The sequence below is a fragment of the Enterobacter sp. CPE_E890 genome (genome assembly GCF_046521475.1).
Lineage (GTDB): Bacteria > Pseudomonadota > Gammaproteobacteria > Enterobacterales > Enterobacteriaceae > Enterobacter > Enterobacter adelaidei.
Map to the genome: position 1 here is coordinate 1,437,067 of NZ_JBKFZW010000001.1, position 113,820 is coordinate 1,550,886.

General features: G+C 53.9%; 106 protein-coding genes, 5 tRNA genes, 3 pseudogenes and 1 riboswitch (2 of these 115 cut by a window edge). Of the genes and pseudogenes, 65 read left to right on the plus strand and 49 right to left on the minus strand.

What is annotated here, in order from left to right; translation table 11 throughout:
- The 10 genes from tolB to pnuC all read left to right on the plus strand — a co-directional run.
- A protein-coding gene (gene tolB, locus ACLHV9_RS07095; RefSeq protein ID WP_028019423.1) for a Tol-Pal system beta propeller repeat protein TolB crosses the window boundary here: on the plus strand, window positions 1-317 show its final stretch. Its footprint begins 976 nt before the window's first position; only the last 317 of its 1,293 coding nucleotides appear in the window; its start codon lies off the left edge, out of view; it ends in the stop codon at window positions 315-317.
- A gap of 35 nt (window positions 318-352) precedes the next feature.
- A complete protein-coding gene (pal, locus tag ACLHV9_RS07100) occupies window positions 353-874 on the plus strand; it encodes a peptidoglycan-associated lipoprotein Pal (protein WP_003858578.1) in 522 nt (173 codons plus the stop codon).
- Window positions 875-883: 9 nt separating this feature from the next.
- Window positions 884-1,684 carry a cell division protein CpoB gene (cpoB, locus tag ACLHV9_RS07105; protein ID WP_108090576.1) on the plus strand — a complete coding sequence of 267 codons (801 nt, stop codon included), beginning with the start codon at window positions 884-886 and terminating at the stop codon, window positions 1,682-1,684.
- 161 nt (window positions 1,685-1,845) lie between these two features.
- Window positions 1,846-1,921: transfer RNA gene (locus tag ACLHV9_RS07110), tRNA-Lys, on the plus strand.
- 27 nt (window positions 1,922-1,948) lie between these two features.
- Window positions 1,949-2,024, plus strand: a tRNA-Val gene (locus ACLHV9_RS07115).
- A gap of 3 nt (window positions 2,025-2,027) precedes the next feature.
- Window positions 2,028-2,103 (plus strand) — tRNA-Lys (locus tag ACLHV9_RS07120).
- Window positions 2,104-2,149: 46 nt separating this feature from the next.
- Window positions 2,150-2,225 (plus strand) — tRNA-Lys (locus tag ACLHV9_RS07125).
- Between the two features lie 24 nt (window positions 2,226-2,249).
- Window positions 2,250-2,325: transfer RNA gene (locus tag ACLHV9_RS07130), tRNA-Lys, on the plus strand.
- A 163-nt stretch (window positions 2,326-2,488) separates the two neighbouring features.
- Window positions 2,489-3,532: a quinolinate synthase NadA gene (gene nadA / locus ACLHV9_RS07135; RefSeq protein ID WP_407220325.1), complete on the plus strand. Its 1,044-nt coding sequence runs from the start codon at window positions 2,489-2,491 to the stop codon at window positions 3,530-3,532.
- 22 nt (window positions 3,533-3,554) lie between these two features.
- Complete coding sequence (gene pnuC / locus ACLHV9_RS07140; protein WP_407220326.1) at window positions 3,555-4,274, plus strand: nicotinamide riboside transporter PnuC; 720 nt, start codon at window positions 3,555-3,557, stop codon at window positions 4,272-4,274.
- Here the strand turns inward: pnuC and zitB are convergent.
- A complete protein-coding gene (zitB, locus tag ACLHV9_RS07145) occupies window positions 4,271-5,200 on the minus strand; it encodes a CDF family zinc transporter ZitB (RefSeq protein WP_028019419.1) in 930 nt (309 codons plus the stop codon). The genes pnuC and zitB overlap by 4 nt on opposite strands.
- Before the next feature lie 183 nt (window positions 5,201-5,383).
- Between zitB and aroG the strand changes: the two genes are divergently transcribed.
- Window positions 5,384-6,436 carry a 3-deoxy-7-phosphoheptulonate synthase AroG gene (gene aroG, locus ACLHV9_RS07150; protein ID WP_134707325.1) on the plus strand — a complete coding sequence of 351 codons (1,053 nt, stop codon included), beginning with the start codon at window positions 5,384-5,386 and terminating at the stop codon, window positions 6,434-6,436.
- Between the two features lie 61 nt (window positions 6,437-6,497).
- Here the strand turns inward: aroG and gpmA are convergent, their stop codons facing one another.
- The 7 genes from gpmA to modE form a co-directional block, all read right to left on the minus strand.
- A complete protein-coding gene (gene gpmA / locus ACLHV9_RS07155) occupies window positions 6,498-7,250 on the minus strand; it encodes a 2,3-diphosphoglycerate-dependent phosphoglycerate mutase (RefSeq protein WP_028019417.1) in 753 nt (250 codons plus the stop codon).
- 206 nt (window positions 7,251-7,456) lie between these two features.
- On the minus strand, window positions 7,457-8,497 hold the full coding sequence (gene galM, locus ACLHV9_RS07160) for a galactose-1-epimerase (protein ID WP_407220327.1): 1,041 nt from the start codon (window positions 8,495-8,497) through the stop codon (window positions 7,457-7,459).
- Complete coding sequence (gene galK / locus ACLHV9_RS07165) at window positions 8,491-9,639, minus strand: galactokinase (RefSeq protein WP_108090572.1); 1,149 nt, start codon at window positions 9,637-9,639, stop codon at window positions 8,491-8,493. The genes galM and galK overlap by 7 nt, the downstream gene beginning before the upstream one ends.
- 4 nt (window positions 9,640-9,643) lie before the next feature.
- Window positions 9,644-10,690 (minus strand): galactose-1-phosphate uridylyltransferase, encoded by a 1,047-nt coding sequence (galT, locus tag ACLHV9_RS07170; protein WP_407220328.1) that lies wholly within the window; start codon window positions 10,688-10,690, stop codon window positions 9,644-9,646.
- Window positions 10,691-10,699: 9 nt separating this feature from the next.
- Window positions 10,700-11,716, minus strand: coding sequence for a UDP-glucose 4-epimerase GalE (gene galE, locus ACLHV9_RS07175; protein ID WP_128347831.1), 1,017 nt, complete (start codon window positions 11,714-11,716; stop codon window positions 10,700-10,702).
- Window positions 11,717-11,917: 201 nt separating this feature from the next.
- Entirely contained in the window at window positions 11,918-13,390 is a 1,473-nt protein-coding gene (gene modF, locus ACLHV9_RS07180) for a molybdate ABC transporter ATP-binding protein ModF (RefSeq protein ID WP_407220330.1), read from the minus strand.
- A gap of 67 nt (window positions 13,391-13,457) precedes the next feature.
- Entirely contained in the window at window positions 13,458-14,246 is a 789-nt protein-coding gene (modE, locus tag ACLHV9_RS07185) for a molybdenum-dependent transcriptional regulator (RefSeq protein WP_128347832.1), read from the minus strand.
- A 127-nt stretch (window positions 14,247-14,373) separates the two neighbouring features.
- On the opposite strand from modE, the gene ACLHV9_RS07190 reads away from it, so the two are divergent.
- From ACLHV9_RS07190 to modC, 4 genes are all read left to right on the plus strand, one after another.
- Complete coding sequence (locus tag ACLHV9_RS07190; protein ID WP_008501118.1) at window positions 14,374-14,523, plus strand: AcrZ family multidrug efflux pump-associated protein; 150 nt, start codon at window positions 14,374-14,376, stop codon at window positions 14,521-14,523.
- Window positions 14,524-14,703: 180 nt separating this feature from the next.
- The gene (modA, locus tag ACLHV9_RS07195; RefSeq protein WP_407220331.1) at window positions 14,704-15,477 is read left to right on the plus strand and encodes a molybdate ABC transporter substrate-binding protein; all 774 of its coding nucleotides are present in this window, start codon (window positions 14,704-14,706) and stop codon (window positions 15,475-15,477) included.
- Entirely contained in the window at window positions 15,477-16,166 is a 690-nt protein-coding gene (gene modB, locus ACLHV9_RS07200) for a molybdate ABC transporter permease subunit (RefSeq protein ID WP_407220332.1), read from the plus strand. Before modA ends, modB begins: the two co-directional genes overlap by 1 nt.
- 2 nt (window positions 16,167-16,168) lie before the next feature.
- Window positions 16,169-17,227: a molybdenum ABC transporter ATP-binding protein ModC gene (modC, locus tag ACLHV9_RS07205; protein WP_208593810.1), complete on the plus strand. Its 1,059-nt coding sequence runs from the start codon at window positions 16,169-16,171 to the stop codon at window positions 17,225-17,227.
- Here the strand turns inward: modC and ACLHV9_RS07210 are convergent, their stop codons facing one another.
- Window positions 17,228-18,046 carry a pyridoxal phosphatase gene (locus ACLHV9_RS07210; RefSeq protein WP_407220333.1) on the minus strand — a complete coding sequence of 273 codons (819 nt, stop codon included), beginning with the start codon at window positions 18,044-18,046 and terminating at the stop codon, window positions 17,228-17,230. It abuts the gene before it with no gap.
- A 140-nt stretch (window positions 18,047-18,186) separates the two neighbouring features.
- Here ACLHV9_RS07210 and pgl point away from each other — a divergent pair, with 140 nt between their 5' ends.
- Window positions 18,187-19,182, plus strand: coding sequence for a 6-phosphogluconolactonase (gene pgl / locus ACLHV9_RS07215; protein WP_028019406.1), 996 nt, complete (start codon window positions 18,187-18,189; stop codon window positions 19,180-19,182).
- A gap of 87 nt (window positions 19,183-19,269) precedes the next feature.
- Here the strand turns inward: pgl and ACLHV9_RS07220 are convergent, their stop codons facing one another.
- Entirely contained in the window at window positions 19,270-20,553 is a 1,284-nt protein-coding gene (locus tag ACLHV9_RS07220; RefSeq protein ID WP_049005775.1) for a putative acyl-CoA thioester hydrolase, read from the minus strand.
- Between the two features lie 224 nt (window positions 20,554-20,777).
- Here ACLHV9_RS07220 and hutI point away from each other — a divergent pair, with 224 nt between their 5' ends.
- The 5 genes from hutI to hutH all read left to right on the plus strand — a co-directional run bounded on the left by hutI (window position 20,778) and on the right by hutH (window position 27,023).
- Window positions 20,778-22,001, plus strand: a complete 1,224-nt coding sequence (hutI, locus tag ACLHV9_RS07225; RefSeq protein ID WP_407220334.1) for an imidazolonepropionase — start codon at window positions 20,778-20,780, stop codon at window positions 21,999-22,001.
- A complete protein-coding gene (gene hutG / locus ACLHV9_RS07230; RefSeq protein ID WP_407220335.1) occupies window positions 21,998-22,936 on the plus strand; it encodes a formimidoylglutamase in 939 nt (312 codons plus the stop codon). The genes hutI and hutG overlap by 4 nt, the downstream gene beginning before the upstream one ends.
- A gap of 19 nt (window positions 22,937-22,955) precedes the next feature.
- Entirely contained in the window at window positions 22,956-23,690 is a 735-nt protein-coding gene (locus ACLHV9_RS07235; RefSeq protein WP_336212808.1) for a histidine utilization repressor, read from the plus strand.
- A gap of 127 nt (window positions 23,691-23,817) precedes the next feature.
- Window positions 23,818-25,506 (plus strand): urocanate hydratase, encoded by a 1,689-nt coding sequence (gene hutU, locus ACLHV9_RS07240; protein WP_049005771.1) that lies wholly within the window; start codon window positions 23,818-23,820, stop codon window positions 25,504-25,506.
- Window positions 25,503-27,023 carry a histidine ammonia-lyase gene (gene hutH / locus ACLHV9_RS07245; protein WP_407220336.1) on the plus strand — a complete coding sequence of 507 codons (1,521 nt, stop codon included), beginning with the start codon at window positions 25,503-25,505 and terminating at the stop codon, window positions 27,021-27,023. The genes hutU and hutH overlap by 4 nt, the downstream gene beginning before the upstream one ends.
- An 84-nt stretch (window positions 27,024-27,107) precedes the next feature.
- On the opposite strand, the gene ACLHV9_RS07250 is transcribed toward hutH, so the two are convergent.
- Window positions 27,108-27,584: a kinase inhibitor gene (locus tag ACLHV9_RS07250; protein ID WP_108090560.1), complete on the minus strand. Its 477-nt coding sequence runs from the start codon at window positions 27,582-27,584 to the stop codon at window positions 27,108-27,110.
- A 48-nt stretch (window positions 27,585-27,632) separates the two neighbouring features.
- Window positions 27,633-28,922 carry an adenosylmethionine--8-amino-7-oxononanoate transaminase gene (bioA, locus tag ACLHV9_RS07255; protein WP_407220337.1) on the minus strand — a complete coding sequence of 430 codons (1,290 nt, stop codon included), beginning with the start codon at window positions 28,920-28,922 and terminating at the stop codon, window positions 27,633-27,635.
- 86 nt (window positions 28,923-29,008) lie between these two features.
- Between bioA and bioB the strand changes: the two genes are divergently transcribed.
- From bioB to bioD, 4 genes are read left to right on the plus strand one after another with little or no spacing between them, the layout of a single operon-like run.
- Complete coding sequence (gene bioB, locus ACLHV9_RS07260; protein WP_407220338.1) at window positions 29,009-30,049, plus strand: biotin synthase BioB; 1,041 nt, start codon at window positions 29,009-29,011, stop codon at window positions 30,047-30,049.
- On the plus strand, window positions 30,046-31,203 hold the full coding sequence (gene bioF, locus ACLHV9_RS07265; protein ID WP_407220339.1) for an 8-amino-7-oxononanoate synthase: 1,158 nt from the start codon (window positions 30,046-30,048) through the stop codon (window positions 31,201-31,203). Before bioB ends, bioF begins: the two co-directional genes overlap by 4 nt.
- Window positions 31,187-31,942 (plus strand): malonyl-ACP O-methyltransferase BioC, encoded by a 756-nt coding sequence (bioC, locus tag ACLHV9_RS07270; protein WP_049006461.1) that lies wholly within the window; start codon window positions 31,187-31,189, stop codon window positions 31,940-31,942. The genes bioF and bioC overlap by 17 nt, the downstream gene beginning before the upstream one ends.
- The gene (bioD, locus tag ACLHV9_RS07275; RefSeq protein WP_407220340.1) at window positions 31,935-32,636 is read left to right on the plus strand and encodes a dethiobiotin synthase; all 702 of its coding nucleotides are present in this window, start codon (window positions 31,935-31,937) and stop codon (window positions 32,634-32,636) included. Before bioC ends, bioD begins: the two co-directional genes overlap by 8 nt.
- Here the strand turns inward: bioD and ACLHV9_RS07280 are convergent.
- A complete protein-coding gene (locus tag ACLHV9_RS07280) occupies window positions 32,599-33,321 on the minus strand; it encodes an ABC transporter ATP-binding protein (RefSeq protein ID WP_028019393.1) in 723 nt (240 codons plus the stop codon). The genes bioD and ACLHV9_RS07280 overlap by 38 nt on opposite strands.
- Window positions 33,322-34,074: 753 nt before the next feature.
- Here ACLHV9_RS07280 and uvrB point away from each other — a divergent pair.
- Window positions 34,075-36,090 carry an excinuclease ABC subunit UvrB gene (gene uvrB / locus ACLHV9_RS07285; RefSeq protein WP_049006456.1) on the plus strand — a complete coding sequence of 672 codons (2,016 nt, stop codon included), beginning with the start codon at window positions 34,075-34,077 and terminating at the stop codon, window positions 36,088-36,090.
- A gap of 72 nt (window positions 36,091-36,162) precedes the next feature.
- Here uvrB and yvcK read toward each other — a convergent pair whose 3' ends face one another.
- A complete protein-coding gene (gene yvcK, locus ACLHV9_RS07290; protein ID WP_028019391.1) occupies window positions 36,163-37,071 on the minus strand; it encodes a uridine diphosphate-N-acetylglucosamine-binding protein YvcK in 909 nt (302 codons plus the stop codon).
- A 225-nt stretch (window positions 37,072-37,296) separates the two neighbouring features.
- Window positions 37,297-37,431: riboswitch (molybdenum cofactor riboswitch) on the plus strand.
- Here yvcK and moaA point away from each other — a divergent pair.
- The 6 genes from moaA (at window position 37,419) to ACLHV9_RS07320 (ending at window position 40,898) form a co-directional block, all read left to right on the plus strand.
- Window positions 37,419-38,408 (plus strand): GTP 3',8-cyclase MoaA, encoded by a 990-nt coding sequence (gene moaA, locus ACLHV9_RS07295; RefSeq protein ID WP_407220341.1) that lies wholly within the window; start codon window positions 37,419-37,421, stop codon window positions 38,406-38,408. Its footprint overlaps the riboswitch before it by 13 nt.
- A 24-nt stretch (window positions 38,409-38,432) precedes the next feature.
- Entirely contained in the window at window positions 38,433-38,945 is a 513-nt protein-coding gene (moaB, locus tag ACLHV9_RS07300; protein ID WP_049008692.1) for a molybdenum cofactor biosynthesis protein B, read from the plus strand.
- 3 nt (window positions 38,946-38,948) lie between these two features.
- On the plus strand, window positions 38,949-39,434 hold the full coding sequence (gene moaC / locus ACLHV9_RS07305; protein WP_407220342.1) for a cyclic pyranopterin monophosphate synthase MoaC: 486 nt from the start codon (window positions 38,949-38,951) through the stop codon (window positions 39,432-39,434).
- Window positions 39,427-39,672, plus strand: a complete 246-nt coding sequence (gene moaD / locus ACLHV9_RS07310) for a molybdopterin synthase sulfur carrier subunit (RefSeq protein WP_023310854.1) — start codon at window positions 39,427-39,429, stop codon at window positions 39,670-39,672. The genes moaC and moaD overlap by 8 nt, the downstream gene beginning before the upstream one ends.
- 1 nt (window position 39,673) lies before the next feature.
- The gene (gene moaE, locus ACLHV9_RS07315; protein ID WP_028019387.1) at window positions 39,674-40,126 is read left to right on the plus strand and encodes a molybdopterin synthase catalytic subunit MoaE; all 453 of its coding nucleotides are present in this window, start codon (window positions 39,674-39,676) and stop codon (window positions 40,124-40,126) included.
- Between the two features lie 64 nt (window positions 40,127-40,190).
- A complete protein-coding gene (locus tag ACLHV9_RS07320) occupies window positions 40,191-40,898 on the plus strand; it encodes a Bax inhibitor-1 family protein (RefSeq protein WP_028019386.1) in 708 nt (235 codons plus the stop codon).
- A gap of 77 nt (window positions 40,899-40,975) precedes the next feature.
- Here ACLHV9_RS07320 and ACLHV9_RS07325 read toward each other — a convergent pair whose 3' ends face one another.
- The 3 genes from ACLHV9_RS07325 to ACLHV9_RS07335 are packed head-to-tail and all read right to left on the minus strand — an operon-like array spanning window position 40,976 to window position 43,934.
- Window positions 40,976-41,938 (minus strand): YbhN family protein, encoded by a 963-nt coding sequence (locus ACLHV9_RS07325; protein ID WP_407220343.1) that lies wholly within the window; start codon window positions 41,936-41,938, stop codon window positions 40,976-40,978.
- Window positions 41,938-43,176 (minus strand): cardiolipin synthase ClsB, encoded by a 1,239-nt coding sequence (gene clsB, locus ACLHV9_RS07330; protein ID WP_049008684.1) that lies wholly within the window; start codon window positions 43,174-43,176, stop codon window positions 41,938-41,940. The genes ACLHV9_RS07325 and clsB overlap by 1 nt, the downstream gene beginning before the upstream one ends.
- A complete protein-coding gene (locus tag ACLHV9_RS07335; protein WP_407220344.1) occupies window positions 43,173-43,934 on the minus strand; it encodes an endonuclease/exonuclease/phosphatase family protein in 762 nt (253 codons plus the stop codon). Before ACLHV9_RS07335 ends, clsB begins: the two co-directional genes overlap by 4 nt.
- Window positions 43,935-44,067: 133 nt before the next feature.
- Between ACLHV9_RS07335 and ACLHV9_RS07340 the strand changes: the two genes are divergently transcribed.
- Complete coding sequence (locus tag ACLHV9_RS07340) at window positions 44,068-44,478, plus strand: YbhQ family protein (RefSeq protein ID WP_014883088.1); 411 nt, start codon at window positions 44,068-44,070, stop codon at window positions 44,476-44,478.
- On the opposite strand, the gene ACLHV9_RS07345 is transcribed toward ACLHV9_RS07340, so the two are convergent.
- The 5 genes from ACLHV9_RS07345 to cecR are packed head-to-tail and all read right to left on the minus strand — an operon-like array spanning window position 44,440 to window position 50,080.
- Window positions 44,440-45,546, minus strand: a complete 1,107-nt coding sequence (locus ACLHV9_RS07345; RefSeq protein ID WP_028019382.1) for an ABC transporter permease — start codon at window positions 45,544-45,546, stop codon at window positions 44,440-44,442. The genes ACLHV9_RS07340 and ACLHV9_RS07345 overlap by 39 nt on opposite strands.
- A 9-nt stretch (window positions 45,547-45,555) precedes the next feature.
- On the minus strand, window positions 45,556-46,689 hold the full coding sequence (locus tag ACLHV9_RS07350) for an ABC transporter permease (protein WP_049008681.1): 1,134 nt from the start codon (window positions 46,687-46,689) through the stop codon (window positions 45,556-45,558).
- Window positions 46,679-48,418: an ATP-binding cassette domain-containing protein gene (locus ACLHV9_RS07355; protein WP_407220345.1), complete on the minus strand. Its 1,740-nt coding sequence runs from the start codon at window positions 48,416-48,418 to the stop codon at window positions 46,679-46,681. Before ACLHV9_RS07355 ends, ACLHV9_RS07350 begins: the two co-directional genes overlap by 11 nt.
- Window positions 48,411-49,406 (minus strand): secretion protein HlyD, encoded by a 996-nt coding sequence (gene hlyD, locus ACLHV9_RS07360; protein WP_049008678.1) that lies wholly within the window; start codon window positions 49,404-49,406, stop codon window positions 48,411-48,413. Before hlyD ends, ACLHV9_RS07355 begins: the two co-directional genes overlap by 8 nt.
- The gene (gene cecR, locus ACLHV9_RS07365) at window positions 49,403-50,080 is read right to left on the minus strand and encodes a transcriptional regulator CecR (protein WP_049008677.1); all 678 of its coding nucleotides are present in this window, start codon (window positions 50,078-50,080) and stop codon (window positions 49,403-49,405) included. Before cecR ends, hlyD begins: the two co-directional genes overlap by 4 nt.
- A 236-nt stretch (window positions 50,081-50,316) precedes the next feature.
- Between cecR and rhlE the strand changes: the two genes are divergently transcribed.
- Both rhlE and dinG read left to right on the plus strand, forming a co-directional pair.
- The gene (gene rhlE / locus ACLHV9_RS07370) at window positions 50,317-51,693 is read left to right on the plus strand and encodes an ATP-dependent RNA helicase RhlE (RefSeq protein ID WP_407220347.1); all 1,377 of its coding nucleotides are present in this window, start codon (window positions 50,317-50,319) and stop codon (window positions 51,691-51,693) included.
- Between the two features lie 100 nt (window positions 51,694-51,793).
- Window positions 51,794-53,971, plus strand: coding sequence for an ATP-dependent DNA helicase DinG (gene dinG, locus ACLHV9_RS07375; RefSeq protein WP_407220348.1), 2,178 nt, complete (start codon window positions 51,794-51,796; stop codon window positions 53,969-53,971).
- On the opposite strand, the gene ACLHV9_RS07380 is transcribed toward dinG, so the two are convergent.
- From ACLHV9_RS07380 to ACLHV9_RS07400, 5 genes and pseudogenes are all read right to left on the minus strand, one after another.
- Entirely contained in the window at window positions 53,958-54,461 is a 504-nt protein-coding gene (locus tag ACLHV9_RS07380; RefSeq protein ID WP_028019375.1) for a fimbrial protein, read from the minus strand. The two genes, dinG and ACLHV9_RS07380, sit on opposite strands and share 14 nt — an antisense overlap.
- Complete coding sequence (locus tag ACLHV9_RS07385) at window positions 54,458-55,444, minus strand: fimbrial protein (protein ID WP_028019374.1); 987 nt, start codon at window positions 55,442-55,444, stop codon at window positions 54,458-54,460. Before ACLHV9_RS07385 ends, ACLHV9_RS07380 begins: the two co-directional genes overlap by 4 nt.
- A 22-nt stretch (window positions 55,445-55,466) precedes the next feature.
- A complete protein-coding gene (locus tag ACLHV9_RS07390; RefSeq protein WP_407220349.1) occupies window positions 55,467-58,010 on the minus strand; it encodes a fimbria/pilus outer membrane usher protein in 2,544 nt (847 codons plus the stop codon).
- Between the two features lie 27 nt (window positions 58,011-58,037).
- Entirely contained in the window at window positions 58,038-58,712 is a 675-nt protein-coding gene (locus ACLHV9_RS07395; protein ID WP_407220350.1) for a molecular chaperone, read from the minus strand.
- A 68-nt stretch (window positions 58,713-58,780) separates the two neighbouring features.
- Window positions 58,781-59,002 (minus strand): annotated as a pseudogene (locus ACLHV9_RS07400) (fimbrial protein); the annotation flags it as partial.
- 45 nt (window positions 59,003-59,047) lie between these two features.
- On the opposite strand from ACLHV9_RS07400, the gene ACLHV9_RS07405 reads away from it, so the two are divergent.
- The 3 genes and pseudogenes from ACLHV9_RS07405 to ACLHV9_RS07415 form a co-directional block, all read left to right on the plus strand.
- Window positions 59,048-59,744, plus strand: a protein-coding gene (locus ACLHV9_RS07405) for an IS1 family transposase (RefSeq protein ID WP_407197283.1) whose coding sequence is annotated in 2 segments (ribosomal slippage) — window positions 59,048-59,301 and window positions 59,300-59,744 — 699 coding nt in all. Because the reading frame shifts where the segments join, the coding sequence is not laid out codon by codon here.
- A 245-nt stretch (window positions 59,745-59,989) separates the two neighbouring features.
- Window positions 59,990-60,721: a hypothetical protein gene (locus tag ACLHV9_RS07410; RefSeq protein WP_023310882.1), complete on the plus strand. Its 732-nt coding sequence runs from the start codon at window positions 59,990-59,992 to the stop codon at window positions 60,719-60,721.
- A 197-nt stretch (window positions 60,722-60,918) separates the two neighbouring features.
- Window positions 60,919-61,127 (plus strand): annotated as a pseudogene (locus ACLHV9_RS07415) (IS4 family transposase); the annotation flags it as partial.
- 45 nt (window positions 61,128-61,172) lie between these two features.
- Here ACLHV9_RS07415 and dps read toward each other — a convergent pair.
- The gene (dps, locus tag ACLHV9_RS07420) at window positions 61,173-61,676 is read right to left on the minus strand and encodes a DNA starvation/stationary phase protection protein Dps (protein WP_010428924.1); all 504 of its coding nucleotides are present in this window, start codon (window positions 61,674-61,676) and stop codon (window positions 61,173-61,175) included.
- Window positions 61,677-61,976: 300 nt separating this feature from the next.
- Complete coding sequence (rhtA, locus tag ACLHV9_RS07425; RefSeq protein WP_128347857.1) at window positions 61,977-62,864, minus strand: threonine/homoserine exporter RhtA; 888 nt, start codon at window positions 62,862-62,864, stop codon at window positions 61,977-61,979.
- A 354-nt stretch (window positions 62,865-63,218) separates the two neighbouring features.
- On the opposite strand from rhtA, the gene ompX reads away from it, so the two are divergent.
- Window positions 63,219-63,737, plus strand: coding sequence for an outer membrane protein OmpX (gene ompX / locus ACLHV9_RS07430; RefSeq protein ID WP_028019363.1), 519 nt, complete (start codon window positions 63,219-63,221; stop codon window positions 63,735-63,737).
- Between the two features lie 106 nt (window positions 63,738-63,843).
- Here the strand turns inward: ompX and ACLHV9_RS07435 are convergent, their stop codons facing one another.
- Both ACLHV9_RS07435 and mntS read right to left on the minus strand, forming a co-directional pair.
- Entirely contained in the window at window positions 63,844-65,427 is a 1,584-nt protein-coding gene (locus tag ACLHV9_RS07435) for a phosphoethanolamine transferase (protein ID WP_028019362.1), read from the minus strand.
- 283 nt (window positions 65,428-65,710) lie between these two features.
- Window positions 65,711-65,839 (minus strand): manganase accumulation protein MntS, encoded by a 129-nt coding sequence (gene mntS, locus ACLHV9_RS07440; protein ID WP_032667017.1) that lies wholly within the window; start codon window positions 65,837-65,839, stop codon window positions 65,711-65,713.
- 183 nt (window positions 65,840-66,022) lie between these two features.
- On the opposite strand from mntS, the gene mntR reads away from it, so the two are divergent.
- The 6 genes from mntR to ACLHV9_RS07470 all read left to right on the plus strand — a co-directional run bounded on the left by mntR (window position 66,023) and on the right by ACLHV9_RS07470 (window position 72,364).
- Entirely contained in the window at window positions 66,023-66,496 is a 474-nt protein-coding gene (mntR, locus tag ACLHV9_RS07445) for a manganese-binding transcriptional regulator MntR (RefSeq protein WP_028019361.1), read from the plus strand.
- The gene (locus tag ACLHV9_RS07450; protein WP_407220354.1) at window positions 66,493-67,593 is read left to right on the plus strand and encodes an anion transporter; all 1,101 of its coding nucleotides are present in this window, start codon (window positions 66,493-66,495) and stop codon (window positions 67,591-67,593) included. The genes mntR and ACLHV9_RS07450 overlap by 4 nt, the downstream gene beginning before the upstream one ends.
- 101 nt (window positions 67,594-67,694) lie before the next feature.
- Window positions 67,695-68,735 carry an aldo/keto reductase gene (locus ACLHV9_RS07455; protein WP_028019359.1) on the plus strand — a complete coding sequence of 347 codons (1,041 nt, stop codon included), beginning with the start codon at window positions 67,695-67,697 and terminating at the stop codon, window positions 68,733-68,735.
- Between the two features lie 146 nt (window positions 68,736-68,881).
- Window positions 68,882-70,258, plus strand: a complete 1,377-nt coding sequence (locus tag ACLHV9_RS07460; RefSeq protein ID WP_407220355.1) for a glycoside hydrolase family 1 protein — start codon at window positions 68,882-68,884, stop codon at window positions 70,256-70,258.
- A 51-nt stretch (window positions 70,259-70,309) separates the two neighbouring features.
- Window positions 70,310-71,632, plus strand: coding sequence for a PTS sugar transporter subunit IIC (locus tag ACLHV9_RS07465; RefSeq protein ID WP_108090539.1), 1,323 nt, complete (start codon window positions 70,310-70,312; stop codon window positions 71,630-71,632).
- Between the two features lie 15 nt (window positions 71,633-71,647).
- The gene (locus tag ACLHV9_RS07470; RefSeq protein WP_028019356.1) at window positions 71,648-72,364 is read left to right on the plus strand and encodes a GntR family transcriptional regulator; all 717 of its coding nucleotides are present in this window, start codon (window positions 71,648-71,650) and stop codon (window positions 72,362-72,364) included.
- An 8-nt stretch (window positions 72,365-72,372) separates the two neighbouring features.
- Here the strand turns inward: ACLHV9_RS07470 and ACLHV9_RS07475 are convergent, their stop codons facing one another.
- On the minus strand, window positions 72,373-73,182 hold the full coding sequence (locus ACLHV9_RS07475) for a glycosyltransferase (RefSeq protein ID WP_028019355.1): 810 nt from the start codon (window positions 73,180-73,182) through the stop codon (window positions 72,373-72,375).
- Between the two features lie 242 nt (window positions 73,183-73,424).
- A complete protein-coding gene (gene ldtB / locus ACLHV9_RS07480) occupies window positions 73,425-74,345 on the minus strand; it encodes a L,D-transpeptidase (RefSeq protein ID WP_028019354.1) in 921 nt (306 codons plus the stop codon).
- Between the two features lie 222 nt (window positions 74,346-74,567).
- Here ldtB and ACLHV9_RS07485 point away from each other — a divergent pair, with 222 nt between their 5' ends.
- Window positions 74,568-76,163 carry an ABC-F family ATPase gene (locus ACLHV9_RS07485; protein WP_028021392.1) on the plus strand — a complete coding sequence of 532 codons (1,596 nt, stop codon included), beginning with the start codon at window positions 74,568-74,570 and terminating at the stop codon, window positions 76,161-76,163.
- A gap of 82 nt (window positions 76,164-76,245) precedes the next feature.
- Here the strand turns inward: ACLHV9_RS07485 and ACLHV9_RS07490 are convergent, their stop codons facing one another.
- Together ACLHV9_RS07490 and ACLHV9_RS07495 are read right to left on the minus strand one after the other, a co-directional pair.
- Window positions 76,246-78,609, minus strand: coding sequence for a glycoside hydrolase family 31 protein (locus tag ACLHV9_RS07490; protein ID WP_133175283.1), 2,364 nt, complete (start codon window positions 78,607-78,609; stop codon window positions 76,246-76,248).
- 17 nt (window positions 78,610-78,626) lie between these two features.
- Window positions 78,627-79,928 carry an MFS transporter gene (locus tag ACLHV9_RS07495; protein WP_028019351.1) on the minus strand — a complete coding sequence of 434 codons (1,302 nt, stop codon included), beginning with the start codon at window positions 79,926-79,928 and terminating at the stop codon, window positions 78,627-78,629.
- A gap of 288 nt (window positions 79,929-80,216) precedes the next feature.
- On the opposite strand from ACLHV9_RS07495, the gene ACLHV9_RS07500 reads away from it, so the two are divergent.
- Window positions 80,217-81,290, plus strand: a complete 1,074-nt coding sequence (locus tag ACLHV9_RS07500; RefSeq protein ID WP_032667016.1) for a LacI family DNA-binding transcriptional regulator — start codon at window positions 80,217-80,219, stop codon at window positions 81,288-81,290.
- Here the strand turns inward: ACLHV9_RS07500 and ACLHV9_RS07505 are convergent.
- From ACLHV9_RS07505 to ACLHV9_RS07520, 4 genes are all read right to left on the minus strand, one after another.
- Window positions 81,287-82,543: a DUF1479 domain-containing protein gene (locus ACLHV9_RS07505; RefSeq protein WP_049005400.1), complete on the minus strand. Its 1,257-nt coding sequence runs from the start codon at window positions 82,541-82,543 to the stop codon at window positions 81,287-81,289. The two genes, ACLHV9_RS07500 and ACLHV9_RS07505, sit on opposite strands and share 4 nt — an antisense overlap.
- 149 nt (window positions 82,544-82,692) lie before the next feature.
- Entirely contained in the window at window positions 82,693-83,508 is an 816-nt protein-coding gene (locus ACLHV9_RS07510; RefSeq protein ID WP_049005401.1) for a Cof-type HAD-IIB family hydrolase, read from the minus strand.
- A gap of 194 nt (window positions 83,509-83,702) precedes the next feature.
- Complete coding sequence (locus ACLHV9_RS07515; RefSeq protein ID WP_407220356.1) at window positions 83,703-86,135, minus strand: formate C-acetyltransferase/glycerol dehydratase family glycyl radical enzyme; 2,433 nt, start codon at window positions 86,133-86,135, stop codon at window positions 83,703-83,705.
- Window positions 86,136-86,139: 4 nt separating this feature from the next.
- The gene (locus tag ACLHV9_RS07520) at window positions 86,140-87,039 is read right to left on the minus strand and encodes a glycyl-radical enzyme activating protein (protein WP_134707350.1); all 900 of its coding nucleotides are present in this window, start codon (window positions 87,037-87,039) and stop codon (window positions 86,140-86,142) included.
- A gap of 128 nt (window positions 87,040-87,167) precedes the next feature.
- Between ACLHV9_RS07520 and fsa the strand changes: the two genes are divergently transcribed.
- Entirely contained in the window at window positions 87,168-87,830 is a 663-nt protein-coding gene (gene fsa / locus ACLHV9_RS07525) for a fructose-6-phosphate aldolase (RefSeq protein WP_023326972.1), read from the plus strand.
- An 89-nt stretch (window positions 87,831-87,919) separates the two neighbouring features.
- Here the strand turns inward: fsa and moeB are convergent, their stop codons facing one another.
- Together moeB and moeA are read right to left on the minus strand one after the other, a co-directional pair.
- The gene (moeB, locus tag ACLHV9_RS07530; protein ID WP_108090534.1) at window positions 87,920-88,672 is read right to left on the minus strand and encodes a molybdopterin-synthase adenylyltransferase MoeB; all 753 of its coding nucleotides are present in this window, start codon (window positions 88,670-88,672) and stop codon (window positions 87,920-87,922) included.
- A 1-nt stretch (window position 88,673) separates the two neighbouring features.
- Window positions 88,674-89,906 (minus strand): molybdopterin molybdotransferase MoeA, encoded by a 1,233-nt coding sequence (moeA, locus tag ACLHV9_RS07535; protein WP_108090533.1) that lies wholly within the window; start codon window positions 89,904-89,906, stop codon window positions 88,674-88,676.
- Between the two features lie 188 nt (window positions 89,907-90,094).
- Here moeA and iaaA point away from each other — a divergent pair.
- The 5 genes and pseudogenes from iaaA to gsiD all read left to right on the plus strand — a co-directional run bounded on the left by iaaA (window position 90,095) and on the right by gsiD (window position 96,317).
- Window positions 90,095-91,058, plus strand: a pseudogene (gene iaaA / locus ACLHV9_RS07540) (beta-aspartyl-peptidase).
- Entirely contained in the window at window positions 91,045-92,916 is a 1,872-nt protein-coding gene (gsiA, locus tag ACLHV9_RS07545; RefSeq protein WP_108090531.1) for a glutathione ABC transporter ATP-binding protein GsiA, read from the plus strand. The pseudogene iaaA and the gene gsiA overlap by 14 nt, the downstream one beginning before the upstream one ends.
- Window positions 92,917-92,939: 23 nt before the next feature.
- On the plus strand, window positions 92,940-94,478 hold the full coding sequence (gene gsiB / locus ACLHV9_RS07550; protein ID WP_108090530.1) for a glutathione ABC transporter substrate-binding protein GsiB: 1,539 nt from the start codon (window positions 92,940-92,942) through the stop codon (window positions 94,476-94,478).
- Between the two features lie 5 nt (window positions 94,479-94,483).
- Complete coding sequence (gsiC, locus tag ACLHV9_RS07555) at window positions 94,484-95,404, plus strand: glutathione ABC transporter permease GsiC (protein ID WP_049005410.1); 921 nt, start codon at window positions 94,484-94,486, stop codon at window positions 95,402-95,404.
- 1 nt (window position 95,405) lies between these two features.
- Window positions 95,406-96,317, plus strand: coding sequence for a glutathione ABC transporter permease GsiD (gene gsiD / locus ACLHV9_RS07560; protein ID WP_028019339.1), 912 nt, complete (start codon window positions 95,406-95,408; stop codon window positions 96,315-96,317).
- Window positions 96,318-96,380: 63 nt separating this feature from the next.
- On the opposite strand, the gene rimO is transcribed toward gsiD, so the two are convergent.
- Window positions 96,381-97,688, minus strand: coding sequence for a 30S ribosomal protein S12 methylthiotransferase RimO (gene rimO, locus ACLHV9_RS07565; RefSeq protein WP_407220357.1), 1,308 nt, complete (start codon window positions 97,686-97,688; stop codon window positions 96,381-96,383).
- 43 nt (window positions 97,689-97,731) lie between these two features.
- Between rimO and ACLHV9_RS07570 the strand changes: the two genes are divergently transcribed.
- A complete protein-coding gene (locus ACLHV9_RS07570) occupies window positions 97,732-98,943 on the plus strand; it encodes a recombinase family protein (protein ID WP_407220358.1) in 1,212 nt (403 codons plus the stop codon).
- Between the two features lie 9 nt (window positions 98,944-98,952).
- Here ACLHV9_RS07570 and ACLHV9_RS07575 read toward each other — a convergent pair.
- Window positions 98,953-100,073, minus strand: a protein-coding gene (locus ACLHV9_RS07575) for an IS3-like element ISSen4 family transposase (RefSeq protein WP_087451024.1) whose coding sequence is annotated in 2 segments (ribosomal slippage) — window positions 98,953-99,815 and window positions 99,815-100,073 — 1,122 coding nt in all. Because the reading frame shifts where the segments join, the coding sequence is not laid out codon by codon here.
- A gap of 580 nt (window positions 100,074-100,653) precedes the next feature.
- Between ACLHV9_RS07575 and ACLHV9_RS07580 the strand changes: the two genes are divergently transcribed.
- From ACLHV9_RS07580 to ACLHV9_RS07605, 6 genes are all read left to right on the plus strand, one after another.
- A complete protein-coding gene (locus tag ACLHV9_RS07580) occupies window positions 100,654-101,028 on the plus strand; it encodes a hypothetical protein (RefSeq protein ID WP_111969662.1) in 375 nt (124 codons plus the stop codon).
- A gap of 73 nt (window positions 101,029-101,101) precedes the next feature.
- Window positions 101,102-102,535, plus strand: a complete 1,434-nt coding sequence (locus ACLHV9_RS07585) for a type III restriction endonuclease subunit R (RefSeq protein WP_407221171.1) — start codon at window positions 101,102-101,104, stop codon at window positions 102,533-102,535.
- A gap of 742 nt (window positions 102,536-103,277) precedes the next feature.
- On the plus strand, window positions 103,278-103,838 hold the full coding sequence (locus ACLHV9_RS07590; RefSeq protein WP_111969949.1) for a hypothetical protein: 561 nt from the start codon (window positions 103,278-103,280) through the stop codon (window positions 103,836-103,838).
- A 22-nt stretch (window positions 103,839-103,860) separates the two neighbouring features.
- Window positions 103,861-104,217 (plus strand): hypothetical protein, encoded by a 357-nt coding sequence (locus ACLHV9_RS07595; RefSeq protein ID WP_123923880.1) that lies wholly within the window; start codon window positions 103,861-103,863, stop codon window positions 104,215-104,217.
- Window positions 104,218-104,405: 188 nt separating this feature from the next.
- The gene (locus ACLHV9_RS07600; protein WP_410375963.1) at window positions 104,406-105,251 is read left to right on the plus strand and encodes a lysozyme inhibitor LprI family protein; all 846 of its coding nucleotides are present in this window, start codon (window positions 104,406-104,408) and stop codon (window positions 105,249-105,251) included.
- Between the two features lie 444 nt (window positions 105,252-105,695).
- The gene (locus tag ACLHV9_RS07605) at window positions 105,696-106,316 is read left to right on the plus strand and encodes a recombinase family protein (RefSeq protein ID WP_111969870.1); all 621 of its coding nucleotides are present in this window, start codon (window positions 105,696-105,698) and stop codon (window positions 106,314-106,316) included.
- Between the two features lie 133 nt (window positions 106,317-106,449).
- Here the strand turns inward: ACLHV9_RS07605 and ACLHV9_RS07610 are convergent, their stop codons facing one another.
- Window positions 106,450-106,578 carry a hypothetical protein gene (locus ACLHV9_RS07610; protein ID WP_259345741.1) on the minus strand — a complete coding sequence of 43 codons (129 nt, stop codon included), beginning with the start codon at window positions 106,576-106,578 and terminating at the stop codon, window positions 106,450-106,452.
- Window positions 106,579-106,597: 19 nt separating this feature from the next.
- The gene (locus ACLHV9_RS07615; RefSeq protein ID WP_123922683.1) at window positions 106,598-106,813 is read right to left on the minus strand and encodes a hypothetical protein; all 216 of its coding nucleotides are present in this window, start codon (window positions 106,811-106,813) and stop codon (window positions 106,598-106,600) included.
- 271 nt (window positions 106,814-107,084) lie between these two features.
- On the opposite strand from ACLHV9_RS07615, the gene ACLHV9_RS07620 reads away from it, so the two are divergent.
- From ACLHV9_RS07620 to ACLHV9_RS07630, 3 genes are all read left to right on the plus strand, one after another.
- Window positions 107,085-107,306: a DUF2188 domain-containing protein gene (locus tag ACLHV9_RS07620; RefSeq protein ID WP_111969869.1), complete on the plus strand. Its 222-nt coding sequence runs from the start codon at window positions 107,085-107,087 to the stop codon at window positions 107,304-107,306.
- 372 nt (window positions 107,307-107,678) lie between these two features.
- On the plus strand, window positions 107,679-108,062 hold the full coding sequence (bssR, locus tag ACLHV9_RS07625; RefSeq protein ID WP_108090529.1) for a biofilm formation regulator BssR: 384 nt from the start codon (window positions 107,679-107,681) through the stop codon (window positions 108,060-108,062).
- Window positions 108,063-108,168: 106 nt separating this feature from the next.
- On the plus strand, window positions 108,169-109,287 hold the full coding sequence (locus ACLHV9_RS07630; protein WP_407220360.1) for a PQQ-dependent sugar dehydrogenase: 1,119 nt from the start codon (window positions 108,169-108,171) through the stop codon (window positions 109,285-109,287).
- Here the strand turns inward: ACLHV9_RS07630 and ACLHV9_RS07635 are convergent, their stop codons facing one another.
- The gene (locus tag ACLHV9_RS07635) at window positions 109,288-109,914 is read right to left on the minus strand and encodes a glutathione S-transferase family protein (RefSeq protein WP_108090527.1); all 627 of its coding nucleotides are present in this window, start codon (window positions 109,912-109,914) and stop codon (window positions 109,288-109,290) included.
- A 241-nt stretch (window positions 109,915-110,155) separates the two neighbouring features.
- Between ACLHV9_RS07635 and dacC the strand changes: the two genes are divergently transcribed.
- Entirely contained in the window at window positions 110,156-111,361 is a 1,206-nt protein-coding gene (gene dacC / locus ACLHV9_RS07640) for a serine-type D-Ala-D-Ala carboxypeptidase (RefSeq protein ID WP_108090754.1), read from the plus strand.
- Window positions 111,362-111,400: 39 nt separating this feature from the next.
- On the opposite strand, the gene deoR is transcribed toward dacC, so the two are convergent.
- The 3 genes from deoR to ACLHV9_RS07655 form a co-directional block, all read right to left on the minus strand.
- Window positions 111,401-112,159: a DNA-binding transcriptional repressor DeoR gene (gene deoR, locus ACLHV9_RS07645; protein ID WP_407220361.1), complete on the minus strand. Its 759-nt coding sequence runs from the start codon at window positions 112,157-112,159 to the stop codon at window positions 111,401-111,403.
- A 68-nt stretch (window positions 112,160-112,227) separates the two neighbouring features.
- Window positions 112,228-112,836 (minus strand): undecaprenyl-diphosphate phosphatase, encoded by a 609-nt coding sequence (gene ybjG, locus ACLHV9_RS07650; protein WP_028019332.1) that lies wholly within the window; start codon window positions 112,834-112,836, stop codon window positions 112,228-112,230.
- A 7-nt stretch (window positions 112,837-112,843) separates the two neighbouring features.
- Window positions 112,844-113,572: a phosphatase PAP2 family protein gene (locus ACLHV9_RS07655; protein ID WP_108090526.1), complete on the minus strand. Its 729-nt coding sequence runs from the start codon at window positions 113,570-113,572 to the stop codon at window positions 112,844-112,846.
- A gap of 168 nt (window positions 113,573-113,740) precedes the next feature.
- On the opposite strand from ACLHV9_RS07655, the gene ACLHV9_RS07660 reads away from it, so the two are divergent.
- Window positions 113,741-113,820, plus strand: the beginning of a protein-coding gene (locus tag ACLHV9_RS07660; RefSeq protein ID WP_108090525.1) for an MFS transporter. 1,153 nt of this gene lie beyond the right edge of the window; only the first 80 of its 1,233 coding nucleotides appear in the window; the start codon lies at window positions 113,741-113,743; its stop codon lies off the right edge, out of view.

Consider the following 113,820-nt stretch of genomic DNA (forward strand, 5'->3'; position numbering starts at 1 on the left):
GTATTTCCTGGGAAGGTACACAGAACCAGAACGCAGACGTGAGCAGCGACGGTAAGTTTATGGTAATGGTGAGCTCCAACGGTGGGCAGCAGCACATTGCCAAACAAGATCTGGTAGCGGGTGGCGTGCAAGTTCTGTCGTCAACGTTCCTGGATGAAACGCCAAGTCTGGCACCTAACGGCACGATGGTAATCTACAGCTCTTCTCAGGGGATGGGATCTGTGCTGAATCTGGTTTCTACAGATGGGCGTTTCAAAGCGCGTATTCCGGCAACTGATGGACAGGTAAAATCACCTGCCTGGTCGCCGTATCTGTAAATAATAATTAATTGATTACTAAAGGAATCATAGAAATGCAACTGAACAAAGTGCTGAAGGGGCTGATGATCGCTCTGCCTGTAATGGCAATCGCAGCGTGTTCTTCCAACAAGAACGCAAGCAATGACCAGAGCGGCGAAGGCATGATGGGTGCCGGCACCGGTATGGACGCGAACGGCAATGGCAACATGTCTTCTGAAGAGCAAGCGCGTCTTCAGATGCAGCAGCTGCAGCAGAACAACATCGTTTACTTCGATCTGGATAAATACGACATCCGTTCTGACTTCGCTGCGATGCTGGATGCGCACGCTAACTTCCTGCGTAGCAACCCATCTTACAAAGTCACCGTAGAAGGTCACGCGGACGAACGTGGTACTCCTGAGTACAACATCTCCCTGGGTGAACGTCGTGCTAACGCTGTTAAAATGTACCTGCAGGGTAAAGGCGTTTCTGCTGACCAGATCTCCATCGTTTCTTACGGTAAAGAAAAACCTGCAGTACTGGGTCACGACGAAGCGGCTTACTCCAAAAACCGTCGTGCCGTACTGGTTTACTAAGAGAATTGCATGAGCAGTAACTTCAGACATCATCTGTTGAGTCTGTCGTTACTGGTTGGAATAGCGGCCCCCTGGGCCGCTTTTGCTCAGGCACCAATCAGTAGTGTCGGCTCAGGCTCGGTAGAAGACCGGGTCACTCAACTCGAGCGTATTTCTAACGCTCACAGCCAGCTTTTAACCCAACTCCAGCAACAACTTTCCGATAACCAAAACGATATTGACTCTCTCCGTGGCCAAATTCAGGAAAGCCAGTATCAGCTTAATCAGGTTGTGGAACGCCAGAAGCAAATCTTGTTGCAGATTGATAGCCTGAGCAGTGGTGGTGGTGCAGCACAAGCACAGCCGGCAGCAGGCGATCAGAGCGGAGCGGCGACTTCTGCGCCAGCCCCAGCGGCTGATGCTTCTGCTTCAACAGGAGCGCCTGTACAAAGCGGTGACGCGAATACAGACTATAACGCGGCCATTGCCCTGGTACAGGATCAATCTCGTCAGGATGACGCGATTGCGGCGTTTCAGAACTTTGTTAAGAAATACCCTGATTCCACTTATCAGCCAAATGCGAACTACTGGCTTGGTCAGCTGAATTACAACAAGGGTAAAAAGGACGATGCGGCGTTTTATTTTGCCTCTGTGGTGAAAAATTACCCGAAATCGCCAAAAGCGCCAGATGCGATGTATAAGGTCGGCGTGATCATGCAGGACAAAGGCGACACTGCGAAAGCCAAAGCGGTTTATCAGCAGGTGGTCTCAAAATTCCCGGGTACCGAAGGTGCTAAGCAGGCGCAAAAACGTCTGAATTCGATGGGATGATTATCGCATGACCAGAAATCGCGTTATTTCTGGTCGTGCAGCATGATTACTAAGCAGTTAAGTGATCTTCATCGAAATTTTTGTTGCGCTGAATTCTTAAATCAGTAATATATGCCGCCGTTGCCACGGGATATCAAACAACGTGAAAACAGCGTAAAAGTGGGTCGTTAGCTCAGTTGGTAGAGCAGTTGACTTTTAATCAATTGGTCGCAGGTTCGAATCCTGCACGACCCACCACTTAACGCATTACCGGCAGTACAGAGTGGGTGATTAGCTCAGTTGGTAGAGCATCTCCTTTACACGGAGGGGGTCGGCGGTTCGAGCCCGTCATCACCCACCACTCGGGTCGTTAGCTCAGTTGGTAGAGCAGTTGACTTTTAATCAATTGGTCGCAGGTTCGAATCCTGCACGACCCACCACTTTAAAGTGGCACCGAGTAAAAATCTTCGAAGTCAGCACCCGAATGGGTCGTTAGCTCAGTTGGTAGAGCAGTTGACTTTTAATCAATTGGTCGCAGGTTCGAATCCTGCACGACCCACCACTTCGAAGAAAAAAATCCCGCAAGGGGTCGTTAGCTCAGTTGGTAGAGCAGTTGACTTTTAATCAATTGGTCGCAGGTTCGAATCCTGCACGACCCACCAGTGTAAAAAGGCGCCCTAAAGGCGCCTTTTTGCTATCCATTCCGATGACATTTCCTCTCAAATTCGCTATCTTGTTTAGTATACAAAACACAATTGCCGTCCGTTTTGCTATGTCATGCAAAAGAAAGGCAATATTGTTAAGCCAGTAAAACGAGAAGCCATAATGAGTGTGATGTTTGATCCTGAAGCCGCAATCTATCCGTTTCCGCCAAAGCCTGCCCCGCTGAGCCTGGATGAAAAGCAATTCTACCGTGAGAAGATCAAGCGACTTCTCAAAGAGCGAGACGCGGTAATGGTGGCGCATTACTACACCGACCCGGAAATTCAGCAGCTGGCGGAAGAGACCGGGGGGTGTATTTCTGACTCACTGGAAATGGCACGCTTCGGTGCAAAACATCCCGCTTCGACGTTACTGGTTGCTGGCGTACGTTTTATGGGCGAAACGGCGAAGATCCTGAGCCCTGAAAAAACCATTCTGATGCCGACGCTTAATGCGGAGTGCTCACTCGATCTTGGCTGCCCGATTGACGAATTCGCGGCCTTCTGTGACGCCCATCCTGACCGGACCGTGGTGGTCTACGCTAATACCTCTGCGGCGGTAAAAGCGCGGGCTGACTGGGTGGTCACGTCAAGTATCGCCGTTGAGCTGATTGAACATCTGGACAGTCTGGGCGAAAAAATTATCTGGGCGCCCGATCGCCATCTCGGAAATTATGTCCAGAAGCAGACGGGGGCAGACGTTCTCTGCTGGCAGGGCGCCTGCATTGTGCACGATGAATTCAAAACCCAGGCACTGGTGCGCATGAAGGCGCTTTATCCTGACGCCGCCATTCTTGTTCATCCTGAATCACCGCAGTCTATTGTCGACATGGCAGATGCCGTGGGCTCAACCAGCCAGCTTATCAACGCGGCCAGGACGCTACCCAATAAACAGCTCATCGTGGCGACCGATCGCGGTATCTTCTATAAGATGCAGCAGGCCGTGCCGGAGAAAGAGCTTCTGGAAGCGCCTACAGCTGGTGAGGGAGCAACGTGTCGTAGCTGCGCGCATTGCCCGTGGATGGCGATGAATGGCCTGAAGGCGATTGCTGAAGGGCTCGAGAAAGGCGGTGCTGCACATGAAATCCATGTGGACGCTGCTCTGCGTGAAGGTGCGTTAATTCCGCTTAACCGCATGCTGGATTTTGCGGCTACACTACGTACTTAATTCAAAACGCCCTGGGGAAAAGATGGATTTTTTTAGCACGCAGAACATTCTGGTTCATATACCGATTGGTGCAGGTGGCTATGACCTGTCATGGATTGAGGCCGTAGGCACGCTGGCTGGTTTACTCTGTATCTGGCTGGCGAGCCTTGAGAAGATCAGCAACTATGCGTTCGGGCTGATTAACGTCACGCTGTTTGCGATTATCTTCTTCCAGATCCAGCTATACGCCAGCCTGCTTTTGCAGCTGTTCTTCTTCGCTGCCAATATTTACGGCTGGTACGCGTGGTCGCGTCAAAACAGCCAGCAGGAGGCCGAGCTGCAAATCCGCTGGCAGCCTCTACCGAAAGCTATCGCCTGGTTTGTCGCCTGCGTGGTCGCCATTGGTTTAATGACTGTCTATATCAACCCGGTATTTGCTTTCCTGACCCGCATAGCGGTGTCGGTGATGTCTGGTATGGGGTTGAATGTGGCTATGCCTTCGCTTCAGCCAGATGCTTTCCCGTTCTGGGATTCCTGCATGATGGTGTTGTCGATTGCCGCGATGATCCTGATGACCCGTAAATACGTTGAGAACTGGCTGCTGTGGGTCATCATCAATGTCATCAGCGTGGTGATCTTCGCCCTGCAGGGCGTCTATGCGATGTCACTGGAATATCTGCTGCTGACCTTCATTGCGTTGAACGGTAGCCGGATGTGGATTAACAGCGCGCGTGAGCGAGGCTCTCACGCGCTTTCCAGCTAATGGTGATGATGTGAATGGCCGGACTGCGCCTCATTCAGGTGGCAGTCCGGCCCGTTACATGGCTGATACTCCATCTGGATGGTCGCATGACCAATCTCATAGTGATGTTCAAGAAAGTGCTGGATCCGTTCAAGCAGCGCATCATGGTCATGAGGTGGGATCACCTGAACGTGCAATGTCATAACCGGTTTCTCTCCCACCAGCCAGACGTGCACATGATGCACATTGCGGACTTCCGGGACAGAGCGGTGCAGGTTACGTTTCAACTCAGCAATATCAATTGATGTTGGTGCACCTTCAAGCAGTTCATTGACGCTCTCCTTCAGCAGTCGCCAGGCGCTACGCAGCACCAGACACGACACCAGCACTGAAAGAATCGGGTCGGCAGGCGTCCAGCCGGTATAGAGGATCACCAGCGCGGCCACAATCGCGCCCACTGAACCGAGCAAATCACCCAGCACATGCAGGGCCGCCGCGCGCACGTTGAGGTTCTTTTCCGCACTTCCTCGGTGCAAAATCCAGAAAGCCAGAATATTAGCCAACAGCCCTGCCACGGCGATGACCATCATTGTCATCCCCGCAACGGGTTGCGGGTGTCTGAAACGCTGGAAGGCCTCCCAGACGATAAGAACGGTAATGACCACCAGTGCAATGGCGTTAACAAACGCGGCGAGGGTGGTCAGCCTCAGCCAGCCGAAGGTATGGCGCGCATTCGGTGGACGACGAGCGAACTGCACGGCCAGCAGGGCGAAGAGCAGGGCGGCAGCATCGGTCAGCATATGTCCGGCATCGGCCAGAAGCGCCAGAGAGCCGGAAACCAGGCCGCCAATGACCTCGATAATCATGAAGGTTGCGGTGACGCCAAAGGCTAGCATCAGTCGTTTAGCGTTTTCGTCCCCGGAAGCGTGCGAATGAGAGTGCGCCATATCTATTTTCCTGGTTCATTTTAGGTTAAGTGTAGAGTTTTTAATGTGTTAGACAAACCTATTTTTTGGTCTGTTTCTGCAAATCCGGGAGAGAGTGTAAAAGGCGGTTTACACTAAGCGGCGAGCAAGTTAGATTGAAAGGATTGCATTCACTACTAGAGTTATGGCAGAGCTGGAAAGAAAATGAATTATCAGAATGACGATTTACGTATCAAAGAGATCAACGAGTTATTACCTCCTGTAGCACTCCTTGAGAAATTCCCCGCCACTGAAAATGCCGCAAACACGGTTTCTCATGCTCGTAAAGCGATCCATAAGATCCTGAAAGGTAATGACGATCGTCTTCTGGTGGTGATTGGTCCTTGTTCTATTCACGACCCGGCAGCCGCGAAAGAGTACGCGGCCCGTCTGCTCACCTTGAGAGAAGAGTTGAAAGACGAGCTGGAAATCGTCATGCGCGTTTACTTTGAAAAACCGCGTACCACCGTGGGATGGAAAGGGCTGATTAACGATCCGCACATGGACAACAGCTTCCAGATTAACGACGGTCTGCGCATTGCGCGCAAGCTGCTGCTGGAGATCAACGACAGTGGCCTGCCGGCAGCCGGTGAGTTTCTGGACATGATCACGCCGCAATACCTGGCAGACCTGATGAGCTGGGGCGCAATTGGCGCACGTACCACGGAATCGCAGGTTCACCGCGAACTGGCGTCCGGTCTCTCTTGCCCGGTTGGGTTTAAAAACGGGACTGATGGCACTATCAAGGTAGCTATTGACGCTATCAACGCTGCCGGGGCACCGCACTGCTTCCTCTCTGTGACCAAATGGGGTCACTCCGCCATCGTTAACACCAGCGGTAACGGTGATTGCCATATCATTCTGCGCGGCGGCAAAGAGCCAAACTACAGTGCAAAACATGTGGCGGAAGTGAAAGTCGGTCTGGACAAGGCCGGGCTGCCACCGCAGGTGATGATCGACTTCAGCCACGCCAACTCCAGCAAGCAGTTTAAAAAGCAGATGGAAGTGGGGGCAGATGTCTGCCAGCAGATTGCCAGCGGTGAGAAGGCGGTGATTGGGGTGATGATCGAAAGCCATCTGGTTGAAGGTAACCAGAATCTGGAAGGCAGCGAGCCGCTTGTCTATGGCAAGAGCGTGACGGATGCCTGCATCGGCTGGGAAGATACCGACACGATCCTGCGTCAGCTGGCGAATGCGGTAAAAGCCCGTCGCGGCTGAATAATCAGGCACAAATAAAAAAGCGCGGAAGGTTCCGCGCTTTTTTTATGTCCGGCGAAAATTACTTCGCTTTACCCTGGTTCGCAACGGCCGCTGCTTTCGCCGCGATCTCTTCTGCGTTACCCAGATAGTAGTGTTTGATTGGCTTGAAGTTTTCGTCGAACTCATACACCAGCGGTACGCCAGTCGGGATGTTCAGTTCGAGGATTTCGTCTTCACCCATGTTATCAAGGTATTTCACCAGCGCACGCAGGGAGTTACCGTGAGCTGCGATGATCACGCGCTCGCCGCTTTTCAGGCGTGGCAGAATTGTTTCGTTCCAGTAAGGCACAACGCGATCGATGGTCAGCGCCAGGCTCTCGGTGGTTGGCAGCTCAGCGTCGGTCAGTTTCGCATAACGCGGGTCGTGACCCGGGTAACGCTCGTCATCTTTGCTCAGCTCTGGTGGGGTGATTGCGAAGCCACGACGCCACTGTTTAACCTGCTCGTCGCCATATTTCTCAGCGGTTTCCGCTTTGTTCAGGCCCTGCAGCGCACCGTAGTGACGCTCGTTCAGTTTCCAGGATTTCTCAACCGGCAGCCAGGCCTGATCCAGTTCGTCCAGCACGTTCCACAGGGTGTGGATGGCACGTTTCAGCACAGAGGTGTAAGCAAAATCAAAGCTGAAGCCTTCTTCCTTCAGCAGTTTACCTGCTGCTTTTGCTTCGCTTACGCCTTTCTCGGACAGATCAACGTCGTACCAACCGGTAAAGCGGTTTTCGTTGTTCCACTGGCTTTCGCCGTGACGCACCAGAACCAGCTTAGTAATAGCCATCTCTTACTCCTCAAGCATTTTTAGAATGATAACAATTCTCATTATATTGCCGTGGCGGTGCCACCAGCAACGCTTAACCCTAACCATAGCGAAAATAGTCTCTGAGTGTAAGATGCTTGTGAATCCAGGGTTATGATTTTGTCTGCGATCGGCGCTATTTTCAGCAAGGCGAGCAGAAAAAAGCCCTCCGACAGGAGGGCTGGAAATCAATGCGGGATAAAATGGTATTCCGTCACGCTGACGTACTCTTCTCCCGGGCGCAGCACACAGTCTGGCTGCGGCCATTCCGGATGATTGGGGCTGTCCGGCAGGAACTCGCTCTCCAGCGCCAGGCCTTGCCAGTCGCTGTATTCATCATGTTCGCGTGCCATCGTGCCGCCAAGGTAGTTGCCTGAGTAGAATTGCAGGGCAGGGGCTGTGGTATACACCGTCATCTGCAGCTTCTCATCCGCAGACCAGACCTGTGCGGCAGGTTTTTTCACATCACCTTTTGCCTGCAGCAGGAAAGCGTGGTCGTAACCTTTCACCTTGCGCTGATCGTCATCGCTCAGGAAATCCTGGGCGATAGTCTTCGCGCTGCGGAAGTCAAAGCTGGTTCCGCTCACGTCTTTGAGGCCCTGATAAGGAATTCCCATCTCGTCAACCGGCAAATACGCATCCGCCAGGATCTGCAGCTTGTGGTTACGCACGTCGCACTGGTTACCGTCCAGATTAAAGTACGCGTGATTGGTCAGGTTGACCGGACACGGCTTGTCGACCGTCGCACGGTATTCAATGGCGATACGGTTGTCGTCGGTCAGCGTAAAGCGCGCGGAGGCGATAAGGTTCCCCGGGAAGCCCTGATCGCCATCAAGCGAATCCAGTGAGAACAACACTTCCCCATCGTTTTGCCGAACAATCTTCCAGCGGCGTTTGTCAAACCCGTCCGGACCGCCGTGCAGCTGGTTCTCACCCTGGCTTGGAAGCAGAGAATACTCCACGCCGTCGAGTTCAAAATGGCTCTTCGCGATGCGGTTAGCGTAGCGCCCTACAGACGCGCCCAGATAGGCGGACTGATTGACATACTGTTCAGGCGAGGCACAGCCGAGCAGGGTTTCGCGCACGTTGCCGTCCGGCATCGGTACGCGGGCAGAAAGAAGGGTTGCACCCCAGTCCATCAGCGTAACCACCATCCCCGCGCTGTTGCGCAGGGTTAACAGGCGATACGGCAGACCATCCGGTGCAAGGGTAGGTGTTTCGTTTAGCACTGTCCGGCTCCTTGTGATGCTTTACACACGTAGAACGTTTCTTTAATACCTGTTTTCGCTTCGTACTGTTTCTCTACCGCCTGCTGGACGGCAGGAACCAGTTCTTCCGGCACCAGGGCAACAATGCAGCCCCCGAAGCCACCGCCGGTCATACGCACGCCACCTTTCTCGCCGATGGTGGCTTTGACGATGTCCACCAGGGTGTCAATTTGCGGAACGGTGATCTCGAAATCATCGCGCATGGAGGCGTGCGATTCCGCCATCAACTCACCCATACGTTTCAGATCGCCTTTCGCCAGCGCGGACGCGGCTTCGACGGTTCGGGCGTTCTCCGTCAGCACGTGACGAACGCGTTTGGCGACGACCGGATCCAGCTCGTGGGCCACCTTATTGAATTCATTAAGCGTCACGTCGCGCAAGGCGGGTTGCTGGAAGAAGCGCGCACCGGTTTCGCACTGCTGGCGGCGGGTATTGTACTCGCTCCCCACCAGCGTGCGTTTAAAGTTGCTATTGATAATAATGACCGCGGCGCCTTTTGGCAGCGGAACGGCTTTGGTGCCAAGCGAGCGGCAGTCGATCAGCAGCGCGTGCTCTTTTTTGCCCAACGCGGAGATCAACTGATCCATAATGCCGCAGTTGCAGCCCACGAACTGGTTTTCTGCTTCCTGACCGTTCAGGGCGATTTGCGCGCCATCCAGCGGCAGATGATAAAGCTGCTGGAACACGGTTCCCACGGCGACTTCCAGAGAGGCAGAAGAGCTTAAGCCTGCACCCTGTGGTACGTTGCCACTGATAACGAGATCGGCACCGCCAAAGTTCTTGTTACGTTTCTGCAGGTGCTTCACCACGCCGCGTACGTAGTTAGACCACTGCTGGCTGTCGTGCGTCACAATCGGGGCATCGAGGGAAAACTCGTCCGTTTCATTATCATAATCCGCCGCAATCACGCGGACGTTGCGGTCGTTACGCTTTGCACAGCTGATGACGGTCTGGTAATCGATGGCGCACGGCAGCACGAAACCGTCGTTATAGTCGGTGTGTTCACCGATCAGGTTAACGCGGCCAGGTGCCTGGATAACGTGGGTGGCAGGGTAGCCAAATTTCTCAGCAAACAGGGATTGTGTTTTATCTTTCAGACTCATTTTTTTAGACTCCTGATTCGCGATAGTGGACGTCGCTAACGGCACGCAGACGTTCTGCCGCCTGTTCCGCCGTCAGGTCACGCTGCGTTTCCGCCAGCATTTCATAGCCCACCATAAATTTACGTACCGTCGCAGAACGCAGCAGCGGCGGATAGAAATGGGCATGCAACTGCCAGTGTTGATTCTCTTCTCCGTTAAACGGTGCGCCGTGCCAGCCCATGGAGTACGGGAAGGAGCACTGGAACAGATTGTCATAACGGCTGGTCAGTTTTTTCAGTGCCAGAGCAAGGTCGTCGCGCTGCACGTCGCTAAGATCCGTAATGCGCTGCACGTGAGCTTTTGGCAGCAACAGCGTTTCGAAGGGCCAGGCAGCCCAGTAAGGCACCACGGCCAGCCAGTGTTCGGTTTCCACCACGGTGCGGCTGCCATCGGCCAACTCACGTTGGGTGTAGTCCAGCAGCATCGGGGAACCGTTTTCCGCGTAATAGGCTTTTTGCAGGTGGTCTTCACGTTCGGCTTCGTTGGGCAGGAAACTGTTCGCCCAGATCTGCCCATGAGGGTGCGGGTTAGAACAGCCCATGGCCGCGCCTTTGTTTTCGAACACCTGCACCCACGGATAGCTCTGCCCAAGCTCGGCGGTTTGCGCCTGCCAGGTGCTGACGACTTCTTTCAGCGCGTCCACGCTCAGTTCTGGCAGCGTTTTGCTGTGATCGGGCGAGAAGCAGATCACGCGGCTGGTTCCGCGCGCGCTTTCACAGCGCATCAGCGGATCGTGGCTTTCCGGCGCGTCCGGCGTGTCGGTCATCAGGGCGGCAAAATCGTTGGTAAAGACGAAGGTGCCTTTGTAGTCCGGGTTTTTATCTCCGGTGACGCGGGTGTTGCCCGGACACAGGAAGCAGTCCGGGTCATGCTGTGGCAGCGTCTGTTTCGCAGGCGTCTCTTGCGCCCCCTGCCAGGGGCGCTTGGCGCGATGCGGAGAAACTAAAATCCATTGCCCGCTTAACGGGTTAAAACGACGATGCGGATGATCGACGGGATTAAATGAAGTCATGACGGATCCTTAGTCCGGATAACCTTGTGGGTGGCGGGACTGCCAGTGCCAGGTATCCTGTGCCATTTCATCCAGCGTGCGGGTCACACGCCAGTTAAGCTCTTTATCGGCTTTGGTGGCATCGGCCCAGTAAGCAGGGAGGTCACCCTCACGACGCGGTGCGAAGTGATAATTGACCGGCTTACCGCAGGCTTTGCTGAAGGCGTTAACCACATCCAGCACGCTGCTGCCAATACCGGCGCCGAGATTGTAAATATGCACGCCTGGCTTATTTGCCAGTTGCTGCATGGCCGCCACGTGCCCGTCGGCCAGATCCATAACGTGGATGTAATCACGCACGCCGGTGCCATCTTCGGTTGGATAGTCGTTACCAAAAATCGCAAGTGAGTCACGACGGCCCACCGCTACCTGCGCGATATACGGCATCAGGTTATTCGGAATGCCCTGTGGATCTTCACCCATATCGCCTGACGGATGGGCGCCGACCGGGTTGAAGTAGCGCAGCAACGCGATGCTCCATTCCGGCTGCGCTTTTTGCAGATCGGTCAGGATCTGTTCCACCATCAGTTTGCTTTTGCCATACGGACTTTGCGGCGTACCGGTTGGGAAGCTTTCAACGTAAGGGATTTTTGGCTGGTCACCATAGACGGTGGCGGATGAGCTGAAGATAAAGTTTTTAACGTTTGCCGCACGCATGGCGGAGATAAGACGCAAGGTGCCGTTGACGTTGTTGTCGTAATACTCCAGCGGTTTCGCAACGGATTCACCGACCGCTTTCAGACCGGCGAAGTGGATCACCGTTTCAATGGCGTGGTCGTGAAGGATCTCGGTCATCAGCGCTTCATTGCGGATGTCGCCTTCCACGAACGTTGGCTGTTTCCCGCCAAGACGTTCAATCACAGGCAGCACGCTGCGCTTACTATTGCACAGGTTGTCGAGGATGATGACATCATGACCATTTTGCAGCAGTTGCACACAGGTATGACTTCCTATGTAACCGCTACCACCTGTTACCAGAACTCGCATATTTCGCTCCATTGGGCTTATGGTATGTAATAACCATAGCATAACAGAGTCGCTAAAAGTGTGACATGGGATAAAATAGTGGAATCGTTTACACTGTTTTTAAATACCGATTTTCAGATGTCGTGTGGCATTGTAGATCAAAGGGATAGCGATGTCTTAGTGCAGGTTATCTGAAAAACGGAGGGCGGCGCCCTCCGGAGTTTAGTCGATTTTGCTTAGCAGATAATCATAGCGTTCACCGTCAGGGACAAACTCCAGACGGTGTGTGATGCAGGAGGGGGCGTCTTCGGCATGGTGTGAAACAAACAGCAGTTGCGTTTCGCCTTCACTAATGAGGACATCCACAAAGCGGCGGATTAACTGTCGGTTCAGCGGGTCCAGTCCCTGCAGGGGTTCATCGAGGATCAGAAGCGTAGGATGTTTCACCAGGGCGCGAACGATCAGCGCCAGCCGCTGCTGCCCCCACGACAGGCTATGAAACGGCGCGTCAGCGACCCGGGTATCCATTCCAAGAATATCCAGCCATTGCTGAGCCAGCTTGTGCTGTTTGTCCGATACCGCCTGATAAATGCCGATGGAATCAAAATACCCGGAGAGGATCACATTGCGCACCGTTGTGCTGACCCGGTAATCGAGATGCAGGCTGCTGCTGACATACCCGATATGCTTTTTGATATCCCAGATGGTTTCGCCGCTGCCGCGACGCCGGCCAAACAGCGTGAGATCGTTACTGTAACCCTGCGGGTGATCCCCGGTGATCAGGCTCAGCAGCGTTGATTTACCCGCACCATTAGGGCCAACAATCTGCCAGTGCTCGCCAGGATTGACCGTCCAGCTGAGATGGTTAAGGATCGGGCGATCGTCATAAGAGACAAGGCCATCACGCAGCACGATGCGCGGATGGTAGGGATCAAGCGCATGACGAGCTGAAGGGGCGTCGGGTTCCGGAAGCGTGATTCCATCAAGCTGTTCACTGTGTGCGAGTTGCGCAATTAATGCCTGCTTAAGCAGTACTGATTTTTGGCCTGTTTCAGTCAAAATACAGTCGGCCAGCACACCTGCATTCTGGATGAAATCCGGAATTTCATCGAAGCGGTTAAGCACCAGCACAACGGTATACCCCTGCTGGTTAAGCGAAGCCAGCAGCGTTGCCAGCTGGGCGCGAGACTGCACGTCAAGACCATCGAACGGTTCGTCAAGGATCAACAACTCTGGTTCGCTCATCAAAGCCTGACAAAGCAGCGTTTTCCGCGTCTCGCCGGTTGAAAGGTATTTAAAGCGCCGGTCCAGCAGGGCGGTGATGCCGAACTGTTCTGCCAGGTGCTGGCAACGGGCGGGATCGTTCACCTCATCCTGAATAATTTCCGCCGTCGTACGGCCGGTATCCTCTTCACCAGGACTGAGTAAATCGGTGTTGTTGCGCTGCCACTCGTCACTGACCAGCTTTTGCAGTTGTTCAAATGACAGACGTGTCAGGCGCGTAAAATGGCGCTGATATTCACCCTTGAGGAGAGGGAGCTCGCCGGCTAACGCGCGGGCAAGGGCTGATTTACCGCTCCCGTTCGTGCCGACAAATGCCCAGCTTTCACCTGCGCGAATTGCCAAATCGGCAATCGTCAGTGTTCGGGTATCGCTAAGACGAAACGTGCCTTGCGAAATATGCAATGATGACATGATTTATCCCATTTTTTGCAGCAACAGATGTCAGGGATACTCACTGTCGGTACGATTGTCAATGTGCTCAGCACAATGTGGCGATAATCACCCGGTCTGCATTGAAATATGCGGTGACTACAGCACCTTCCTCTAATCCGTCAGCCTCGCTGAGCGGTACCGTCGCGCAGAGCATTTGTCCGTCCGCCAGGGTCATCAGCACTTCACACTGTTCCTCACCGCGTTCAATATGGGTGATTGCACCGTGAAGCTGGTTATCGGCTGCCTTAGCTGTATCGGGATTGCTCGTGATATTGACCCACGGCGCTTTCAGTAACACCAGCACCTCTTTACCTTCATTCAGCTCAAGACGTTTTGCACTCTGCGCCGTTATTGCGGCTTTCAGGCGGGTAGTCCCATCGGCAAGCAGGATCTCGATATGCTGCTGCACCTGGAGATTATCGCGTGCCGTTACCGTACCAAACCACTGGTTACGGGCGCTGGTTTGTAACGAGAAACGGGATATGGCAGCCAGCAAACTGTCCAGCGGGAGATTGTCGTCATCACTCAACACATCAAACGCTTTTTGCTGGATCTGGGCCAGGAGATCGTAAAGCTGAATCAGACGCTGCCCAAAACGCGTAACCACTGCACCGCCGCCGCCTTTGCCGCCTGTAGCTCTGTCCACCAGCGCTTGCTCGCTCAGGGTGTTCATCTCGTTGATGGCATCCCAGGCACTTTTGTAACTGATACCGGCGTTTTTTGCCCCCTGGCTAATCGAGCCTGTTTGTTCTATCTGTTTAAGCAGGGTGATACGACGCGGATCGGCGAAAAGCTTTTGCTGAAGTCGGAGAGTGAGGAGAATTTCGGCCTGCATAACAGTATCCTGGCAAAAAGAGTATTGTGACCCAAATGGTGCAGGGCGCAAAGGGTACCGCACAAAAGGGGATGTTTTTCTCACTTGAAAGGGTAGAATAAGCTATTCACAATCTCTGGAGAAAACCATGTTAGAGTTGTTAAAAAGTCTGGTATTTGCCGTGATCATGGTACCAGTAGTGATGGCCATCATCCTCGGTGCCATCTACGGCCTGGGTGAAGTGTTCAACGTCTTCTCGAACATTGGTCACCGAGACCAGGCTAAAAAGCAGCATTAATTCCCCCACAAAACGCCCGGCCAGTCCGGGCGTTTTGCTCTCAAGATTTTCCCGTTTTCGCCGATAATATTTAACGTATCACACTGGTTTACCCCTTCAGCGGTACGATTTAACGCTGGGATCTCCCTGACGTTATCGTTATATTAATGTGTATATAACGCTACTCACAGGAGTTAAAAAATGGCACGTACCTGGGTACGCCTTTTCGCAGGGGCAACGCTGACGCTTTCACTTACCGGCCACGCGCTGGCGGACAACGGTAAAATTACGGTCTTTGCGGCGGCGTCGCTGACCAACGCGCTGCAGGATATCGCGGCGGTATATAAAAAAGAGAAGAACGTTGATGTAGTCTCCTCTTTTGCGTCTTCCTCGACGCTGGCACGTCAGATAGAAGCGGGTGCGCCGGCGGATCTGTTCATCTCGGCTGACCAGAAGTGGATGGATTACGCGGTGGAGAAGAAAGCGATTGATGCGGCGACCCGCGAAACGCTGCTGGGGAATAGCCTGGTAGTGGTGGCGCCAAAAGCCAGCGCGCAGGCTGACATCACCATCACCAAAGAGACCAACTGGATAAGTCTGCTGAACGGTGGCCGCCTGGCGGTGGGGGATCCTGAGCACGTTCCTGCCGGGATCTACGCCAAAGAAGCACTGCAAAAACTGGGCGCATGGGAGACATTGTCACCGAAACTGGCCCCGGCCGAAGATGTCCGCGGTGCGCTGGCGCTGGTGGAACGCAACGAAGCTCCACTGGGTATTGTCTACGGTTCCGATGCCGTTGCCAGCAAAGGTGTCAAAGTGGTAGGTACCTTCCCGGAAGACTCCCACAAGAAAGTGGAATACCCTGTTGCGATTGTTGATGGACATAAAAATGCGACGGTTTCTGCCTTTTATGATTATCTGAAAGGACCAGAAGCCTCTGCAATCTTTAAACGTTATGGATTTACAACTCACTGATGATATTGACCGATCCTGAATGGCAGGCCGTGCTGCTGAGCCTTAAAGTCTCTTCCCTGGCAGTCGTGCTGAGTTTGCCCTTTGGGATCTTCTTTGCCTGGTTACTGGTCCGCTGTAAGTTTCCAGGCAAAGCCCTGCTGGACAGTGTGCTTCATCTTCCCCTCGTGTTGCCGCCCGTGGTGGTCGGTTATCTGTTACTGATTTCAATGGGACGTCGCGGTTTTATCGGTGAGAAACTCTATGACTGGTTTGGGCTGACGTTAGCTTTTAGCTGGCGCGGAGCGGTGCTGGCGGCGGCTGTGATGTCATTCCCTCTGATGGTCAGGGCTATCCGTCTGGCGCTGGAGGGGGTGGATCTCAAACTGGAACAGGCGGCCCGCACGCTGGGCGCCGGGCGCTGGCGCGTCTTCTTTACCATTACGCTGCCGCTAACATTACCCGGTATTATTGTCGGTACGGTGCTGGCTTTTGCCCGCTCGCTGGGCGAGTTTGGTGCGACCATTACCTTTGTGTCGAACATCCCCGGTGAGACGCGAACAATTCCGTCGGCCATGTATACCCTGATTCAGACGCCAGGTGGAGAAAACGCCGCAGCGCGACTGTGCATCATCTCAATCGTATTAGCGCTGGTATCATTGCTGGTGTCGGAATGGCTGGCGCGACTCAGCCGTGAGCGGATGGGGAAATAGTCATGCTGGAGCTTCAATTTACCCAGACGCTGGGAAATCATACCCTGACGATTAACGAGACGCTGCCAGCCAGCGGCATTACCGCCATCTTTGGCGTGTCTGGCGCGGGGAAAACGTCGTTGATTAATGCGATCAGCGGCCTGACCCGCCCGCAATCAGGGCGCATTGTATTAAATAACCGCGTCTTAAATGACGTGGAAAATAAGGTATATCTTTCGCCGGATAAACGCCGTATCGGCTATGTTTTTCAGGATGCACGATTATTCCCGCACTACAGCGTGCGCGGGAATCTGCGTTACGGCATGGCGAAAAGCATGGCCGGGCAGTTTGATAAGCTGGTGACCCTTTTAGGGATTGAACAGCTGCTGGACAGGCTGCCATCCTCGCTTTCCGGCGGTGAGAAACAGCGTGTGGCGATTGGCCGCGCGTTGCTGACCGCGCCAGAGTTGCTGTTGCTCGATGAACCGCTGGCCTCGCTGGATATTCCGCGTAAACGTGAACTCCTGCCGTATCTGCAGCGCCTGACGCGTGAAATTAATATTCCGATGCTCTACGTTAGCCACTCGCTGGATGAGATCCTGCATCTGGCTGATAAAGTGCTGGTGCTGGAAGAGGGTTGTGTTAAGGCCTTCGGCAACCTGGAAGAGGTGTGGGGCAGCAGCGTGATGCACCCCTGGTTACCCCGGGAGCAGCAGAGCAGCATTCTCAAAGTCAGCGTGCTGGAACACCATCCGCATTACGCAATGACCGCGCTGGCACTGGGCGATCAGCATCTGTGGGTCAACAAAATCGACAAACCGCTGCAGTCTGCGCTACGTATTCGCATTCAGGCGTCGGATGTTTCGCTGGTGCTGCAACCGCCGTTGCAGACCAGTATTCGAAATATTCTGCGTGCGAAAGTGGCGGAGTGTTTTGATGATAACGGCCAGGTAGAAGTAAAGCTTGAGGTCGGCAGCAGGACGCTCTGGGCGCGTATCAGCCCGTGGGCCAGAGATGAATTAGGGATCAAACCCGGCCTGTGGCTTTACGCGCAAATTAAGAGCGTCTCGATCACCGCCTGATTACAGCAGGTGGGTATAAATGTACTGCGCGATGCTGTCAGTGGTGTTATCGCCAATCACCACGTTAGCGCGCGCTTTCACTGCATCATCGGCATTGCCCATCGCCACGCCGGTACCGGCGGCTTCCAGCATGCTGATGTCGTTGTAGTTATCGCCGAAAGCGATCACGTCACGCATCGACCACCCCTGAGATTCCACATACTGTGTCAGACGCTTGCCTTTGCTGTTACCTTTGCGGGCGATATCAACCTGGTCATGCCAGGACCATTCACACTCCAGGCCAAGAGTTTCTTCCACATGTTTTGCGAAGGTATTCAGTTTGGTGGTGTCTTCATCCGTCAGCGCGAATTTCCAGATAGCATCAACATCCTGCGCGGCCTGGCGCAGCGAGGATACCTGGGTAAAGACCGGACGCTGGGCTTCAGGCAGGGACTTCGCCCAGTTGCTGGTGCGGATCACATGTCCGGTCGGGCGTTCATAGACCATCGCGTTATCCACATACATCAGGCCGTGTACGGCGTGTTCATCCAGCAGATCAATCAATTGCAGCGCCTGAGGAACCGGCAGCGGGTCGGATGCCAGAACATTTTTTGCCTGATAATCATACAAATAAGTGCCATTACAACAAATTGCAGGTGTATCTAACGCCAGTGCCTGATAAAAAGGGTGAATGGCAACGTGATGTCGACCCGTTACGATAAGGAGTTGATATCCCACTTCCTGCGCGCGTTTAAGCGCTTCAAGGGAGGAAGGGAGGAGGGTTTTTTGCGGCGTCAGTAAGGTACCGTCTAAATCCAGAGCAATCACACGCGAGGTCATTTGTTTTTCCGGGTTAATATTGAATTTACGTTTTGATGGGATGGTACACCGAGAGGCGGATGCTTCAAAATTCCTGTCGACAATTCAGCATTCACCGTCAAAAGTTAACTACTTTCATGCGCAGTGAGGAGTGAATATTCATGAAACAAACCGTTTATACCGCCAGTCCTGAGAGCCAGCAGATCCATGTCTGGCGTTTAAATACCGAAGGGTCACTCACGCTGGTGCAGGTTGTTGATGTCCCAGGGCAGGTGCAGCCGATGGTCATCAGTCCGGATAAACGTTTCTTGTACGTGGGTGTGCGCCCGGAGTTTCGCGTGCTGGCCTACCGCATCTCTCCGGACGACGGCGCGCTGACTTACACTGCCGAAGCGCCATTGCCGGGCAGCCCAACCCATATCTCTACCGATCGTAAAGGCAATTTTGTCTTTAGTGGCTCGTATAACGCAGGCTGTGTCAGCGTAACGCGTCTGGAAAACGGTATTCCGGTTGAAACTGTCGATGTGGTGGAAGGGCTGGAAGGTTGCCACTCGGCGAATATCACGCCGGATAACCGTACGCTGTGGGTACCTGCATTGAAGCAGGATCGCATCTGCCTGTTCACCCTGAGCGACGATGGTCACCTGGTGGCGCAGACTCCTGCTGAAGTCACTACCGTTGAAGGCGCGGGCCCGCGTCATATGGTTTTCCATCCGAACCAGCAGTACGCCTATGTGGTCAATGAACTGAACAGCTCGGTGGACGTCTGGGAACTGAAAGATCCTAACGGCCAGATTGAGTGCGTGCAGACGCTGGATATGATGCCGTCTGACTTCTCTGACACCCGTTGGGCTGCGGATATTCACATTACGCCAAATGGCCGCCATCTGTACGCCTGTGACCGTACCTCCAGCCTGATTACCGTGTTCAGCGTCTCGGAAGATGGCAGCGTGCTGGCGATTGAAGGCTTCCAGCCAACGGAAACTCAGCCGCGCGGTTTTAATATCGATCACAGCGGTAAATACCTGATCGCAGCAGGGCAGAAATCCCACCACATTGCGCTGTATGAAATCAAAGGCGAGCAGGGCCTGCTGGAAGAGAAAGGGCGCTATGCGGTAGGCCAGGGGCCAATGTGGGTGGTGGTTAACGCCCACTAAGCGGCTTAAAACAAAAAACCTCGCGAATGCGAGGTTTTTTTATCTCTGTAAGCCGGGTAAGGCGAAGCCGCCACCCGGCAAAACATCTTACTGCTTCGGCTCAGCAACCACTTTGCTACCCAGACCGCGGTTGTTGTATTCCCACATGCGGTTGAAGTTAGCGTCGTTCAGGTTGCGCTGCACGTTTCCTTTATCGTCCACCGCACCGGTATTGCCGGAGAACGGACGTTTGGAGATCGCGGCATCCGCCCACGGCTTCGCCATGTTAAAGCCTTCGTTGATCACGCTGTCGCGGATCACCACCTGACCGTTGGTTGCAGAGTCCACATCCAGGGAGCGGCCGAGCTGCGCCACGCCGTCACCGGCAGCGTTAAAGCGGCTGTTTACGGCCAGGAAACCGAAGAACAGGTTAGACTGCGTCGCTGGTGCAAAGACATAGCCTTCCTGCTGAGTACGCGAGTTCACCACGCGGAAGTCGGTGTTATCAAACACCACCGCGCCACGACCGGATACCAGGTCAACATCACCTTCGACGTAGCTGTTAGTCACCAGCGTACGGGTCAGGCGGTTGTTCTGCAGGGTGTTCTGTACACCGCTGTTGGTCACGAAGAAGGTGTTCTGACGGCCGAGAATGTTCACGTTGTTGATCTGTACTTTATCACCATCGCTACGCAGCGCGACGGCCTGATGGTTACCTGCATCGACGCTGTCACCCAGGGTGTTCTGAATGGTCAGGTTTTGCAGCTGCAAGCCATTATTCTGAGACCAGAATACCGCTGAGCACATCACCCCAATGGTGGCAGAACGCTTGCTCTGGCAGTTATCAAACATGTACCACGCAGGTTTGCCCGGCATATATTTACCGGCTGGGTTCACCAGGCGACGCCAGGCGTTGCTGTCGATTTCTGAATCAATCGCCAGGCCAATTTTTACATCGATCGCTTTTTCGCCCAGACCGTAAAGGGTAATGCTGCCTGGTGCCGCCGGAACGTAAACGGTGCCTTCATATTCGCCTGGCAGGATCGCGATGTACTGGCGAGAAGCGCTGTGCTTCGTGATGGCAGCATCAACCGCAGCCTGAATAGAGGTATGCGTTACACCCTGCGTACCTGCCGGCCCAACGACGAAGTCAGGCTGTTTTGGCAGGTTAATAGAAGACGGTGTCCACGGCGCAGCGTTGGGTTCCATCGCCGAGAAGTAGTGTGCACGGTCGAAGTTCTTCGCTTCATCAGCGGACAAAATCGGGCGGGAGGCGGTACCCGGTGCTACCTGCTCAGAAGGCAGCTGATCCGGTGGTGTTGAACTGCATGCGGATAATGTCACGCCAAAGGCGAGTGCTAACGCCAGACGGGAAATCCTGGAAATGTTCAAGGTAAAGCTCCTGGGTATGCAAGTCTTAACGGGATAGACGAAATAGTCTGCTTTTTTATACTAAGTTGAGCGAAACGGGAAGTTAAAAAGGGTAAAAGTTGCATTTTTTGCCCTCGGGGGGCGGGAAAGTCATCACAAATAAATAACATTTTCCATCAGGACGGTTGACAGCGGGCAGTGGATGAAAATAAATGTCTATACAACCCATGACAAGTGGAATACCCATGCAGCAGCTTCATCCCGACGATGTAATATGGCGAAATGCGCGACTGGCAACGATGGATCCGGAAGGCGCCGCGCCGTATGGCCTGAAAGAGCAACACGCTCTGGTGGTGCGCGGCCAAACCATTCAGGCCGTGATCCCTGAATCTGAAATACCTTCAGGACACCGTCACAGCGTTGATCTTCAGGGACGTCTGGTTACACCAGGCCTGATTGACTGCCATACCCACCTGGTGTTTGGCGGCGATCGCGCGGCAGAATGGGAGCAGCGTCTGAACGGTGTCTCTTATCAAACAATCAGCGCCCAGGGAGGTGGGATTAACGCTACCGTGACGGCGACGCGCAACAGTTCAACCGAAACGTTGCTTAAACTGGCCCAGCAGCGGCTGCAGCGTCTGATGAATGAAGGTGTCACCACGGTTGAAATCAAATCCGGATACGGGCTAAACGCCGATGCCGAAGAGAAGATGCTGCAGGTTGCACGCCAACTGAGCCTCAATAATCCGGTTGATATCAGCCCAACGCTGCTGGCGGCTCATGCGGTTCCGCCGGAATTCCGACAGGATCCGGATGCGTACCTCACGCTGGTCTGTGAGCAGATATTGCCCGTGCTGTGGCAAAAAGAGTTGTTTGAAGCTGTCGACGTATTTTGCGAAAACGTCGGCTTTACCCCGTCGCAAACCGAGCGCCTCTTTAAGGCGGCAACCGCGCTCGGTATCCCGGTGAAGGGGCATGTTGAACAGCTCTCAAATCTGGGTGGCGCAGCGCTTGTCAGCCGATATAAGGGGCTTTCCGCCGATCATATTGAGTATCTCGACGACGCAGGCGTTCAGGCGATGGCGGAAAGCGGCACGGTTGCCGTCCTGTTGCCGGGCGCGTTCTATTTTCTTCAGGAGCGCCAGCGTCCGCCGGTTGAACAGCTCAGAAAACAGGGGGTACCGATGGCCGTCGCGACCGACTATAACCCCGGCACCAGCCCGTTTGCGAGCCTGCACCTGGCGATGAACATGGCCTGCGTCCAGTTTGGGTTGACTCCTGAAGAGGCCTGGGCTGGCGTTACGCGACATGCCGCGCAGGCGCTGGGCCGTGGCGCAACCCACGGACAGCTGCGGGCAGGGTTTGTCGCTGATTTTATCGTCTGGGATGCTCGCCATCCGGTTGAGATGGTCTACGAGCCGGGACGCAATCCGCTGTATCAGCGTGTTTTCCGTGGGGAGGCAGTATGAGGTTATGGCGGCCGGTAGCCGAAACGGTCTGGCAGGGGCGCGACGACAGCGCCGAGGCCAGCAATGCAACGCGCATTTTCCAGACGATAAAGCAGCAGGGGCAGTTCACGCCGCTTTCATCCGGCATCGCGCTGATAGGCTTTGAATGTGATGAAGGGGTTAAACGCAATCATGGCAGGCCCGGCGCCGTGCAGGCACCGGATATTCTGCGGAAAGCGCTGGCGAATATGGCAAGCCATCAGGGGCACGAACGGCTGGCGGATATGGGCTCGTTTTATGTTGAAGGCGACGAGCTGGAAGCGGCACAGCAGGCGTTAAGCGATGCCGTCACGGCCTGCCAGCAGTCCGGGATGCGCACGCTGGTCTTTGGCGGCGGTCATGAGACCGCGTGGGCGCACGGTCGGGGCATTCTGGATGCGTTCCCGAACGAGCGCGTGGTGGTGATCAATCTTGATGCCCATCTTGACCTGCGCAAGGCCGACCGGGCGACGTCCGGCACCCCGTTTCGCCAGCTGGCGCATTACTGCGATGAGCGCGGGCGGGAGTTTCAGTACGCCTGCTTTGGCGTGAGCCGGGCGGCGAACACGCTGGCGCTGTGGGATGAGGCCGAACGCCTGAACGTCACGCTGGTGGAAGATCTCCATTTCAGGCGCGATGCGCTACCCGCACTGGAAAAGGTGCTGGCGCAGGCCGATCGTATCTATCTGACGATCGATCTGGACGTCCTCCCCGCGAGCGAAATGCCTGCCGTGTCCGCACCGGCCGCGTTAGGCATACCGGCGCTGGATCTTCTGCCGGTTATCGAACAAATCTGCCGCAGCGGTAAGCTACAGGCCGCCGATCTGGTAGAGTTTAACCCGCAGTACGATCGAGACGGACAGGGCGCAAAGCTTGCCGCCCGTCTGGCCTGGCAAATTGCTCACTGGTGGGCATAACACTATTCAAGGAGTCACGATGTTTTCACGCTCACCTCTGCCGCAGTCGAGCCCTCCCGCACCTTTCTACGAAAAGGTGAAGCAGGCGATAAGCGAAAAAATCGCCACCGGCGTCTGGCGGCCGCACGACCGTATTCCCTCGGAGGCCGATCTGGTGGCGCAGTTTGGTTTTAGCCGGATGACCGTCAACCGGGCGCTGCGCGAACTGACCGACGAAGGGCTTCTGGTGCGCTTGCAGGGGGTCGGAACGTTCGTGGCGGAACCGAAAGGGCAATCTGCCCTGTTTGAAATCCGCAGTATTGCCGATGAGATCACCGCGCGTAACCATCAGCACCGCTGTGAGGTGCTGGTGCTCGAAGAGACCCAGGCCAGCGCCGAGCAGGCCGTAGAGCTGAATGTCAAAGAGGGGAGCCGGATCTTCCACTCCGTGATGGTGCATTTCGAAAACGACATTCCGGTGCAGATTGAAGATCGTTGCGTTAACGCCGAACGGATACCGGACTACCTGAACCAGGATTACACCCACACTACGCCGCACGCCTATCTTTCGCTTGTTGCACCGCTGACGGAAGGGGAGCACATTGTGGAGGCCGTGCGCGCCACGCCGCAGGAGTGTGAACGGCTGCGCATTAAAGAGCACGATCCATGCCTGCTGATCCGTCGTCGTACATGGTCGTCATCGCAAATTGTGTCGCATGCCCGGCTGCTTTTCCCGGGTAACCGTTACCGGCTGCAGGGCCACTTTATGTCATAAGTTTTAAAAGCGTGATAGCTAACGCAATATAACAAAATTGTATCTTTTTTGTTAAAACTGACCTTGTGTGTGCTTGTCTATACAAGTATATCTAAATGCATCATCTGTCCCGTATGAGGAGCACACAATGTCGTCAGGTAAATACCGCCAGCAGGATGTCCGCGCTCCGCGCGGCACCACCCTTACCGCAAAAAGCTGGCTCACCGAAGCCCCGCTGCGCATGTTGATGAACAACCTTGATCCAGAGGTTGCGGAAAACCCCCACGAGCTGGTGGTCTACGGCGGCATAGGCCGCGCCGCGCGCAACTGGGAGTGCTATGACGCAATTGTAAAATCTCTGACTCACCTCGAACACGACGAAACCCTGCTGGTGCAGTCCGGCAAACCGGTTGGCGTATTCAAAACGCACAAGAACGCGCCGCGCGTGCTGATTGCTAACTCTAACCTCGTGCCGCACTGGGCCACCTGGGAACACTTCAACGAACTGGACGCTAAAGGGCTGGCGATGTATGGCCAGATGACCGCGGGTAGCTGGATCTACATCGGCAGCCAGGGAATTGTCCAGGGTACCTACGAAACCTTCGTGGAAGCCGGTCGCCAGCACTATAACGGTTCGCTGAAAGGCCGCTGGGTGCTGACCGCGGGTCTGGGCGGCATGGGCGGCGCGCAGCCGCTGGCCGCCACGCTTGCCGGCGCGTGCTCGCTCAACATTGAGTGCCAGCAGAGCCGCATTGATTTCCGTCTGCGTACCCGTTACGTCGACGAACAGGCAACCAGCCTGGACGATGCGCTGGCGCGTATCAAAAAATACACGTCTGAAGGCAAAGCGGTGTCGATTGCCCTGTGCGGCAACGCGGCAGATATTCTTCCTGAACTCGTCGCCCGCGGCGTCCGTCCGGATCTGGTTACCGACCAGACCAGCGCTCATGATCCTTTGCACGGTTACCTGCCAAAAGGCTGGACGTGGGAAGCCTACCAGCAAAAAGCGGAAACCGATCCGGAAGGTACGGTGCTTGCTGCCAAACGTTCCATGGCCGAGCACGTCTCCGCCATGCTCGCCTTTAGCAAGATGGGCATTCCTACCTTTGATTACGGCAACAACATCCGCCAGATGGCGAAAGAGATGGGCGTGAATAATGCCTTCGACTTCCCGGGGTTCGTTCCTGCTTATATTCGCCCGCTGTTCTGCCGCGGTATCGGTCCGTTCCGCTGGGTTGCCCTGTCCGGTGACCCGGAGGATATCTACAAAACCGACGCCAAAGTGAAAGAGATTGTCGCGGATGACGAACACCTGCACCACTGGCTGGATATGGCCCGCGAGCGCATCAACTTCCAGGGCTTACCGGCGCGCATCTGCTGGGTAGGGCTGGAGTGGCGGCAAAAACTGGGTCTGGCCTTTAACGAAATGGTGCGCAGCGGCGAAGTCTCCGCGCCGATTGTGATTGGCCGTGACCATCTGGACTCCGGTTCTGTTGCCAGCCCTAACCGTGAAACCGAAGCCATGCGCGACGGTTCGGATGCAGTCTCCGACTGGCCTTTGCTGAACGCCTTACTGAATACGGCCAGCGGCGCGACCTGGGTATCGCTGCACCACGGTGGCGGCGTGGGGATGGGCTTCTCCCAGCATTCCGGGATGGTCATTGTCTGTGATGGAACGGATGAAGCTGCTGCGCGTATCGCTCGCGTGCTGCACAACGACCCGGCAACCGGCGTGATGCGTCACGCAGACGCTGGTTACGAGATTGCCATTGAATGTGCCAAAGAGCAGGGGCTAAACCTGCCGATGATCGCTGCCACACAAGGAAATCATGAATGAACGCCTTAACACTCACCCCCGGCTCACTGACGCTCAAACAACTGCGTAGCGTCTGGCGTCAACCGGTCACGCTCTCGCTTGATGAAAGTGCCCACGCCGCGATCAACGACAGCGTTGCCTGCGTCGAAGCCATTGTTGCCGAAGGGCGCACCGCCTACGGGATTAACACTGGTTTTGGGCTGCTGGCGCAGACACGTATTGCGACACACGATCTGGAGAACTTACAGCGTTCGCTGGTGCTTTCACACGCGGCGGGGGTTGGTCAGCCGCTGGATGATGAGATTGTCCGCCTGATGATGGTGCTAAAAATCAACAGCCTGGCGCGCGGTTTCTCGGGCATTCGCCTGAGCGTGATCCAGGCGTTGATGGCGCTGGTGAACGCAGAAGTCTATCCGTGGATCCCGGCAAAAGGTTCTGTCGGTGCATCCGGCGATCTCGCGCCGCTGGCGCACATGTCGCTGCTGCTGCTCGGTGAAGGGCAGGCGCGCTGGCAGGGTGCGTGGCTTCCTGCGAAAGAGGCGCTGAAAAAAGCCGGGTTGAACCCGATCACCCTGGCGGCAAAAGAGGGGCTGGCGCTGCTGAACGGTACTCAGGCGTCGACGGCATTCGCTTTACGCGGCCTGTTTGAGGCTGAAGATCTGTTCGCCTCAGCAGTGGTGTGCGGTGCCCTGACGACTGAAGCCGTACTGGGCTCGCGTCGCCCGTTTGACGCGCGTATTCACGAGGTGCGCGGCCAGCGTGGGCAAATTGATGCCGCCGCGATGTACCGTCATGTTCTCACCGAAACCAGTGGTATTGCAGATTCACACCACAACTGTGAAAAGGTGCAGGATCCATATTCCCTGCGTTGCCAGCCGCAGGTAATGGGCGCGTGCCTGACGCAACTGCGCCAGGCGGCAGAGGTGTTGCTGGTGGAAGCCAACGCGGTGTCCGATAACCCACTTGTATTCGCGCAGGAAAATGAAGTGGTGTCCGGGGGCAACTTCCACGCTGAGCCGGTGGCAATGGCGGCGGATAACATTGCCCTGGCGATTGCTGAAGTCGGTGCGTTGTCTGAACGTCGCATTGCGTTGATGATGGATAAGCACATGTCTCAGCTGCCACCGTTCCTGGTACGTAACGGCGGGGTTAACTCGGGCTTTATGATTGCCCAGGTGACGGCGGCGGCGCTGGCGAGCGAGAACAAAGCCCTGTCGCACCCGCACAGCGTGGACAGCCTGCCAACGTCAGCGAACCAGGAAGATCACGTTTCGATGGCACCGGCTGCCGGACGTCGTCTCTGGGAAATGGCATCCAACACCCGTGGCGTGCTGGCCGTGGAATGGCTGGCGGCGTGTCAGGGAATCGATCTGCGCGAAGGGCTGAAGTCCAGTCCGCTGCTGGAGCAGGCGCGTCATACGCTGCGCGAGCATGTATCGCATTATGACGACGACCGCTTCTTTGCGCCGGATATTGATAAAGCGATGCAGCTTCTGGAAGAAGGGCGGCTGGTGGGGCTGTTGCCTTCGGTGCTGTGATTTTTTGCCCGGTGGCGCTGCGCTTACCGGGCCTACGAGTGCGAAATCCAGGCCGGGTAAGGCGTAGCCGCCACCCGGCTTTTTTTATGAATACATCGCCGTAATCGACGCGCTGCCAAGCGTATGGAAATGTACGTTAAACCCCACCATCGCGCCGCTCGCCCCTTCATCCACCTCAATCTTGTCCACATCCAGCGCATGCACCGTGAAGATATAGCGGTGGGTTTCCCCTTTTGGCGGCGCTGCGCCACCGTAACCCGCTTTACCAAAATCGGTACGGGTCTGAATCGCGCCTTCAGGCAGAGCAACCAGGCCTGAGCCGGAACCCTGTGGCAGTACGCGTGTGTCGGCGGGCAGGTTCGCCACAATCCAGTGCCACCAGCCTGAGCCTGTCGGTGCATCCGGGTCGTAACAGGTGACCACAAAACTTTTGGTTCCGGCCGGAACCTCGTCCCACGCAAGGTGCGGGGAGATATTATCCCCCTGGTACCCCATGCCGTTGAAAACATGACGCTCCGGCAGTTTTTCACCGTCGCGCAGATCTTTACTGATGATTTTCATACGATTTACCCTCGTTAATCACTCGTGCAGAAAGTGTAATGCATAGGGTTAAATCGCGAAATGCGCGGGAATGTTAACGGCTTCGACGACCGCGTCGGTGAGCTTCCGCAACTGAACGGGCGTAATGATATACGGCGGCATCAGATAGATAAGCTTGCCGAATGGGCGAACCCAGACGCCACGTTCGACAAAGAAGCGCTGTAGTGCGGCCATATTCACCGGATGGGTGGTTTCAATCACGCCGATGGCGCCCAGCACGCGTACGTCCGCCACAAAATTCGCACCCGAGGCGGCGCTCAGCTCTGCTTTCAACTGCGTCTCAATCGCCGCAACCTGCGTTTGCCACTCGCCGCTTTCCAGAATGGCAAGGCTTTCGCTCGCCACCGCACAGGCCAGCGGATTGCCCATAAACGTCGGGCCGTGCATAAAGCAGCCCGCTTCACCGTCGCTTATGGTGTCGGCAACGTGACGGGTGGTGAGTGTGGCGGAAAGCGTCATCGTACCGCCGGTGAGCGCTTTACCCAGACACAGAATATCTGGCGCGATGCCCGCATGTTCACAGGCAAACAGCTTACCCGTACGGCCAAAACCGGTGGCGATCTCATCGGCAATCAGCAGAATGCCCTCGCGATCGCACATCTTGCGGATACGCCTCAGCCACTCCGGGTGGTACATCCGCATCCCGCCGGCACCCTGCACAATAGGCTCCAGGATCACCGCGGCGATTTCGTGACGATGCGCCGCCATCAGGCGGGCGAAACCGACCATGTCCATCTCGTTCCACTCGCCGTCGAAGCGGCTCTGCGGGGCCGGAGCAAACAGGTTTTCCGGCAGATACCCCTTCCACAGGCTGTGCATAGAGTTATCCGGATCGCACACCGACATCGCCCCGAAGGTATCCCCGTGATAGCCGTTGCGGAAGGTCAGGAACCGCTGGCGCGTTTCGCCCTTCGCGTGCCAGTACTGCAGCGCCATTTTCATCGCCACTTCCACCGCCACGGAGCCGGAGTCGGCCAGGAACACGCACTCCAGGGCTTCAGGCGTCATTGCCACCAGGCGACGGCATAAATCCACCGCGGGCTGATGGGTTATCCCGCCAAACATCACGTGCGACATCTGGTCAATCTGCGCTTTCATCGCCGCATTCAGGCGCGGGTGGTTGTACCCATGAATAGCTGCCCACCAGGAGGACATTCCGTCAACCAGCGGCTCACCGCTGGTGAGGTGTAGCTCGCAACCGCGTGCCGAAGCCACCGGGTAGACGGGAAGAGGGCGGGTGGTGGAGGTGTAAGGGTGCCAGATATGCTGCTTGTCGAAGGCGAGATCGTCCTGGGTCATAATCGACTTGTAAACCATTTTGAAAAGTTTTAGGTTTACGAGTATAAACCGAACCGAAAATTAACAAAACCCTTTGGAGAAGCCCAATGGCTCACCACGCACGCTGGACGATGTCGCAAGTCACTGAATTATTTAACAAGCCTTTCCTTGATCTGATGTTTGAAGCCCAGCAGGTACATCGTCAGCACTTCGACCCCCGCCATGTACAGGTCAGTACGCTGCTGTCGATCAAGACCGGTGCCTGCCCGGAAGATTGCAAATATTGCCCACAGAGCGCGCGTTATAAAACCGGTCTGGAATCTGAACGGCTGATGGAAGTCGAGCAGGTGCTCGACTCCGCCCGTAAGGCGAAAAACGCGGGCTCGACCCGCTTCTGCATGGGTGCCGCGTGGAAAAACCCGCACGATCGCGATATGCCGTATCTGGAGCAGATGGTAAAGGGCGTTAAGGAGATGGGACTCGAAGCCTGTATGACCCTTGGCACGCTGAATGAAGAGCAGGCGCAGCGCCTCTCTGCGGCAGGCCTGGATTACTACAACCACAACCTCGACACGTCGCCAGAGTTTTACGGCAATATCATCACCACGCGAACCTACCAGGAGCGTCTGGACACGCTGGATAAAGTCCGTGATGCCGGTATTAAGGTCTGTTCAGGCGGTATTGTGGGCTTAGGTGAAACGGTGAAAGATCGCGCGGGTCTGCTGCTGCAGCTGGCGAACCTGCCAACGCCGCCGGAAAGCGTGCCGATCAACATGCTGGTGAAGGTCAAAGGCACGCCGCTGGCGGATAACGAAGACGTGGATGCGTTTGACTTTATCCGCACCATTGCGGTGGCGCGCATCATGATGCCGACCTCTTTCGTTCGCCTCTCCGCAGGTCGCGAGCAGATGAACGAGCAGACCCAGGCGATGTGCTTTATGGCCGGGGCCAACTCCATCTTCTACGGCTGCAAGCTGCTGACCACACCGAACCCGGAAGAGGATAAAGACGTTCAGCTGTTCCGTAAGCTGGGGCTTAACCCGCATCAGACCGAGGTGCTGACGGGTGATAACGAGCAACAGCAGCAGCTGGAGCAGCAGATATTCAACGCCGACACCGACCAGTTCTACAACGCGGCAGCCGTATGACCTGGCAGGCACGTATCCATTCCGCGCTGGAAGAGCGCCTGGCGGCAGAGGCGTTTCGCGTCCGCAGGGTGGTTGAAAACGGTGCAGGCCGTTTTCTTACCCGTGATAACCGGCAGTTTTGTAATTTCTCCAGCAATGATTATCTCGGGCTGAGCCAGCATCCGGCCATCGTTCGCGCCTGGCAGCAGGGGGCGGAGCGATTTGGCGTGGGCAGCGGCGGTTCAGGACATGTCAGCGGATACACTACAGCGCATCAGGCGCTGGAGGAGGAGCTTGCGGACTGGCTGGGTTACCCGCGTGCATTGCTGTTTATCTCGGGTTTTGCGGCCAATCAGGCGGTTATCGCTGCCCTGATGGGAAAAGATGACCGCATTGTTGCCGACCGTTTAAGCCACGCCTCGCTGCTGGAGGCGGCAAATTTAAGCCCGGCTCAGCTGCGCCGTTTTGCCCATAACGATGCGGGACAGCTTGCTATGCTGCTGGATAAACCCTGCGACGGGCAACAGCTGGCGGTCACGGAAGGGGTGTTCAGCATGGACGGCGACAGCGCGCCGCTTGCCGCGCTGCACGAGGCAGCAAAAAGGCAAAACGCCTGGCTGTTGGTCGACGATGCCCACGGTATTGGTGTGATGGGGGATGAAGGGCGCGGCAGCGCGCACCAGCAAGGCGTGAAGCCGGAACTGCTGATTGTGACCTTCGGCAAAGGCTTTGGCGTCAGCGGAGCCGCCGTGTTGTGCAGTGAGTCCGTTGCTGACTATCTGTTGCAGTTCGCCCGGCATTTGATCTACAGCACCAGCATGCCACCCGCCCAGGCCGTGGCGTTATCTGCGTCAATGGCGGTGATCCGCAGCCAGGAAGGCAAAGAACGTCGTGCGCGTCTGGCGGAGCATATTCAGCGTTTTCGTCAGGGGTTGTGCCATCTTCCTTTCCGCAGTACCGATTCGCAAAGCGCCATCCAGCCGGTGATCGTGGGTGAAAACAGTCTGGCGCTCACGCTGGCAGAGACGTTGCGCGAGAAGGGAATGTGGGTCACTGCCATCCGCCCACCTACCGTACCGCCGGGCACGGCGCGTTTGCGTCTGACGCTGACGGCGGCGCACGAAGCAGAGGACATTTCGGCACTTCTGGAGGCTCTGTATGTCGCCAGTCAATAAACAGGCCATTGCGGCAGCGTTTGGCCGGGCGGCACGCAGCTATTCGCAGCATGATGAACTCCAGCGCCAGAGTGCACGGGGGTTACTGGCTTTACTCGGCGCGAGCCGTTTTGAGCAGGTGCTGGATGCCGGATGTGGTCCCGGCGGGAATAGTCGATACTGGCGCGAGTCGGGAAGCCACGTTACGGCCATTGACCTGTCATCAGACATGCTTGATGAGGCGCGTCATCAGCAGGCTGCGCACCACTATCTGGTGGCGGATATCGAGGCCATTCCGTTGGCTGAGGCACAATTTGATCTGGTCTGGAGCCATCTGGCAGTGCAATGGTGTAACAGCCTGCCACTGGCGTTAAGCGAGCTTTATCGCGTGGCGCGTCCGGGTGGCAAGGTGGCCTTTACCACGCTGCTGGAAAGCTCGCTACCGGAGCTGGATCAGGCGTGGCGAGCAGTTGATGAACAGCCGCATGCCAACCGATTTTTATCGCATGATCAGGTCACGCAGGCGCTGGCAGGCTGGCGCTATCGAAGCACGGTGCAGGTCATCACCCTCAATTTCAGCGATGCCGTCAGTGCCATGCGCTCGCTCAAGGGCATTGGTGCCACGCACCTGCATGCCGGACGCGAGAAAAAGCCTCTCACTCGTGGGCAGTTGCAACACCTGGAGCTGGCCTGGCCACAGCAGCGGGGGCATTTCCCGCTCTCTTATCAACTTTTTCATGGGATTATCGAACGTGACTGAACGGTATTTTGTCACCGGAACGGATACGGAAGTGGGCAAAACAGTTGCCAGTTCTGCACTGTTACAGGCGGCGCGTCAGAGGGGAAAAACAACTGCTGGCTATAAGCCAGTTGCCTCCGGCAGCGAGATGACTGCGGAAGGGTTACGCAACACCGACGCGCTGGCGCTGCAGCGTAACAGCACCCTTAAACTCGACTATTCAGCGGTGAATCCCTACACCTTCGCCGAGCCGACGTCGCCGCACATTATCAGCGCCGATGAAGGCCGACCGATTGATTTCGCCGTGCTGTCTGCCGGGTTGCGGACACTGGAAAACCAGGCAAACTGGGTGCTGGTGGAGGGGGCAGGCGGCTGGTTTACGCCGCTTTCGGACACGCAGACGTTTGCTGACTGGGTACAGGCTGAGCGGCTCCCGGTCATTCTTGTTGTCGGCGTCAAGCTGGGCTGCATCAATCACGCTATGTTGACCGCACAGGCCGTACAGCAGGCTGGACTGCGTCTGGCGGGCTGGATTGCCAACGACGTAGTTGAACCCGGTAAACGACACCAGGAGTATCTGGCTACGCTCAGGCGTGTCCTTCCCGCGCCGTGCCTCGGGGAAATTCCCTGGCTTGCTGACGGCGCGGAAAATGCCGAAACGGGTCATTATCTCGATCTCAGCGTCTTGCTTCCCGCGACATCCAGTGAGCGATGAGCTCGTCATCCAGTTCCTTAACGTGGCCCTGCGCCACGTTACGCCCGCGATAGAGCATACAGAAACGGTCCGCAACCCGGCGGATAAACGACAGCTGCTGTTCAGCTAATAACACCGTCATACCTAACTCCCGGTTTAAGCGCGCCAGCAGCTGCCCCAGTTTCTGTGCAAAGCCATGACCTGCACCATGCATGGGTTCATCCAGAATCAGCATTTGCGGGCGATTCACCAGCGCATTGGCCAGAGCCAACTGATACTGGTCGTCCGGTAAGAGCGCGTTGGCGCGGGTCTGTCGCAGCGCGTAGAGCTCCGGGAAAAGGTCGTAAACATCGCTTTTTGCTTCCGGGTCGGGTTTTCCCGTTGCCCGCATGGCAATATGCAGATTCTCCTCGATCGTTAACTGGGAGAAAATCCGCCTGTCCTGCGGGACATAGCCTATTTTCGGGTCTGAACGTTGTTCTGATGGCGGGTTGAGCAAATCACATGGCGGGGCCCCTGCTTCATGCCAGATAATCGTGCCGCTCTCGACGGGCAATTTGCCGGCGATGCAATTCATGAGCGTGGTTTTTCCCATTCCCGGCAGGCCAACTACGCCTGTACACATCCCCTGCGGAAAATCTAAATCCACGTTCCATAGCGTATGTTGGCTTCCGTAAAACTGATTCACTGCACGCAGACTCAACATCTTTCTCTCCTTAAAAATGTGTGTAGGTGAGGCTCGTTTTTGATTGTGCAAAACTCCTGCCAGAAACCTGAAAGTGATTAAAAAAAGAGCTTTTTTAGGAGTAAGCCTCAACGTTGCGGGATGACAAATTGACGACTTGCACATCGACGGTGCCGGAGATGTTGAGTTGTGGTGCAAGGCAGGAAATGACGGAAATGTGAGCAAGATCCCATCGGTTGGTTATGAATGACGCAACTGTTAATCATCAAAAAATAGCTATAAAAATTTTTTGTTGTTGTCTCATGGGAAAATCCGGGAATTTGCTGAGCGGCAGTCTGCACGGGCTGGAAGCAGTTATCCACTATTCCTGTGGATAACCATGTGCATTAGAGTTAGAAAACACGCGATAAGCGAGAGAAGACGCGGCTTACGCCCAAATTGGCGCGAAACGCGGCTTTAGGAAATATCGCTTATTATTTAATTGGTTAGATAAAAGCAATTCCCGTAATGAAAGTGTCACCGGTTGCCATAAAACTATCATTACCTGGCTTGACAAATGTTAAAAAAGAAAAAGTTCTGGGGATAACCTGGCCCGGGTGGTGTTTTATGTTGTCAGAGTCCAAACTTTGACCGCTATTGCGCTAATCATTCAGACGCTACTCTAAATATCCTGACATGCTACTGGTTTTTCATCCAGTGTTTTTTACTGGCATTCCTGGCAACAAGGAGTAAAATTACTCACCTGCCGCTTATAACGTCATCAGGTTGTCGCCCATGAGTAAACCGTTCAAATTGAATTCTGCTTTCCGTCCATCTGGCGATCAGCCTGAGGCGATCCGTCGTCTGGAGGAGGGGCTGGAAGATGGGCTGGCGCACCAGACGCTGCTGGGGGTAACCGGCTCGGGCAAAACGTTTACCATTGCCAACGTTATCGCGGACCTCCAGCGTCCCACAATGGTGCTTGCCCCCAACAAAACCCTGGCCGCGCAGCTTTATGGTGAGATGAAAGAGTTCTTCCCGGACAACGCGGTGGAATATTTTGTCTCCTACTACGATTACTACCAGCCTGAAGCCTATGTGCCGAGTTCTGACACCTTCATTGAGAAAGATGCCTCGGTAAACGAACACATTGAGCAGATGCGTCTTTCCGCAACGAAGGCGCTGCTTGAGCGTCGTGATGTGGTGGTGGTGGCGTCTGTTTCTGCGATCTACGGTCTGGGCGATCCGGATCTGTATCTCAAGATGATGCTGCACCTGACGCAGGGGATGATCATCGATCAGCGTGCGATTTTACGCCGTCTCGCAGAGCTGCAGTACACCCGCAACGACCAGGCGTTCCAGCGTGGCACCTTCCGCGTACGCGGAGAGGTGATCGACATCTTCCCGGCAGAATCGGACGACATGGCGCTGCGCGTCGAGCTGTTTGACGAAGAGGTTGAACGCCTGTCGCTATTTGACCCGCTGACCGGCCACATCGAGTCGGTGATCCAGCGCTTCACCATCTACCCGAAAACGCACTACGTCACGCCACGCGAGCGTATCGTGCAGGCGATGGAGGAGATCAAAGTGGAGCTGGCCGAGCGCCGTAAGGTGCTGCTGGCGAACAATAAGCTGCTCGAAGAGCAGCGCCTGAGCCAGCGAACCCAGTTTGATCTGGAGATGATGAACGAGCTGGGCTACTGCTCCGGCATCGAAAACTACTCACGCTTCCTCTCCGGGCGCGGGCCGGGCGAGCCGCCGCCGACGCTGTTTGATTACCTCCCGGCAGATGGTTTGCTGGTGATCGACGAATCCCACGTCACTATCCCACAGATCGGCGGGATGTATCGCGGTGACCGCGCGCGTAAAGAGACGCTGGTGGAGTATGGTTTCCGACTGCCATCGGCGCTGGATAACCGTCCGATGAAGTTTGAAGAGTTCGAGGCGCTAGCGCCGCAAACCATTTACGTGTCGGCAACGCCAGGCAACTACGAGCTGGAGAAATCAGGCGACGAGGTGGTTGATCAGGTGGTGCGTCCAACAGGGCTGCTGGACCCGGTCATTGAAGTCCGGCCGGTGGCGACTCAGGTGGATGACCTGCTTTCCGAGATCCGCGCCCGTTCCGCAATTAACGAGCGCGTGCTGGTGACCACGCTCACCAAGCGCATGGCAGAAGACCTGACCGAGTATCTGGAAGAGCACGGCGAGAAGGTGCGTTATCTGCACTCGGATATTGATACGGTTGAGCGTATGGAGATTATCCGCGATCTACGTCTGGGTGAGTTCGACGTGCTGGTGGGGATCAACCTGTTGCGAGAAGGTCTGGACATGCCGGAAGTCTCGCTGGTGGCGATTCTGGATGCAGACAAAGAAGGCTTCCTGCGTTCTGAACGCTCCCTGATCCAGACGATTGGCCGCGCCGCGCGTAACGTTAACGGTAAAGCGATTCTGTACGGCGACAAAATTACGCCGTCGATGGCGAAAGCGATTGGTGAAACGGAGCGCCGCCGCGAGAAGCAGCAGCGCTACAACGAAGAGCACGGCATCATCCCTCAGGGGCTGAACAAGAAGGTGGTGGATATCCTGGCGCTGGGTCAGAACATTGCGAAGACCAAAACGAAAGGTCGCGGCAAGGCACGTTCAGTGGTGGAAGAGGATACCGTCGTGCTGACGCCGAAAGCGTTGCAGCAGAAAATCCACGAGCTGGAAGGGCAGATGATGCAGCACGCGCAGAATCTGGAGTTCGAAGAGGCGGCTCAGATCCGCGACCAGTTGCATCAGTTGCGGGATCTTTTCATCGCGGCATCGTGAGTAAAGCGTTGTTTTCTCCCTCTCCCCGTGGGAGAGGGCCGGGGTGAGGGCATCAGGCCGCACAAAACGAATCTATCCCAGCGCCTGAATCGCTTTCTCCAGCGCCTCACGCAGCAGGTGGCGGTCATGGCGGTATTTGATGTCTGTGGCCTCCAGCGGCTCCTGCACTACCAGACGATCGCCGATACCTGATACATCAACTTTCGGCCCGACCACCACGCCGTCAATGATCTTCTTCCCGACGTAATGCTCCATTAAATTCAGTTTGTCCGGCAGTGACAAGCTCGCCGCTGCAGGGCTCAGCTCACGGCCCAGGTTACCGATGTAAACCATCGGGGCAGGGGTGCGTCGCAGCGCCTGTGCCAGCTCTTTCACCAGCAGAATCGGCATCAGGCTGGTATAAAAACTGCCCGGACCGATCAGGATAAGATCCGCTTCCCCGATTGCCTCCACCGCTTCTCGCGTGGCGGGTACGCTCGGGTAGGTCATTAACTCTGTTGGCGGCAGGACGAGTTGGTCAATATTCACCTCGCCGTAAACTTCATGTCCTTCGGCATCGATTGCCATCAAGTCAACCGGTTGTTCAGACATAGGGATCAGGAATGCATCCACTTTAAGCAGATTACGGATTAAATTGATGGCTTCCAGAGGCCGTACGCTCAGGTGATCAAGCGCCTTTAACATCAAGTTTCCGAGGTTATGCCCGGAAAGTTCGCCATTACCGCCAAAACGGTACTCAAACATCGCCGAAGCAACGCTCGGTTCAGTAATTAACTGGTTCAGACAGTTGCGCATGTCTCCCCAGGCAATGCCGCCTTCGGCACGACGGATGCGTCCGGTTGAGCCACCGTTATCGGTGGTGGTTACTATCCCTGTCAACCTTGAGCCGAGTGACGACAAAGAGGACATCACCCGACCCAGACCGTGGCCTCCGCCAAGAGCGACTACCCGGTCAAGATCCGCAAAAGTGCGATTGCGCATACGTATTCCTTATCACGTTTGATCGCGTAACAGTAACCTAACTACCCCTAAAAGACGATGCCTCAGCCGATGCAAAATGACGTATATCAATGTGAAAGTGCGGTTTTTAGGTATTCTGTAGTGAAAATGCAGGATTGATTCGTTATATAGATGATTATATAGCGAAAAGCGATAATGGCGCAGTCAGAATTTCCGCGCTACTATCGCCATAACCACGTTTTCAAAATTGAAAACATACACTCTAGCCCTTGTGCCTGTGTCGAAAGATATGGCGCTCTGGCCGTGGCGAATTTGCCACCAGGGTACAGAAAGAAATGACTGTGCCTCCCGTATCTGGAAAGGTGTACATGGCTTCACAACTTACTGATGCTTTCGCGCGTAAGTTTTATTACTTACGTCTGTCGATTACCGACGTGTGCAACTTCCGTTGCACCTACTGTCTGCCCGATGGCTACAAACCGGGCAGCGTCACCAATAACGGCTTTCTCTCCGTGGATGAAGTGCGGCGCGTGACACGTGCATTCTCTGAACTCGGCACGGAAAAAGTGCGTCTGACCGGGGGCGAGCCCTCGCTGCGTCGCGACTTCCCCGACATCATTGCCGCCGTGCGTGAAAACGAACGTATCCGCCAGATTGCGGTCACCACCAACGGCTACCGCATGGCCCGCGATGTGGCGAACTGGCGTGACGCTGGCCTGACGGCGATTAACGTCAGCGTCGATAGCCTGGACGCCCGTCAGTTCCACGCCATTACCGGGCAGGATAAATTCCAGCAGGTCATGGACGGTATCGACGCCGCGTTCACGGCCGGCTTTGAAAAAGTCAAAGTCAACACGGTGCTGATGCGCGATGTAAACCATCATCAGCTGGACACCTTCCTGGCGTGGATCAAATCCCGTCCCATTCAACTGCGCTTTATCGAGCTGATGGAAACCGGCGAGGGCAGCGAGCTGTTCCGTCGCCATCACATCTCCGGCATGGTGCTGCGCGACGAGCTGCTGAAACGCGGCTGGCTCCATCAGATCCGCCAGCGCAGCGACGGCCCGGCGCAGGTCTTCTGTCACCCGGATTACGAAGGGGAGATTGGGCTTATCATGCCCTATGAGAAAGACTTCTGCGCCAGCTGCAACCGCCTGCGCGTCTCTTCTGTTGGCAAGCTCCATCTCTGCCTGTTCGGCGATGGCGGCGTGGACCTTCGCGATCTGCTGGATGACGATGCGCAGCAGGATGCGCTTGAAGCACGCATCTCTGAAGCCCTGACGCATAAAAAACAGACCCACTTCCTGCACCAGGGCAACACCGGTATTACTCAAAACCTGTCCTATATTGGCGGGTAATCAGGCTTAAGAGGGAATCAGAAGATGAGTCAGGTAAGCGCAGAATTTATCCCGACACGTATTGCCATTCTTACCGTTTCCGACCGCCGTGGCGAAGAGGATGATACCTCCGGCCACTGGTTGCGTGATGCAGCCCACGAAGCGGGCCATAAGATTGTTGATAAAGCGATTGTGAAAGAGAACCGCTACGCCATTCGCGCGCAGGTTTCTCAGTGGATCGCCAGCGATGACGTACAGGTGGTGTTGGTTACCGGCGGTACGGGTTTCACGGCGGGCGATCAAGCCCCCGAGGCGCTGGTCCCCCTGTTCGATCGCGAAGTGGAAGGCTTCGGTGAAGTGTTCCGTATGCTCTCGTTTGAAGAGATTGGTACCTCCACGCTGCAGTCGCGCGCGGTAGCGGGTGTCGCGAACAACACCCTGATTTTCGCCATGCCCGGCTCGACGAAAGCCTGCCGCACCGCGTGGGAAAACATTATCGCCCCGCAGCTGGATGCCCGAACCCGTCCGTGTAATTTCCATCCTCATTTAAAGAAATAAGCTATGTCGCAACTGACCCACATAAACGCCGCTGGCGAAGCGCATATGGTCGACGTCTCCGCCAAAGCCGAAACGGTGCGCGAGGCGCGCGCGGAAGCGTTCGTCACCATGCTGCCGGAGACCCTGGCGATGATTATCGACGGTAGCCACCATAAGGGCGACGTCTTTGCCACCGCCCGCATCGCCGGGATTCAGGCCGCCAAACGGACCTGGGATCTTATCCCGCTGTGCCATCCGCTGATACTGAGCAAGGTGGAAGTGAATCTGCAGGCGCAGCCAGAGCACAGCCGCGTGCGCATTGAATCACTCTGCCGCTTAACCGGCAAAACGGGCGTGGAGATGGAAGCCCTGACGGCGGCCTCCGTTGCCGCGCTGACCATCTACGACATGTGCAAAGCGGTGCAAAAAGATATGGTGATTGGCCCGGTTCGCCTGCTGGCGAAAAGCGGCGGAAAATCCGGCGATTTTAAGGTGGACAGCCATGATTAAGGTGCTCTTTTTTGCGCAGGTGCGCGAGCTGGTGAATACCGACAGCCTGACGCTGGATGCGTCCTTCGAAAACGTTGCCGCCCTGCGCGCGCATCTTGCCGCACAAAGCGACCGCTGGGCGCTGGCGCTGGACGAAGGCAAGCTGCTGGCCGCCGTGAATCAGACGCTGGTTGAATTCACCCATCCGCTGAACGCAGGGGATGAAGTGGCGTTCTTCCCACCGGTGACCGGGGGCTAAAATGGCGGAAACACGAATTCTGGTAGGTCCTGAGCGCTTCAGCGTCGGTACAGAATATAGCTGGCTAGCGGAGCGTGATGAAGACGGTGCGGTGGTGACCTTCACCGGCAAAGTGCGCAATCACAACCTGGGTGACAGCGTGAAAGCACTGACCCTGGAGCACTATCCTGGCATGACGGAAAAATCGCTGGCGGCGATTGTGGAAGAAGCGCGCGGGCGTTGGCCGCTCGGACGAGTAACGGTGATTCACCGCATCGGCGAGATGTGGCCTGGCGAGGAGATTGTCTTCGTCGGGGTGACCAGCGCACACCGTGGCAGCGCGTTTGCGGCAGGGGAGTTCATTATGGATTACCTCAAAACCAAAGCGCCGTTCTGGAAGCGTGAAGCCACCCCGGAAGGTGACCGCTGGGTTGAATCTCGTGATAGCGACAAACACGCCGCCAGCCGTTGGTAGTCGGTTTACGTGGATGTGTTAATCTTAACGTGTGTGTCTACTTAAACTTAATCAGGAGTGAATCATGGACCGATTTCCGCGTTCCGATTCAATAGTACAGCAGACCCGTAGCGGCCTGCAGACGTATATGGCTCAGGTGTATGGCTGGATGACGGTTGGCCTGTTGCTGACCGCGTTTATCGCGTGGTATGCGGCCAATACACCGGAGCTGATGATGTTTATCTTCTCCAGCAAAATCACCTTCTTTGGGCTGATTATTGCCCAGCTAGCGTTGGTGTTCGTCCTTTCAGGCCTGGTGCAAAAGCTCAGCGCCGGCATGGCGACCACGCTGTTTATGCTCTACTCGGCGCTGACCGGGCTGACGCTTTCCAGCATTTTCATCGTTTACACTTACTCTTCCATCGCCAGTACCTTTGTGGTGACCGGCGGGATGTTTGGGGCGATGAGCCTCTACGGTTACACCACCAAACGCGATCTGAGCGGCTTTGGCAGTATGCTGTTTATGGGGCTGATTGGGATTGTGCTGGCGTCTCTGGTGAACCTGTGGCTGAAAAGTGAAGCGCTGATGTGGGCGGTGACCTATATCGGGGTGGTGATCTTTGTTGGGTTGACGGCTTATGACACCCAGAAGCTGAAAAACATCGGTGAGCAGATCGACGTACGCGACAGTTCGAACCTGCGTAAATACGCGATTCTGGGCGCGCTGACGCTGTATCTGGACTTTATCAACCTGTTCCTGATGCTGCTGCGTATCCTCGGCAACCGTCGTTAAGGTTGTTTTGCCGGGTGGCGGCTGCGCCTTACCCGGTATACGAAACTAAAAACGGCAACCTGGTTGCCGTTTTGCTTTTATTTTGCCAACGCCTTCTCGTTCTTCGCTCTCAGCTTTTTCGCCCGACTCTCCAGCATCAGATAACAGACCGTTGCCAGCACCAGCGGCAGGAAGTAATACAGCATGCGGTAGGCCAGCAGGGCAGCGATAATTGTCCCCTGAGAGACATGTTCCCCGGCCAGCAGCGCGATAAACACCGCCTCCAGCACGCCGATCCCTGCCGGAATATGGACAATCACCCCGGCAATACTGCTCACCAGCAACACGCCCAGCACGAAGAAGTAGTTCACATTTTCGCCAATCAACAGCCAGATAATCGCCCCCATCGCCATCCAGTTGGCGCTGGATACCGCCATCTGCAACACCGCGAAGCGCCATGAAGGTAATACCAGTTTTTGCCCTTTAATGGTCATATGACGGCGTTTAGCGAAGGCGCAGGCCCACAGATAAAAAGCGATAATCAGCAGCAACACGATGCCGAGAATACGCAGCGTGGCCTCATCGATATACCAGTGCGCGGGCAACTGCACCACGCCGAGGGTAAAAATCACCCCGCCGAGCAGAATATACCCCAGCCAGTTGGTGGTAATGCTGAGCGAGAAAATGCGCGTGATGGTTCCGCCCGGTAGTCCCAGCCGCGAATAGAGGCGATAGCGCATGCCAATCCCCCCGACCCAGGTGCTTAGCGTCAGGTTAAAGGCATAACATATGAACGACACCAGCATAACCTGGCGTTTAGCCAGCTTGTGGCCGCAATAGGCGCGGCCCAGCAGGTCATAGCAGCCGTACATCAGATAGCTGATAATGACCAACCCAACTGCACCCAGCAGTACCAGCCGGTTGTAGTTGCGGATAACTTTCCACACCTCTTCCCAGTCAACTTTCTGCGCGTACACCACCAGCAGCACGGCGACTGCAACAAAGAAGATCCAGGTGAGGATTTTTTTTGCCAGCCGCCAGCGCGGATGTGATTTTGACATCAGGTTTTCCCTCCGTCTTGCGCTTCAACGCGATCCTGGGTTTCCATTTCAGGTTGTACAGGCGGCTCCACGAGCGCCAGTTTTGGCGTATGCGCCGGCAGCCAGCCGACCATCGCCGGGAAATGGCGCAGGAAGTGGAACACCACCACGCTGATACCCAGGTTCCACCAGGTGCGTTTGGGCACCATAGATTCATCCACGCGCACGCAGTCGTTGACGATCAACGCCTGCAGGTTATCCCGCAGGGTCTGGTTAAACTGGCGATCGTAAATGATCAGGTTCGCTTCAAGATTGAGCGATAAACTTAGCGGATCAAGGTTACTGGAGCCCACGGTTGCCCAGTGATCGTCCATCAGCGCAACTTTGCCGTGCAGCGGGCGACGGCGGTATTCGTAAATCTGCACGCCGCCTTTCACCAGATAGTGATACAGCAGCCGTGCGCCGACTTTGACTATCGGCATATCCGGCTCGCCCTGCACAATCAGCTTCACACGCACACCCCGTCGGGCCGCATTGCGCATGGCATGCAGAAGACGATAGCCCGGGAAAAAGTAGGCGTTGGCGATGATGACCTCGCGCTTCGCGTTGGCGAGCATCTTCAGATAATGACGCTCAATGTCGTTTCTGTGCTCGGCGTTATCCCGCCAGACGAACAGCGCCTGCGCTTCGCCGGGATTCCGGTTCTCTTCCGGACGATGGCGGCGTTTCCACCAGCGACGTGCAACCTCTTTACCGGGCAAGTTTTCCAGTTCGAACTGCAGGATATCCTGAACCACAGGCCCTTCGATGCGGATCGCATAATCCTGTTTCGCTTCCGGGCCGTAATCGGACATATGCTCAGCGGAGTAGTTTATGCCGCCGACAAACGCCACCGTCTCATCCACCACCACAATTTTGCGGTGCATCCGGCGGAAAAGGTTGGTACGCATGCCGAACAGGCGAGTGCCGGGATCGTAGTAGCGGAAGATCACACCCGCTGAAGTGAGTTCATTGACGAAGGCGTCGCTGAGATCCGGTGAACCATAGCCGTCCAGGAGGACTTCAATATTGACACCACGCCGGGCGGCGCGCAGCAGCACGCTGTGCAATTGTTTACCGACGTCGTCTTCGAACCAGATAAAGGTTTCGAGGATCACTTTCTGCTTTGCATGGTCAATCGCTTTGAACACGGCCGGGTAATACTCGTCCCCATTAACCAGCAGCGTGATCCGGTTGCCATCTTGCCAGGAACATTTCATAAGTGGATCTCCGCACTGAGCGGGGCATGGTCCGAGAGATGTCGCCAGTTGAGTAGCGCCAGGGCGGTAGGACTGCTGGCGTAAGCATTTTTCACGTAGATCCGGTCAAGACGCAGCAAGGGGAAACGTACCGGAAAGGTACGCGCGGGTCTGCCGGTCGCGCGGGTGAAAATTTCTTCCAGCCCGGCATTCACTTTCAACGGATGGTTCGCCCGCTGTCGCCAGTCGTTGAAATCACCGGCCACGATCACCGGTTCACCTTCGGGAAGTGCATTAGCCCACTCTGCCAGCATGTTCAGCTGCGCCTGGCGATGGGCTTCGCGCAGACCGAGATGAACACAGCCGACATGGAGGGGAAGCTCAAGGTCGGGCGGAGTGATACGGCAGTAAAGCAGGCCGCGTTTTTCGCTTTCCCCTACGGAAACGTCGCGGTTCTCGTAATATTCAATCGGGAAACGTGACAGCACCGCGTTACCGTGATGGCCTTCCGGGTAGACGGCGTTGCGTCCGTAAGCGTAATCACTCCACATGGTGTCAGCCAGAAATTCGTAGTGGGGCGTGTCGGGCCAGTTCTCAACGTGGAGCGGATGCACTTCGTGTGCGCCCATTACCTCCTGCAGGCAAACAATGTCCGCATTGACGGTGCGTACCGCGTCGCGCAGCTCCGGTAAAATGAAGCGGCGGTTAAATGCTGTGAAGCCTTTATGAATGTTTATTGTCAGCACGTTAAGCGAGAAATGCTGCATTTTTGGCGTCATAAGCTCCTTCCTGAGTGTCTATCCCGATGAAAATAAAGTGTAGTCGGCGTCACAAAAAGATGCGGTGTTACGGAATTTTCCGTAAAGTGCGGTAGTCTGAATAAGCAGAGAAAAATCCTTCAGGAGAGAAGCCATGAAGTGGCAACAACGTGTTCGTGTCGCAACTGGCCTCAGTTGCTGGCAGATAATGTTGCATTTACTGGTCGTGGCCGTACTGGTGATGGGCTGGATGAGCGGCACGCTGGTGCGTGTTGGCCTGGGACTGTGCGTCCTCTACGGCGTCACCGTACTGTCGATGTTGTTCTTACAGCGCCATCATGAAGCACGCTGGCGTGAGGTGGGTGATGTGCTCGAAGAGCTCACCACCACCTGGTACTTTGGTGCCGCGATGATTGTGCTTTGGTTGTTGTCCCGTGTGTTGCAAAACAACCTGCTGCTGGCCCTGGCCGGTCTGGCAATCCTCGCAGGGCCTGCGGTGGTCTCGTTACTGACCAAAGAGAAAAAGCTACGCAATGTTGCGTCTAAACATCGCGTACGCCACTGAGCCCGTCGTGGCCGCTATGACCAGTAGCGGCCACAAACTTCCCCACACAATATCCAGACTCGCATCCTTCAGATAAATTTGCTTGGTGATATCCGTAAAGTGTCGAATCGGGTTTATCCACGTTAAATCCTGCAACCACACCGGCATGTTCTCGACAGGGGAAACATACCCCGAAAGCAAAATCGCTGGCATCATAAAGACGAACACCCCGATAAACGCCTGCTGCTGCGTGGAGCAGAGCGCTGAAATCAGCAGTCCAAATCCCACCAGTGACAGACCATAAATCACCATCGTGAAGTAAAACAGCGCCAGCGATCCGGCGAAGGGGATCTGGTACGCCCAAATACCCACGCCCAGTACAATGGTGGCCTGAAAGGTGGCAACAATCAGGGCCGGAACCGCTTTACCGACGAAAATTTGCCAGGTGGCGAGCGGAGAAACCAGCAGCTGATCCAGTGTCCCTTGTTCGCGCTCGCGGGCGACGGACAGAGAGGTGACGATCATCACCCCAATGGTGGTGATCATGGCGATCAGCGACGGTACCACAAACCATTTGTAATCCAGATTCGGGTTATACCAGTTACGCACCACCAGCTCGCTGTTATTGGGTTTGGGTTTGCCCTCCATCAGCTCCTGCTGGTAATTCTTGACCACCTGTTGCAGGTAGTTGGCCGCGATCTGGGCGCTGTTGGAGTTACGTCCGTCGAGGATCAACTGCATGGGGGCGGTCTGGAAAGTGTCCAGGTTACGGGAAAAATCTGCCGGGAATCTCACCAGCAGCAGCGCTTTTTGTGTGTCGATAGTGGGCTGGATTTCCTGCGGGCTTTTCAGCAGCAGAATATGGGTAAAGGCTTTTGCGCGTGCAAAACGCTGCGTCAGCTCAACGGCGTGTTTACCGTTGTCTTCGTTGTAGATGGCGATGGTGGCGTTCGTCACCTCAAGCGTGGCGGCAAACGGAAACAGTAAAACCTGAATAAGTACCGGCAACACCAGAATGGCACGGGTTTGCGGCTCTCGCAGCAGCGATTGCAGCTCTTTGCGGATCAATGTCCATAAACGGTGAAACATGTTCGCTCCTTAATCCAGCCGCCGTTTGGTTTTTATCCACGTCAGGCCAATAAACATCGTTGCCGACGCCATCAGGAACAGCGTGTTGATAATCAGCACCACCGGAATATTTCCCGCGAGGAACAGGCTTTGCAGCGTGCTCACGAAGTAGCGCGCCGGAATAATGTAGGTCACGGCGCGGATCACGGCGGGCATGCTGTCGATCTGGAAAATAAACCCGGACAGCATAATCGACGGTAAAAAAGCGGCGTTGAGCGCCACCTGGGCGGCGTTAAACTGGTTGCGGGTGACGGTGGAGATAAGCAGCCCCATGCCGAGCGTGCTGAGCAGAAACAGGCTGGTGATAAAGAACAGCACGACCAGCGAGCCGCGGTACGGCACACCGAGAATAAATACCGACACAAGCATACAGAGCAGCATCGCCAGCATGCCGAGGAAGTAGTAGGGGATAAGTTTGCACAGCAGCAGCTCGACACGCGTCACTTCTGTAGAAAGCAGCGCCTCCATGGTGCCACGCTCCCACTCGCGGGCGATCACCAGCGAGGTCAGGATCGCGCCAATGACCGTCATGATAATCGTCACCGCGCCAGGAATAATAAAGTGCTGACTTATGGCGGCGGGGTTAAACCAGTAGCGGGTCTGCACGTCGATCAGAGGGTCGAACGTTTCACCCCGGTCTTCAGCGCGCTGCATCTGCCACAGCTGCCAGATCCCCTCCGCGTAGCCCTGCACGAAGTTCGCGGTGTTTGGCTCGCTGCCGTCGGTGATCACCTGGATCGGTGCATCGGTATTCGCCCGCGCCATATTGGCGGCAAAATCCACCGGAATGACGATCAGACCGCGAATCTTCCCGGCCTGCATCTTCTGGATCAGTTCCTGACGATTGTCGCTGATGGTGGCGTCAATGTAGGGTGAGCCGGTCATCGCGTGGGTGAAATCCAGCGCCTCTTTGCTCTGCTGTTCCAGCAAAATACCGACTCTGAGCTTGCTGGAGTCGAGGTTAATACCGTAGCCAAAGATAAACAGCAATAGCAGGGGGATCACTACCGCAATCAGCCAGCTGCTGGGGTCACGCACGATCTGGCGTGTCTCTTTGATGCACAGCGCGCGCACCCTGCGCCAGGAAATGGCGTTATTGTGCATGGGCATTCTCCTTATCCCAGTCATGGATGAGGGTGATAAACGCCTGCTCCATCGTCGGGTCCGGGACTTCATCGTCGGCGGCCTGTGCTTTCAGGTCATCTGGCGTACCGTGGGCAATCAGCTTGCCGCGATAGACCAGCCCGATACGGTCGCAGTACTCAGCCTCATCCATAAAATGGGTTGTCACCATCACGGTAACCCCTTTTTCAACCATGCTGTTGATATGTAGCCAGAACTCGCGACGGGTGAGGGGGTCAACGCCGGACGTAGGCTCATCAAGAAACAGAATATCGGGCTCATGCATCAGCGAGCAGGCCAGCGCCAGCCGCTGTTTGAAGCCGAGCGGCAGTTCATCCGTTGCGTGAGAGGCAATGCTGGTTAACCCGAATGCGTCGCTCATGCGGCGGATTTTCTCGTTCTGCGCCCGCCCGCGCAGGCCGTACACGCCGGAGAAAAAGCGCAGATTCTGCTCGACGGTCAGGTTGCCATACAGCGAGAACTTCTGCGCCATATAGCCCAGATGCTGACGCGCTTTGCCGGAACTGATCTTCAGGTCCATGTCCAGTACCAGCGCTTTACCGGCGGTAGGTACCAGCAAACCGCACATCATCTTAAAGGTGGTGGATTTCCCGGCACCATTCGGCCCGAGCAGGCCAAAAATCTCACCGCGCTTCACCGCGAAATTCACGTTATCGGTGGCGGCGAAATCACCAAATTTTTTAGTGAGGGATTTGGCTTCAATCACCGTTTCGCCCGGCGTACCTTCAACCGTATGCAGGATTGCCCCGAGGGGAGATTCTGACGTTCCCGCGCCGCCCAGCAGATCGATAAACGCATCTTCGAAGCGCGGTGCGGTCTCTTCCATCTCGATCTCAGGCATACCTTGCGCACGGCGAATGTCGTCGACGGTTGCCTCTTTCTTGAGGATCACGCGTACCGAACGGCCCTGAATCATCCCGTCACTGACCTGCGGCAATTTCAGCACCCGCTGCAGCAGTTTGCGGTTGGATTCCTGCGGGCTGTGCAACAGAAAACTGCGCCCGGCCATACTTTGTGTCAGTGTCGTCGGCTCGCCCTGATAAAGCAGTTCACCTTCGTTCATCAGCAGCACATCCCGGCACTGTTCCGCTTCGTCAAGGTAGGAGGTGCTCCAGAGGATCAGCATCCCGTCGCCTGCCAGTTCGTGCACCATCTGCCACAATTCACGGCGAGAGATGGGGTCAACGCCGACACCCGGTTCATCCAGAAGCAGAACTTTCGGTTCACCGACCAGCGTACAGGCCAGCCCCAGTTTCTGTTTCATGCCGCCGGAGAGCTTACCCGCCAGCCGGTCAGTAAACGGACCGAGTGAGGTAAACTCCAGCAAACGAGCGAAGGTCTTCTGGCGAATGTCGCCGGTCACGCTGCGCAGGTCGGCATACAGATTCAGATTTTCCATTACCGTCAGATCTTCATACAGACCAAACTTCTGCGGCATATAGCCGAGCATGGCATGGAGCGCGCTGTCATCCTTGATCGGGTCGAGCCCGAGCACGCTGGCGGTTCCGTCATCCGGTTTAAGCAACCCCGCCAGCATTCGCATTAGCGTGGTTTTGCCGGCACCGTCCGGACCGACCAGTCCGGTGACATAGCCCTTCTGAATGGTGCAATTCAGCGGTGCGACGGCCGGTTTGTCCATTCCCGGGAAGCGTTTGACCAGATTGCTGAGCTCAATAACCGCGTCATTCATGTCGTTCCCCGTTGTTTACTTTTACGGTGACAGGCATGCCTTGACGCAGCGCGTCGTCCGCATCAGTCACGATGATACGCAGGCGATAGACCAGGTCGGTACGCAGGTCCGGCGTTTCAACGGTTTTCGGTGTGAATTCGGCGGTTGGGGAAACGAAGCCCACCTTGCCGTGATACGGCTTGTCCGGTCGACCATCGGTATAGAGCAACAGCTCGCGTCCCGGCTGCATCTGGCCGAGATTCGGCTCGTCGATGTACGCGCGCACCCACACCGGACGGGTCAGGGAGAGCGTTAAAACGGTGCTGCCCGCGCTGAGCATGCTGCCTGGCTCCACGGCGCGGGTCATCAGCGTACCGTCAGACGGTGCAACCAGAGTGGTATCGTGAAGATCCAGTTCGGCCTGGGCAAGTTGCGCCTGAGCCTGTTCAAGGCTGGCTTTCGCCTGGGCAATATCCTGCGGGCGATTACCGGTGTGGTACTGGCTTAGTTTGTCCTGAGCGGATTTCAGCGTGGCCTGCGCCTGATCGCGGGAAGAACGGGCATTTTCGAGGTCATTGGCAGAAATGGTGCGGCTTTTCCACAGCCCCTGCTGACGGGCATAGAAGTTCTGCGCGTAGTCGTAAGCCGCCTGCGCCTGTTTGACCGCTGCGGCGGCCTGGGCAATCTCTTCATCGCGATAACCCGCCAGCATCAGGTCATATTGTGCCTGGGCGACAGATACGCCTGCCTTTGCCTGCATCAACGCGTTCTCGTAAGGGGATTTATCCAGCATACCCAGCGTCTGGCCGCGCGTAATTGTGTCGCCTTCATCAACGTTAAGCGATGCCAGACGCCCCCCCACGCGGAAGCTCATATTCACCGTGCGAATATCAACGTTACCGTACAGCGTCAGGCTTCTCTCCTGGTGGCTCTGATACCACAGCCAGCCACCGACTCCTGCAGCAAGCAAAACAACAACCACCAGAATGATGGCGACAGGTTTTTTCATGACTTCAGGCTCCTTTGCGTTAAACCTTGCAGGATCAGATCGAGATGACAGGTGATGACCTGAATAATCTGCGCGGCTTTATCCTCATCAAATTGTGTCCAGCCGGTGCGTAACAGGATAGTCTCCCGCCCCAGACGGAAGGCGAGGATTTCACCCAGCAGGGCGTGGGTATGCAAAATTGTCTCGGTATCGTTGGCATCCCGCCCGGTATAGGCGGCGATCAGCCGGGTCAGGTGAGTATGCATCGGGGCAATCACCTGATCGTGCACGAGCTGGTATGCGGCAGTAGGGGAGAGCTGCTCGCGGGAAATAAATTTACTCAGGTTGAGCGTATCGTCGTGCGTCAGCAGGCGGATCATATTGTGGCAGGCGTTGAGAATTAGCTGCCGAATGGCGGCGCGATCGGGCGAAGGCTGGCTTAACAGCCCGCTGGCTTCTTCAACGTGCGGGCGAAATTGCGTGCCGATGAAATCGGCGATCCACTGGGCACAGGCGAGGTATAAATCCTCTTTTGAGCCAAAATAGTAGGGTATGGCTGCAATGTTCTGCCCGGCCAGTGCCGCAATATCGCGCGTCGTGGCATGCAGACCATACTCGCCAAACTGTGCCAGAGCGGCGGCGATAAGCTGGCTTTTAGCCTGCTCACCTTTGGTTGTTGTCGGGGTTGTATTCATAGCAGCATTAAAAATTAATCAATCGATTGATTAACATTATGCCCGGTTCACCATTTTGTCCAGTTGTCTCCCTGGCGGGAAATATTTCGTTGATGAATGGCTGAGGGATATTTTATGCGCCACGTCACAAAAGCTGCTACACTCCGCTGCTTCACGACATTGTGGTTTTTGTCCTTACCATTGTTATATCTCCCTGAAAACTACACCTGTGATGGTCGGGGCGGTTCGGAGTTTTTATGTCTTTTGATTCCCTTGGCCTGAACCCGGAAATTCTGCGTGCGATTGCAGAGCAGGGCTACGTCGAGCCAACCCCAATCCAGCAGCAGGCTATCCCCGCCGTCTTGCAGGGCCGCGATCTGATGGCCAGCGCCCAGACCGGTACCGGTAAAACCGCCGGTTTTACCCTGCCGCTGTTAGAGCTGCTGGTAAAGAACCAGCCGCATGCTAAAGGCCGTCGTCCGGTTCGTGCGCTGATCCTCACTCCAACCCGTGAGCTCGCAGCCCAGATTGGCGAGAACGTGCGTGACTACAGCCGCTATCTCAACATTCGCTCGCTGGTGGTTTTCGGCGGTGTAAGCATTAACCCGCAGATGATGAAGTTGCGCGGCGGTGTGGACGTGCTGGTGGCAACGCCGGGTCGTCTGCTGGATCTGGAACACCAGAACGCGGTGAAACTGGATAACGTCGAAATTCTGGTGCTGGACGAAGCCGACCGCATGCTCGACATGGGCTTTATTCACGACATTCGCCGCGTGCTGGCTAAACTGCCACCGCGTCGTCAGAATCTGCTCTTCTCCGCGACCTTCTCCGACGAGATCAAGGCGCTGGCAGAAAAGCTGCTGCATAACCCGCTGGAAGTGGAAGTGGCGCGTCGCAACACCGCCTCCGAGCAGGTGACCCAGCACGTTCACTTCGTTGACAAAAAGCGCAAGCGGGAACTGCTCTCCCAGATGATCGGCCAGGGCAACTGGCAGCAGGTGCTGGTCTTCACCCGCACCAAGCACGGTGCGAACCACCTGGCGGAACAGCTGAATAAAGATGGCATCCGCAGTGCCGCCATTCACGGTAACAAGAGCCAGGGCGCACGTACCCGCGCGCTGGCGGACTTCAAATCTGGCGACATCCGCGTGCTGGTGGCGACCGACATTGCTGCCCGTGGTCTCGACATTGAAGAGCTGCCGCACGTGGTGAACTACGAGCTGCCAAACGTGCCGGAAGATTATGTCCACCGTATCGGCCGTACCGGTCGTGCGGCGGCAACGGGTGAAGCGCTTTCTCTGGTTTGCGTGGATGAGCACAAGCTGCTGCGTGATATCGAACGCCTGCTGAAGAAAGAGATCCCGCGCATCGAAACGCCGGGCTATGAAGTTGACCCGTCGATTAAAGCTGAGCCGATTCAGAACGGTCGTCAGGGGGGACGTGGTCAGGGCGGCGGCGGTCGCGGTCAGCAGCCGCGTCGTGCCGACGGTGGTGCACCGAAATCAGCGGGCAAACCGCCGCGTCGTAGCAACGAAGCCAAACCCGCCGGTGAAAACCCATGGCGCAGCGGCGAAGGCAAGCCAGCAGGGGAAGGGCAGCGCCGACGCCGCCCGCGTAAACCTGCTAATCCGTAGTAATCTGGAAGCCCGGTCGTAGAGCCGGGCTTTTCTTTTTGCGACAACAAAGAGAAAGTGCCACAATAGTGGCTGTTTATACAGTATTTCAGGTTTTCCAATGGCTTTAACCGCGGCGCTCAAGGCGCAAATTGGCGCATGGTATAAGGCGCTACAGCAGCAGATACCCGACTTTATCCCCCGAGCACCGCAGCGGCAGATGATTGCTGACGTGGCAAAAACGCTCGCCGGGGACAACGGGCGACATCTGGCGATTGAAGCCCCAACCGGCGTCGGGAAAACCTTGTCGTATCTCATTCCCGGCATCGCGATTGCGCGGGAAGAGGACAAAACGCTGGTAGTCAGCACCGCCAACGTGGCGCTGCAGGATCAGATCTTCAGCAAAGATTTACCGCTGCTGCGCAAAATCATCCCCGATCTGCGTTTTACGGCCGCTTTCGGACGCGGGCGCTACGTCTGCCCGCGTAACCTGGCGGCACTTGCCAGCAGCGAGCCTAATCAGCAAGATTTGCTGGCGTTTCTCGATGACGAACTGACGCCGAACAACAAGGCCGAGCAGGAGCAGTGTGCAAAGCTAAAAGCCGATCTCGATGGCTACAAATGGGATGGTCTGCGCGATCACACCAGCCAGGCAATTAGCGATGACTTATGGCGCAGGCTCAGCACCGATAAAGCGAGTTGTCTGAACCGCAACTGCCACTACTATCGGGAGTGCCCGTTCTTTGTCGCCCGACGTGAAATTCAGGAAGCGGAAGTGGTGGTCGCCAACCATGCGCTGGTGATGGCGGCGCTCGAGAGCGAAGCGGTGCTGCCGGAGCCCAAAAACCTGCTTCTGGTGCTTGATGAAGGTCACCATCTGCCGGACGTGGCGCGGGACGCGCTGGAAATGAGTGCCGAAATTACCGCACCGTGGTTCCGCCTGCAGCTGGATCTCTTTTGCAAGCTGGTGGCGACCTGCATGGAGCAGTTCCGCCCGAAAACCACGCCACCGCTGGCGGTGCCTGAGCGTCTTAGCGAACACTGTGAAGAGGTTTACAGCCTGATTGCATCGCTCAATAACATCCTCAATCTCTGGCTTCCGGCAACGCAGGAGGCTGAACACCGCTTTGCGATGGGCGAACTCCCGGATGAAGTGATGGAGATTTGTCAGCAGCTGGCGAAGCATCTTGAAAAGCTGCGCGGACTGGCGGAGATGTTTTTAAACGATCTCAGTGAGAAAACCGGTTCACACGATGTGGTGCGATTGCACCGCATATTGCTCCAGATGAACCGCGCACTCGGTATGTTTGAAGCGCAAAGCAAGCTGTGGCGGCTGGCGTCGATGGCGCAGGCGTCGGGTGCCCCCGTCACCAAATGGGCCACCCGCGAAGTGCGTGACGGACAAGTGCACCTCTTTTTCCACTGCGTAGGTATTCGCGTGGCCGATCAGCTGGAAAAACTTATCTGGCGAAGCGTGCCGCATGTGGTGGTCACATCGGCCACACTGCGTTCCCTGAACAGTTTTTCGCGTTTGCAGGAGATGAGCGGCCTGAAAGAGAAAGCGGGCGATCGCTTTGTGGCGCTGGACTCACCGTTTAACCACTGTGAGCAGGGCAAGTTGGTGATCCCGCGCATGAAGTATGAGCCGCTTATCGACAACGAAGAGCAGCATATTGCCGAGATGGCAGCCTACTTCCGCGAGCAGGTTGAAAGCAAAAAGTATCCCGGGATGTTAGTGCTGTTTGCCAGTGGGCGCGCGATGCAGCGCTTCCTGGAACATGTTACCGACCTGCGGTTGTTGCTGCTGGTGCAGGGCGATCAGCCGCGCTATCGGTTGGTGGAGACGCACCGTAAACGCATTGATAACGGTGAGCGCAGCGTGCTGGTAGGTTTGCAGTCGTTTGCTGAAGGTCTGGATTTGAAAGGGGACTACCTGACGCAGGTGCATATTCATAAAATCGCCTTCCCGCCGATCGACAGCCCGGTGGTGATCACCGAAGGGGAATGGCTGAAAAGCCTTAACCGCTATCCGTTTGAGGTGCAGAGCTTACCCGCGGCATCGTTTAACCTGATCCAGCAGGTGGGGCGTCTGATCCGTAGCCATGGTTGTTGGGGTGAGGTGGTGATTTACGACAAACGCTTGCTCACCAAAAATTACGGTCAGCGGCTGTTGAATGCTTTGCCCGTTTTCCCCATCGAACAACCGGAAGTGCCTGAGGTAAAAAAACGCCCGGCCAAATTGCCTGTCGGGCGCAAGAAAAGCCTCCGTGCTAAGGGGCGCGGTCCTACTGGTAAGTGAAGGTCACCTGCACGACGCTGTTGAACGTGCCGGCGGTGACGGGCATTGAGGTGGCGTAGTAACGCGCAGCTAAGGGGAAGTCCGCCGTATGATCGCTTTGATTGATCAGTACGCTAAAGCTGGCCTGAGGAGCGATAAGGATGTGATCCTGACGATCGGCAAGTTCGAGAGCCAGGCCGCCAGCCGTGCCGTTATTCGCAAATTTTGTCGGATGTGCGCCATCCGCCTGTCCGTGAAACGTGGCGGTGGCAAGGGTTGTGGTGGCCGGGCATTTCGAGAGCGTCAGATCTACGTTTTTCCATACCCCCGTGTCGCCGATGTCTTTAAAATCACCTGACGTCGCCTGACCGAGATCGACAGTTAAATTCTGGCTGGCGCTGTCAACGGAACAGGTATTGGCAAAAATATTTCCCTGCATGAGCACCTGAATTTCGTCTGCAAAGGCATGAGATGCCAGGCCAAACAGCAAAATCGGAAGATATTTTGTCATTTATACCCCAGCGTGATAGTGGCAATACTGTTGGCGCTGCCTGGTGTGACGTCGGCTGCGGTTTGCTCGTAACGAACCTGAAAAGGAATCGCCAGCGTTTCATTGGCTTGCGCAATTCCGGCAGTATTCCTGTATGTACCAAAGTCAGGGATCTCTCCGTCAAATAGCATTTGAACCCCTATACCCGTTGCGACACCGGTTTCCTGAGTCAGGTTGATGACGCCCGGGAAGTTCGTATCATAGCCATTTGCACTCGTGATCATCGCTTCAGGCTGCACGGTGTCGTTGCAGTTGATGTTAACGTCGAATGTATGAGGCGACGTCAGGGTTCCTGTCCCGGTGAAGTCGCTGACCGGAAAATCACCCAGCGTCACGGTGAGACTTTTGGGGGAAACGGAGCAGGTGACTTCTTTCAGGATCACATTACCGGCGTAAGAGATCGTGTTAGGGCTGCCGATCCCTTCATGCTGGTAGACCCCAATCCCGAATTTGGTTTGATCCTGCGCAAGCGTACCGGACGTGACGGTATTGCTCGTTTTCACCAGTTCAAGGGTGACGTCAAAGCTGAACGTTCGCTGATCGTTATCCGAGACATAGCCCAGCGGCGTGCTGGTGGAATTGCAGTACACCCCGCCTGCGCCGGTGATACGCTGACCTTTGTCGTTCATCAGCGCAACGCCAATCCCCTGGACACCGGACTCGTAGACGCCAGTGAGTCCAGAAATTTCATTCCCGGTTCCGTAGTAGCAGGAAACAATGGGCAAACCGTTGTCATCCGGGCTGGTACAGTTCCCTGAAATGTGCACCGTTTGCTCGGTTCCGGGAATGGTCGCACCGACAGCAAGCGAGGTGGAGACTGAAATTGAGGCGACGTTGATCTGCTTGGGCAAATCTGTTGAGTTACAGGTCGCCTTCGCATGTGGCATGAACAGCGCTGCTGTCGCCAGAATCAAAAAGAAAAAACACTGTTTTACTATCTGCATTGTCATAAGCCTGTACGATGGATCAGTTACACTGCGCGGCAGCGTTAATGACGGAGTTCTTGTTTTTATCTTCCGGTAGCACGTATTGCGCGACGCAATGTTCGCTGGCTTCCTGGCCCCATGAGACCGAGAGTGTGCCGTGTTGAGCCAGGCCAGAGAGATAGGTCTGGCCGTCGCTGCCCACAATGAACTCGCTGTCCTTATCGTCGGTGGTGACGGTTGCGCCAAAGGGAAGCGGTTTACCGTTTTGCGTCAACGTCATCAATACCCGACGTCCCACACGGGTGTTGAAGCTCGCCCGAACGACTGCCCCACGTGTCGGGGTGACAATCTGCGCGGCGTGGGTCACGTCGGCATCCTCTGGTAGCGTTTCGGTGTCCAGCGAAATGGTGTTATGGCGATAGGCGGTGACAAATGGCACAACGGTATAGCCACGGAAATCGGTCTCGACTCCCGTCTGGTTGGTGATATGTGTGCCATGGGTCCCCGGCGCTTTTACCAGAGCGATGGTTTCCCCTAGCGGCTGACTTAACGTGATGCCGTTAGCATGCGCCACGACGCCACCCTGCAGACCCATGTTCACCGTGCGCTGATATTTATCCTGACTAATACCACCGCTCACTTCGCCATAGGTTGCCTTATAGTCGGCATTCGCACTGGTGGAGTTACCGCTGCCGGTTGTGCTCAACCCTTCCTGAATATTCCAGTTGAGATTCTCCTCCTTCAGCGCCGTGCCGTTCAGGCCAATATTCTGCGTGGTACCCTCTTTGGTGTTATTCAGATTGTACGTAGCCCATGTGTTGTGCATCCAATGGTCAAGCGGAACGGAGACACTCAGAGAGAACTGGTTGTCGTTTGTGACTGACTCCCCGTTCTCGTCGCTGTCGTCAGTATTTTTGTTCATGCTGTAGCTCAGGCTGTAGCTCACTCCATGCCAGCTGTTGTTGTAGCTGACGCTCATGGAGGTCATGTCCTGACTCTGGCTCCAGTAGGTCTCTTTCACCATGCTCAGGGTGACGGACCCCCACCCTTTGGGCAGCGTCTGGTCGATGGTGGCTTCAGTCCGCGCGCGACGCTGCTGTGGGGCAGACCAGTCGTCCGAGCGGGTCCAGGACTCCATGGTGTCTTCCAGGGTGTAAAACCCTTTGCTGTTGTAGCGATAGCCCGCGAGAGAGAAGTTGGTACCGGAGCCTGCAAAATCTTTGCTGTAACGCACACGCCAGGACTGGCCTTTGCTGGCCTGTTGCTTTTTAAGCAGGGCTTTTGCACGGGTCACGTCGATGGAAAAGGCGCCTAAATCACCCATGTTTTTCCCCACGCCCAGCGCCTGGGACTGATAATGGTTACTCTGCTGAACCCCACCATAGGCAGTGAAACCATACGGTAAACCATAAATTGCGCTGCCCTGGGCAAACGGCGTTTTCTCTACATCGCTGTCATATGATCGATAACGGCCAGCAGTGACGCTATAGCGCAGGTTATGTTCACGCTGGAGTACCGGTACTGAAGCGTAGGGCACCACGAAATGGCTTTCGCTGCCGTCGGTTTCTTTTACCGTCACCTGAAGATCGCCGCTGCTGCCCGTCGGGTAGAGGTCGTTGATCTCAAACGCACCGGGCGCAACGGTATTTTGATAAATGACGTAACCGTTTTGTCGCACCATCACCAGAGCGTTACTGTGTGCTGTACCGCGAATAATCGGGGCATACCCTTTCTCGCTGTCCGGGAGCATGTCGCTGTCGGAGTTAAGCTGTACGCCGGTATAAGGCACGCTATCAAACACGTCGGCAGGGGAAGAACTTTGTCCGACCGTCAGGCTGCTTTTCATCGCCACAATATCGCGCTGGGCGTAGGTATAAATGGATGAAAACGTCTGCTGTTGTTCTTTACCCGTGGTGCTGCGGTTCCATGTCGAGTAGTTTCTCAACCGCCATGCGCCAATGTTAAGGCCAGGCCGGAGATTGACGTACTGGCTGCTGGTATCCTGTTCACCCTGTTGCAGCGCGTGGCTTTGGCTCGCGGTCGCACTGTAATTGAGCAGACCAGCCGTGATCCCTTCATCGAACTCTTTTGGGTCTATATAGCCCCGTGGAACCTGGCCTAGTGCCAGTTGCGGAACACTGAGCAGCAGCTGTTGATTGCGAACGTGGAACGACGCGGAGGCTGCCGGGATGGTGTTTAAATCAGCGCACTGGCCTTTTGCCATCAGCTCTGGATATTTTTGAGTTTTGATACCCAGGCTTTTTAAGTCGCTCAGACTAAAGCAGGGCTGAAGAGAGTTATTACCTTGCGGATCTTTTTGTAATTTGAACGTGACGTCGCGTGTATCAATTTTATTATTATTAATAAAAATGGCGACCTGATATTTTCCCGGTGCCTGCCCTGGCCCTTTTTCGTAAACGGACAGATCGGTCTTTCCCTGTTGAGGATTATCAATATCCAGTAATGCCGGGTTAAAATAATCATCAGCCATAACCTGCTGTGCAAAGATCGCCAGCGCCAGGCCACATAAAATGACCAGCAGTGATGAAATTCGGCAGGTGAACGGCTTTTTATGGCTGTACATGATTATAGTAATTGTCTGCGCGTAATATTAGTGGACTGATTTCGACCATGTCTGGCTGATACTGCCGTAATCCGTAATAATGGAATAAGCGACAGTGGAACCGCTCACGTTGCCAGGTAAGGCAAAATGTGTTTCTGTTTCAGGTATTGCCCACGTGGCTTTATCCACTTTATGGCCGTTCAGCGTCACCTTCTGGAAATTCATATAGAATGGCGTTGGGTTATTGACGACCAGATCGTTGCCTTCACGATGCCAATCAAGTTTATTTGCGACATCTTCAGGTTTGCCTTTAACTGAAGTAGGGCGATACAACAATTTTATGCGCGTATTAATGGCAATTTGCAGGGTATTCATCCCTTCAACATGTTTTGAGGAGGGAATGGCTTTGATATTTAACCAGTACAGTGATTCACGATCTTCCGGTAAATTTCCACCGGTGCGTACCACGCGCAGCACGTTATCTTCTTGCGCATCAAGACGAAAAAGCGGGGGGGTGATCAAAAAGGGTGCTTTGGCCAGGTTTTTACCGCCAGAGTCGACCCAGGACTGTACCAGATAATCCGTTGTATCTGGGTTTGAAAGGCCAAGAGAGGACTCCTTTTTATCTCCATGGTAGACCAGACGGGTGCCATTAATAATAACACCTGCATGCGCAGTGGCGGCTGCCAGTAAAAGAGTGCTCAGTAAATAACCGTGGCGCATAACTATTTCTCAAAAAAAGAAGAGATATTAACGCCGATAAAAACGTTAATATCTCAGGATGGATAATATCAGTTATAGATAACGGTGAAGGTCGATACAGAGTTAGCCGGACCTGCGGTAATTGCGGCCCCGGTTTGAATATACCGTGCGCCGAATATCAGGTCGTTGACCGTCGTGCCGGAGGCTAACGGATATTGCTGAGACGGCGTATACAGACTCACGGGTTGTTCAGAAGCATCAACCAGTTGAATAGCCACACCTGTTGCAGCATCCACATCCGGGTAATGGTGCCAACTTACTGATTTAGTGTATGATGGTGTTTTTGAGGTGCTCCAGTGGCTTCTGTTTCTATCAGCTGTCCCTCCTGTTCAGCTACTGAAGGCGTGGTGCGTAACGGTAAAAGTACTGCCGGACATCAGCGCTATCTCTGCTCTCACTGCCGTAAAACATGGCAGCTACAGTTCACTTACACCGCTTCTCAACCCGGTACGCATCAGAAAATCATTGATATGGCCATGAATGGCGTCGGATGTCGCGCCAGTGCACGCATTATGGGCGTTGGCCTCAACACGATTTTACGTCACTTAAAAACTCAGACCGCAGTCGGTAACCTCACGCATACAACCGGGCAGTGACGTCATTGTTTGCGCGGAAATGGACGAACAGTGGGGTTATGTCGGCGCTAAATCACGCCAGCGCTGGTTGTTTTACGCGTATGACAGGATACGGAGGACGGTTGTGGCGCACGTATTCGGTGAACGCACGTTGTCCACGCTGGAGCGTCTTCTGGGCCTGCTGTCGGCCTTTGAGGTCGTGGTATGGATGACGGATGGCTGGCCGCTTTATGAATCACGCCTGAAGGGAGAACTGCACGTTATCAGCAAGCGATATACGCAGCGCATTGAGCGGCATAACCTGAATCTGAGGCAACATCTGGCAAGGCTGGGCAGGAAGTCACTGTCGTTCTCAAAATCGGTGGAGCTGCATGACAAAGTCATCGGGCATTATCTGAACATAAAACACTATCAGTAAGTTGGAGTCATTACCCTGCACTTCTTGAAAGGCGATTGTGTACACGGTATTTACCGGATGATCTGCTTCAGACGCGGAGAGGTCAGCGAGCGGATGCGAAGAAAGAATCCTGCCGGCAGAATGAAGACGACCGCCACGTCTCTTCCGGTGCTGGCGCATAAGAGTGAATTACTCCCTAATTAGATCTTATTTTCTGATAATATGACATTGTTTTTTAATGGATATATACAGTCAAAAGGATAACGATGAGCACTTTTCTTTCTTTAATCGCATTTATTCTGTTTGTAGCCTTTATTATTGGCCTGATTAAACCTTCGCTGGTCAAAATGCCCGGTCGTAAGCAAGTCAGTGCCGTTTATCTGGGCGGTTTTCTGGGCCTCTGTGTAATCAGTGCCATCCTGCTACCGGCCGACCGCAGTCCGGCCGTCGTGAAAAAACAGGATCAGCCGCAGAATGCGGATGTCTCCCCGCCGCCTTTCAAATATGCCGATAAAACCCTTACCGAGTATCGTAGGGAGCGTAAGGATACGCGACACAAGATTGTGGCTGCTTATATGGCATATCGTCAGGTGCCCGTCGCGTCAGAAGAGGGGTTTTATGCCTGCGTGAGCCAGAACAGCTACACCACGCAGGGTGACACACCGTTTGGCGTGATAGCGAACTGGTGTTTCACTGAATACCGTTCCAGTCCTGAGATGCTGGCAAAACGCATCAACTTCGATACATTTCAGGATAATTTTAGCGGTTGGAACGGGGCTTATCGTCCGTTAGAGGCCATGATCAAAGCCGACATGCATGATGATTCCTCCTACAAACACCTCTCCACACGGTATCATCTGGTTCTGACCGACGATCCGCATGCCACGATAGATACCACATTCCGTGGCACCAACGCCTTTGGTGGCGTAGTCAAAGAGACTGTCTCTGCGCGGGTAGATCTGCGAACCGGGAATGTTATTTCGATCGTTGAACAGTAAGGGCAGCAAGCTTCCTCGTCTGTTCGTGCGAGTGAAGGGCCAACAGCGAGGCTGCTTTTTTAACATTCATTGAAAATATGATTTGTATCATATGTCTTGCTCTCTTTTTTCGCCGAAAAATTAAGGATTAGCGTTTGGCGGCAGAGCGATTATGCGCTCTGCCGTTTTTTTATCCTCGACCCGACGTTAACACCTTGTTTAAGATCGCGTCCTTGCTTATAGCGACGGACATGCTAGTGCTGGAAATAGAGCGTCACCAGGAACCATCTCGAAAAAGCTGGAACATCTGCGTGGAAATCTGGAAGCGTTGTTCATAATAAAACGCCCCCGACCATGAAGGCCGCGGGCGGTTAAGATATCAAAAACCCTTTATTCAGTGAAACACAGTGCCGCTCCGCTTATGTGAACGGCATCGCGTCATGGCGAGGGTTTAATAGAGCAATTATATGAATTACTCGATGTTAGATTCGATAAACCACAGGAACTGATCCAGGTCGCGGGACGCGGCGGTGAAAATGTCTGCGGTATCTTCGTCTTTGGCTTCGCCAATCGCTTTGCGCACGTCATTGGCCACAATCGCATAGCGGTCCGCCAGCTCTTTAAGGTGATCCTGAACGGTATGGATATCCAGCGGATAACTCTTCAGTGGCGTTTTGCTGTTGATCACCTGCGTGGTGCCCAGCGCCACGCCGCCTAGCTGAACCGCACGTTCCGCCATCGTGTCAAGGTGGGTAACCAGTGCTGTGCGGAAGCCATCCAGCATTTCATGAACGGCAATAAAGTTTGCACCGCGCATATTCCAGTGGGCCTGTTTGGTGATCAGCGAAAGATCGATGAACTGGATCACCTGGCGATTCAACAACTCAATGGTCGCTTTTTTGTCGCTATCCGATACATCGTTACGGGTATAAAGCAGATTAGACGCTTTCGTTTTCACCAGTTTAGCGGTACTCATAATCTCATATCCTCTTGATGTTTATGTCCCAGGTAATTACGGAACTAAGTATAGCACCGGTTTTTTTGTCTGCGGTTTGGCTATACCTATCAGTTTAATAGCAAGAAGAAGGTTGAGTATTTAATGTATTGAAATTAAATATAAATTTTCTATTCTATACAGATTGATCTTAATTTTTTACTGGGGTGTAAGAGTGTGGAAAGATATTTCGATAATATGACAAACTGTGAATGAAATTATAAATCCTGGCGAGTTGAGCTTTATTCTGCATGGCGCGGAAGCCATGCAGAATATATGGCCTTAGTTGATATCGACCTTTTCAACTTTAGGTTCAGAACGCATGGTCAGCGTCGAACCCATTGAGGCCGCTATAATCGAGCAGAGCGCCAGCGTCTGGGTCAATGTCAGGGTTTCGCCAAGAAACACCATCCCGGAGATTGCGGCAAGCGCAGGCTCCATACTCATCAGGGTGCCGAAAATACGCGTCGGCAGGCGCGTAAGGGCGATCATTTCCAGGGAATAGGGGAGAGCGGTCGAGAGAATAGCGACCGCCAGACCAATCGGCATGACTGACCATTGCCAGATAGATTCCGTTGCCTGGGCCATACCGATGGGCACAAACACGATGGCTGCAATCAATGAACCCAATGCGACGGTCGCCGGGCCATGCTCTTCCCCAGCGCGCTGACCGGTGAGTATATAGATAGCCCAGCAGGCACCGGCGCCTAAGGCCAGCGCCGCACCTGTCAGATCAATCTCAGAAACATTCTGACCCAACGGCAGCAAGAACCATAGCCCCAGAACGGCTAATACGACCCAGATAAAATCAACAGGGCGGCGCGAGGAGAAGAGCGCCACGGCCAGCGGGCCGGTAAATTCCAGCGCAACGGCAATCCCCAGCGGGATCGTCTGGATGGAGAGATAGAACAGGTAGTTCATCGCTCCCAGGGAAAGCCCATAAAACAGCAAGGGTAAACGCTGCTCTTTTTTGAAGCGTAAACGCCAGGGTTTGAAAATAACCACCAGTATCGCCGTTCCCAACACGATGCGCAGGGCAGTGACCCCAGGAGCACCAACCAGCGGAAAAAGAGATTTTGCCAGCGAGGCACCACTTTGAATGGACAACATTGCGATGAGTATGACTGCTACCGGCAACCAGACCGACGATGTGCGGGATAACCCAGGCATCCTTTCTCCTGTCAGCTTATGTCAAATGAAGTAAAGGTTGCAGTGTAAAGGAATTATGCTGCAACGGTTGAGACGCCGTTGAAAAAAAACCATGTGAAATCCGTAAAATGGTTAAGCGTTGTTGGATTTATCGCCTGTCAGATTAGGAATAATCTGGATGAATGTAACAGCACAGGCGCGCACTATGGGCGTTTTGTAGTGAAAATTACATGTGATTTGAAAGAGATAGCTGAAGCTGGAAACGTTCTGTTACAGGAAAGGAACCTTTAGACATCACGAATCACAAAGAGTTTCGCAAATTTTTTTGATATATTTAAAACTTACGGACTTACTTGAAGCACATTTGAGGTGGTTATGAAAAAAATTGCATGTCTTTCAGCACTGGCCGCTGTACTGGCTGTTTCCGCAGGTACCGCTGTAGCTGCGACTTCTACCGTTACCGGTGGTTACGCTCAGAGCGACTATCAGGGCGTGATGAACAAAGCTAACGGTTTCAACCTGAAGTACCGCTACGAGCAGGACAACAACCCACTGGGCGTGATCGGTTCTTTCACCTACACCGAGAAAGATCGTTCTGACAACGGCGCGTACAATAAAAGCCAGTACTACGGCATCACTGCTGGTCCAGCTTACCGTCTGAACGACTGGGCAAGCATCTACGGTGTTGTAGGTGTTGGCTACGGTAAATTCCAGCAGACCGAAAACCAGGGTGCGAACCGCACTGCAAGCAACAGCGACTACGGCTTCTCCTATGGCGCAGGCCTGCAGTTCAACCCAATCCAGGACGTTGCTCTGGACTTCTCTTATGAGCAGAGCCGTATCCGCAACGTTGACGTTGGCACCTGGATCGCGGGCGTAGGTTACCGCTTCTAATCACTCCGGTGAGCTAATAAAAAATCCGCCCAATGTGGCGGATTTTTTTTATCTTCGTTCCCACTTCTTGTGGAAGAGGGTCAGGATGAGGGCATTACCGCTCAGCTTACTTACTCTTAATATCGAAGATATCCGTACCCAGATGGTTGTAGTCAACTTTCTGTAACTTGAAGTTGGTAACGTAAACTGGGGGGGCCTTCTTACCTGAGACAAAGGGGTACCCCGTTTTTATCTGCTCAGCAGAGATCCCCGTCCACTGCGAGAAGAACTGCAGAAAATCATTAGCCGAACGTCGGGCTTTAATGACGCGATGCGTTTTATCGTCACTCGACAGCACCATAAAGGGTACCTGGAAGTTCTGCTGGAACTTGTCATCGTGCGCCAGATACTGCACCTCTTTTCCACGTTCTTTAAACGCCAGCCCGTGATCTGAGAAATAGACCAGCGAGAAGCTGTCACCCGTATTGCGTAACTGCTCATACAGCTTGCTGAGCAAGTCGTCGGTTTGCGTCATGGTATAGAGATAACAAGAGGTCTCTTTGGACTGCACGAACTCGGCGTACTTCCCTCCAGTGCGATCGCAGGCCTGAGGATGCGATCCCATCAGGTGCAGGACAATCAACTGAGGCTGAGTACGCGGGGTGGCAAAGACCTGCGACGTCATTTTCAGCAGCGCTTCGTCTTTCGTATTTTTGTCGGCTTCAAAGTCGCCGCTTTTCAGGAACTGCACTTCATCAGCACGCTTAGCGATACTGGCGATGGCCGTATCGTATTCACCAATTTGCCCCTGATTGGAGAACCACCATGTCTGAAAACCCGCGCGGTTTGCCAGGGTGACAAAGTTATCCTGATATTGTGGCTTGCCATCAACCACACGGTTGAGCGTCAGGCCGAGCGATTTCTGCGTTGAACCGCTGGCCGCGACATAATCGGTAAACAGTGTGCCATTAACCGAACTGGCAAACGGCGTGTTATCCCAGTGTCCTCCAAACGCCCCCATGGCATCCCGACGTGCACTTTCGCCAATCACCACCACATAGGTGTGATATTTCGGCTTAACGGCCAACACGTTCCAGGTGTCTTTCATATTGGAGAGTTCAGCCATGCGGGCCTGCTCGTCGAGAACCTCTTTATTATTTACAACGACGTCTTTCACGAAGCGGAAAACCGGATAGCCGATATTGATGAGCCTTAGCTTACCGTCCCAGGGAATATTCTGGATGGGGGCAACAAACGCCACGGCAATGCTGAACACCAGACAGAGTATTTCGATCTTACCCCAGGATTTTTTTTCGCCCGACTGACGACGGATGGCGATAACGCCCAACGCGAAAATAAAGAGCCCAACCACGTAGCTGTACCACGGGAAGATCGTCAGGATCTCCGTCGACTCTTCCATGTTGGTCGAGTGCAGTGCCAGCAGGGTGTTAAAGTTTGGTGAGCCGTAAGCCTGACCAAACGGGAAATAGAGCGCAGCGACCAGGGAACAGATCCCGATTACCGTTTTTTGCGCGCGCGGTGCGGCTCGCCACAGCAAATGCAAAATGCAGGTGAAAGCGACCGCATAGAGCAGACTAAAGGGATAGCCAAGCGCAAAGTTAATCAGCAATGACTGCAAAAAGTAAAACCCCGTCCACGGGCTTAAGGCCCGGCTGCGGGTAACAACGGTATCTATCAGGGTTAAATTCATAGGTCACTATCATGGATAAAAACGCCATGTGCTCACCCTGGCGTCAAGGGTCATAACCTGCCTGACAGTGCGTGGAGAGGGAATGAGGGTCCGCTTCAGCGAGCCGCAAATTGTGCAGGGCTGCAAGAAGATAGTGCGAGTAGTAAATAATATCAACAGTTGCTAAGCAGATGTTTTGCGAAGGGGATTGCAAATCCGTAAAAAAGATCGGGAATAAGGCGGCTAAACGCCATTGTACAGAGGGATTGTGACGGAAAAATGAAGCGGCGTACCGCAACGCCGCTTAGTGAGAAGGTTTGTCGTCCTGTTGCGGTTTGTTGTTAAACATATCGCACAGCATGTTCAACAGCATTAAGCGCACTTTGAAGGGGGAGTGAGTAAACACGGTCATACACCTCTTGAATTCGTTCATAAGACCTCCTGATTTTAGATCCCTTCGATCCGTGAAGGGTGACTGCATTACATACAGATATAGCACAGGCTATATTGTATAGCTATGGCTATTTCGTTAATTTTTTGTGCTTACAGAGTGATGGTTTACAATGTGCGCTCTCGATACCGGGCGCTGGAAGCGTCACCCCACTGAGGAAGTACAATGAACCGTCGCGCAGGTAAGCCAACGATGAGAAAAACGACGCAACTGGTGAATGTTGAAGAGCACGTTGAAGGGTTCCGCCAGGTACGTGAAGCGCACCGGCGTGAACTGATTGATGATTATGTGGAGCTGATTTCCGATCTGATCCGTGAGGTCGGGGAAGCGCGTCAGGTTGATATGGCTGCCAGACTGGGGGTTTCGCAACCTACCGTTGCTAAAATGTTAAAGCGACTGGCTTCTGTGGGGCTCATTGAAATGATTCCCTGGCGCGGTGTTTTTCTGACGCCGGAGGGGGAGAAGCTTGCGCAGGAGAGCCGCGAGCGTCACCAGCTCGTTGAGAACTTTTTACTGGTGCTGGGCGTTAGCCCGGAGATCGCCCGCCGGGATGCGGAAGGAATGGAACACCACGTTAGCGAAGAGACGCTGGTTAAGTTCCGTGAATTTACTCTTAAATATGGTTCCTCCGCTGAATGAACATTCCTGGATTACAGGCCCTGGCACGCGACCGTTTCTTTCATCTCTTATTAATTGTTGGCGCAGGGTTAAGTCTCTTTGTCCCTTTTGCGCCACATGCCTGGCCTGCGGCGATTGACTGGCGAACCATCATTACCCTGAGCGGTTTAATGATGCTCACCAAAGGTGTTGAGCTGAGCGGCTATTTTGACGTACTGGGACGCAAAATGGTGCGCCGCTTTGCTACCGAGCGTAAGTTGTCACTGTTTATGGTCTTCTCCGCCGCGGTGCTGTCGACCTTTTTGACCAACGACGTAGCACTGTTTATCATCGTGCCCCTCACGCTCACGCTGCGAAAGCTTTGTGAGATCCCGGTAAGCAGGTTGATCATCTTTGAAGCGCTGGCCGTGAATGCCGGTTCTCTTTTGACCCCCATTGGTAACCCACAAAATATCCTTCTCTGGGGACGTTCCGGTCTGTCGTTCGCCGCCTTTACCTGGCAGATGGCCCCACTGGCGCTGGCGATGATGCTGTCGCTACTAGTGGTTTGCTGGTGTGCGTTTCCTGATAAAAAACTGCAATACCACAGCGGAACCACGGGCCCGCAGTGGCAGCCTCGTCTGGTCTGGAGCTGCCTGGGACTGTATATCGTCTTTCTGTTCGCGCTGGAGCTGAAATCTGAGCTGGTGGGCGTCCTGCTCGTGGCCGCGGGGTTTGTCGTCCTGGCACGGCGCGTTCTGGTGAGCGTGGACTGGACGTTGCTGCTGGTCTTCATGGCGATGTTTATTGATGTGCATCTCCTTATCCAGCTTCCGGTACTGCAAAATGTTCTTCACAGTGTCAGCACGCTTTCCCAGCCTGGATTGTGGCTGACGGCGATTGGCCTGTCTCAGTTTATCAGTAATGTGCCTGCTACCATCCTGCTGCTCAACTATGTGCCACCTGACACGCTCCTGGCCTGGGCAGTTAACATCGGCGGATTTGGGCTCCTGCCCGGTTCACTGGCCAATCTGATTGCCCTGCGTATGGCTAACGATCGCCGTATCTGGTGGCGCTTCCATGTCTGGTCGATCCCAATGTTGATTTGGGCGGCACTGGCAGGCTTTTTACTGCTTTAGAGAAATGGGCAAGAAATAGACAGAAACGACACATTCGCAATGAGAACCAGAGAGGTATAACTCTCTGGTCGCCATTGGATGAACATTGAGAGGTGTGTCGTATGCGTTATCAAAAACTGGGCAATACCGGTCTGTTTGTTTCCGAACTGTGCCTCGGCACCATGACCTTCGGCGGAGAAGGGGGGATGTGGGGCAAGATTGGTCAACTGCAGCAACGCGACGCCGAGCAGCTTGTAGGCCGCGCGCTGGATGCCGGGATCAACTTTATCGACACCGCGGACGTTTACTCTGAAGGACGCTCGGAGGAGATCACCGGTCAGGCGCTGAAAAACCTGAAAGTACCGCGCGAGAACGTGGTGGTTGCCACCAAAGTGTTCGGTGAAACGGGCACTGCAGGGGTGAACTCACGCGGCAGTTCCCGCTATCACATCATCAGCAGCGTAAAAGAGAGCCTGCGCCGCCTCCAGCTCGATCATATCGATCTCTATCAGCTACACGGTTTCGACCCTGCAACACCCATCGAAGAGACGCTCTATGCGCTGGATAATCTGGTGCAGCAAGGCCATGTACGTTATATCGGCGTCTCGAACTGGGCGGCGTGGCAAATTACCAAAGCGCTCGGTATGTCTGAACGTCTTGGGCTGGCGCGTTTCGCGTCACTGCAGGCGTATTACACCATTGCCGGACGCGATCTTGAACGTGAGCTGGTACCGATGATGCAGAGCGAAGGGGTCGGGCTGATGGTCTGGAGCCCGCTGGCTGGCGGCCTGCTGAGTGGAAAATATGGCCGCGACGGGCAGAGCGAAGCAGGTGGCCGTCGTCTGGAGTTCGACTTCCCGCCGGTGAATAAAGAGCGCGCCTTCGACTGCGTGGACGTGATGCGCACTATCGCCGAAAGCAAGGGCGTCTCCGTCGCGCAAATCGCGCTGGCGTGGCTGCTGCATCAAAAAGCCGTGACCAGCGTGATAATTGGTGCCAAACGTGTTGAGCAACTGGACGATAATATTGCCGCGACCGGGATCAGCCTGAGCGAACCAGAGCTAAAACAGCTCGATGCCGTAAGCGCGTTGCCACGCGAATATCCTGGCTGGATGCTGGAGCGGCAGGGAGAATATCGCCGCAATCAGTTAATGCAACAGTAACCTTTCTTATCCCGGTGACAGTTTGCTCACCGGTTTTTTTTCCTGCATTGCTCACAAAAAACGATCCTCCTCTTTGATTGATTTTTCATCTTCGCCTATATGACTAGTCATGAAATTTTAAATGACTAGTCATAAGAGAGGGGACGATGAATCAATTACTGCCAGCCAACTTTTTATGGGGTAACTCGGTATCGAGCATGCAGACGGAAGGCGCATGGAACGAGGGCGGGAAGGGAATGTCGGTATATGACATTCGTGAGGCCGGAGAAAACGTCTCTGACTGGAAAGTCGCAACGGACTCTTACCACCGTTATCGGGAAGATTTCGACCTGATGCAGGACCTGGGCATGAATTGCTATCGCTTTCAGATCGCCTGGAGCCGCGTCTGCCCGCAGGGTGATGGTGACTTTAATGACGAAGGTATCGCCTTTTATGACCGCTTTATTGACGATCTGATTGCCCGTGGTATTGAGCCGATGATTTGTCTCTACCACTTCGATATGCCGCTGGCGCTGGCGCAGGAGTACAACGGTTTTAACGATCGCTATGTGATGGATGCCTTTATTCGCTATGGCAAAAAGATGATCGACTGCTTCGGCGATCGCGTGAAGTACTGGCTGACCTTCAACGAGCAGAACATCTTCCATATGCCGGAAGCCTTCCGGATATCCGGCTACATGAAAGGGGAGAAAACCCTGCGCGAGCTGTACGAGCTACAGCACCATACAATGGTGGCGCACATGGCGTTGACTGAGTATCTGCACCAGACCAAACCGGGGAAATTGATGGGCGGCATGCTGGCGCATCAGCTGATCTATCCGGCCACCTGCAAACCGCGCGATATATTCTGTGCACAACAATACGATGAATTCCTCAACCAAAACCTGCTGCGAGTGTTTGCCGGTCAGGGCTACAGCCCGGCGGTGTTGGCAGTGGTGGAGCAGGAAGGCTTTAGTGACATCTACCGTGCCGACGATCTCCAGCTTCTGGCGCGCACTAAAAACGACTTCATGGCGTTCAGCTACTACGCCAGTAAAACCCTGGACAGTGATGCAATCCCCGAAGGCACACCGGTGAACTATTACCTGCTGCACGGCGAGAAAAACAACCCGTACCTGAAGGCCACCGAGTGGAACTGGCAGATCGATCCGCTGGGCTTCCGCACCATCATCACCCGCTACGCCAACGACTGGCGCCTGCCGGTGTTCCCGATCGAGAACGGCATTGGGGTGATTGAGTCCTGGGACGGCGTGAACCCGATTGATGACACCTACCGTATCGACTATCACCGGGCGCATATCGAGGCCATGAGGGAGGCGATGTTCGAGGACGGGGCGGAAGTGATCGGCTATCTCGGCTGGGGCCTCATCGACATTCTCAGCTCTCAGGGGGACATGCGTAAACGCTACGGTGTGGTTTACGTCAACCGTGAAAACCATGACCTGAAAGACCTGAAACGTGTGCCGAAGAAAAGTTACGCGTGGTTAAAACAGGTTATTCATACCAACGGACGCGAGATGTAAGTTGTACGCTGCCGGGCCGTTTTTGTGACTGATTGATGGGAAATATCCGCTATGTCTGAAACAAAAATAACACCGCATATGCAGTCCTTTGTCGATAAATTTGTAGAGTTCTCGGCGCGTCTGGCAAACCAGGTGCACCTGCGTTCCCTGCGCGATGCTTTCGCCACGGTAATGCCAATTTTCATCCTCGCGGGTCTGGCGGTGCTGGTGAATAACGTGGTCTTTCCGTGGATCTTTGAAGGCGACACGCTGGCACAATGTAAGCTGTGGGGGGAGGCGATAATCAACGGCACGCTGAATATCGCTGCGCTGCTATTGGCTCCAATGATTGCCTGGTCGCTGGCGCGCAACAAAGATTTCGACAATCCGGTCTCGGCAGTGGTTATCGCCGTCAGCAGTTTTATCATCATGATGCCGATGCGCTTACAGCTCACGCCCGTCGGCAGCGATACCACGGTGAACGTCACCCAGGTGCTGACGTTTGCCAATATCGGCTCCACCGGGATTTTCGCCGGGGTGTTGATTGGTTTGCTTTCAACGGAGTTGTTTATTGCTATTTCGCGCCTGAAAGCACTGCATATTTCGCTCGGAGAGAATGTGCCACCTGCGGTGAGTAGATCGTTTACTGCGCTGATCCCAACTATTCTCACGCTCTCTCTGTTTGCGGTACTGGCGGCTCTGCTGGCAAGCGTGCTGCATACGGATTTGATCCACCTGATCACGACCTTTATTCAGCAGCCACTTCGACTCATCAACACCAGTCTGCCGGGCACGATCTTTATCTACAGTTTTGGTAATTTCCTGTTTACGCTCGGTATTCATCAGTCGGTGGTCAATAGCGTGGTGCTGGAGCCGTTCCTGCTGATCAACACCAATGAGAACATGCTGGCCTTTGCTAACGGTCAGCCAATCCCACACATCATCAATAACATCTTCGTGCCGACGTTTGGCATGGTGGGTGGCACGGGCAGCACCATTTCCCTGTTGATAGCTATTTTTATCTTCTCGCGCCAAAAATCGGCGAAACAGGTGGCGCGCCTGTCGCTGGCCCCAGGCCTGTTTAACATCAACGAGCCGGTCATTTTTGGCTTGCCGATAGTGTTTAACCTGCCGTTGATGATCCCCTTTGTACTTTTGCCTGCCATTGGCATCTACTTTGCCTGGCTCTGTACCACGCTGGGATTAATGTCGCGTTGTGTAGTGATGATTCCCTGGACAACGCCACCCATCCTGAGTGCCTGGCTGGCGACAGCAGGAGACTGGCGAGCGGTGGTGGTGCAGTTGGCAATCATTGTTTTTGGTGTATTCTTCTACCTGCCTTTCCTCAAAATTGCCGAGAGAGTGGCGTTGAAAAACAGCGGGATAGAAAACTAGCAGAAAGGAAGGACGATGGCGGCGAAGTACATCACCATAGCGCGGGAAATTAAGAAACGCATTATCAGTCAGCAGTATGCCGCCAATGAACCGCTGCCGGATCAGTTTGCGCTGGCGGCGGAGTTCAACTCCAGCCGGATGACCATCCAGCAGGCAATGCGGCAGCTGATTGTGGAAGGACTGGTTTATACCCGCCAGGGGCAGGGGACATTCATCCGCAAAAATTTCCTCCAGCTTTCACAGTGGGATCTCTCCGGCAGTGACTACTTTGGGGCGACTAAAACGTGGGAACATTTGGGAACGGTGACCAGCCAGGTGGTGCACTTTGAGCTGCGTTTCCCGAACGAGAAAGAGCAGGCATCGCTGATGATTAACGCCGATGCGCCTGTCTATGACTTTATTCGTTTACGTTTGCTCAACGGTGAACCCATGTCGCTGGATTCAACGGTGATGCCAATGAACCTGGTCCCCGGACTGACGAAAAGCCATCTTGAGGGCTCGGTATTTCAGTACGTCCAGGAGACGCTGGGGCTGAAAATTATGGGGTCGTACCGGATTGTACGGGCGTTAAAACCCAATACGCTGGACAGACAACATCTTGTCTGCGAGCAGACCGATCCCGTACTGGAAGTGGAGCAGGTTATTTATCTGGAAGATGGCACACCACTGGAGTATGCCCACTGTCACTATCGTTACGATCACGGCGGGATTGTGATCGTCAATAACGGCTAGCTACTCTGTCAGGCGCACGATTCGAAATAGCTGTCGGTGTCTTGTATATAAAGATCGTTCTGGCACAGATGCTGGATTTGACCTGGCTTAAATGTAAAACGGACTTTTTGAAGCCAGGAACGTTTTATTTTGCTGGTATTGTCACGTGATAATCCGTAGTCATGGATTATCTCATGAACAAAACGAATGCTTTGCGCAGAAACATAGACAGGTGTTTTGGTTAGCTGAATCAGTTTACTGATCCAAATATCATCCGCTCGAGGACAAACCTTAATGAAGTCCTCGTTATAATGGAAATATTCCGGGATCATTCTCTTCTTGAGTACAACGCCACCGAGACCTGTGATGATATAGTTCTGTTCAACGACTTTTGGGACCGTGATAAGCGGGAAATTACGATAGGTATCAAGAAGATCTTTCTTCTTTTTTACCGTTTCTCGCACACGCGCAGCCACCACAAATTCCTGATTGTGGCGGTAAAAATCATCCAGCAATGTTTCCGCCCAAATTTCGTTGTAGATAGCGTCATCGTCAGCATAAATCAGAATATCGTCTTCCGTTGCTGCTTGTAGCGCCGGAAACAATTTCCGATATGGTCCGGTATTTTTAACCCATTTAAAGACCAGATTGGTGCCCGTCTGGCGAATTTTCTGCGCCCATTCAGGCTCTTCAGTGATGCCTTCGTCACTGAGATAAGGTGTACTGGAGACCCACACAACAATTTGATCGACCTTTTTACTCTGGTTCGCCAGTGACCACACTGTTTGCGAACAGAGATAAAGGCGCGATTTTGTTGTTGTTAAATTAATACTGATCATCAAACTGAGCGGGCTCCAGAAATAAAAAAAACCTGATAAATACAGATTAAACTGATTTTACAAGTACGCGCATCATAACACTTAGAGGGGCGGATGTAACCCCGCCGGGTTAGCAGAAAATGGCAAGAATGGGACTTATGGCAAAATTGCTATTCAGACAGAATGAGAGTGTTCGGTTTCGGAAAGCAAAAAGACCCCGATAATTCGGGGTCTTTTTAAGAGACTTATGTGGAGCAGGTTGATTAGTTCAAACGCACCGGCATACCGGAGCGGTTCTGCACGGCCTGGTCAACAATCGTTGTCTCTACGTCCGGTTGAGAGGTTACTGACTGCACTGCGCTGTTCAGCGTAACCGGTACGATTTCGTTGTTGTTGATCTGATCTTCGCTGGTGGACAGCGGGTTGTGCACTTCAATATAACGGCTGCCATCAGGCTCAGACGTGGCTTTCACCGGTTCGTTGATGAACTGCACGCGCGTGCCGACAGGTACGTTTTCGAACAAGAATTTGATGTCTTCGTTACGCAGGCGCACACAACCGTGGCTGACGCGCAGGCCAATACCGAAGTTAGCGTTGGTACCGTGGATCGCATATAGACGGCCAATGTACAGCGCGTACAGACCCATCGGGTTATCCGGGCCTGCCGGTACAACGGCTGGCAGCGGTTCGCCCGCAGCGATGTATTCTGCGTGCATTTTGGCCGTCGGCGTCCAGGTTGGGCCTGCTTTCTTACGCTCAACTTTGGTCGTCCAGTTCATTGGCGTGTCTTTGCCCAACTGGCCGATACCGATTGGCAGCACAATAACGGTGTTGGTGCCTTTCGGGTAGTAATACAGACGCATTTCCGCGCTGTTAATGACGATACCTTCGTGAACGGTATCCGGCAGGATCAGCTGCTGTGGAATATTCAGCACGGTACCCGCTTTCGGCAGATAAGGGTCAACGCCCGGGTTCGCTTCCAGCATGTTAGACAGGCCCAGCTGGTACTGTGCAGCGAAATACTCCAGTGGCTGAGAGTTACCTTCTGGTACCGTCACCACCTGGTTCTGGCCTACCAGACGGCTACCGTCTGTTGGCAGGGGATACGTCACCGCAGACGCGGTCTTACAAAAACCTACTACGGCTAACGCCGCCGCAAAAAGCGTTGTTAATTTCATGTTCATGTTGTGCGAGGTATCTAAGCCATTCTGGCGATGAGTTGATAAGTCTGAATCTGTGATGGGAGCGCATTATATGTGCATTCCCGCTAACAGGGAATTCAGATGTGTACGAAATCACACTTTTTTCGATTTTGTTAAAGTTTAGTGGATTGCGGCAACGCGGGATCTCAATTCGGAATTGTGGCATAATGCCGTGTTTATCACACTTTTCGCAGGAATCTCTCCGTGTTAGTTACCAGCAACGTCACTATGCAGTTTGGCAGTAAGCCGCTGTTCGAAAACATTTCCGTCAAATTTGGCGGCGGCAACCGTTACGGCCTGATTGGTGCCAACGGTAGCGGTAAATCCACCTTTATGAAGATCCTCGGCGGTGACCTGGAGCCGACGCTCGGCAACGTATCGCTCGATCCCAACGAGCGTATCGGTAAGCTGCGTCAGGATCAGTTCGCCTTCGAAGAATTCACCGTGCTCGACACGGTGATCATGGGACACGCGGAGCTGTGGGAAGTAAAACAAGAGCGCGACCGTATTTACGCGCTGGCCGAGATGAGTGAAGAAGACGGCTATAAAGTGGCCGAACTGGAAACGCAATACGGTGAGATGGACGGTTATTCTGCGGAAGCGCGTGCAGGTGAACTGCTGTTGGGCGTTGGCATTCCGGTAGAACAACACTACGGCCCGATGAGCGAAGTCGCGCCTGGCTGGAAACTGCGTGTGCTGCTGGCTCAGGCGCTGTTCTCCAACCCGGACATCCTGTTGCTCGATGAACCGACGAACAACCTGGACATCGATACCATTCGCTGGCTGGAGCAGACGCTGAACGATCGCGACAGCACCATGATCATCATTTCGCACGACCGTCACTTCCTGAATATGGTGTGTACGCACATGGCGGATCTGGATTACGGTGAGCTGCGCGTTTATCCAGGCAACTACGATGAGTACATGACGGCTGCAACCCAGGCGCGTGAACGTCTGCTGGCCGATAACGCCAAGAAGAAAGCGCAAATTGCTGACCTGCAGTCCTTCGTCAGCCGCTTTAGCGCTAACGCCTCTAAATCCCGTCAGGCGACCTCGCGTGCGCGCCAGATCGATAAAATCAAGCTGGAAGAAGTCAAAGCGTCCAGCCGTCAGAACCCGTTCATTCGTTTCGAGCAGGATAAGAAACTGTTCCGTAACGCGCTGGAAGTGGAAGCCCTTACTAAAGGTTTCGATGAAGGTCCGCTGTTCAAAAACTTCAATTTACTGCTGGAAGTGGGTGAGAAAATTGCCATTCTGGGTGCTAACGGTGTGGGTAAATCCACCATGCTCAAAACCCTGGTCGGCGAACTGCAGCCGGATAACGGTACGGTTAAATGGTCTGAAAACGCCCAGATTGGTTACTATGCACAGGATCACGAATACGAGTTCGAAAACGACCTGACCGTCTTTGACTGGATGAGCCAGTGGAAGCAGGAAGGCGACGACGAGCAGGCGGTACGCAGTATTCTGGGGCGTCTGCTGTTCAGCCAGGACGACATCAAAAAGCCAGCTAAAGTGCTCTCCGGTGGTGAGAAGGGCCGTATGCTGTTCGGCAAGCTGATGATGGAAAAACCAAATATCCTGGTGATGGACGAACCGACTAACCACCTGGATATGGAATCGATTGAATCGCTGAACATGGCGCTGGAGATGTACCAGGGTACTCTGATCTTCGTCTCTCACGACCGTGAATTCGTCAGTTCGCTGGCGACCCGCGTGATCGAAATTACGCCAGAACGCGTGGTGGACTTCACCGGTAACTACGAAGATTACCTGCGCAGTAAAGGTATCGAGAACTAAAAAAAGCCCGGTGGCGCTACGCTTACCGGGCCTACGAGTCAGTTTGTAGGCCGGGTAAGGCGAAGCCGCCACCCGGCAATGCTCAAAGCACCCACTCACCCCCTTCAACCCCGTTCACCAGCAGCGTACGTTTTTCCCCTACAGGCAGCGACACCTTCAGCGCTTTCCACGCCGGACGATAATCCCCGCGCGCGTTGACCTTCAGGTTGATGGTTGCGCCATCGCACACCATTTCCCACTCCACCCACAGCGCATTGCCGTTCTGGTAGCCCCAGCTTTCACCATCGTCTTCAAACAGCATGCCCGAGGTGGTCCCGACGCCCTTCACCGGGAACAGCTTCAGCTCGCGGGTATCGTCTTTTTCAGCGAACACGTGGGTAATGCGTTCGCTGAGCGGCAGACCGGCACCGGCGCGCACCAGCATCGGCAGTTTTTCCAGCGGCGCGTCGAGGACGATCGACTGGCCGCCAGCAAACCACGCGTGGGTGTAAAAATCATACCAGCCGGTGTCGTTATCCGGCAGCCAGACACGGCGCTCGCGTTGACCGGCTTCGACCACGCTGGCCACCAGCAGGTCGCGGCCCAGCAGGAACTCATCGCACTCTTCGAAGGTTTGCGCATCGTGTTCGTGGTCGAGGAACGTCGGGCGCAGCATCGGCTCGTCATCGGCGTGCGCCTGCCAGAGCAGGGTGTAGAGATACGGCAGCAGACGATAGCGCAGCTCAACCGCGCCGCGAATGGCTGGCGTGACGCCAGGGTACATCCACGGCTCGTTCACCGTGTGATCGTCATTCCACGAGTGAATGGTAAAGCGCGGATGCATCACGCCGTTCTGCACCCAGCGCACGAACAGCTCGGCGTCCGGCTTGTCGCCGGAGAAACCGCCCACGTCGTGACCGACGTTGAACAGCCCGGACAGGCTCATGCCAAGCCCCATGCGGATGTTATAGCGCAGGGTGTCCCAGTTGGTGCGGTTGTCGCCGCTCCAGGTCTGAACGTAGCGCTGCATCCCGGCGCAGCCGGAGCGGGAGATCAGATACGGACGTTTTTCCGGCGCGAAACGCTGCTGCGCTTCCAGCGAGGCGCGCATCATCAAAAGCGGCATCACCGGGCGAATATGCTTGATGGCGATCTCTTTACCGAAACCATAACAGCGGGCTTCACCATCCCATACCTCATACTCGTTATTGTCGTTCCAGGTGGAGTCGATGCCCATTTCCAGCAGTTGCGTGGTCACGCCTTCCTGCCACCATTGCACTGTCTGCGGGTTGGTAAAATCGAGGTGCGAGCCTTCGTCATCCCAGAAGCTGGAACGTTCAGGTGCATCGGTTTCTGAATCACGAATGAACAGGCCGCTTTCTGCCACTTCGTTATAGCGCGGATGATCCTGCAGCAGGCACGGCTTGATGTTCGCGGCAAGTTTCAGTCCTGCGTCGTGGAATGCCTGGCTCATCACCTTCGGCTGCGGCACCTTGTCGTAGTTCCAGTTAAAGACGTAACGTTTGCCGTTGATCGACGTATAGCCCGACGAGAGCTGGAACGAGTCGCATGGAATGGCGTGCTCTTCACACAGGCGAATGAAGTTCATCAGCTGGTTTTGCGCGTCCGGCGCGTCGGTGTAGTGCATGGTCGAGCCGCTGTACCCGAGGCTCCATTTTGGCCCGAACAGCGTTTTCCCGGTCAGGCGTACAAACGCTTTGGTGACGTCCAGAACGCGTTTACCGGTGAAGATGTAGTAATCAATATCACCCGCTTCCGCCTGCCAGCGACGATAGGCGGTGTGGTAGTTGTCGATTTCGTTACCCAGATCCAGCCAGCAGCTGCTCAGGTTGTCGTAGAACAGGCCGTAACTCACGTCATCGCGACGGGCGATAGTGAAGGGAATATGCTTGTACAGCGGGTCGGTGCTTGCTGCGTTATAACCCATTGCGTCGAGGTTGCGCATCTCGTAGCGCTTGCCGTTGCGCTGCAGATCGCCCGCTTTTTCGCCCAGGCCGTAGAAACGCTCGTCCTTGCGGCGGCTGAGGTAGTGCGCCACGCCGTCGCCGTGGGCGTTCAGCAGGTAGGCGCTGGTGGGACGGTCGTTGACCAGCGGCTGCCACTCGCCCGCGTCATTGCGGTAGTGCCATTCGAGCCACAGCGGCTGGTGTACGGTCACGCGCAGCCGTTCGGTTGCCACGGTTAACGTCTCATCCTGCTGCGTCAGTGTCCAGACAGGACAAGTGAAACCGCTTAAATCATCGCGACGGCGACCTTCCCACGGCACGTCATGCTCCGGGGCAATGCTCCAGGTACGGTCCAGCGTCAGTTCGCCTTTGCGTTTGATCAGTACACGGAACAGATTCTCTTCCAGCACATACAGGCACAAGCGGTGCTGGTTATCGACCAGCAGTTCCAGATGGTTTGCCGACTGCGTATCAATGGTCCAGTTTTTCAGGGTTTTCATAATCACTACATCCACTATCAGGCGCGCTTGGCGCGACGTTCAGCAATAAATGCTACCAGGAAGACAGCGCCAATCAGGTCAAAGAAGCCCATGGCAATAAAGAGCGGGTTAAAGCCGATTTTGTCGGCGGTTACACCGATTAACAGCGAGAACAGGAAGCTGGCGATCCACGCCGCCGAGCCGCGCATGCCGTTGACGGTCGCCATCTGGCCTTTGTCGAACGACTCAACGACCAGGGCGCTGAGCATGCAGGAGATAATCTGGTGCCCGAAGCCGCCGATGGAGATCAGCACGATGGTGATATACGGGTCGCGGGTAATGGCCACGATGCCCAGAGAGATCATCAGGAACGCGCCCGTCACGGAGCTTGCGACCACCGAGTTAACGCGGGAGCAGCCGAACAGTCGGGTATACAGACGCGTCAGGTAGCCGCTCGCCACGCTACCGAGATCCGCGGCGAGGAACGGCAGCCAGGCAAACATCGCAATCTGCTTCAGATCCATGCCGTGCTCTTTGGCGAGGTACAGCGGCACCCAGAAGCTCAGTACCGCCCAGGCGGGTTCCGCCATAAAGGCCGGAATGGCGATGCCGTAGAAACGTTTGTTCTTCGAGACGGTTTTCAGCGCGGTCAGGAAGGGCAGTTTCACCGCAGGCGGTTCGTTATCCTGCTTGATAAACGCCAGCTCGTCTTTGCTCAGGTTCGGGTGCTGCTCCGGGTTATGGTAGAACGCCCACCACAAGATCACCCACAGCAGCGCCAGCACGCCGGTGAACATAAACGCGCCCTGCCAGCCGAACGAGGCGTGAGCAAAGTAGATGATAGGCGGAGCCAGCATCGCGCCGATGGAGAAGCCCACACCCGCCCAGCCGGCGGCAACAGGTCGCTCTGATTTCGGGAACCATTCACCGATGGTTTTGGCGTTCGCCGGGGTAGCTGCGGCTTCAGAGGCACCCATAAAGAAGCGCAGAATAGCCAGGTGCAGCCAGCTTCCGGCACCTGCATGGAAAATACACATCAGCGCCCAGATCCCGGCGCAGACCATAAAGCCAATCTTCAGGCCGATGACGTCAATCAACCAGCCGCACAGAGGCTGGAAAATGGTGTAGGCGATCTGGAATGCTCCCACGATCCAGGAGTATTGCTCGGTGGTGATCCCGAGGCTCTCTTTCAGTTCCGGGGCGAGGATCCCTAATGAGTTTCGGGTGATGTAGTTAACGGTGACGCCAAGTAAGAACAGCACCAGCACGTACCAGCGCAGGTTCTTGATGACGCGACGGGTTTTGCTTGCCGCAACAGTGTTATTGATGTCCTGACTCATTTTACTCTCCACAAGACGGACGGTAAGGGGACGGAGGTTCAGGTGTCACACAGTTTTTTATGGCTTTGATTTCTATCCGGTTATACTGCCTTAATTGGTATACAACTAGTATGGAAGTTGTGTGACAAGTTCACCTTAAGGGAGAAAATGAGTGGGCAATAGTGGATTTTGTGCAAAATTTCTCATAACTGACCTGAACCCTCTGGCATGATGACTTTTATGTCAGTTACTGCCTGATAGATACGCTATGAAAATTTTTTCATTTCGCAAATGGAGCCAGATCACAAAATGGACAAAAGGCTAAAAATCACCGAAATCGCCGCCCGAACGCAGCTCTCAATCAGCACCGTATCGCGTGTGCTGGCGGGAAAAGCGAATACCAGCGAAAAAGCGCGTACAAAGGTGCTGGCGTGCGCGCGCGAGCTGGGGGTAATGGACGGCATGGCGGCAGGGCGTCTGCTGCTTAACAGCCTGGTGGTTTTTGCCCCCCAGAGGGCTTTTGACGAGCGGTCCGACATCTTTTACTACCGTGTGATCCAGAGTGTAGGTAAAGGGCTGGCATCCCACGAAGTGCGGTTACGCTACTGCGCGCTGGAAGAGAACGACAGCGACGCGCAGCTTTTTCTGGCACGGATGAACGAACCGGATACCCAGGCAGCCATTCTGCTCGGCATTGACGATCCGCATATCCACGATCTGGCGGTGGATGTAGGTAAACCCTGTATGCTGATTAACTGTCGTGACCGCCATATGCGCCTGCCTGCCGTCGCGCCGGATCATCGCGCCATTGGCGAGCGGGCGGCGGAATATCTGTTCGAGATGGGACACCGTGAGGTGATGAACGTGCTGTGTCTGCGACGCTACACCATGGAGCAGCGCCTGTCAGGGATCCGCGATGCGTGGCTGTCCCATAACCTGAAGTTCAGCGATAAACATGACCTGCTGGTGGTGCCCAGCTTCAGCGCCCGCGAAACGGAACAGCTGGTCAGCAGCTGGCTCGACGACATGCAGGGGAAGGATTTACCTACCGCGTTTTTGGTGGGGGGCGACTTTATGGCGGCGGGCACCATCAGCGCGCTGCAAAACCACGGCTTGCGCGTGCCGCAGGACGTGTCGGTGATGAGTATCGACGGGTTTAATCTGGCGGCGATTCAGGATGTGCCTCTGACGGCCGTGCATGTTCCGCGTGATGAACTGGGAACGGAAGCAGTACATATGCTTCAGCAGCGGCTGATGCGACCGGACGCGCCTGTAGGAACATTGCTGCTTAACGGCACGCTGACCGTGCGGGAATCGGTACGGCGGATACGTCAGGGGAAACGACGCACCGCCGTTGAGCGGGAAGGGCTATACGACAGTTAAACCATGCCCAGCGCACGCTTGCCGTGGATGTTGAGATCGTTCACGGTAAAGCGGTCCTGCCAGCTTTTTTCATAATCTTCACGCGGGAAATCGCCCGGTGACGCGCCGGTTTCCAGCGCTTCCTTGACCTTCTTCGCATAGGCGAGGTTTTTCTCGCACATCGGTGCGGCAGGAATGTACATCACGTTGCCCCAGCCCTGCTGGTTTTCCACCGGTGCGACGGAGTGGATAACATCGCAGTGCCACCATACGGAATCGCCCGCTTCGAGTGCCGGGATGCTGGTCAGCGCCTCGATCAGCAGCGGGTGCCACTTCTCGGAAACCGGCAGCACGCGCCCCGGAGCCACGCCGCACAGCTCATCTTCCGGCACGTCATCCAGCAGCGGACGCAGCAGAATATAAGCCATCGCTTCCGGGATCGGCACCACGTGCAGCAACCCCTGACCCGGGATCATGTCCGACAGCGCCGTCCAGCCCTGGAAGGTACGGAACACCGAACATTTGGTGGTGTTATCGACGGTGTACTCTTCCACTTCGGTACGGTGCGCGGCGTTCCACGGATCGTATTTATCGACGTTGCCGTCAAACACGCGGGCAAAGACCTGCTGATAGGCCGGAAGCAGCCAGCGCTCCAGCGCGCCGGAGTCAGTATGCGCGCCCAGTCCTTTCGAGGTGGTTCCCGGCGGGCGGCGGCGGATGCGGTCCGGGTAAATCACACTCACGTCCGGGTCGAACCACTGTTTGCCGTTGCTCTCGAATGTCCATAAACGGTTCAGGAACGACTGCACCTGCGCCATCTCTTCGCTCTGGCGCGCCTGCATTTGTGCCTGCGACCAGTAGATCGGGTAAATTTCCGGGCGAGAGGCCGTCAAGGTGCCGAAGAAGTTATCGCCTGGTCCTTTATATACCTCGTCAAACTTGTTCAAATCGAGGTAGTCGAGCATCGACTGATCCCACGCCAGCGCCTGCTCGCGCGGGAAGTGATTCTTGATGACCGCACAGCCACGACGTTTAACGGCTTCACGCTGTTCCGCACCAATCGTGCCGTTTTTTACATCGGCAAATGGGATCACCGGCCAGACGGTTTCGCCTTTGTTCTTCAGCGCGTTGATTTCCGCCACGCGGGTGGCGATTTTATCGCTGAGCTTGTTGAATACTGCCTGAACGTCGCCAATCTGGGCGCGTAATTCACGCTTCATCTGGCGAATTGCTGCTTTGTGATCTGCTGGCAAAATTTCACTGGTAAACGTCATAACCGCCTCACATCTTTCATTCGAAAGTAAAAATATCTACAAGTGATACTTTAAGTTAAAAATAAGTTAATGCAAGTTTAAAAACTTGACGTGTGCCACAGGATGGAAAAGAAGGGAAAAGCCGGAGCAAAGCCCCGGCAAGGAGAGGATTACGCGTCGAAAGGAGAATGGTCGTCGAGCACTGCCTGAATGACATTCAGCGCACCCTGATGATTGTTATCGTCGGTGCTGTAGCGGCTGATCTCTTTGATGCTTTCTGCCGCGTTGCCCATTGCAAAGGAATATTTCACCAGCTTCAGCATCTCGGCATCGTTGCCGCTGTCGCCAATAGCCACGCACTCCTGAGGGGAGATCTTCCAGCGCTTCAGCAGACGGCTGATGCCGTTGGCCTTGTGCAGGCCGGGGATAATCAAATCGACAAAACCAAAGCCGCTGGTGACGGGCTTCATAATGCCATCCAGCGACACATGCAGTTTGTCGATAAGATTCGGGATATCGCTGTCCGGCAGGTTCAGGGAGAACTTAAACAGCACGTCGTCGATTTCGTGGTAGTCACTGATGCGTTTTAAACGGTGATAGTGCTTTGACATTAGCGCCACGAACGCGTCCGGAGCTTTGTCGCTAACGTAAGCACTCTCCAGCCCGCAGGCCACAAAGTTCAGCCCTTTGTCTTTCAGCAGTTCGCCAATCACGATTTGCGATTCATGACGCGTCAGCTCGCCGTGGAAAATCTGCTCGCCGTGGTCGAACACCAGTGCACCGTTTTCGGCCACGAAGGATATCTGATCTTTCAGCTCCGGAAAGAAGGAGATGAGCTGGTAATACTGGTTACCGCTGGCGACAACGAATTCAATATCTCGGGCTTTAAGCTGTTCAAACTGTGCCTGGAAGCGGTCACGATCGTACTGCTTGGCATCATTAAGGAAAGTTCCGTCCATATCGGTGACGATAACTTTTACGGTCATACATTGCGCTCCTGGATCACTGCGTTTGAAACATTCTAATAACAAGGTGACGGAGAGCACAAATTTAATTTCATTCGAAAGTAAAAGCAAAACGGCAACCAGGGTTGCCGTTTTTAGTGTTTGCTCCCTCTCCCCGTGGGAGAGGGGCGGGGTGAGGGCATCAGCCTGCGCATTTCCCCTTAGAGGATGCACCGTTACAGCGTATGTTCAGTACGCGCAATAATATCGTCCTGCGCATCCGGCGACAGGGCGGTGAAGAACGCCGAGTAGCCTGCCACGCGCACGACCAGGTCACGATACTGGTCAGGATGTTTCTTCGCTTCCAGCAGCGTTTCGCGCGAGACGATGTTGTACTGAATATGCCAGCCTTTATGCACCTCAAAGAAGGTGCGCAGTAGCACCATTAGCTTCTGGCGATCGCTGTCGTTTTCCAGCGTCGACGGGTTCAGCTTCTGGTTTAACAGCACACCACCGAGAATCGCTTCCGTCGGCAGTTTACCCACGGAGCCGATCACCGCCGTCGGGCCAAGGTGGTCCGTACCGGAGGCTGGGCTTGCCCCTTCCGCCAGCGGGGTGTGCGCCTTACGTCCGTCCGGGGTCGCCATCGTTGCTGCACCAAACGGCACGTTTGCGGAGATGGACGAGGTACCCGCGTAGTAGTTACCGCCAATCGGGCCGCGACCATAGCGCGGGTTGTGGTACTGCTTCAGCTCTTCAATGTAGGTCTGATAGGCACGCGTCAGCAGCATGTCCACGCTGTCATCGTCGTTGCCGTACTTCGGCGCACTGTTGATCAGGCGCTGTCGCAGCTGCTCGTGGGTCAGCCCGTCGAAATCATCTGCCAGGGCAGCGGCAAGCTGCTGCTGACCAATTGTTCCCTGCTCGAAGACCAGTTTCTTCACCGCCGCCAGGCTGTTGCCGAGGTTGGCGATCCCCACCTGCAGACCAGAAACCCAGTCGTATTTCGCGCCGCCTTGCTTGATGCTTTTCGCACGCTCGATGCAGTCGTCCACCAGAGCCGAGCAGAGAATGTCGTGAACATTTTCTTCCAGCATCGTATCCACCACATACTCAATCTCAATAGATTTACGGGTGTAGTAGCGGATCTGGCTATCCCAGGCCGCCATCACTTCGTCGAAGTTATCGAAATTACCGGCAGAGAGCGCTTTCTCCTGCGGCAGGAAGACTTTGCCGCTGGTGGCATCGCGACCGCCTTCCAGCGCGGCGAGCATCACGCGGGCAAAGTTAATGAAACTCATGCCGGTGCAGCGATAACCCCACTTGCCGCCCACCGCTGTTTCGATACAGCCGATTGCCGCATAGTCGTAAGCATCGTCTCGTTCAACGCCGAGCTTGATGAATTCCGGGATCACGATTTCATCGTTGTTGAACGCGGGCATACCGAAGCCGCAGCGGATCACCTGCACGCAGGCGTCGAGGAAGTCGTTGCTCATGCCCGCGTGGTAACGCACGCTTAGGTTCGGCTGGGTGGAGCGCAGACGACCGCAGGATTCCAGAATGGCATAGGAGAGCGGGTTCACCGCGTCCATCGGCTCACCGTTCACCAGCTTCTGGCCGCCGATAGTGACGTTCTGGTAAAGCGGGCTGCCGGCAGAGGCTTTAGAGTGCGAGCCGGAGCGGATCTTGTTCACTTCGAGCAATTTCAGCCAGCAGCTGTGGAGCAGTTCGATCGCGTGCTCGCGGTCAAGACTCTGGTTCAGCTCCACGTCGCGACGGTAGTACGGATAGAGATACTGATCCATACGCGCGAAGGAGACGGAGTGGCCGTTGGACTCGATCTGCAGGATCAGCTGAATGAAGTAGCACAGCTGCAGCGCCTGCCAGAAGGTTTTTGGCGGCTCGTGAGCAATCACTTCACAGTTTTCTGCCATCGCCAGTAGCTCGTCGCGGCGGCTTTCGCGGGTCTCGGTAGAGGCCATCTCGCGCGCCAGATCGGCGAAGCGTTTGATGTGCAGGCTTACCGCTTCCAGCACAATATCAATCGCCTTCAGGAACTGATCGCCGTGCAGGTCTTCCAGCACCGTCAGGTTGATGCGCGTGCGGCGTTCGGCCACCTTGGCGCGCAGGCCGTCGAGACCTTTCTCCAGCACCAGCGGGAAGTTAACGGCCAGGTGCGCGTCGCCGGAGGTCATGTTGCCTTCGGCTTTGATAATGCCGGTTTCCAGCAGGCCTTTCTGCTCGTCGGTGAACATGCCGTAGCAGCGATCCTGTACTGTCTGCCCGCGCCACCATGGGCAGATTTCATGCAGCACGCGTTTGTTCTCTTCGCTTACCGCAAAGCCCGCGCCCGGGCGGTCTGCCAGATCGTCGATCTCTTTCTCAATCCACGAGACGGTGTATTCCGGGAAAATCGGCGCGGCGCGCACTTCGCTTGCCTGGTTACCGATGATCAGCTCATCGTGTTTGATCCAGATAGTACGTTCCGCCAGGTGATGTGCCAGCGCAAGAGCACGGCGCACCGGGATCGGTTTGTCCATATGCTGCTGGTACATTTCGGTGTAATGCTGGGCGCGCTCGGTACAGACCGGCGGCTTAACGATATGTACGAGGGCATTTTTGTGCGCTTTAATGCGCTCGCTAAGGGTGTTGAGATTCAGGGTCGTCATAGGTTTATCCTCGTAAGGTCGCGGTTAACCCTTTCTGGCAGGCGTACTGCTGAGCGAAGTCCAGTAGCGCAGGGTTATCAAGCGGTTTGTCAGGGGCAGAGTAGGGTTGGCCGAGCAGGGTGTATTTGTTCATGCCCAGCGTGTGGTATGGCAGAAAATGAATATCGTCGACGCCGAGTTCGTCGGCGGCAAAGTTGGTAATGGCGGTAATAGATGCTTCATCGGCGTTGAAGCCCTGAATCAGCGGCACGCGAATGGTGATTTCTTTCCCGGCAGCGGCCAGGCGTTTCAGGTTGTTCAGGATCCGTTTGGCCGAGCCGTCCGTCCACTGTTTGAATACCTCGCCATCCACATGCTTCAGGTCGGCCAGAAACAGATCAACATACGGTAATGAGGGCTCGATATAGTGCCACGGCACGTGAAGGCAGGTTTCAACGGCGGTGTGGATCCCCTGTTCGTGGCTAGCTTTAAACAGAGCCTGAGCCAGCTCAGGGTTCATAAACGGCTCGCCGCCGGAAAGCGTGATCCCGCCGCCGCTGCGATCATAAAAGGGTTTGTCGCGCAGCACGGTTGCCATAATTTCTTCCACCTGCTTCTCTTCACCGCAGACGGTGAGTGCCTGCGTCGGGCAGCAGTTGGTAAGGGCGTTGACCGTGGCTTCATCAAGCTTCTCACGGTGGATGACCAGGCCATTCAGCGCACGCTCGATACAGCCCGGTGCCGCCTGCTGACACAGGTCGCAGCCGTCCAGGCAAAGGCGCGCATCAAACAGCACGTCCCGGCTGCGGGAGCGGCTTTCCGGGTTCTGGCACCAGCGACAGCCCAGCGAGCAGCCTTTCAGGAACACCACGGTACGAATACCGGGGCCATCGTGGGTGGAGTAACGCTGAATATTGAAGATCATGTTTTCGCCTCTCGTATTGCATACGAAGATTAAATTACTTTCGAATGAAAGCGATCTTGATGCAGGTCAACTACTGAGCAGGTTTTGCTGTGATAGGGTAAGTGCAGGCTAATTTTGAGGGTGACATCATGGAACTTTATCTCGACACATCTGACGTTGCGGCAGTCAAAAAGCTGGCGCGTATCTTCCCGCTGGCGGGCGTGACCACTAATCCAAGCATTGTGGCGGCAGGTAAAACCCCGCTGGACGAGCTGCTGCCAGCGCTGCACGACGCGCTGGGCGGCAAAGGCCGTCTGTTCGCTCAGGTGATGGCGACTACCGCGGAAGGTATGGTGGAAGATGCGCGTAAGCTGCGCGCCATCATTAACGACCTGGTGGTGAAAGTGCCGGTGACCGCAGAAGGGCTGGCGGCAATCAAAATGCTGAAAGCGGAAGGGATCCCGACGCTGGGCACGGCAGTGTATGGCGCAGCCCAGGGGATGCTGTCGGCGCTGGCGGGCGCAGAGTATGTTGCCCCATACGTTAACCGCGTGGACGCGCAGGGCGGGGACGGGATCCAGACCGTAGTGGAATTACAGCAGCTGCTGACGTTGCATGCCCCGCAGTCAAAAGTGCTGGCCGCGAGTTTTAAAACCCCGCGTCAGGCGCTGGACTGCCTGCTGGCAGGCTGTGAGTCTATTACTCTGCCGCTGGACGTGGCGCAGCAGTTTATTACCTCTCCGGCAGTGGATGCGGCGATTGTGAAGTTTGAGCAGGACTGGCAGGGGGCGTTTGGTCGGACGTCTATCTGACAGGGGCGGCTTGATGCCCTCACCCCAACCCTCTCCCACAGGGAGAGGGAGCAAACACTAAAACGGCAACCTGAAGGTTGCCGTTTGCTTTAACCTCCGCAAACCTCACACCCCGGGTTACGCGTCAGCTTCATCTCGCGAAACTGACAGGTCATCGCGTCATACATCACGATTTTCCCTGCTGCAGGCGTGCCGTAGTGCGTCAGCACTTTGATCGCTTCCATCGCCTGCAATGAGCCGATCACGCCGACTAACGGCGCCATCACGCCCGCTTCGACGCAGGTCAGAGCGTTCTCGCCAAACAGACGGCTCAGGCAACGGTAGCAGGGTTCTCCCTCAGCGTAAGTGAAGACGCTGATTTGCCCCTCCATGCGGATCGCCGCGCCGGAAACCAGCGGGGTTTTATGGACAAAACAGCCTGCATTTAGCTGATTACGGATAGCCACGTTATCGGTGCAGTCGAGTACCAAATCGTGCTGCGCAATCTGGGCGCGCAACGCGTCGTCATCCAGCATCGCGTTAATCAGGGTGAACTGAACGTTGGGGTTGATGCGAGCCAGCGCCGTGCGGGCAGAGTCCACTTTCGGCTGGCCAATTGTCGCATCGCTGTGCAGCGTCTGGCGCTGCAGGTTAGACACTGACACGGTATCAAAATCCAGCAGCGTCATCCTGCCCACGCCCGCTGCGGCAAGATACTGCGCGGCAGCGCAGCCCAGACCGCCAAGACCGACGACCAGCACGCTGGCCGCCTTGAGCGCTTCCTGGCCCTCGAAATCAAAACCACGCAGCACAATCTGGCGGTTGTAGCGCATCATCTCCTGGTCAGTCAGTTCCACCGTCATCTTAGCCTCCGAACAGGTGGTTAAAGCGCTCAACCTCAACCCATTCACCGGCTTCCACGTTGCCACGTTCGCGCTCCAGCACGATAAAGCAGTTACCCTGGCTGAAGGAACTGAAGATGTGCGAGCCCTGGTGTCCGGTGGTGCTCACTTCCAGTTCGCCGTCCGCGTTGCGCGCCAGAATACCGCGCTGGAAATCGAGACGACCCGGTGATTTTTTCAGGCGCGTGGCGGCACGTACGCGCTGGCGCATCGGCAGCGGGCTGGCGTGGTTGCCCGAAAGTTTTGCCAGCAGCGGGATCACCAGCTGGTAGAAGGTCAACGCGGCAGAGACCGGGTTACCCGGCAGGCCGCAGAACCAGCTGTGCGTGAGCTTGCCAAACGCGAACGGTTTGCCTGGCTTGATAGCCAGCTTCCAGAAGGCGATCTCGCCCAGCTCTTCAAGAATGGTTTTGGTGTAATCCGCTTCGCCCACGGAGACGCCGCCGGAACTGATGACCACGTCGGCAGATTTATCCGCCTCGATAAACGCCGCGCGAAGTTGTTCCGGATCGTCTGGAATAATCCCGAGGTTGATCACTTCACAGCCCAGCTGCTCCAGCATCAGGTGTACCGCCAGACGGTTGGTGTCATAAATCTGGCCGTCCTGCAGCGGCTGGCCCGGAAGCTGCAGCTCGTCGCCGGTGGAGAATACAGCGACGCGCACCTTGCGAACGACGTCGATTTCCGCGATGCCGAGCGAGGCCAGCACCGGCAGCTCCGCCACCGTCAGCTTTTGCCCGGCGGCAAAAACGGTCGCACCGAGGGTGATGTCTTCGCCCGTGCGGCGGATATTTTGACCCGCTTTAACGCCAGCGGTAATGCGCACGCCATCGTCCGTCTGTTCAGTCTCTTCCTGCATCACGACCGCGTCGCAGCCTGCCGGAACGGGTGCTCCGGTCATGATGCGTACGCAGGTGCCCGCAGGCCATTCACCGTTAAACGGCTGACCCGCAAAGGCTTTACCTGCCACCGGCAGGGCGTTACCCGTTTGGAGATCCACCAGGCGTACCGCGTAACCGTCCATTGCGGAGTTATCGAATCCCGGCACGTTAAGCGGAGAGACGATATCGCGCGCGGCAATACGGCCAAAACAGCGCACGAGGGGCAATGTTTCAACGTCATGCAGCGGGGAAAGTCGGTCAAGCATCTGCGTGAGTGCCGTCTCAAGCGGCATCAGTCCGGCGGTAAAATCCATGGTGGGCTCCTGCACAGTAACAACGAAAGCGCTCATTATGGCAGAAAAGTGCGGCTAACTGTATGACCCGATGGGTGTACGCTTTACATCACAGTTGCGTCTTTCTATATTCAAAAATCATCTGAAGTTTCATCGACGATAATGATATTTATAGAAAAAGCCGCAAATCAGGCTAACGGGTGATGCGAATGGGTAATGCGGTAATCGCAATTCATGGCGGCGCCGGGGCAATCACCCGTGCACAGCTTAGTCCCGAACAGGAAAAGCGCTATATCGACGCGCTGTACGCCATCGTGGAAACGGGCCAGAGAATGCTGGAAGCGGGCGAAAGCGCGCTGGATGTGGTCACCGAGGCGGTTCGTTTGCTGGAAGAGTGCCCGTTATTTAACGCGGGGATCGGTTCGGTCTTTACCCGGGATGAAACGCACGAACTGGATGCCTGCGTGATGGACGGTATTACCCTGAAAGCAGGGGCCGTGGCAGGAGTCAGCCATCTACGGAACCCGGTGCTGGCTGCGCGTCTGGTCATGGAAGAGAGTCCGCATGTGCTGCTGACGGGCGCAGGCGCGGAAAAATTTGCCATTGAACATGGGATGGAATCTGTTTCTCCTGACCTGTTTTCAACGCCGGAGCGTTACCAGCAGCTTCTGGAAGCCCGTTCGGCGGGCATGACGCAGCTTGACCACACTGCACCGCTCGATGAAACCACCAAAATCGGCACGGTTGGCGCGGTGGCACTCGATAAAGCCGGGAACCTCGCGGCAGCCACCTCCACGGGTGGAATGACCAACAAACTGCCGGGACGTGTCGGCGACAGTCCATTGCCCGGTGCCGGCTGCTATGCCAATAACGCGACGGCGGCCGTATCGTGTACCGGAACCGGGGAAGTGTTTATTCGCGCGCTCGCGGCCTATGACATCACCGCGCTGATGGATTACGGTGGTTTAAGTCTGGCTGAGGCCTGCGAGCGGGTAGTCATGGAAAAACTGCCTGCGCTCGGCGGCGTCGGCGGGCTCATTGCGGTGGATCGTGAGGGCAATGTGGCATTGCCGTTCAACAGCGAAGGCATGTACCGCGCATGGGGATATGCCGGTGATGAACCCAGTACCGGGATCTATCGTGAATAAGGGGGCAACACGTGCCGCACAGTGAAGAGCTGGACAACCGCGAAGTGCTGGCTGTCCATCAACTGAATATTGCGTTTCAGGAAGAGCGGCAGTTCATCCCCGCAGTACAGAATTTATCGTTCACGCTCAGGCGCGGCGAAACGCTGGCCATTGTCGGTGAATCCGGTTCCGGAAAATCGGTCACCGCGCTGGCATTGATGCGCCTGCTGGAACAGACAGGTGGGCAAATCAGCAGCGAGAAAATACTCCTGCGCCGTCGCAACCGCCAGGTGATTGATTTAAACACGCTGAGCGGCGCCCAGATGCAGGGCGTGCGCGGGGCGGATATTGCGATGATCTTCCAGGAGCCGATGACCTCCCTGAACCCGGTCTTCCCGGTCGGGGAACAGATTGCCGAATCCATCCGGTTACATCAGGGCTTGAGCGGCGATGAAGCACTCAAAGAAGCCAGACGGATGCTTGAGCTGGTGCGCATTCCGGAGGCACAGACCATTCTGGCACGTTATCCGCATCAACTTTCTGGCGGCATGCGCCAGCGGGTGATGATTGCGATGGCGCTCTCCTGTCGCCCGGCAGTGCTGATCGCCGATGAACCGACCACGGCGCTGGACGTGACGATCCAGGCGCAGATCCTGCAGCTCATCAAGGTGCTGCAACAGGAGATGGAAATGGGGGTGATTTTCATCACCCACGATATGGGCGTGGTCGCCGATATTGCCGATCGCGTTCTGGTGATGCACAAGGGCAATGCGGTGGAAACCGGTACGGTTGAGCAAATCTTCCACGCGCCCGTTCACCCTTACACCAAAGCGCTGCTGGCGGCGGTCCCGCGTCTTGGGGCCATGAACGGCAGTGATTTACCGCGCCGCTTCCCGTTGATTTCCCCTGAAGCAACAGGGCCGGAAGTGGAGGAACGCGAGCAGGACACGGTGGTGCCAGGCAAGCCTATTCTGGAGGTGCGCGATCTGGTCACCCGTTTTCCACTGCGCAGCGGCATTCTTAATCGCGTGAAGCGCGAAGTGCATGCAGTGGAAAACGTCAGTTTTGATTTATGGCCAGGCGAAACGCTGGCACTGGTGGGAGAGTCCGGCTGTGGGAAATCCACTACCGGGCGCGCGTTGCTCCGGCTGGTGGAATCTCAGGAAGGTAGCATTACCTTTAACGGCGAACGTATTGATACGTTGCCAGACAGTAAGCTGCAGGTGATAAGGCGGGATATCCAGTTTATATTTCAGGATCCGTACGCCTCCCTCGATCCACGCCATACGGTGGGGTACTCGATTATGGAGCCGCTGCGGGTACATAACCTGCTCGATGGCGACGCGGCACAGCGTCGCGTGGCCTGGCTGCTGGAACGCGTCGGCCTGAAGCCGGAACATGCCTGGCGTTATCCGCACGAGTTTTCCGGCGGTCAGCGGCAACGTATTTGTATTGCCCGTGCGCTGGCGTTAAACCCGAAAGTGGTGATTGCCGATGAGTCCGTCTCGGCGCTGGATGTCTCTATCCGCGCGCAAATCATCAATTTATTGCTCGATTTACAGCGGGATATGGGCATCGCCTTCCTGTTTATCTCACACGATATGGCGGTGGTAGAACGTATCAGCCATCGCGTGGCGGTGATGTTGATGGGGCAAATCGTGGAGATTGGTCCGCGAAGGGCGGTGTTTGAGAACCCACAGCATCCGTACACGCGCAAGCTCATCGCTGCTGTACCGGTTGCCGATCCGGCGCATCGTCATGGCCAGCGCGTGCTGCTGCAGGATGAAATGCCGGGCAATATTCGTAAACGCGGCGAGGTCGTAGAGCGAGTCACGCTGCGTGAAGTCGGTCCGGGTCATTTTGTGGCCCCCCCGCGTCAGGACAACGCCTTTTCGCGGCTATAACTTACAACAGGCAGGAGAACACAATGGTTAAATTTGTCGCGCGTAGATGGGTGTTAGCTGTGAGCGTGACGGCAGCCCTGGCCGCTAGCCCCGCGTTCGCTGCCAAAGATGTGGTGGTGGCCGTCGGCTCCAATTTCACCACGCTGGATCCGTATGACGCCAACGACACGCTCTCTCAGGCGGTGGCGAAATCGTTCTATCAGGGGCTCTTCGGCCTGGATAAAGAGATGAAGCTCAAAAACGTGCTGGCTGAGGGGTACACCGTGTCCGACGACGGGCTGGTGTATACCATCACGCTCAGAACCGGCGTGAAATTCCAGGATGGTACAGATTTCAATGCGGAGGCGGTAAAGGTTAACCTCGACCGCGCCAGTAATCCGGAAAATAGCCTCAAGCGCTATAACCTGTATAAAAACATCGCCAGCACCGAGGTGGTCAACCCGACGACGGTAAAAATCACCCTGAAAGAGCCGTTCTCCGCGTTTATCAATATTCTGGCGCATCCGGCGACGGCAATGATTTCCCCTGCCGCACTGAAAAAATACGGTAAAGAGATCGGCTTCCATCCGGTAGGCACCGGCCCTTACGAACTGCTGACCTGGAACCAGACCGATTTTGTGAAGGTGAAGAAATTCGCCGGATACTGGCAGCAGGGATTGCCGAAGCTGGACACCATTACCTGGCGCCCGGTGGTGGACAACAACACCCGCGCGGCGATGCTGCAAACCGGCGAGGCGCAGTTTGCTTTCCCGATCCCGTATGAGCAGGCCGCCATTTTGCAGAAAAACAGCAAGCTGGAGCTGGTGGCCAGCCCGTCCATCATGCAGCGCTACATCAGCATGAACGTGACGCAAAAGCCGTTCGATAACCCGAAGGTACGGGAGGCAATCAACTATGCCATTAACCGTCAGGCGCTGGTGAAAGTCGCTTTTGCCGGCTATGCCATTCCGGCGACCGGCGTGCTGCCACCGGCTATCGCGTATGCGCAAAGCTATCAGCCGTGGCCGTACGATCCGGCCAAAGCGCGCGAGCTGCTGAAAGAGGCGGGTTTCCCGAACGGGTTTAGCACCACGCTGTGGTCGTCGCACAATCACAGTACCGCGCAGAAAGTGCTGCAGTTCACCCAGCAGCAGCTGGCACAGGTCGGGATTAAGGTGCAGGTTACCGCGATGGATGCCGGACAGCGTGCGGCTGAAGTGGAAGGTAAAGGGCAAAAAGAGAGCGGTGTGCGGATGTTCTACACCGGCTGGACGGCCTCGACCGGTGAAGCCGACTGGGCGTTATCACCGTTGTTTGCTTCGCAGAACTGGCCGCCAACCCTGTTCAATACCGCGTTCTACAGTAACCCGCAGGTGGACAAAGATCTGGCCGATGCGCTGAAAACCACCAAACCGGAAGAGAAGGCCCGCCTCTACAAAGACGCGCAGGATATCATCTGGAAAGAGTCACCGTGGGTGCCGCTGGTGGTCGAGAAACTGGTGTCAGCCCATAACAAAGCGTTGACCGGTTTCTACATCATGCCGGACACCGGCTTTAGCTTTGACGATGCGGATATAAAATAACACTCATGCTGAATTATGTTTGTAAACGCCTGCTGGGGCTTATCCCGACGCTGCTGATTGTGGCGGTGCTGGTGTTTTTGTTTGTCCATATGCTGCCGGGCGATCCGGCGCGTCTGGTTGCGGGGCCTGAAGCGGATGCCGCCGTCATTGAGCTGGTGCGAAAACAACTTGGGCTCGATCAACCTTTGTATATGCAGTTTCTCCATTATATCTGCAACGTTTTGCAGGGGGATTTTGGTACCTCGATGGTGTCGCGTCGTCCCGTATCAGAAGAGATTGCCAGCCGCTTTATGCCGACGTTCTGGTTAACGATAGCCAGTATGAGCTGGGCGGTGCTGTTTGGGCTGGGGGCCGGAATTGTCGCGGCCGTCTGGCGCAACCGCTGGCCGGATAAGCTCGGTATGGCGCTGGCGGTGACCGGTATCTCTTTCCCGGCGTTCGCGCTGGGGATGCTGCTGATGCAGATCTTCTCCGTCGAACTGGGCTGGCTGCCGACGGTCGGCGCCGATACCTGGAAGCATTACATCCTGCCTTCCATGACGCTGGGGGCTGCCGTTGCGGCGGTGATGGCCCGCTTTACCCGCGCTTCGTTCGTTGACGTACTTAGCGAAGATTATATCCGCACCGCGCGGGCGAAGGGGGTTAGCGAGAAGTGGGTCGTTCTCAAGCACGGGTTCCGCAATGCGATGATCCCGGTGGTAACGATGATGGGGCTACAGTTTGGCTTCCTGTTGGGCGGTTCTATTGTGGTGGAAAAGGTCTTCAACTGGCCGGGGCTGGGGCGTCTGCTGGTCGATTCCGTCGAGATGCGCGACTACCCGGTGATTCAGGCGGAAGTCCTGCTTTTCTCGCTGGAGTTTATTCTTATCAACTTAGTGGTGGACGTGCTCTACGCCGCCATTAACCCGGCCATCAGGTATAAGTAAGATGCGATTGTTAAACTGGCGACGTCAGGCCGTTTTAAACGCTATGCCGGGGCTCAAACCGGAACATATCCGCACGCCGTGGTCCGAATTCTGGCGGCGCTTTCGCCGTCAGCCGGTTGCCATGACGGCGGGGTTATTTGTGCTACTGCTCATCATTCTGGCGATCGTTGCCCCGTGGATAGCGCCGTTTGATGCGGAAAATTATTTTGATTACGACCGGCTGAATGACGGTCCCTCCATGATGCACTGGTTTGGGGTGGATTCGCTGGGGCGCGATATTTTTAGTCGCGTGCTGGTAGGGGCGCAGATCTCGCTAGCCGCCGGGGTGTTCGCGGTGCTGATCGGCGCGGCCATTGGTACCGTGCTGGGTCTCGTTGCCGGGTATTACGAAGGCTGGTGGGACCGTATCATCATGCGTATCTGCGATGTGTTGTTTGCCTTCCCGGGTATTCTGCTGGCGATTGCGGTGGTGGCGATCATGGGCAGCGGCATGGCGAACGTGATCGTAGCGGTGGCAGTCTTTTCCATTCCGGCCTTTGCCCGTCTGGTGCGCGGCAACACGCTGGTGCTGAAACAGCAGACGTTTATCGAGTCGGCCCGCAGCATGGGGGCCAGCGACGCCACCATCCTGTTCAGCCATATTCTGCCGGGGACGGTGTCGTCCATCGTGGTCTATTTCACCATGCGTATTGGCGTGTCGATTATCTCGGCGGCCAGCCTGTCGTTTCTGGGATTAGGCGCGCAGCCTCCGACGCCGGAGTGGGGCGCAATGCTGAACGAGGCGAGGGCAGATATGGTGATTGCACCGCACGTGGCGATCTTCCCGAGTCTGGCGATTTTTCTGACCGTGCTGGCGTTTAACCTGCTGGGTGACGGGCTGCGCGACGCGCTGGATCCGAGGATTAAGGGGTAGTGCAGTGAAATGTGCCGGGCGGCGGCTACGCCTTACCCGGCATACAAAAGCGGAGTGGGGAGATTAAACCCGGCTACCCCACAGGTCATACTCGTCCGCGTTTTCAACCTTCACGCGAATAATATCACCCGGCTTAACGCTGGTTTCACCGTTGAGGTACACCGCTCCGTCGATTTCAGGGGCATCCGCCATGCTGCGGCCAATCGCGCCTTCTTCATCAACTTCGTCGATGATGACCATGATCTCGCGACCCACTTTTTCCTGCAGACGCTCGGCAGAGATCTGCTGCTGAAGCTGCATGAAGCGGTTCCAGCGCTCTTCTTTTACCTCTTCCGGCACCTGGTCCGCCAGCTCGTTGGCGGTTGCGCCTTCTACCGGGCTGTACTTGAAGCAGCCAACGCGGTCCAGACGCGCTTCTTTCAGGAAGTCGAGCAGCATCTGGAAGTCTTCTTCGGTTTCACCCGGGAAGCCGACAATAAAGGTGGAACGCAGGGTCAGTTCCGGGCAGATTTCACGCCACTGCTTGATGCGTGCCAGCTGGCGATCAACGGAGCCAGGACGTTTCATCAGCTTCAGAATACGCGGGCTGGCGTGCTGCAGCGGGATGTCCAGGTACGGCAGAATTTTGCCTTCCGCCATCAGCGGGATCACGTCGTCAACGTGCGGGTAAGGGTAGACGTAGTGCAGACGCGTCCAGATACCCAGTTTAGACAGCTGCTCGCACAGGCCGACCATGCTGGTTTTCACCGGTTCACCGTTGTGGAAACCGGAGCGGTGTTTAACGTCCACGCCGTAAGCCGAGGTGTCCTGGGAGATGACCAGCAGCTCCTTCACGCCCGCGTCGGCCAGACGTTTCGCTTCCGCCAGCACTTCGCCAATTGGACGGCTCACCAGATCGCCACGCATGGACGGGATAATGCAGAAGGTGCAGCGGTGGTTGCAGCCTTCAGAAATTTTTAAGTAAGCGTAGTGGCGCGGCGTCAGTTTCACGCCCTGCTCCGGCACAAGGCTCAGGAACGGGTTGTGCTTTGGTTTTGGCACGTAATGATGAACATGTTCCAGCACCTGCTCGTAGCTGTGCGGGCCGGTGATCTCCAGCACTTTCGGGTGCACTTCGCGGATCTGATCCTCTTTCGCGCCCAGGCAGCCGGTCACAATCACTTTGCCGTTTTCAGTCAGGGCTTCACCGATGGCTTCCAGTGACTCCTGAACCGCGCTGTCGATAAACCCACAGGTGTTAACGATCACCATATCGGCGTTGTCGTAGCTTGGCACCACGTCATAGCCCTCGGTGCGCAGTTCGGTCAGGATACGTTCGGAATCCACCAGGTTTTTCGGGCACCCTAATGATATAAATCCAATCTTAGACATTTTTTTGTACAATCAGTTGCTCACATTGCCGGGGATTATATAGATGCCGCAACTTTATAGCTACATCAGGTGGTCAACAGATCGCCAGGACAAAGGGACAACCAGAAACAGGCAACTTGCAGCCGCGAAAGTATATGCGGCTGAAGCTGGGCTGGAAATGGTTGAGATCGAAGATCCTGGCGTCAGTGCTTTTCGTGGCAAGAATACCAACACAGGAAAATTAGGGGATTTTATAGATGCAGTTAAACAAGGAGCTATTGCCTCTGATTCCTGGCTATACGTGGAAAATCTGGACCGCATTACAAGACAGAATGTAACTACTGCACAGAAACTGTTTATTGAATTGTTAGAGTTAGGTTTGACACTCGTCACAGGCATGGATAAGCGGGTATATACACTTGATTCTGTAAACAAAAATCCAACAGAATTAATGATTTCACTACTGCTGTTCAGCCGTGCCAATGAAGAATCAGAAACGAAATCAAACAGGACTATAGGCAATGTTGTTGCTTTGGTCGAACGTCATCAAGCAGGATTGCCAGTAAACATTAAGTCAGTTGGTCGCCATCCGTTTTGGATAGATGATTCAGGTTCGCAATATCAAGCGGTTAAAGAACATCCGGTTTACTGGAGTATCGCCCGCGAAGCTATAGACATGTTTTTAGATGGGAATGGCATCTATACAGTAAAGCGTTATCTTGATGAAAAATATCCTAACGGTTTAAAGGGTAAGGAGTGGGATTATCAAGTTTTAAAGAAAATGCGTGATAATCGTGCTTTGATTGGGGAAAGGACTATCAATGTCGGTGGTGCTACTTACAAACTTGATAACTACTATCCGTGGTTGTGTAAAGATGAAGCAGAGTTTTTAACGCTGGCTGAACGTAAGCAACAAAACAACTACAAAGCTAAGAAAGACAAAACAGAAGAAATCAAATTGTTGTCAGGGCTACAGGTGTTGCGGTGTAGTAAATGTGGAGGAACGATGCATTCCTTCATGAATCATGGTAGTGCTCGCTACATCTGTACGAATGGGGTTCACCTACAGAAAAACTGTTCTGGCTGGTCCATTTCAGCTCAATTAGTTGAACACTGTACAATGATTTCACTCCTGATCGGTTACATGGACAAGAGTCGTAAGGATGGTATTGACACTACTGCTATAGAAGAAGAAATTAGTAGAAAAGAAATATTGATAACTGATCTGGAATCTCGCATAGCAAACATGGCTCAGGTGACCTGCCCCCACGATTAGATACAACACTCAGTTAGTAACGTCGGAATCTTCATTCTCAGAATGACCCTTTCTCCAGCCCGCTGCAAATTCAGACGGTGTCTGATAATTCAGCGTGGAGTGCGGGCGGCATTCGTTATAATCCTGCCGCCAGTCATTAATAATTTTCCTGGCATGAACGATATCGCTGAACCAGTGCTCATTCAAACATTCATCGCGAAATCGTCCGTTAAAGCTCTCAATAAATCCGTTCTGCGTTGGCTTGCCCGGCTGGATTAAGCGCAACTCAACACCATGCTCAAAGGCCCATTGATCCAGTGCACGGCAAGTGAACTCCGGCCCCTGGTCAGTTCTTATCGTCGCCGGATAGCCTCGAAACAGTGCAATGCTGTCCAGAATACGCGTGACCTGAACGCCTGAAATCCCAAAGGCAACAGTGACCGTCAGGCATTCCTTTGTGAAATCATCGACGCAGGTAAGACACTTGATCCTGCGACCGGTGGAAAGTGCGTCCATGACGAAATCCATCGACCAGGTCAGATTGGGCGCCGCCGGACGGAGCAGCGGCAGACGTTCTGTTGCCAGCCCTTTACGACGTCTTCTGCGTTTTACGCCCAGGCCACTGAGGTGATAAAGCCGGTACACGCGCTTATGATTAACATGAAGCCCTTCACGGCGCAGCAACTGCCAAATACGACGGTAGCCAAAACGCCTGCGCTCCAGTGCCAGCTCAGTGATGCGCCCTGATAAATGCGCATCAGCAGCCGGACGGTGAGCCTCATAGCGGCAGGTCGACAGGGATAAACCTGTAAGCCTGCAGGCACGACGTTGCGACAGACCGGTCGCATCACACATCAACATCACGGCTTCCCGCTTCTGGTCTGTCGTCAGTACTTTCGCCCAAGAGCCACCTGAAGCGCCTCTTTATCCAGCATGGCTTCGGCAAGCAGCTTCTTGAGTCTGGCGTTCTCTTCCTCAAGCGACTTCAGGCGCTTAACTTCAGGCACCTCCATACCGCCATACTTCTTACGCCAGGTGTAAAACGTGGCATCGGAAATGGCATGCTTGCGGCAGAGTTCACGGGCGGGTACCCCAGCTTCGGCTTCGCGGAGAATACTGATGATCTGTTCGTCGGAAAAACGCTTCTTCATGGGGATGTCCTCATGTGGCTTATGAAGACATTACTAACATCGGGGTGTACTAATCAACGGGGAGCAGGTCAGCATCATTCTGGCCTAATACTGGAAAGTATGAACGTGCGAATGTTGAGTATGAGGGGATAACTTATAACATTGCGATGAATGGCCGGGTTTCGAAGGCAATAACCGCAGCATTGGAAGCGACTGGATTGTCGCGTAAAGACTTCATAGAGCGTTATAAGGTATGAAGCCAAAGAACTTGTGGTGTTGCAGGTTCATCATAGGATGCTTTTTTAAGTCGGCAATAGCCGCATCAAAACCGAGAACTCTCGAAATTTTTAATGAATGTACTACTAAGAAAGTACAACGATATTCGTGAAACCATCGAAGAATGTATCAGTTAGAAAGTACAAAGATAGTGCCTAAATGATATATGATTTTTTGACTTTAATAGTAATGAGATTGTCAAGAAAAAGTTGCAACTATTCCTTGATTGGGGCAATTTTGCCCATTAACATATAGCCAATCAAACGTAAACAGCACCCGTAGGAGGTTAACCATGAGATAACTTTTAATTTAGAGGAGTAACGAAATGTCAAAGAAAAATAGCAAGTTACCTACCACGATTGTTAATGAAATCAAGCATCTATTCAATGAGTTAGCTGCTTTTGACGTTACAGTTCAACGTAAGCAAAGTAGTACAAAAGCCTACATACAGGTTCTAGATGAATATCAGGGGAATGAGAGGATTCACACCATTTACCTTAAGGACGATAAAATACGTTATCGTGGCTTAAATGTAGAAAGCGGCAATATAACAGAAGTCGATATAGAAAATAACGAAGTAAAATTTGCTATGTATTCGACATTAATTATGAAACTTCCTGTAGCTTTTGAGGCGGTGAACCAACTTCTTTCACTTGTTGATAAGCATGGTCTTGTAGTTGTCGCAACTCCTAAATACTAATAACTAAAACGACGAAAGGCCAGACACTGGAATGGCTGGCCTTTCTAAATTAATCAATATGGAGCGTGTACAAATGATTAATCCTACACCTATTTATAATAAGTTTAAATATGTATCTGCTGAGTGTGGTTCAGGTAAAACAACCGCTATATGTAATATAATCAATAACAGTACTAAAAAATATATTTTAGTACAGAACACTCAAGAACTTATTAAGCAAACAGCAAAGCAAATCAATAATTGCGAGTATATTATTACGGATGCTGTACCAAAAGATGAAAGTGTTATTAGTTCAGTTATTGACTTTCTTTCATCTGGAAGTAATAAAACATTAATCATTACAGATAAAACGTTTTTCAAAATCCCTCGTGAATTGTTATCCGGCTGGAATATTTACATTGATGATGTGACAAATTTTCATTCTTTTCAGAATATAAATGAAGGTAGTGCTGAAATAAAAAATATTATCCGTAATGTTTTAATCCACAAAGTACAGTCATTAGATGACAGAAACATGTATATTACGGCTGAAAGAAATCCAGAAGTACATGGAGATATAGTAAAGAATATTCTAAATCAACTTTCAGTAATGAATGAAAATGACCTTTTTATAATGAATAATGAGTACTTTACTGATGCGGAAAAGGAACAACTTAATATTACCGCATGGAAAGATCTCAATAAGTACAAAGACGTATCAATTACCTTTCTTGGGGCTAATTTCGAAAACTCATTGATCTATAAAGGAAACAAAGAATTATTTGAAAGTACTAAACTTGAAGGATTACTGTCACGAAAAACAGAACTCAAAGAGAGATTAAAAGTTTATTACTTCTCAAAAAATCATAAACTATCAAAGACATGGAAAACTAACAACCCTGCCAAAGTACAAAGAATATACGATTTCCTAGATGCCAGACTTGGTGGGCAAGACTTCTACTGGGCGAAGAATAAAAGTGACTCTCAGAGCCTCAAGAACGGCACAGAGATCAGCCCGGATGCCAGAGGATTTAACCAGTACCAGCATCTTATGACATGCGTCTGGTTGGCTTGTATGCGTCCCTCTGAAACAGAAGCTAAACAGTGTGAATTGTTCTTTAAGATTGACGGCGAAGCGATACACGTTGCGAGGGAGTACGAAAGTCTACACCAGTTCGTACTACGAGGGATTTCGAGGAATTTCGACAGTACTGAAACGCAGATAGTCTATGTTTTTGATGAGTGGCAGGCCAAATCTCTTACAGACAATATTGAGTACATAGATCTCGGTATTGATGATGACGAACAAGGGCAGAGAGGCAGGCCGCAAGGCTCATTGAACAAGGAAAAGCGTTTCACTCTTGATGACACTAAAGCAACGCGTTTCAGACGCTGGGCGAAAACTAACCCGGAGCTTAGTCATGGTGCATTCAAAGCGTTCCTTGCAAGTACTGCCAACGACGATCTCAGTACTGAGGAAAGGGCAGCCATGTACGAGAAGTACGAAAAAGCAGCAAAAAAGAAATAGCTCTGCTCCTTTGTCAGAAACACCATCATAAACAACAAATGTCCGAAAAATAATACCTTATAGATTCTTAAGGTAATAAATTTCCGACATCACAAAGAGCGAAAGCGAATTAACTACCTGAAAACAGGAGCGGCGAAGCAAGCGAACTGTTTCGGGTAGTTAGTGAGAGTGCTCACGGAGTGAGTACTTGATAGCTATCCAGATGTTATATATAGATAAAACATTTAAACAGTACCCGCTTTGCGAGTACTGTTCGCTGGATTCGGTTCTACTGCTGAGTTCCTTTCAGTCACTGGCAGAGCGAACCAATCGCGTTTTTCTGTTATGTCAGTCAGTACATAACTGACTGTTATTTAATTACTTATTTTACGAATAATTCCTTTTTGTACTTAACAGGGTATCTGCTGTTTCAGCTACTGGAAAAGCCCTGTCAGTACTGCTCAGAGCGAAGCGAACCCGATCCGATCAATTCCCCACCATGATGGTGTTTCCGACAAACGCACAGAAAGCCCCGGAACGCAATTTTAACTTAAGGCAGATACTCCTATCCATAAGCAATCAAAGGGCCTTAGCGGCTTTCTGAGGCCTTTTAAACGGCAAGCCAGAAAGTACTTCAGATGCTTTCGAAGTACTAACCAACGTCTGATCGTTTTTACCTATTGATTTGCCAGTGATTATATCGATCAATTTGTTGTAAAGTGATATTCTGATTACCTTTGATACACAACCTTTGAGGGATTTTATGGCCGGGCTTGTCGTTTTCATCATCTGTGTGATCCTCGCAGCACTTACTTTCAGGAAAGTTTCAAACCATTCCAGAAATAAAGGTCGGGGAAAGTTCCGTACTTTAATTACGTCGTTAGGCATGAGTTTTATTGTCTTTGTCGTTTCGGTAGGCATCGGTGCCGGGGTTGTTTCACAGGATAAAAATATTGATGAAAAGGCTTCAACGTCTGCCAGTACGGAAACGAAAAAAGCCGATGTTTATAAATGCGATAAGTTTGATGCGATAACCCAAACTCGACAAGGAACAAAACATAATTCTGGTTACTACTCAGATAAAAGTATTTTAGTTGAATATACAATCTCAGATAATAAGTTGATCAGTCGAATGCCAATTCCAGGTGATAAAGACAGTACTGATACTGCTAAATTCAATGAAATCGCAGAAGATGGATCACGAAAGTATGGGAATTCATCAACTAACTATTTTGTATCGGTACTTAATGATAGTACCATAAAAGTAATTCTCGTTGATTTTAACCATAATGGAACAATTACACAGATTTGCTCGAAATTGTAAGCTTTTATCAGGGTAAGAAATGATGATAAGAATATTATCAGTACTCTTAACGATGATACCATTAACTGCTATTGCGGCTACTATTCCCGATGGGAAACCAGAAAAGCCCTTTGTTATTGGTAATGAAGTTATTTGTCTGAAAGAAATCCAGAAGCAAATCACCCCTTATCTTAAGTCATTTGAGGAAGAAAGCGGGGTTAAGTACAAGTACAATGTTAAATCTGGTTTATCGTACAAGGATACTGTAGGGCTACGGTTACAGATCAACCGTGTGGATTCAGGGATGAATGTGCGTGTAGCCGATCTTGATTACTACTGGTTACAGGAACGCGGTAGCATGTGCCAGCCAGCGTACATGGTACTTGATCGTTCTGAGTAAGAAAGAACAGTAGTGATAATTATAACATTCGACGTTATACTATGCATAACGTGGTATAGTACTATCGAATTTGATAGTACTAATGTGGAATGTAAGAGAATATTGAACATGATTTGAACTTCATCAAAATGATGTTTTAAATATAATTTAGCTGCGTTATCGTTCTATATATATGGGTAGAAATTCAAATGAAAATAACAGCCATTTCTTTATCTGTAATAATCATGATTATGCCAGTAATTTCAATAGCAGCATCATTTGATTGTAGCAAAGCTAAGGGGTATACAGAACTGACAATTTGTACAACGCCAACATTATCAACATTGGATGACAAGTTAAGTATTTTATACAAGAAGGTTAACAAAAAAAATCCAGATAGCACTCAACTTATCAAAAAATCCCAACTGAGTTGGCTAAAAGATGTGCGTAATAAAGCTACGACTGCTCAGTCTCTTAAAGATGCATACATTGCTCGCATAAATGATTTAAATATGATACTAGGTGAAAATAAACCAGTACAAGTTGAGCAACCAGTTCAGACTGAACCACAGCCACAGCCACAGCCACAGCCACAATCTCAACGAGAAATAGTATTAGACCATCGGCTTGACAATGCATTTAATGATAAGTTTATGCCTGATGGTGAAAAAGATATGAATATTAAATTTGATTCATTTATGAGTGAACTGTCATCTGTAAATTTTCAACCAGACTTGAAAGGTCAGTTTTCTTACACTAATAAAAGGGAAGCATATCTTTACAAAATAAATGATAATATAATGATGGTTTTATTGGTTAACAATAAAACATCTGAGGTTAACTATATCTCTATAATTGTTCCCAATGATAGTTATGACAGTATTCCACTTTTACGCGAGATTATGCGTTCCATGAGAATAAATGCTACATATAAATTGGTAGAGTTTTTGGATAAGTCAGAAAAAAATAGAATAGCACATGAAGTGATAGAAGGGAATGAGTACTTAACTCAAAAAACACAGGCTGGATATTTTATTTTCATTAGAAAATCATAATTATATATATTGTATATGTAAGTTATCACATTCTCTTCAAGGCCGCTTTCGCGGCCTTCTGTATACAAAAATGTAAATGCCGCTAAGTTACCAGCCTTTAGTTCACAAAACAATCAAATCCCAGGCATCCCGATTTTTGGTAAAAAACCTTAAGTAATCTTTTACTCAGGAAAAAGTACAGTCAGTATTTTTCTGCACGATTTAAAATCCCGTTCGTCTGATCAGATTCAACCCCGCCGACCAGATGCCATGTACTCAGATCTCAGTACAGAACCTTTCACTAATCCTGCATTGAATAAAAAATGAACGATGGAAAATGTGTTTTTAGGTATACCTCAGGCAGACCAATGCAGACCACCAGCAAAGCTGGTTCATTAAACGTACTTTACAACCTAAAATGAACCAAATATAATGAACCATATAAAACAGACTTTTGGGGGTGCCATGAGAGTATGGGGTTATCTTCGAGCTTCGACGAAGGAGCAGGATGCTGACAGAGCCTTTAATGAGTTAGAGGCATTTGCCCATTCACATGATCTGAAAGTATCAAAGTACTTCAAAGAGAATGAATCAGGTGCAAGTCTGCAACGCCCTCAGTTATTCCTGCTTTTGGAAATAGCAGAACGTGGTGACATTTTGCTTTGTGAGCAAATTGATCGAATCAGCCGCCTTACTGGTGATGATTGGAAAACCCTTCGAGGGCTTATTGAGTCTAAGGGGATCAGAGTCGTGTCGTTGGATTTACCCACAAGCCACCAGCTTTTAAATATTCAGGACGAATTCACTGCTCGTATGTTTGAAGCAATGAATTCAATGATGCTGGATATGTTGGCGGCAATCAGCCGCAAAGACTATGAAGACCGCCGTAGACGGCAAATGCAGGGTATTGAAAAGGCCAAAAATGAGAAAAAGTATCGAGGCCGCCCGGTAGATGAGAGTCTACACAATAAAGTACAAGAGCTGCTGTCTGACGGAAAAAGCTGGAACAAAATTCAGGCGTTACTCGGTTGTTCCAGAGCGACTATTGCGAAAGTGGCTAAAAATTCTTCTGCTACAAAAGGATGATAGTCAACGAAAGGTGGCGAAGGTCAGTATTGCTTATATGGATAACTGATATAGCCGCAGGGGGGAGAGGAAGGGTTTGCCCAGAGTGTTATATCCCGAATCCTTTCGATATCCAGATGCGACCTAAGAGCTTTTACTCTTCATCCGTAAAGTGGATATCATAACGCCCATAGCCACCTTCATGCCCTGATGAACAGTAAGCCAAAAGAAGGACTATCAGCAAAATCACAATTGTATTACCGATGTTTCGTTTATCTTTCATTTTGGCTTACCCTGCGTACTTACCAATCCCAAGAAGTTGTTGTCTTAAGGGGCCTATGTCTAGTGTGCTCTGTACGTGTCGCCGTAATAACTACTTTCCCTGTTTCCTTTGAAACAATGTCATAAACATCAATTTCAGTTTCACCCATTGATCCTTTAGTTCTACTGCTTTTATGAACGTAATTGTACTGATCTTTCGGGTAGTCTCGCTCGAATTGTTCTTCAGTCATAGCCATTCACCTAATCCCTGTACACAAACTGTACAAGAGTATTTTATGGCTAGATTTACAAAAAAGTAACTTGGATTGCACATAAAAATGATGACTTAAGTCTATTAAGATAAACAGCTGACTCAAGATGATGGTTAAAGGGTTGATACGAATGAGATGTGTGAGGTAATTACGATTGAGTATTAAAAATGTGACAGTGAACAAGTGATGCACAATATATTGTATCTATAATTATTAATTGCACCATATGGTGTGTTTTGCACAGCAGGTAACTTGTATGGGTAAGAACCAACATGTTGTACCCCACAATGGGGCTTGGGCTGTTAGAGGGGCAGGAAATGGAAAAGTTACATCAACCCATAGCACGCAGCAGGAGGCGATAGATGCTGGTCGTGCTATTGCCCGAAATCAAGGCAGTGAACTTGTGATTCATCGTCCCAATGGTCAAATTCGTGATAGTGATTCACACGGTAAAGATCCATTCCCTCCAAAGGGATGATGCTCAAGGGTAACAAAAGAGGCCAATGGCCTCTTTTTCCAATTATTTCAGTTAGTAAAGCAAGACGTATGTTTAGAGGGCATAATTTATTTTTTGATTGTTTGGGCAGCCCAGGGAGACAAAGCCGATTTTCGGCTGGTGCGTAACATTGCTCATAGGTTAAAAATTCATCAATTATGGAGTTATCAGGGCGGGATTTTACAGCGTATCGCGGGGGATTTATACACTCTTTGCAAGGTGGATGCGGTTGGCTGGTGTTGTAACATTGTAAATGATGTTAATCAGTTATGTTTTATTGATCTGAGGCATTAAATTGTACAAAAAATAACCTTACTCTGAATATGCAAAATGGCTGACAGAGGAGGAAAGAGAATGTCCGTTGACAGACTGAAACGCGATCTGCTGAACAAGCTGATCAACGCCCGAATCGACCTGGCCGCGTACCTGCAGTTGAGGAAGGCAAAAGGGTATATGTCAGTCAGCGAAAGCGAACATCTGCGTGAAAATCTGTTTGAACTGTGTAATTTTATGCGTGAAAAAGCACCGACCCTGAAAGCGGAATACTGCGAAAGTGAGCTGATAGCGCTCCGTCGCGCCGCTGAGGTGCTCTCCATTGCAGGGGTGTGCCTGATGAACGGACGCCACGACTGCCCGAATTTTATCGCTGTTAACGCGGAGAAGCTTGAAAACTGCCTGACAACGCTCTCTCTTTGCATCATGTGTCTGAACGAGCACGACAAGCTCGAACAGTACTGAATCCGGGGGAGGCAACTCCCCCTTCTGATTAAGCTTTTGTAAAAGTGATAACGTGCCCGGGCGTTATGGCTAACCTTTAAGCCATATGCCGTTAAAGGAGCTCGTTATGCCTCGATCCTCGCTGATTTTCCTGTCTGCGTTGTTATTTCCATTTTCTCTTCTTGCTGCACCCGTTGCGGTCAACGTCGAGGTGTTACAAAACAGACTCGATCATCCCTGGTCTCTGGCGTTTCTGCCGGATAATAAAGGGCTGCTGGTGACCCTCAGGGGAGGTCAACTCAAACACTGGCAGGCCGGGAGCGGGCTTTCCGCTCCGATTGTCGGCGTGCCAAAGGTGTGGGCGAACGGTCAGGGAGGATTGCTGGACGTGGCTCTCGCCCCGGATTTTGAAAAATCGCGCCGCATCTGGCTGAGCTTCGCCGAAGCAGGGAGTGACGGCAAAGCCGGAACGGCGGTGGGCTATGGCCGATTGAGCGACGATCTGACGCGCATTGAAGCCTTCCAGGTGGTGTTCCGCCAGATGCCGAAACTCTCTACCGGGAACCATTTTGGTGGACGACTGGTGTTCGATGGTAAAGGCTATCTCTTTATTGGGCTCGGCGAGAACAATCAGCGTCCGACGGCGCAGGAACTGGATAAACTGCAGGGCAAAGTGGTGCGCCTCACCGAAGACGGCAAAGTGCCTGCGGATAACACGTTCGTGAACACCTCTGGCGCGCGGCCTGAAATCTGGTCCTATGGCATTCGTAACCCGCAGGGGATGGCGATGAATCCCTGGAGCGACACGCTGTGGCTTAATGAGCATGGTCCGCACGGCGGAGATGAAATCAATATCCCGGGGAGAGGAAAAAACTACGGCTGGCCACTGGCAACGCACGGCATTAATTACAGCGGGTTGAAAATTCCGGAAGCCAAAGGTGAGCACGTTGAGGGAACCGAAAAACCGCTGTTTGTCTGGAAAGTTTCGCCCGCCGTGAGCGGTATGGCATTCTACAACAGCGACGTCTTTCCACAGTGGAAAAACAAACTGTTTATCGGCGCACTGAAGGAAAAGGACGTTATTGTGCTGAGCGTGAGCGGCAATAAAGTGACTGAAGACGGGCGGATTTTGGGCGACCGGGAGCAGCGTATCCGTGATGTGAGGGTGGGACCGGATGGGTATCTGTATGTCCTGACCGATGAGACGGACGGGCAACTGCTGAGAGTCAGCCCGTCCGGAACGTAATCAGGTTACCGGAATCATCACAACGTTACGGTATGCCGGACGATCGCTAAGCTGCTTTAACCAGCGCTCGAGGTGAGGGCGCGGCGCCCACTTCAGACCCATGTTGGTCAGGTTCCAGACGAACGGCGCGACGGCGATATCGCCTGTACCAAATGCGTCACCGGAGAACCATTTGTGCTTTGCCAGTTCGTCATCCATCATGGCAAACAGGTTTTCACAGGCATCCTGTGCGGCATGGATGGCGGGGTAGTCACGTTCGGCTTCTGGTGTTCTGATCAGTCCCATCAGGATCACGCGATGGGTTGGCGAAAGCGTCTGATTCGCCCAGTCCATCCACTTTTCACCCTGAGCACGACGAGCCGGATTTTCTACCCACAGGCGACCCTGGCCGTACTGAGCCGCAAGGTAACGCACAATCGTGTTGGACTCCCAAAGCGTCGCGTCTGTTTCATCATCGCGCAACAGCGGCACCAGGCCGTTCGGGTTCATGGCCAGATAGTCGGCCTCTTTGTTCACACCAAACGATAACCCAGCCATGATTTGATTGAACGGTAAATCCAGCTCCTCCAGTGTCCAGAGCACTTTCTTAACGTTGGTCGAATTGTTCCTGCCCCACAGCGTAATCATATTTACTCCCGATGAGATGTGAATCCGAGTCAGCTTTTTGCCATGGTGAGATAAACCTAACAATTACGCAACAGAAGACAAAAAAATCGCCTTAATCAAAGCGTATCTGAATGTTATTGCATAAACTTTAATAACTTTACCCTCGTTGGGTTTCTTTAACGGTTTTAGTGCGCTATTACTCATCGCTTCTTGCGACACGGTGATGTGACGTAATTTTTGAATGGACACTCGGGTGGCATTTATGACGCGAAAAATGACTTCTCTGCGCAGCCTTGCGACAGGCTCTGCGCTCCTTTTCCTGTTTGCACCAACTCTTTACGCAGCTGAGCAGGCTGCGCCCGAAGCGCCGCCGGTGGACGCGCGCGCCTGGATCCTGATGGACTACTCCAGCGGCAAAGTGCTGGCGGAAGGCAATGCTGACGAGAAACTCGATCCAGCCAGTCTGACTAAAATAATGACCAGCTATGTGGTCGGCCAGGCGTTAAAAGCAGGCAAGATCAAGCTTGATGATATGGTCACCATCGGGAAGGACGCCTGGGCGACCGGCAACCCGGCGCTGAGGGGCTCATCAGTGATGTTCCTCAAACCAGGCGATCAGGTTTCCGTTTCTGATTTGAATAAAGGGGTGATTATCCAGTCCGGTAACGACGCCTGTATCGCGCTGGCGGATTATGTCGCCGGCAGTCAGGATTCATTTATCGGCCTGATGAATGGCTATGCGCAAAAGCTGGGCCTGACCAACACCACCTTTAAAACCGTTCACGGTCTTGATGCGCCGGGCCAGTTCAGTACCGCCCGTGATATGGCGCTGTTGGGTAAAGCGCTGATCCACGACGTGCCGGATGAATACGCTATCCACAAAGAGAAAGAGTTTACCTTCAATAAAATTCGTCAGCCGAACCGCAACCGCCTGCTGTGGAGCAGTAACGTCAACGTGGACGGGATGAAGACAGGTACCACTGCCGGGGCGGGATACAACCTGGTGGCCTCCGCAACCCAGGGCGACATGCGTTTGATCTCGGTGATACTGGGGACCAAAACCGACCGTATCCGTTTTAACGAATCAGAAAAATTACTGACCTGGGGATTCCGCTTCTTTGAAACCGTGACGCCGATTAAACCGGATGCCACGTTCGTCAGTCAGCGCGTCTGGTTTGGTGACAAGAACGAAGTGAATCTGGGGGCCGGTGAGGCTGGGTCGGTGACCATTCCTCGCGGTCAGCTTAAAAACCTGAAAGCCAGCTATACCCTGACTGAACCGCAGCTCACCGCGCCGCTGAAAAAAGGCCAGGTGGTGGGGACGATTGATTTCCAGCTTAACGGCAAGTCGATTGAACAGCGTCCGCTGATTGTGATGGAGGCGGTCGAAGAGGGCGGCTTCTTCAGCCGGATGTGGGATTTTGTATTAATGAAATTCCATAGCTGGTTTGGCAGCTGGTTTAGCTAAGTTTTTTGCCGGGTGGCGCTGCGCTTACCCGGCACAACCTCAATACATCAACTTCACCTGCTGCGCCTTGGCATGGGAGACTATCTCATCATCCGGACGGCAATCGCTGACGATGGCATCGAACTGCGCCAGCTCTCCCATTCTTGCCGAGCGCACCTTGCCAAACTTGCTGTGGTCCACTACCAGCACATGATACTGCGCCGCGCTTAACGCCCAGTTTTTCACCGGTAACTCTTCCAGATTAAAGCAGGTCGCGCCCTGGCGGACATTGACGCCCGCTGCGGAGTAAAACGCGATATCCGGGCACAAATTGCTGAGCGTGTCCTGGAGATTAAGCGGTTTAAAAATGGCGTTGCTGGCGTGAAATTCACCGCCGCAGAGGATCACCCGACACTCGGGTTTCTCCTGAAGTGCCAGAAAGGTGTTCAGCGAATAACACACGGCAGTGAAAGGAATGCTGCTGTCGATGGCTTCGATTATCCACGGTGTCGTCGTGCCGCAGTCAAAAAACAGCGTCTGATGCGGCTGTACCAGTGAAGCCGCCAGCCGTGCGGCTTTACGTTTTTCTTCAACCAGGCGCGTTTTTTGATCGCTAATCAGGTAGTGGCTGGCACTGCGTGGCTCCAGCACAATATACCCACCCAGCAGCACGACGGGTGCGCTATCGCTGTTCAGGTCGCGACGAATAGTCATCTCGGAGACGCCAAGCAGCGTGGCAGCCTCTTTCAGATGCAGCTTATCGCTGCGCTTCAGCGCCTGTAGCAGCTGAGCTATGCGGTCATCGCGTCGTGTTTCCATAGAACCTCGTCGTGGAAAAAGTGAACCCCCGCAGGGCGGGGGTTCAAGTGTAACCTGTTGAGCCAGGGTTAGTCACGCACCCAGCCTTTGCGGATCGGGATCGCAAAGAGGATACGATAGAGGTGGGAGATCCCGCGGTAGAGCGCCTGACCAAAGAGGCTCCACAGGATAGCTGCACTCACGCAACCCATCAGCCCCACCAGGAAACCGCCGACCATATCCAGCGGCCAGTGCACGCCCAGGTAAACACGAGACCAGGCGATAGCTGCCGCCACCACCATCAGCAGTGCACCAGACCACAGGCGATGCCAGAACAAGAATGCCAGTGCAAAGGTGAAAATCACCGTGCCGTGGTCGCTCGGGAAGGAGTCATCAGGTGCATGATGCAGGAAGGTATAGCCAGCGTGGGCAACAAAAGGACGATCGTGCGGGAACAGATGCCCCAGTGCAAAACTCATCAGTACGCTTACCGCAAGGGCCATCGCGACTTTGATAACCAGCTGACGCTGCGCGACGACCTGATTGCGTGGGCCCCATAACCAGAGGATCACGGCCAGCACAGGAACGATACTGATCAGATCTTTGGCAAAAAAGGTGGCGATATCAATCATCCACTCCGGCGATGCCGGGGTAGCGTTAATCAGATAAAACAGCCCGTAGTTCAATTGCTCTAACATAATGTCGTTACTCTTTAGCAAACCGGGTGGAAACAAGGCCATAGACCACCACCTGGGAAAACCAAACCCACCACCCAGCCCACAGGTTGTGAGATAAGAAATGTGCGCCTCGCATCACCTGGCCATAACCCATCACCAGGCCTAACACCACGCCAAGTACGACAAAGGACCATGCCAGACGTGGACGCTCGCGCCAGAAGGCAAAAAACAGGCCCATGACCATAAAGCCACTGGACGCGTGACCGCCGGGGAAACAACGCCCGGGACCGCTGTCTGCAGGGACGGAACTGAACAGGGGATAAGAAATAGCCTTACCGCCATATTCCACCAGATCCCACGGGCAGCTGTGATGGCTTACGCTTTTCAGTACGCCAACCACCAGCGCGCCAAGTCCCATCAACAACGCAGCCGTAACCAGTCTTGGGTTACGCTTGTAAGCGCCATAAAACAGCGCCACGGCACCTAAGGCGATGGCGATATACTTCGCCATGCGGTGGTTCAGCAGATCCAGCAGATGGTCTTTCTGCAGCGGGAAACTCTGTGTCGCCGCGTCGTACCAAAAGCCGGTCACCCATTTGTCGAGCGTTTCATCGCGGGATAACCACGTAAACAGCACGGCAAGGGCTATCAGGACCAGAAGCTGGTAACCATAAAAGCGGGCCGGTAAGCGGTAAAGTTGTTTTGTCTTATTTGTCTGTAAGTTAGATAATTCTGAACGGCTGGAAGTGAGTGCCATAATCTGGGGTCGTTGACGAATAATGGGGCTATCATAAATCTGTCAACTTAAGGAAACCTTAAACGAAGACGATATGTGCCTTATTTCTGTTTATCCTCGATAAATCACTATCTCGGGCTGGGGCATTTCATTACACTCGTCGCGATTTTGTCATTAAAAAGAGATTGCATGTTAAACCGTTCTTCTTCTGGAGCGCGTCTGGGTCGTCAGGCGTTGCTTTTTCCTCTGTGTCTGGTGCTCTACGAATT

Excerpts from the sequence above, each read along its gene's own strand:
- pal (WP_003858578.1), top strand. The coding sequence starts at position 353 with ATGCAACTGAACAAAGTGCTGAAGGGGCTGATGATCGCTCTGCCTGTA.
- cpoB (WP_108090576.1), top strand. The coding sequence starts at position 884 with ATGAGCAGTAACTTCAGACATCATCTGTTGAGTCTGTCGTTACTGGTT.
- nadA (WP_407220325.1), top strand. The coding sequence starts at position 2,489 with ATGAGTGTGATGTTTGATCCTGAAGCCGCAATCTATCCGTTTCCGCCA.
- pnuC (WP_407220326.1), top strand. The coding sequence starts at position 3,555 with ATGGATTTTTTTAGCACGCAGAACATTCTGGTTCATATACCGATTGGT.
- zitB (WP_028019419.1), bottom strand. The coding sequence starts at position 5,200 with ATGGCGCACTCTCATTCGCACGCTTCCGGGGACGAAAACGCTAAACGA.
- aroG (WP_134707325.1), top strand. The coding sequence starts at position 5,384 with ATGAATTATCAGAATGACGATTTACGTATCAAAGAGATCAACGAGTTA.
- gpmA (WP_028019417.1), bottom strand. The coding sequence starts at position 7,250 with ATGGCTATTACTAAGCTGGTTCTGGTGCGTCACGGCGAAAGCCAGTGG.
- galK (WP_108090572.1), bottom strand. The coding sequence starts at position 9,639 with ATGAGTCTGAAAGATAAAACACAATCCCTGTTTGCTGAGAAATTTGGC.
- galT (WP_407220328.1), bottom strand. The coding sequence starts at position 10,690 with ATGACTTCATTTAATCCCGTCGATCATCCGCATCGTCGTTTTAACCCG.
- galE (WP_128347831.1), bottom strand. The coding sequence starts at position 11,716 with ATGCGAGTTCTGGTAACAGGTGGTAGCGGTTACATAGGAAGTCATACC.
- modF (WP_407220330.1), bottom strand. The coding sequence starts at position 13,390 with ATGTCATCATTGCATATTTCGCAAGGCACGTTTCGTCTTAGCGATACC.
- modE (WP_128347832.1), bottom strand. The coding sequence starts at position 14,246 with ATGCAGGCCGAAATTCTCCTCACTCTCCGACTTCAGCAAAAGCTTTTC.
- ACLHV9_RS07190 (WP_008501118.1), top strand. The coding sequence starts at position 14,374 with ATGTTAGAGTTGTTAAAAAGTCTGGTATTTGCCGTGATCATGGTACCA.
- modA (WP_407220331.1), top strand. The coding sequence starts at position 14,704 with ATGGCACGTACCTGGGTACGCCTTTTCGCAGGGGCAACGCTGACGCTT.
- modB (WP_407220332.1), top strand. The coding sequence starts at position 15,477 with ATGATATTGACCGATCCTGAATGGCAGGCCGTGCTGCTGAGCCTTAAA.
- modC (WP_208593810.1), top strand. The coding sequence starts at position 16,169 with ATGCTGGAGCTTCAATTTACCCAGACGCTGGGAAATCATACCCTGACG.
- ACLHV9_RS07210 (WP_407220333.1), bottom strand. The coding sequence starts at position 18,046 with ATGACCTCGCGTGTGATTGCTCTGGATTTAGACGGTACCTTACTGACG.
- pgl (WP_028019406.1), top strand. The coding sequence starts at position 18,187 with ATGAAACAAACCGTTTATACCGCCAGTCCTGAGAGCCAGCAGATCCAT.
- hutI (WP_407220334.1), top strand. The coding sequence starts at position 20,778 with ATGCAGCAGCTTCATCCCGACGATGTAATATGGCGAAATGCGCGACTG.
- hutG (WP_407220335.1), top strand. The coding sequence starts at position 21,998 with ATGAGGTTATGGCGGCCGGTAGCCGAAACGGTCTGGCAGGGGCGCGAC.
- ACLHV9_RS07235 (WP_336212808.1), top strand. The coding sequence starts at position 22,956 with ATGTTTTCACGCTCACCTCTGCCGCAGTCGAGCCCTCCCGCACCTTTC.
- hutU (WP_049005771.1), top strand. The coding sequence starts at position 23,818 with ATGTCGTCAGGTAAATACCGCCAGCAGGATGTCCGCGCTCCGCGCGGC.
- hutH (WP_407220336.1), top strand. The coding sequence starts at position 25,503 with ATGAACGCCTTAACACTCACCCCCGGCTCACTGACGCTCAAACAACTG.
- ACLHV9_RS07250 (WP_108090560.1), bottom strand. The coding sequence starts at position 27,584 with ATGAAAATCATCAGTAAAGATCTGCGCGACGGTGAAAAACTGCCGGAG.
- bioA (WP_407220337.1), bottom strand. The coding sequence starts at position 28,922 with ATGACCCAGGACGATCTCGCCTTCGACAAGCAGCATATCTGGCACCCT.
- bioB (WP_407220338.1), top strand. The coding sequence starts at position 29,009 with ATGGCTCACCACGCACGCTGGACGATGTCGCAAGTCACTGAATTATTT.
- bioF (WP_407220339.1), top strand. The coding sequence starts at position 30,046 with ATGACCTGGCAGGCACGTATCCATTCCGCGCTGGAAGAGCGCCTGGCG.
- bioC (WP_049006461.1), top strand. The coding sequence starts at position 31,187 with ATGTCGCCAGTCAATAAACAGGCCATTGCGGCAGCGTTTGGCCGGGCG.
- ACLHV9_RS07280 (WP_028019393.1), bottom strand. The coding sequence starts at position 33,321 with ATGTTGAGTCTGCGTGCAGTGAATCAGTTTTACGGAAGCCAACATACG.
- uvrB (WP_049006456.1), top strand. The coding sequence starts at position 34,075 with ATGAGTAAACCGTTCAAATTGAATTCTGCTTTCCGTCCATCTGGCGAT.
- yvcK (WP_028019391.1), bottom strand. The coding sequence starts at position 37,071 with ATGCGCAATCGCACTTTTGCGGATCTTGACCGGGTAGTCGCTCTTGGC.
- moaA (WP_407220341.1), top strand. The coding sequence starts at position 37,419 with ATGGCTTCACAACTTACTGATGCTTTCGCGCGTAAGTTTTATTACTTA.
- moaB (WP_049008692.1), top strand. The coding sequence starts at position 38,433 with ATGAGTCAGGTAAGCGCAGAATTTATCCCGACACGTATTGCCATTCTT.
- moaC (WP_407220342.1), top strand. The coding sequence starts at position 38,949 with ATGTCGCAACTGACCCACATAAACGCCGCTGGCGAAGCGCATATGGTC.
- moaD (WP_023310854.1), top strand. The coding sequence starts at position 39,427 with ATGATTAAGGTGCTCTTTTTTGCGCAGGTGCGCGAGCTGGTGAATACC.
- moaE (WP_028019387.1), top strand. The coding sequence starts at position 39,674 with ATGGCGGAAACACGAATTCTGGTAGGTCCTGAGCGCTTCAGCGTCGGT.
- ACLHV9_RS07320 (WP_028019386.1), top strand. The coding sequence starts at position 40,191 with ATGGACCGATTTCCGCGTTCCGATTCAATAGTACAGCAGACCCGTAGC.
- ACLHV9_RS07325 (WP_407220343.1), bottom strand. The coding sequence starts at position 41,938 with ATGTCAAAATCACATCCGCGCTGGCGGCTGGCAAAAAAAATCCTCACC.
- clsB (WP_049008684.1), bottom strand. The coding sequence starts at position 43,176 with ATGAAATGTTCCTGGCAAGATGGCAACCGGATCACGCTGCTGGTTAAT.
- ACLHV9_RS07335 (WP_407220344.1), bottom strand. The coding sequence starts at position 43,934 with ATGACGCCAAAAATGCAGCATTTCTCGCTTAACGTGCTGACAATAAAC.
- ACLHV9_RS07340 (WP_014883088.1), top strand. The coding sequence starts at position 44,068 with ATGAAGTGGCAACAACGTGTTCGTGTCGCAACTGGCCTCAGTTGCTGG.
- ACLHV9_RS07345 (WP_028019382.1), bottom strand. The coding sequence starts at position 45,546 with ATGTTTCACCGTTTATGGACATTGATCCGCAAAGAGCTGCAATCGCTG.
- ACLHV9_RS07350 (WP_049008681.1), bottom strand. The coding sequence starts at position 46,689 with ATGCACAATAACGCCATTTCCTGGCGCAGGGTGCGCGCGCTGTGCATC.
- ACLHV9_RS07355 (WP_407220345.1), bottom strand. The coding sequence starts at position 48,418 with ATGAATGACGCGGTTATTGAGCTCAGCAATCTGGTCAAACGCTTCCCG.
- hlyD (WP_049008678.1), bottom strand. The coding sequence starts at position 49,406 with ATGAAAAAACCTGTCGCCATCATTCTGGTGGTTGTTGTTTTGCTTGCT.
- cecR (WP_049008677.1), bottom strand. The coding sequence starts at position 50,080 with ATGAATACAACCCCGACAACAACCAAAGGTGAGCAGGCTAAAAGCCAG.
- rhlE (WP_407220347.1), top strand. The coding sequence starts at position 50,317 with ATGTCTTTTGATTCCCTTGGCCTGAACCCGGAAATTCTGCGTGCGATT.
- dinG (WP_407220348.1), top strand. The coding sequence starts at position 51,794 with ATGGCTTTAACCGCGGCGCTCAAGGCGCAAATTGGCGCATGGTATAAG.
- ACLHV9_RS07380 (WP_028019375.1), bottom strand. The coding sequence starts at position 54,461 with ATGACAAAATATCTTCCGATTTTGCTGTTTGGCCTGGCATCTCATGCC.
- ACLHV9_RS07385 (WP_028019374.1), bottom strand. The coding sequence starts at position 55,444 with ATGCAGATAGTAAAACAGTGTTTTTTCTTTTTGATTCTGGCGACAGCA.
- ACLHV9_RS07390 (WP_407220349.1), bottom strand. The coding sequence starts at position 58,010 with ATGTACAGCCATAAAAAGCCGTTCACCTGCCGAATTTCATCACTGCTG.
- ACLHV9_RS07395 (WP_407220350.1), bottom strand. The coding sequence starts at position 58,712 with ATGCGCCACGGTTATTTACTGAGCACTCTTTTACTGGCAGCCGCCACT.
- ACLHV9_RS07410 (WP_023310882.1), top strand. The coding sequence starts at position 59,990 with ATGAGCACTTTTCTTTCTTTAATCGCATTTATTCTGTTTGTAGCCTTT.
- dps (WP_010428924.1), bottom strand. The coding sequence starts at position 61,676 with ATGAGTACCGCTAAACTGGTGAAAACGAAAGCGTCTAATCTGCTTTAT.
- rhtA (WP_128347857.1), bottom strand. The coding sequence starts at position 62,864 with ATGCCTGGGTTATCCCGCACATCGTCGGTCTGGTTGCCGGTAGCAGTC.
- ompX (WP_028019363.1), top strand. The coding sequence starts at position 63,219 with ATGAAAAAAATTGCATGTCTTTCAGCACTGGCCGCTGTACTGGCTGTT.
- ACLHV9_RS07435 (WP_028019362.1), bottom strand. The coding sequence starts at position 65,427 with ATGAATTTAACCCTGATAGATACCGTTGTTACCCGCAGCCGGGCCTTA.
- mntS (WP_032667017.1), bottom strand. The coding sequence starts at position 65,839 with ATGAACGAATTCAAGAGGTGTATGACCGTGTTTACTCACTCCCCCTTC.
- mntR (WP_028019361.1), top strand. The coding sequence starts at position 66,023 with ATGAACCGTCGCGCAGGTAAGCCAACGATGAGAAAAACGACGCAACTG.
- ACLHV9_RS07450 (WP_407220354.1), top strand. The coding sequence starts at position 66,493 with ATGAACATTCCTGGATTACAGGCCCTGGCACGCGACCGTTTCTTTCAT.
- ACLHV9_RS07455 (WP_028019359.1), top strand. The coding sequence starts at position 67,695 with ATGCGTTATCAAAAACTGGGCAATACCGGTCTGTTTGTTTCCGAACTG.
- ACLHV9_RS07460 (WP_407220355.1), top strand. The coding sequence starts at position 68,882 with ATGAATCAATTACTGCCAGCCAACTTTTTATGGGGTAACTCGGTATCG.
- ACLHV9_RS07465 (WP_108090539.1), top strand. The coding sequence starts at position 70,310 with ATGTCTGAAACAAAAATAACACCGCATATGCAGTCCTTTGTCGATAAA.
- ACLHV9_RS07470 (WP_028019356.1), top strand. The coding sequence starts at position 71,648 with ATGGCGGCGAAGTACATCACCATAGCGCGGGAAATTAAGAAACGCATT.
- ACLHV9_RS07475 (WP_028019355.1), bottom strand. The coding sequence starts at position 73,182 with ATGATCAGTATTAATTTAACAACAACAAAATCGCGCCTTTATCTCTGT.
- ldtB (WP_028019354.1), bottom strand. The coding sequence starts at position 74,345 with ATGAACATGAAATTAACAACGCTTTTTGCGGCGGCGTTAGCCGTAGTA.
- ACLHV9_RS07490 (WP_133175283.1), bottom strand. The coding sequence starts at position 78,609 with ATGAAAACCCTGAAAAACTGGACCATTGATACGCAGTCGGCAAACCAT.
- ACLHV9_RS07495 (WP_028019351.1), bottom strand. The coding sequence starts at position 79,928 with ATGAGTCAGGACATCAATAACACTGTTGCGGCAAGCAAAACCCGTCGC.
- ACLHV9_RS07500 (WP_032667016.1), top strand. The coding sequence starts at position 80,217 with ATGGACAAAAGGCTAAAAATCACCGAAATCGCCGCCCGAACGCAGCTC.
- ACLHV9_RS07505 (WP_049005400.1), bottom strand. The coding sequence starts at position 82,543 with ATGACGTTTACCAGTGAAATTTTGCCAGCAGATCACAAAGCAGCAATT.
- ACLHV9_RS07510 (WP_049005401.1), bottom strand. The coding sequence starts at position 83,508 with ATGACCGTAAAAGTTATCGTCACCGATATGGACGGAACTTTCCTTAAT.
- ACLHV9_RS07515 (WP_407220356.1), bottom strand. The coding sequence starts at position 86,135 with ATGACGACCCTGAATCTCAACACCCTTAGCGAGCGCATTAAAGCGCAC.
- ACLHV9_RS07520 (WP_134707350.1), bottom strand. The coding sequence starts at position 87,039 with ATGATCTTCAATATTCAGCGTTACTCCACCCACGATGGCCCCGGTATT.
- fsa (WP_023326972.1), top strand. The coding sequence starts at position 87,168 with ATGGAACTTTATCTCGACACATCTGACGTTGCGGCAGTCAAAAAGCTG.
- moeB (WP_108090534.1), bottom strand. The coding sequence starts at position 88,672 with ATGACGGTGGAACTGACTGACCAGGAGATGATGCGCTACAACCGCCAG.
- moeA (WP_108090533.1), bottom strand. The coding sequence starts at position 89,906 with ATGGATTTTACCGCCGGACTGATGCCGCTTGAGACGGCACTCACGCAG.
- gsiB (WP_108090530.1), top strand. The coding sequence starts at position 92,940 with ATGGTTAAATTTGTCGCGCGTAGATGGGTGTTAGCTGTGAGCGTGACG.
- gsiC (WP_049005410.1), top strand. The coding sequence starts at position 94,484 with ATGCTGAATTATGTTTGTAAACGCCTGCTGGGGCTTATCCCGACGCTG.
- gsiD (WP_028019339.1), top strand. The coding sequence starts at position 95,406 with ATGCGATTGTTAAACTGGCGACGTCAGGCCGTTTTAAACGCTATGCCG.
- rimO (WP_407220357.1), bottom strand. The coding sequence starts at position 97,688 with ATGTCTAAGATTGGATTTATATCATTAGGGTGCCCGAAAAACCTGGTG.
- ACLHV9_RS07570 (WP_407220358.1), top strand. The coding sequence starts at position 97,732 with ATGCCGCAACTTTATAGCTACATCAGGTGGTCAACAGATCGCCAGGAC.
- ACLHV9_RS07580 (WP_111969662.1), top strand. The coding sequence starts at position 100,654 with ATGTCAAAGAAAAATAGCAAGTTACCTACCACGATTGTTAATGAAATC.
- ACLHV9_RS07585 (WP_407221171.1), top strand. The coding sequence starts at position 101,102 with ATGATTAATCCTACACCTATTTATAATAAGTTTAAATATGTATCTGCT.
- ACLHV9_RS07590 (WP_111969949.1), top strand. The coding sequence starts at position 103,278 with ATGGCCGGGCTTGTCGTTTTCATCATCTGTGTGATCCTCGCAGCACTT.
- ACLHV9_RS07595 (WP_123923880.1), top strand. The coding sequence starts at position 103,861 with ATGATAAGAATATTATCAGTACTCTTAACGATGATACCATTAACTGCT.
- ACLHV9_RS07600 (WP_410375963.1), top strand. The coding sequence starts at position 104,406 with ATGAAAATAACAGCCATTTCTTTATCTGTAATAATCATGATTATGCCA.
- ACLHV9_RS07605 (WP_111969870.1), top strand. The coding sequence starts at position 105,696 with ATGAGAGTATGGGGTTATCTTCGAGCTTCGACGAAGGAGCAGGATGCT.
- ACLHV9_RS07610 (WP_259345741.1), bottom strand. The coding sequence starts at position 106,578 with ATGAAAGATAAACGAAACATCGGTAATACAATTGTGATTTTGCTGATA.
- ACLHV9_RS07615 (WP_123922683.1), bottom strand. The coding sequence starts at position 106,813 with ATGGCTATGACTGAAGAACAATTCGAGCGAGACTACCCGAAAGATCAG.
- ACLHV9_RS07620 (WP_111969869.1), top strand. The coding sequence starts at position 107,085 with ATGGGTAAGAACCAACATGTTGTACCCCACAATGGGGCTTGGGCTGTT.
- bssR (WP_108090529.1), top strand. The coding sequence starts at position 107,679 with ATGTCCGTTGACAGACTGAAACGCGATCTGCTGAACAAGCTGATCAAC.
- ACLHV9_RS07630 (WP_407220360.1), top strand. The coding sequence starts at position 108,169 with ATGCCTCGATCCTCGCTGATTTTCCTGTCTGCGTTGTTATTTCCATTT.
- ACLHV9_RS07635 (WP_108090527.1), bottom strand. The coding sequence starts at position 109,914 with ATGATTACGCTGTGGGGCAGGAACAATTCGACCAACGTTAAGAAAGTG.
- dacC (WP_108090754.1), top strand. The coding sequence starts at position 110,156 with ATGACGCGAAAAATGACTTCTCTGCGCAGCCTTGCGACAGGCTCTGCG.
- deoR (WP_407220361.1), bottom strand. The coding sequence starts at position 112,159 with ATGGAAACACGACGCGATGACCGCATAGCTCAGCTGCTACAGGCGCTG.
- ybjG (WP_028019332.1), bottom strand. The coding sequence starts at position 112,836 with ATGTTAGAGCAATTGAACTACGGGCTGTTTTATCTGATTAACGCTACC.
- ACLHV9_RS07655 (WP_108090526.1), bottom strand. The coding sequence starts at position 113,572 with ATGGCACTCACTTCCAGCCGTTCAGAATTATCTAACTTACAGACAAAT.